The 108,487-nt window shown below is 62.0% G+C and carries 120 protein-coding genes and 2 tRNA genes (2 of these 122 running past the window's edge); 53 read left to right on the plus strand and 69 right to left on the minus strand.

Annotated elements, in window-relative coordinates:
* The 7 genes from ABEB22_RS02155 to ABEB22_RS02185 form a co-directional block, all read left to right on the plus strand.
* Positions 1 to 587 carry the 3' portion of a 5-bromo-4-chloroindolyl phosphate hydrolysis family protein gene (locus ABEB22_RS02155; RefSeq protein WP_406870732.1) on the plus strand. The gene continues 316 nt to the left of window position 1, outside the view, so 587 of the gene's 903 nt are visible here — the last part of the coding sequence; its start codon lies off the left edge, out of view; the stop codon is at positions 585 to 587.
* Between the two features lie 27 nt (positions 588 to 614).
* Positions 615 to 1,796 (plus strand): toxic anion resistance protein, encoded by a 1,182-nt coding sequence (locus ABEB22_RS02160; RefSeq protein ID WP_406870733.1) that lies wholly within the window; start codon positions 615 to 617, stop codon positions 1,794 to 1,796.
* Positions 1,793 to 2,812, plus strand: coding sequence for a DUF2927 domain-containing protein (locus ABEB22_RS02165; RefSeq protein ID WP_339111956.1), 1,020 nt, complete (start codon positions 1,793 to 1,795; stop codon positions 2,810 to 2,812). The genes ABEB22_RS02160 and ABEB22_RS02165 overlap by 4 nt, the downstream gene beginning before the upstream one ends.
* A 48-nt stretch (positions 2,813 to 2,860) precedes the next feature.
* A complete protein-coding gene (locus tag ABEB22_RS02170) occupies positions 2,861 to 4,054 on the plus strand; it encodes an SPFH domain-containing protein (protein WP_406870734.1) in 1,194 nt (397 codons plus the stop codon).
* 26 nt (positions 4,055 to 4,080) lie between these two features.
* On the plus strand, positions 4,081 to 5,205 hold the full coding sequence (locus tag ABEB22_RS02175; RefSeq protein ID WP_406870735.1) for a primosomal protein N' (replication factor Y) - superfamily II helicase: 1,125 nt from the start codon (positions 4,081 to 4,083) through the stop codon (positions 5,203 to 5,205).
* Positions 5,206 to 5,294: 89 nt separating this feature from the next.
* Complete coding sequence (gene dtd / locus ABEB22_RS02180; RefSeq protein WP_339111953.1) at positions 5,295 to 5,744, plus strand: D-aminoacyl-tRNA deacylase; 450 nt, start codon at positions 5,295 to 5,297, stop codon at positions 5,742 to 5,744.
* A gap of 170 nt (positions 5,745 to 5,914) precedes the next feature.
* Complete coding sequence (locus tag ABEB22_RS02185; RefSeq protein WP_339111952.1) at positions 5,915 to 6,493, plus strand: thymidine kinase; 579 nt, start codon at positions 5,915 to 5,917, stop codon at positions 6,491 to 6,493.
* Positions 6,494 to 6,613: 120 nt separating this feature from the next.
* On the opposite strand, the gene ABEB22_RS02190 is transcribed toward ABEB22_RS02185, so the two are convergent.
* From ABEB22_RS02190 to gltX, 4 genes are all read right to left on the minus strand, one after another.
* Entirely contained in the window at positions 6,614 to 6,949 is a 336-nt protein-coding gene (locus ABEB22_RS02190; protein WP_339111951.1) for a tRNA-binding protein, read from the minus strand.
* Positions 6,946 to 7,758, minus strand: coding sequence for a pyrroline-5-carboxylate reductase (gene proC / locus ABEB22_RS02195; RefSeq protein ID WP_339111950.1), 813 nt, complete (start codon positions 7,756 to 7,758; stop codon positions 6,946 to 6,948). Before proC ends, ABEB22_RS02190 begins: the two co-directional genes overlap by 4 nt.
* Positions 7,759 to 7,787: 29 nt before the next feature.
* Positions 7,788 to 8,288 (minus strand): YbjN domain-containing protein, encoded by a 501-nt coding sequence (locus ABEB22_RS02200; protein ID WP_339111949.1) that lies wholly within the window; start codon positions 8,286 to 8,288, stop codon positions 7,788 to 7,790.
* A 528-nt stretch (positions 8,289 to 8,816) separates the two neighbouring features.
* The gene (gltX, locus tag ABEB22_RS02205) at positions 8,817 to 10,142 is read right to left on the minus strand and encodes a glutamate--tRNA ligase (protein WP_339111948.1); all 1,326 of its coding nucleotides are present in this window, start codon (positions 10,140 to 10,142) and stop codon (positions 8,817 to 8,819) included.
* 62 nt (positions 10,143 to 10,204) lie between these two features.
* Here gltX and ABEB22_RS02210 point away from each other — a divergent pair, with 62 nt between their 5' ends.
* Positions 10,205 to 10,654 carry a metallopeptidase family protein gene (locus tag ABEB22_RS02210; protein WP_350937727.1) on the plus strand — a complete coding sequence of 150 codons (450 nt, stop codon included), beginning with the start codon at positions 10,205 to 10,207 and terminating at the stop codon, positions 10,652 to 10,654.
* 110 nt (positions 10,655 to 10,764) lie between these two features.
* Positions 10,765 to 11,721, plus strand: coding sequence for an MBL fold metallo-hydrolase (locus tag ABEB22_RS02215; RefSeq protein WP_406870736.1), 957 nt, complete (start codon positions 10,765 to 10,767; stop codon positions 11,719 to 11,721).
* 77 nt (positions 11,722 to 11,798) lie between these two features.
* On the opposite strand, the gene ABEB22_RS02220 is transcribed toward ABEB22_RS02215, so the two are convergent.
* Both ABEB22_RS02220 and ABEB22_RS02225 read right to left on the minus strand, forming a co-directional pair.
* Positions 11,799 to 12,794, minus strand: coding sequence for a DUF6976 family protein (locus ABEB22_RS02220; protein WP_406870737.1), 996 nt, complete (start codon positions 12,792 to 12,794; stop codon positions 11,799 to 11,801).
* 14 nt (positions 12,795 to 12,808) lie between these two features.
* Positions 12,809 to 13,018, minus strand: coding sequence for a hypothetical protein (locus ABEB22_RS02225; protein WP_339111944.1), 210 nt, complete (start codon positions 13,016 to 13,018; stop codon positions 12,809 to 12,811).
* Between the two features lie 146 nt (positions 13,019 to 13,164).
* Between ABEB22_RS02225 and ABEB22_RS02230 the strand changes: the two genes are divergently transcribed.
* Entirely contained in the window at positions 13,165 to 14,112 is a 948-nt protein-coding gene (locus ABEB22_RS02230) for a 1-phosphofructokinase family hexose kinase (protein ID WP_406870738.1), read from the plus strand.
* A gap of 12 nt (positions 14,113 to 14,124) precedes the next feature.
* Here the strand turns inward: ABEB22_RS02230 and ABEB22_RS02235 are convergent, their stop codons facing one another.
* Positions 14,125 to 15,789 (minus strand): NAD+ synthase, encoded by a 1,665-nt coding sequence (locus ABEB22_RS02235; RefSeq protein WP_406870739.1) that lies wholly within the window; start codon positions 15,787 to 15,789, stop codon positions 14,125 to 14,127.
* Positions 15,790 to 15,983: 194 nt separating this feature from the next.
* Between ABEB22_RS02235 and ABEB22_RS02240 the strand changes: the two genes are divergently transcribed.
* The 3 genes from ABEB22_RS02240 (at position 15,984) to ABEB22_RS02250 (ending at position 20,092) form a co-directional block, all read left to right on the plus strand.
* A complete protein-coding gene (locus ABEB22_RS02240) occupies positions 15,984 to 17,492 on the plus strand; it encodes a 2-isopropylmalate synthase (RefSeq protein ID WP_406870740.1) in 1,509 nt (502 codons plus the stop codon).
* A 180-nt stretch (positions 17,493 to 17,672) separates the two neighbouring features.
* The gene (locus ABEB22_RS02245; RefSeq protein WP_406870741.1) at positions 17,673 to 19,076 is read left to right on the plus strand and encodes a YcjX family protein; all 1,404 of its coding nucleotides are present in this window, start codon (positions 17,673 to 17,675) and stop codon (positions 19,074 to 19,076) included.
* Positions 19,073 to 20,092: a YcjF family protein gene (locus tag ABEB22_RS02250; protein ID WP_406870742.1), complete on the plus strand. Its 1,020-nt coding sequence runs from the start codon at positions 19,073 to 19,075 to the stop codon at positions 20,090 to 20,092. Before ABEB22_RS02245 ends, ABEB22_RS02250 begins: the two co-directional genes overlap by 4 nt.
* Before the next feature lie 4 nt (positions 20,093 to 20,096).
* Here ABEB22_RS02250 and ABEB22_RS02255 read toward each other — a convergent pair whose 3' ends face one another.
* From ABEB22_RS02255 to ruvC, 5 genes are all read right to left on the minus strand, one after another.
* Positions 20,097 to 20,645, minus strand: a complete 549-nt coding sequence (locus ABEB22_RS02255) for a sugar O-acetyltransferase (RefSeq protein WP_406870743.1) — start codon at positions 20,643 to 20,645, stop codon at positions 20,097 to 20,099.
* The gene (locus tag ABEB22_RS02260) at positions 20,642 to 21,049 is read right to left on the minus strand and encodes a group III truncated hemoglobin (RefSeq protein WP_339111937.1); all 408 of its coding nucleotides are present in this window, start codon (positions 21,047 to 21,049) and stop codon (positions 20,642 to 20,644) included. The genes ABEB22_RS02255 and ABEB22_RS02260 overlap by 4 nt, the downstream gene beginning before the upstream one ends.
* 7 nt (positions 21,050 to 21,056) lie before the next feature.
* Complete coding sequence (ruvB, locus tag ABEB22_RS02265) at positions 21,057 to 22,088, minus strand: Holliday junction branch migration DNA helicase RuvB (protein ID WP_339111936.1); 1,032 nt, start codon at positions 22,086 to 22,088, stop codon at positions 21,057 to 21,059.
* A 96-nt stretch (positions 22,089 to 22,184) separates the two neighbouring features.
* Positions 22,185 to 22,862, minus strand: coding sequence for a Holliday junction branch migration protein RuvA (gene ruvA / locus ABEB22_RS02270; RefSeq protein ID WP_339111935.1), 678 nt, complete (start codon positions 22,860 to 22,862; stop codon positions 22,185 to 22,187).
* A complete protein-coding gene (gene ruvC / locus ABEB22_RS02275; protein ID WP_350937714.1) occupies positions 22,859 to 23,398 on the minus strand; it encodes a crossover junction endodeoxyribonuclease RuvC in 540 nt (179 codons plus the stop codon). Before ruvC ends, ruvA begins: the two co-directional genes overlap by 4 nt.
* A 240-nt stretch (positions 23,399 to 23,638) precedes the next feature.
* On the opposite strand from ruvC, the gene ABEB22_RS02280 reads away from it, so the two are divergent.
* Positions 23,639 to 23,824, plus strand: coding sequence for a DUF1127 domain-containing protein (locus ABEB22_RS02280; protein WP_406870744.1), 186 nt, complete (start codon positions 23,639 to 23,641; stop codon positions 23,822 to 23,824).
* 127 nt (positions 23,825 to 23,951) lie between these two features.
* Here the strand turns inward: ABEB22_RS02280 and ABEB22_RS02285 are convergent, their stop codons facing one another.
* The 3 genes from ABEB22_RS02285 to msrA all read right to left on the minus strand — a co-directional run bounded on the left by ABEB22_RS02285 (position 23,952) and on the right by msrA (position 26,029).
* Positions 23,952 to 24,299 (minus strand): hypothetical protein, encoded by a 348-nt coding sequence (locus ABEB22_RS02285; RefSeq protein ID WP_350937712.1) that lies wholly within the window; start codon positions 24,297 to 24,299, stop codon positions 23,952 to 23,954.
* A gap of 107 nt (positions 24,300 to 24,406) precedes the next feature.
* Positions 24,407 to 25,276 (minus strand): 50S ribosomal protein L11 methyltransferase, encoded by an 870-nt coding sequence (locus ABEB22_RS02290; RefSeq protein WP_406870745.1) that lies wholly within the window; start codon positions 25,274 to 25,276, stop codon positions 24,407 to 24,409.
* 117 nt (positions 25,277 to 25,393) lie between these two features.
* On the minus strand, positions 25,394 to 26,029 hold the full coding sequence (gene msrA, locus ABEB22_RS02295) for a peptide-methionine (S)-S-oxide reductase MsrA (RefSeq protein ID WP_339111931.1): 636 nt from the start codon (positions 26,027 to 26,029) through the stop codon (positions 25,394 to 25,396).
* Positions 26,030 to 26,191: 162 nt separating this feature from the next.
* Here msrA and truA point away from each other — a divergent pair, with 162 nt between their 5' ends.
* Positions 26,192 to 26,962 (plus strand): tRNA pseudouridine(38-40) synthase TruA, encoded by a 771-nt coding sequence (gene truA, locus ABEB22_RS02300; RefSeq protein WP_339111930.1) that lies wholly within the window; start codon positions 26,192 to 26,194, stop codon positions 26,960 to 26,962.
* A 6-nt stretch (positions 26,963 to 26,968) separates the two neighbouring features.
* On the opposite strand, the gene ABEB22_RS02305 is transcribed toward truA, so the two are convergent.
* The 3 genes from ABEB22_RS02305 to ABEB22_RS02315 form a co-directional block, all read right to left on the minus strand.
* Entirely contained in the window at positions 26,969 to 28,918 is a 1,950-nt protein-coding gene (locus ABEB22_RS02305) for a nucleoside-diphosphate sugar epimerase/dehydratase (protein WP_339111929.1), read from the minus strand.
* Positions 28,919 to 28,985: 67 nt separating this feature from the next.
* Positions 28,986 to 29,591, minus strand: a complete 606-nt coding sequence (locus tag ABEB22_RS02310; RefSeq protein WP_339111928.1) for a sugar transferase — start codon at positions 29,589 to 29,591, stop codon at positions 28,986 to 28,988.
* Positions 29,588 to 30,517: an NAD-dependent epimerase/dehydratase family protein gene (locus ABEB22_RS02315; RefSeq protein WP_406870746.1), complete on the minus strand. Its 930-nt coding sequence runs from the start codon at positions 30,515 to 30,517 to the stop codon at positions 29,588 to 29,590. The genes ABEB22_RS02310 and ABEB22_RS02315 overlap by 4 nt, the downstream gene beginning before the upstream one ends.
* Before the next feature lie 109 nt (positions 30,518 to 30,626).
* On the opposite strand from ABEB22_RS02315, the gene ABEB22_RS02320 reads away from it, so the two are divergent.
* The 13 genes from ABEB22_RS02320 to ABEB22_RS02380 all read left to right on the plus strand — a co-directional run bounded on the left by ABEB22_RS02320 (position 30,627) and on the right by ABEB22_RS02380 (position 42,502).
* Positions 30,627 to 31,739: a polysaccharide biosynthesis/export family protein gene (locus tag ABEB22_RS02320; protein WP_339111926.1), complete on the plus strand. Its 1,113-nt coding sequence runs from the start codon at positions 30,627 to 30,629 to the stop codon at positions 31,737 to 31,739.
* Between the two features lie 128 nt (positions 31,740 to 31,867).
* Entirely contained in the window at positions 31,868 to 32,734 is an 867-nt protein-coding gene (locus ABEB22_RS02325) for a branched-chain amino acid aminotransferase (protein ID WP_339111925.1), read from the plus strand.
* A gap of 111 nt (positions 32,735 to 32,845) precedes the next feature.
* The gene (locus tag ABEB22_RS02330) at positions 32,846 to 33,301 is read left to right on the plus strand and encodes a universal stress protein (RefSeq protein WP_339111924.1); all 456 of its coding nucleotides are present in this window, start codon (positions 32,846 to 32,848) and stop codon (positions 33,299 to 33,301) included.
* 85 nt (positions 33,302 to 33,386) lie between these two features.
* Positions 33,387 to 33,956 carry a NifU family protein gene (locus ABEB22_RS02335; protein ID WP_350937698.1) on the plus strand — a complete coding sequence of 190 codons (570 nt, stop codon included), beginning with the start codon at positions 33,387 to 33,389 and terminating at the stop codon, positions 33,954 to 33,956.
* Positions 33,946 to 34,623 (plus strand): tRNA (adenosine(37)-N6)-threonylcarbamoyltransferase complex dimerization subunit type 1 TsaB, encoded by a 678-nt coding sequence (gene tsaB / locus ABEB22_RS02340; protein WP_406870747.1) that lies wholly within the window; start codon positions 33,946 to 33,948, stop codon positions 34,621 to 34,623. Before ABEB22_RS02335 ends, tsaB begins: the two co-directional genes overlap by 11 nt.
* 10 nt (positions 34,624 to 34,633) lie before the next feature.
* Positions 34,634 to 35,059, plus strand: a complete 426-nt coding sequence (gene rimI, locus ABEB22_RS02345; RefSeq protein WP_339111921.1) for a ribosomal protein S18-alanine N-acetyltransferase — start codon at positions 34,634 to 34,636, stop codon at positions 35,057 to 35,059.
* Positions 35,060 to 35,215: 156 nt separating this feature from the next.
* A complete protein-coding gene (locus tag ABEB22_RS02350) occupies positions 35,216 to 36,205 on the plus strand; it encodes a BMP family ABC transporter substrate-binding protein (protein ID WP_339111920.1) in 990 nt (329 codons plus the stop codon).
* Positions 36,206 to 36,218: 13 nt separating this feature from the next.
* Positions 36,219 to 37,886 carry an ABC transporter ATP-binding protein gene (locus tag ABEB22_RS02355; protein WP_406871112.1) on the plus strand — a complete coding sequence of 556 codons (1,668 nt, stop codon included), beginning with the start codon at positions 36,219 to 36,221 and terminating at the stop codon, positions 37,884 to 37,886.
* Positions 37,886 to 38,974, plus strand: a complete 1,089-nt coding sequence (locus tag ABEB22_RS02360; RefSeq protein ID WP_406870748.1) for an ABC transporter permease — start codon at positions 37,886 to 37,888, stop codon at positions 38,972 to 38,974. The genes ABEB22_RS02355 and ABEB22_RS02360 overlap by 1 nt, the downstream gene beginning before the upstream one ends.
* Positions 38,974 to 39,942, plus strand: coding sequence for an ABC transporter permease (locus ABEB22_RS02365; RefSeq protein WP_406870749.1), 969 nt, complete (start codon positions 38,974 to 38,976; stop codon positions 39,940 to 39,942). The genes ABEB22_RS02360 and ABEB22_RS02365 overlap by 1 nt, the downstream gene beginning before the upstream one ends.
* A complete protein-coding gene (locus tag ABEB22_RS02370) occupies positions 39,926 to 40,729 on the plus strand; it encodes a purine-nucleoside phosphorylase (RefSeq protein WP_350937687.1) in 804 nt (267 codons plus the stop codon). Before ABEB22_RS02365 ends, ABEB22_RS02370 begins: the two co-directional genes overlap by 17 nt.
* 100 nt (positions 40,730 to 40,829) lie before the next feature.
* Complete coding sequence (locus ABEB22_RS02375) at positions 40,830 to 41,747, plus strand: sulfite exporter TauE/SafE family protein (protein ID WP_339111916.1); 918 nt, start codon at positions 40,830 to 40,832, stop codon at positions 41,745 to 41,747.
* Positions 41,747 to 42,502: a TIGR02186 family protein gene (locus ABEB22_RS02380; RefSeq protein ID WP_406870750.1), complete on the plus strand. Its 756-nt coding sequence runs from the start codon at positions 41,747 to 41,749 to the stop codon at positions 42,500 to 42,502. The genes ABEB22_RS02375 and ABEB22_RS02380 overlap by 1 nt, the downstream gene beginning before the upstream one ends.
* Here ABEB22_RS02380 and ABEB22_RS02385 read toward each other — a convergent pair whose 3' ends face one another.
* Both ABEB22_RS02385 and ABEB22_RS02390 read right to left on the minus strand, forming a co-directional pair.
* Complete coding sequence (locus ABEB22_RS02385) at positions 42,503 to 44,068, minus strand: ATP-dependent RecD-like DNA helicase (protein WP_406870751.1); 1,566 nt, start codon at positions 44,066 to 44,068, stop codon at positions 42,503 to 42,505. It abuts the gene before it with no gap.
* A gap of 66 nt (positions 44,069 to 44,134) precedes the next feature.
* Positions 44,135 to 46,129 carry a methylmalonyl-CoA mutase family protein gene (locus tag ABEB22_RS02390; protein WP_406870752.1) on the minus strand — a complete coding sequence of 665 codons (1,995 nt, stop codon included), beginning with the start codon at positions 46,127 to 46,129 and terminating at the stop codon, positions 44,135 to 44,137.
* Between the two features lie 425 nt (positions 46,130 to 46,554).
* Between ABEB22_RS02390 and ccrA the strand changes: the two genes are divergently transcribed.
* Positions 46,555 to 47,847 (plus strand): crotonyl-CoA carboxylase/reductase, encoded by a 1,293-nt coding sequence (ccrA, locus tag ABEB22_RS02395; protein WP_339111913.1) that lies wholly within the window; start codon positions 46,555 to 46,557, stop codon positions 47,845 to 47,847.
* A 39-nt stretch (positions 47,848 to 47,886) separates the two neighbouring features.
* Here ccrA and ABEB22_RS02400 read toward each other — a convergent pair whose 3' ends face one another.
* The 4 genes from ABEB22_RS02400 to ABEB22_RS02415 are packed head-to-tail and all read right to left on the minus strand — an operon-like array spanning position 47,887 to position 51,104.
* Complete coding sequence (locus ABEB22_RS02400) at positions 47,887 to 48,597, minus strand: glycosyltransferase family 2 protein (protein WP_406870753.1); 711 nt, start codon at positions 48,595 to 48,597, stop codon at positions 47,887 to 47,889.
* Positions 48,582 to 49,169, minus strand: a complete 588-nt coding sequence (locus ABEB22_RS02405) for a VTT domain-containing protein (RefSeq protein WP_339111911.1) — start codon at positions 49,167 to 49,169, stop codon at positions 48,582 to 48,584. Before ABEB22_RS02405 ends, ABEB22_RS02400 begins: the two co-directional genes overlap by 16 nt.
* 4 nt (positions 49,170 to 49,173) lie before the next feature.
* Positions 49,174 to 50,292 (minus strand): ceramide glucosyltransferase, encoded by a 1,119-nt coding sequence (locus ABEB22_RS02410; protein ID WP_406870754.1) that lies wholly within the window; start codon positions 50,290 to 50,292, stop codon positions 49,174 to 49,176.
* A complete protein-coding gene (locus ABEB22_RS02415) occupies positions 50,289 to 51,104 on the minus strand; it encodes a UDP-2,3-diacylglucosamine diphosphatase (protein ID WP_339111909.1) in 816 nt (271 codons plus the stop codon). Before ABEB22_RS02415 ends, ABEB22_RS02410 begins: the two co-directional genes overlap by 4 nt.
* Before the next feature lie 208 nt (positions 51,105 to 51,312).
* On the opposite strand from ABEB22_RS02415, the gene ABEB22_RS02420 reads away from it, so the two are divergent.
* The 4 genes from ABEB22_RS02420 to ABEB22_RS02435 all read left to right on the plus strand — a co-directional run bounded on the left by ABEB22_RS02420 (position 51,313) and on the right by ABEB22_RS02435 (position 54,880).
* The gene (locus tag ABEB22_RS02420) at positions 51,313 to 51,591 is read left to right on the plus strand and encodes a hypothetical protein (protein WP_350937676.1); all 279 of its coding nucleotides are present in this window, start codon (positions 51,313 to 51,315) and stop codon (positions 51,589 to 51,591) included.
* Positions 51,592 to 51,744: 153 nt separating this feature from the next.
* Positions 51,745 to 52,530 carry a hypothetical protein gene (locus tag ABEB22_RS02425; RefSeq protein WP_406870755.1) on the plus strand — a complete coding sequence of 262 codons (786 nt, stop codon included), beginning with the start codon at positions 51,745 to 51,747 and terminating at the stop codon, positions 52,528 to 52,530.
* A 278-nt stretch (positions 52,531 to 52,808) separates the two neighbouring features.
* Positions 52,809 to 53,015 carry a cold-shock protein gene (locus tag ABEB22_RS02430; protein WP_339111906.1) on the plus strand — a complete coding sequence of 69 codons (207 nt, stop codon included), beginning with the start codon at positions 52,809 to 52,811 and terminating at the stop codon, positions 53,013 to 53,015.
* Between the two features lie 716 nt (positions 53,016 to 53,731).
* Positions 53,732 to 54,880: an ATP-binding protein gene (locus tag ABEB22_RS02435; RefSeq protein WP_406870756.1), complete on the plus strand. Its 1,149-nt coding sequence runs from the start codon at positions 53,732 to 53,734 to the stop codon at positions 54,878 to 54,880.
* A gap of 15 nt (positions 54,881 to 54,895) precedes the next feature.
* On the opposite strand, the gene ABEB22_RS02440 is transcribed toward ABEB22_RS02435, so the two are convergent.
* Positions 54,896 to 55,258 (minus strand): response regulator, encoded by a 363-nt coding sequence (locus tag ABEB22_RS02440; RefSeq protein WP_350937667.1) that lies wholly within the window; start codon positions 55,256 to 55,258, stop codon positions 54,896 to 54,898.
* Positions 55,259 to 55,911: 653 nt separating this feature from the next.
* Here ABEB22_RS02440 and ABEB22_RS02445 point away from each other — a divergent pair.
* A complete protein-coding gene (locus ABEB22_RS02445; RefSeq protein ID WP_406871113.1) occupies positions 55,912 to 56,745 on the plus strand; it encodes a transglutaminase family protein in 834 nt (277 codons plus the stop codon).
* 728 nt (positions 56,746 to 57,473) lie between these two features.
* On the opposite strand, the gene ABEB22_RS02450 is transcribed toward ABEB22_RS02445, so the two are convergent.
* The 4 genes from ABEB22_RS02450 to ABEB22_RS02465 form a co-directional block, all read right to left on the minus strand.
* Complete coding sequence (locus ABEB22_RS02450; RefSeq protein WP_406870757.1) at positions 57,474 to 57,848, minus strand: TniQ family protein; 375 nt, start codon at positions 57,846 to 57,848, stop codon at positions 57,474 to 57,476.
* A gap of 151 nt (positions 57,849 to 57,999) precedes the next feature.
* Positions 58,000 to 58,076: transfer RNA gene (locus ABEB22_RS02455), tRNA-Arg, on the minus strand.
* A gap of 56 nt (positions 58,077 to 58,132) precedes the next feature.
* Positions 58,133 to 58,209 (minus strand) — tRNA-Arg (locus ABEB22_RS02460).
* 94 nt (positions 58,210 to 58,303) lie between these two features.
* Positions 58,304 to 59,704, minus strand: coding sequence for a HAMP domain-containing sensor histidine kinase (locus ABEB22_RS02465; protein ID WP_339111886.1), 1,401 nt, complete (start codon positions 59,702 to 59,704; stop codon positions 58,304 to 58,306).
* A 278-nt stretch (positions 59,705 to 59,982) separates the two neighbouring features.
* On the opposite strand from ABEB22_RS02465, the gene rpmH reads away from it, so the two are divergent.
* The 8 genes from rpmH to yihA all read left to right on the plus strand — a co-directional run bounded on the left by rpmH (position 59,983) and on the right by yihA (position 66,799).
* On the plus strand, positions 59,983 to 60,117 hold the full coding sequence (rpmH, locus tag ABEB22_RS02470) for a 50S ribosomal protein L34 (protein WP_339108028.1): 135 nt from the start codon (positions 59,983 to 59,985) through the stop codon (positions 60,115 to 60,117).
* A 29-nt stretch (positions 60,118 to 60,146) separates the two neighbouring features.
* The gene (gene rnpA, locus ABEB22_RS02475; RefSeq protein WP_406870758.1) at positions 60,147 to 60,671 is read left to right on the plus strand and encodes a ribonuclease P protein component; all 525 of its coding nucleotides are present in this window, start codon (positions 60,147 to 60,149) and stop codon (positions 60,669 to 60,671) included.
* Complete coding sequence (yidD, locus tag ABEB22_RS02480; RefSeq protein WP_406870759.1) at positions 60,668 to 60,949, plus strand: membrane protein insertion efficiency factor YidD; 282 nt, start codon at positions 60,668 to 60,670, stop codon at positions 60,947 to 60,949. Before rnpA ends, yidD begins: the two co-directional genes overlap by 4 nt.
* Positions 60,936 to 61,817, plus strand: coding sequence for a tRNA 2-thiocytidine(32) synthetase TtcA (gene ttcA, locus ABEB22_RS02485; protein WP_339111883.1), 882 nt, complete (start codon positions 60,936 to 60,938; stop codon positions 61,815 to 61,817). Before yidD ends, ttcA begins: the two co-directional genes overlap by 14 nt.
* A 119-nt stretch (positions 61,818 to 61,936) precedes the next feature.
* A complete protein-coding gene (locus ABEB22_RS02490) occupies positions 61,937 to 63,424 on the plus strand; it encodes a GGDEF domain-containing phosphodiesterase (protein ID WP_339111882.1) in 1,488 nt (495 codons plus the stop codon).
* Between the two features lie 125 nt (positions 63,425 to 63,549).
* On the plus strand, positions 63,550 to 65,394 hold the full coding sequence (gene yidC / locus ABEB22_RS02495; RefSeq protein WP_339111881.1) for a membrane protein insertase YidC: 1,845 nt from the start codon (positions 63,550 to 63,552) through the stop codon (positions 65,392 to 65,394).
* Complete coding sequence (locus ABEB22_RS02500) at positions 65,391 to 66,149, plus strand: MOSC domain-containing protein (RefSeq protein WP_406870760.1); 759 nt, start codon at positions 65,391 to 65,393, stop codon at positions 66,147 to 66,149. Before yidC ends, ABEB22_RS02500 begins: the two co-directional genes overlap by 4 nt.
* On the plus strand, positions 66,149 to 66,799 hold the full coding sequence (gene yihA, locus ABEB22_RS02505; RefSeq protein WP_339111879.1) for a ribosome biogenesis GTP-binding protein YihA/YsxC: 651 nt from the start codon (positions 66,149 to 66,151) through the stop codon (positions 66,797 to 66,799). The genes ABEB22_RS02500 and yihA overlap by 1 nt, the downstream gene beginning before the upstream one ends.
* Positions 66,800 to 66,812: 13 nt before the next feature.
* Here yihA and ABEB22_RS02510 read toward each other — a convergent pair whose 3' ends face one another.
* From ABEB22_RS02510 to ABEB22_RS02520, 3 genes are read right to left on the minus strand one after another with little or no spacing between them, the layout of a single operon-like run.
* Positions 66,813 to 68,345 carry a cryptochrome/photolyase family protein gene (locus tag ABEB22_RS02510; protein WP_406870761.1) on the minus strand — a complete coding sequence of 511 codons (1,533 nt, stop codon included), beginning with the start codon at positions 68,343 to 68,345 and terminating at the stop codon, positions 66,813 to 66,815.
* Positions 68,335 to 69,039: an SDR family oxidoreductase gene (locus tag ABEB22_RS02515; protein WP_339111877.1), complete on the minus strand. Its 705-nt coding sequence runs from the start codon at positions 69,037 to 69,039 to the stop codon at positions 68,335 to 68,337. Before ABEB22_RS02515 ends, ABEB22_RS02510 begins: the two co-directional genes overlap by 11 nt.
* Before the next feature lie 4 nt (positions 69,040 to 69,043).
* The gene (locus ABEB22_RS02520) at positions 69,044 to 69,688 is read right to left on the minus strand and encodes an SDR family NAD(P)-dependent oxidoreductase (protein ID WP_339111876.1); all 645 of its coding nucleotides are present in this window, start codon (positions 69,686 to 69,688) and stop codon (positions 69,044 to 69,046) included.
* A 363-nt stretch (positions 69,689 to 70,051) separates the two neighbouring features.
* Between ABEB22_RS02520 and ABEB22_RS02525 the strand changes: the two genes are divergently transcribed.
* Complete coding sequence (locus tag ABEB22_RS02525; RefSeq protein WP_350938647.1) at positions 70,052 to 71,611, plus strand: 2-isopropylmalate synthase; 1,560 nt, start codon at positions 70,052 to 70,054, stop codon at positions 71,609 to 71,611.
* 33 nt (positions 71,612 to 71,644) lie between these two features.
* On the opposite strand, the gene ABEB22_RS02530 is transcribed toward ABEB22_RS02525, so the two are convergent.
* Positions 71,645 to 72,637 carry an acyltransferase family protein gene (locus ABEB22_RS02530; protein WP_406870762.1) on the minus strand — a complete coding sequence of 331 codons (993 nt, stop codon included), beginning with the start codon at positions 72,635 to 72,637 and terminating at the stop codon, positions 71,645 to 71,647.
* A gap of 284 nt (positions 72,638 to 72,921) precedes the next feature.
* Here ABEB22_RS02530 and ABEB22_RS02535 point away from each other — a divergent pair, with 284 nt between their 5' ends.
* The 6 genes from ABEB22_RS02535 (at position 72,922) to ABEB22_RS02560 (ending at position 79,668) form a co-directional block, all read left to right on the plus strand.
* Positions 72,922 to 73,959 carry a rod shape-determining protein gene (locus ABEB22_RS02535; RefSeq protein WP_339111874.1) on the plus strand — a complete coding sequence of 346 codons (1,038 nt, stop codon included), beginning with the start codon at positions 72,922 to 72,924 and terminating at the stop codon, positions 73,957 to 73,959.
* A 120-nt stretch (positions 73,960 to 74,079) separates the two neighbouring features.
* Positions 74,080 to 75,006 (plus strand): rod shape-determining protein MreC, encoded by a 927-nt coding sequence (gene mreC / locus ABEB22_RS02540; RefSeq protein ID WP_339111873.1) that lies wholly within the window; start codon positions 74,080 to 74,082, stop codon positions 75,004 to 75,006.
* Positions 74,999 to 75,538: a rod shape-determining protein MreD gene (locus tag ABEB22_RS02545; protein ID WP_406870763.1), complete on the plus strand. Its 540-nt coding sequence runs from the start codon at positions 74,999 to 75,001 to the stop codon at positions 75,536 to 75,538. Before mreC ends, ABEB22_RS02545 begins: the two co-directional genes overlap by 8 nt.
* A 75-nt stretch (positions 75,539 to 75,613) precedes the next feature.
* Positions 75,614 to 77,560, plus strand: a complete 1,947-nt coding sequence (mrdA, locus tag ABEB22_RS02550; protein ID WP_339114414.1) for a penicillin-binding protein 2 — start codon at positions 75,614 to 75,616, stop codon at positions 77,558 to 77,560.
* An 11-nt stretch (positions 77,561 to 77,571) separates the two neighbouring features.
* The gene (gene rodA / locus ABEB22_RS02555; RefSeq protein ID WP_339114413.1) at positions 77,572 to 78,717 is read left to right on the plus strand and encodes a rod shape-determining protein RodA; all 1,146 of its coding nucleotides are present in this window, start codon (positions 77,572 to 77,574) and stop codon (positions 78,715 to 78,717) included.
* Between the two features lie 9 nt (positions 78,718 to 78,726).
* Positions 78,727 to 79,668 carry a 2-hydroxyacid dehydrogenase gene (locus tag ABEB22_RS02560; RefSeq protein WP_406870764.1) on the plus strand — a complete coding sequence of 314 codons (942 nt, stop codon included), beginning with the start codon at positions 78,727 to 78,729 and terminating at the stop codon, positions 79,666 to 79,668.
* A gap of 29 nt (positions 79,669 to 79,697) precedes the next feature.
* On the opposite strand, the gene hisG is transcribed toward ABEB22_RS02560, so the two are convergent.
* Genes hisG through hisS form a run of 3 tightly spaced genes read right to left on the minus strand, consistent with a single transcriptional unit; the run spans position 79,698 to position 82,974 of the window.
* Entirely contained in the window at positions 79,698 to 80,405 is a 708-nt protein-coding gene (gene hisG, locus ABEB22_RS02565) for an ATP phosphoribosyltransferase (protein WP_406870765.1), read from the minus strand.
* Positions 80,402 to 81,472, minus strand: a complete 1,071-nt coding sequence (locus ABEB22_RS02570; protein ID WP_406871114.1) for an ATP phosphoribosyltransferase regulatory subunit — start codon at positions 81,470 to 81,472, stop codon at positions 80,402 to 80,404. The genes hisG and ABEB22_RS02570 overlap by 4 nt, the downstream gene beginning before the upstream one ends.
* Positions 81,472 to 82,974 carry a histidine--tRNA ligase gene (hisS, locus tag ABEB22_RS02575; protein WP_406870766.1) on the minus strand — a complete coding sequence of 501 codons (1,503 nt, stop codon included), beginning with the start codon at positions 82,972 to 82,974 and terminating at the stop codon, positions 81,472 to 81,474. Before hisS ends, ABEB22_RS02570 begins: the two co-directional genes overlap by 1 nt.
* A gap of 186 nt (positions 82,975 to 83,160) precedes the next feature.
* Here hisS and ABEB22_RS02580 point away from each other — a divergent pair, with 186 nt between their 5' ends.
* Positions 83,161 to 83,364, plus strand: a complete 204-nt coding sequence (locus ABEB22_RS02580; RefSeq protein WP_339114409.1) for a SlyX family protein — start codon at positions 83,161 to 83,163, stop codon at positions 83,362 to 83,364.
* Positions 83,365 to 83,449: 85 nt separating this feature from the next.
* On the opposite strand, the gene ABEB22_RS02585 is transcribed toward ABEB22_RS02580, so the two are convergent.
* Complete coding sequence (locus ABEB22_RS02585) at positions 83,450 to 84,178, minus strand: SDR family oxidoreductase (RefSeq protein ID WP_339114408.1); 729 nt, start codon at positions 84,176 to 84,178, stop codon at positions 83,450 to 83,452.
* A gap of 159 nt (positions 84,179 to 84,337) precedes the next feature.
* On the opposite strand from ABEB22_RS02585, the gene argB reads away from it, so the two are divergent.
* Together argB and ABEB22_RS02595 are read left to right on the plus strand one after the other, a co-directional pair.
* Positions 84,338 to 85,231, plus strand: coding sequence for an acetylglutamate kinase (gene argB, locus ABEB22_RS02590; RefSeq protein ID WP_339114407.1), 894 nt, complete (start codon positions 84,338 to 84,340; stop codon positions 85,229 to 85,231).
* Positions 85,232 to 85,359: 128 nt separating this feature from the next.
* Positions 85,360 to 85,881 (plus strand): SixA phosphatase family protein, encoded by a 522-nt coding sequence (locus tag ABEB22_RS02595; RefSeq protein ID WP_406870767.1) that lies wholly within the window; start codon positions 85,360 to 85,362, stop codon positions 85,879 to 85,881.
* Positions 85,882 to 85,917: 36 nt separating this feature from the next.
* Here the strand turns inward: ABEB22_RS02595 and ABEB22_RS02600 are convergent, their stop codons facing one another.
* The 9 genes from ABEB22_RS02600 to crcB form a co-directional block, all read right to left on the minus strand.
* Positions 85,918 to 86,760, minus strand: a complete 843-nt coding sequence (locus ABEB22_RS02600; protein ID WP_406870768.1) for a 3-keto-5-aminohexanoate cleavage protein — start codon at positions 86,758 to 86,760, stop codon at positions 85,918 to 85,920.
* Positions 86,761 to 86,935: 175 nt separating this feature from the next.
* Complete coding sequence (locus tag ABEB22_RS02605) at positions 86,936 to 87,706, minus strand: amino acid ABC transporter ATP-binding protein (protein ID WP_339114469.1); 771 nt, start codon at positions 87,704 to 87,706, stop codon at positions 86,936 to 86,938.
* 24 nt (positions 87,707 to 87,730) lie between these two features.
* The gene (locus ABEB22_RS02610; RefSeq protein WP_350938604.1) at positions 87,731 to 89,047 is read right to left on the minus strand and encodes an amino acid ABC transporter permease; all 1,317 of its coding nucleotides are present in this window, start codon (positions 89,045 to 89,047) and stop codon (positions 87,731 to 87,733) included.
* Position 89,048: 1 nt separating this feature from the next.
* Complete coding sequence (locus ABEB22_RS02615; RefSeq protein ID WP_339114403.1) at positions 89,049 to 90,302, minus strand: ABC transporter permease subunit; 1,254 nt, start codon at positions 90,300 to 90,302, stop codon at positions 89,049 to 89,051.
* Positions 90,303 to 90,436: 134 nt separating this feature from the next.
* Positions 90,437 to 91,453 (minus strand): amino acid ABC transporter substrate-binding protein, encoded by a 1,017-nt coding sequence (locus ABEB22_RS02620; protein WP_339114402.1) that lies wholly within the window; start codon positions 91,451 to 91,453, stop codon positions 90,437 to 90,439.
* A 222-nt stretch (positions 91,454 to 91,675) separates the two neighbouring features.
* The gene (locus tag ABEB22_RS02625; protein ID WP_406870769.1) at positions 91,676 to 92,386 is read right to left on the minus strand and encodes an ATP12 family chaperone protein; all 711 of its coding nucleotides are present in this window, start codon (positions 92,384 to 92,386) and stop codon (positions 91,676 to 91,678) included.
* Positions 92,383 to 93,045 carry an HAD-IA family hydrolase gene (locus ABEB22_RS02630; RefSeq protein WP_406870770.1) on the minus strand — a complete coding sequence of 221 codons (663 nt, stop codon included), beginning with the start codon at positions 93,043 to 93,045 and terminating at the stop codon, positions 92,383 to 92,385. Before ABEB22_RS02630 ends, ABEB22_RS02625 begins: the two co-directional genes overlap by 4 nt.
* The gene (locus tag ABEB22_RS02635) at positions 93,045 to 94,088 is read right to left on the minus strand and encodes an RluA family pseudouridine synthase (protein ID WP_339114399.1); all 1,044 of its coding nucleotides are present in this window, start codon (positions 94,086 to 94,088) and stop codon (positions 93,045 to 93,047) included. Before ABEB22_RS02635 ends, ABEB22_RS02630 begins: the two co-directional genes overlap by 1 nt.
* Entirely contained in the window at positions 94,085 to 94,465 is a 381-nt protein-coding gene (crcB, locus tag ABEB22_RS02640) for a fluoride efflux transporter CrcB (protein ID WP_339114398.1), read from the minus strand. Before crcB ends, ABEB22_RS02635 begins: the two co-directional genes overlap by 4 nt.
* Positions 94,466 to 94,630: 165 nt before the next feature.
* On the opposite strand from crcB, the gene ABEB22_RS02645 reads away from it, so the two are divergent.
* A complete protein-coding gene (locus ABEB22_RS02645) occupies positions 94,631 to 95,962 on the plus strand; it encodes a replication-associated recombination protein A (RefSeq protein ID WP_406870771.1) in 1,332 nt (443 codons plus the stop codon).
* On the opposite strand, the gene ABEB22_RS02650 is transcribed toward ABEB22_RS02645, so the two are convergent.
* From ABEB22_RS02650 to rplV, 23 genes are all read right to left on the minus strand, one after another.
* Positions 95,959 to 96,570: an autoinducer binding domain-containing protein gene (locus ABEB22_RS02650; RefSeq protein WP_350938612.1), complete on the minus strand. Its 612-nt coding sequence runs from the start codon at positions 96,568 to 96,570 to the stop codon at positions 95,959 to 95,961. The genes ABEB22_RS02645 and ABEB22_RS02650 overlap by 4 nt on opposite strands.
* Positions 96,571 to 96,779: 209 nt before the next feature.
* Positions 96,780 to 97,196 carry a 50S ribosomal protein L17 gene (gene rplQ / locus ABEB22_RS02655; protein ID WP_339114395.1) on the minus strand — a complete coding sequence of 139 codons (417 nt, stop codon included), beginning with the start codon at positions 97,194 to 97,196 and terminating at the stop codon, positions 96,780 to 96,782.
* A gap of 154 nt (positions 97,197 to 97,350) precedes the next feature.
* Positions 97,351 to 98,367 (minus strand): DNA-directed RNA polymerase subunit alpha, encoded by a 1,017-nt coding sequence (locus tag ABEB22_RS02660; RefSeq protein WP_339114394.1) that lies wholly within the window; start codon positions 98,365 to 98,367, stop codon positions 97,351 to 97,353.
* 117 nt (positions 98,368 to 98,484) lie between these two features.
* On the minus strand, positions 98,485 to 98,874 hold the full coding sequence (rpsK, locus tag ABEB22_RS02665) for a 30S ribosomal protein S11 (RefSeq protein ID WP_339114393.1): 390 nt from the start codon (positions 98,872 to 98,874) through the stop codon (positions 98,485 to 98,487).
* A gap of 15 nt (positions 98,875 to 98,889) precedes the next feature.
* Positions 98,890 to 99,258, minus strand: a complete 369-nt coding sequence (rpsM, locus tag ABEB22_RS02670; RefSeq protein WP_339114392.1) for a 30S ribosomal protein S13 — start codon at positions 99,256 to 99,258, stop codon at positions 98,890 to 98,892.
* Between the two features lie 182 nt (positions 99,259 to 99,440).
* Complete coding sequence (locus tag ABEB22_RS02675) at positions 99,441 to 100,028, minus strand: adenylate kinase (RefSeq protein WP_339114391.1); 588 nt, start codon at positions 100,026 to 100,028, stop codon at positions 99,441 to 99,443.
* Positions 100,029 to 100,042: 14 nt separating this feature from the next.
* Positions 100,043 to 101,404 (minus strand): preprotein translocase subunit SecY, encoded by a 1,362-nt coding sequence (gene secY / locus ABEB22_RS02680; RefSeq protein WP_339114390.1) that lies wholly within the window; start codon positions 101,402 to 101,404, stop codon positions 100,043 to 100,045.
* 112 nt (positions 101,405 to 101,516) lie between these two features.
* Positions 101,517 to 101,987 (minus strand): 50S ribosomal protein L15, encoded by a 471-nt coding sequence (rplO, locus tag ABEB22_RS02685; protein WP_339114389.1) that lies wholly within the window; start codon positions 101,985 to 101,987, stop codon positions 101,517 to 101,519.
* A 178-nt stretch (positions 101,988 to 102,165) separates the two neighbouring features.
* The gene (locus ABEB22_RS02690; RefSeq protein ID WP_406870772.1) at positions 102,166 to 102,501 is read right to left on the minus strand and encodes a ribonuclease E inhibitor RraB; all 336 of its coding nucleotides are present in this window, start codon (positions 102,499 to 102,501) and stop codon (positions 102,166 to 102,168) included.
* 78 nt (positions 102,502 to 102,579) lie between these two features.
* Positions 102,580 to 102,765, minus strand: a complete 186-nt coding sequence (gene rpmD, locus ABEB22_RS02695; protein WP_339114387.1) for a 50S ribosomal protein L30 — start codon at positions 102,763 to 102,765, stop codon at positions 102,580 to 102,582.
* A 12-nt stretch (positions 102,766 to 102,777) separates the two neighbouring features.
* Positions 102,778 to 103,332, minus strand: a complete 555-nt coding sequence (gene rpsE, locus ABEB22_RS02700; protein ID WP_339114386.1) for a 30S ribosomal protein S5 — start codon at positions 103,330 to 103,332, stop codon at positions 102,778 to 102,780.
* Positions 103,333 to 103,487: 155 nt separating this feature from the next.
* Positions 103,488 to 103,847 (minus strand): 50S ribosomal protein L18, encoded by a 360-nt coding sequence (gene rplR / locus ABEB22_RS02705; protein ID WP_339114385.1) that lies wholly within the window; start codon positions 103,845 to 103,847, stop codon positions 103,488 to 103,490.
* Positions 103,848 to 103,858: 11 nt separating this feature from the next.
* The gene (rplF, locus tag ABEB22_RS02710; protein WP_339114384.1) at positions 103,859 to 104,392 is read right to left on the minus strand and encodes a 50S ribosomal protein L6; all 534 of its coding nucleotides are present in this window, start codon (positions 104,390 to 104,392) and stop codon (positions 103,859 to 103,861) included.
* Positions 104,393 to 104,404: 12 nt separating this feature from the next.
* Positions 104,405 to 104,803, minus strand: a complete 399-nt coding sequence (rpsH, locus tag ABEB22_RS02715; protein WP_339114383.1) for a 30S ribosomal protein S8 — start codon at positions 104,801 to 104,803, stop codon at positions 104,405 to 104,407.
* A 12-nt stretch (positions 104,804 to 104,815) separates the two neighbouring features.
* On the minus strand, positions 104,816 to 105,121 hold the full coding sequence (gene rpsN / locus ABEB22_RS02720; protein WP_339108075.1) for a 30S ribosomal protein S14: 306 nt from the start codon (positions 105,119 to 105,121) through the stop codon (positions 104,816 to 104,818).
* A gap of 18 nt (positions 105,122 to 105,139) precedes the next feature.
* Complete coding sequence (gene rplE, locus ABEB22_RS02725; RefSeq protein WP_339114382.1) at positions 105,140 to 105,697, minus strand: 50S ribosomal protein L5; 558 nt, start codon at positions 105,695 to 105,697, stop codon at positions 105,140 to 105,142.
* Positions 105,697 to 106,002 (minus strand): 50S ribosomal protein L24, encoded by a 306-nt coding sequence (gene rplX / locus ABEB22_RS02730; RefSeq protein WP_339108077.1) that lies wholly within the window; start codon positions 106,000 to 106,002, stop codon positions 105,697 to 105,699. Before rplX ends, rplE begins: the two co-directional genes overlap by 1 nt.
* Positions 106,002 to 106,370 (minus strand): 50S ribosomal protein L14, encoded by a 369-nt coding sequence (gene rplN / locus ABEB22_RS02735; protein WP_339114381.1) that lies wholly within the window; start codon positions 106,368 to 106,370, stop codon positions 106,002 to 106,004. The genes rplX and rplN overlap by 1 nt, the downstream gene beginning before the upstream one ends.
* 97 nt (positions 106,371 to 106,467) lie before the next feature.
* Positions 106,468 to 106,701, minus strand: a complete 234-nt coding sequence (rpsQ, locus tag ABEB22_RS02740) for a 30S ribosomal protein S17 (RefSeq protein WP_339114380.1) — start codon at positions 106,699 to 106,701, stop codon at positions 106,468 to 106,470.
* An 11-nt stretch (positions 106,702 to 106,712) separates the two neighbouring features.
* Positions 106,713 to 106,916, minus strand: a complete 204-nt coding sequence (rpmC, locus tag ABEB22_RS02745; RefSeq protein ID WP_339114379.1) for a 50S ribosomal protein L29 — start codon at positions 106,914 to 106,916, stop codon at positions 106,713 to 106,715.
* 208 nt (positions 106,917 to 107,124) lie between these two features.
* Complete coding sequence (rplP, locus tag ABEB22_RS02750) at positions 107,125 to 107,538, minus strand: 50S ribosomal protein L16 (RefSeq protein WP_339114378.1); 414 nt, start codon at positions 107,536 to 107,538, stop codon at positions 107,125 to 107,127.
* Positions 107,539 to 107,551: 13 nt separating this feature from the next.
* Positions 107,552 to 108,265, minus strand: a complete 714-nt coding sequence (rpsC, locus tag ABEB22_RS02755; RefSeq protein ID WP_339114377.1) for a 30S ribosomal protein S3 — start codon at positions 108,263 to 108,265, stop codon at positions 107,552 to 107,554.
* Positions 108,265 to 108,487, minus strand: partial view of a 50S ribosomal protein L22 gene (gene rplV, locus ABEB22_RS02760; RefSeq protein ID WP_339114376.1) — the 3' portion only. Its footprint extends 158 nt past the window's final position; the window shows 223 of its 381 coding nt (coding positions 159-381); its start codon lies beyond the right edge, outside the window — the gene reads right to left on this strand; it ends in the stop codon at positions 108,265 to 108,267. Before rplV ends, rpsC begins: the two co-directional genes overlap by 1 nt.

Consider the following 108,487-nt stretch of genomic DNA (forward strand, 5'->3'; position numbering starts at 1 on the left):
GCCTCGGCTTTGGCCTCGGGCTGGCGATCGGCGCGCAGGAGATGGGGCTGACGGGCGCCATAGGCTGCGGCCTCATCGGCACCGTTCTGGGCCTCGTGGCCTTCGGGATCGACCCGCTGAAGGATAAGGGGCTCGAGGGCATCGACCCATTCCAGCAGGAGCGTGCCGCCGAGGCCATCGCCACCGGCGAGGCGCATCTGGCCGCCATGCGCGAGGCCATCGCCCGCGCCGGCACGCCCCAGCTGACCGCGCGGGTCGAGATCTTTGCCACCCATGCCCGCGATCTCTTCCGCACGGTCGAGGAAGAGCCCAACGATCTGCGCGCGGCGCGGCGCTATCTGACGCTCTATCTCGAAGGCGCGCGTGATGCGACCATCCGCTTTGCCGACCTATATGCCCAGACGCGCGACGCTGAGGCGCGGGCCGGTTACGAGACCCTTCTCGATGACCTCGAACGCAATTTTACCGCCAAATCGCGCCAGCTCATCGAGAGCGGTCGCGAGGGGCTGGAGATCGAAATCGACGTGCTGCGCGAACGGCTGGAGCGGGAAGGCATTGCCCCGCCCCCTCCGTCCGCGCATAAATGACACCGAAAGCCCTGAGGAGACCATCCTATGAGCGACACGACCCGCGAAGCCGCCGCCAAAAATGTGAGCGAAATCGAACAGGTGGCCGCGATCCGGCTGCCTGATCCGCAGGAGGTGGGCGTGGCGCTCGAGGGCGCCGAGGCTCCGACCGCCATCGAGATCCGCTCGCGCATGGACGAGGTGGATCTGAGCGATTCCAACACGATCCTACGTTTCGGCACCCGCGCCCAGTCCGAGCTGCAGGAAATCAGCCAGGCCATGCTGGTCGATGTGAAGAACAAGGATACCGGCCCTGCGGGCGACAGCCTGCGCAATATCGTGACCACCCTGCGCGGGTTCTCGGTCAGTGAACTGGATGTGCGCCGCAAGCAGAGCTGGTGGGAAAAGCTGATGGGACGCGCCGCTCCCTTTGCCAAATTCCTCGCCCGTTACGAGGAGGTCCAGGGCCAGATCGACAAGATCAGCGATGTGCTTCTGTCCCATGAGACGAAGCTGCTCAAGGATTTGAAATCGCTCGATCTTCTCTATACCAAGACGCTGAAATTCTACGATGAGCTCGCGCTTTACATTGCTGCGGGCGAGGCCAAGCTGGCGCAGGCCGATGCCGAGATCATCCCCGCGAAAGAGGCCGAGGTGGCGCAGGCCAGCGAGACCGACAAGCTGATCCGCGCGCAGGAGCTGCGCGATATCCGTGCCGCCCGCGATGATCTGGAGCGCCGCGTGCATGACCTCAAACTCACCCGTCAGGTGACGATGCAATCGCTGCCCTCGATCCGGCTGGTGCAGGAAAACGACAAGGCGCTGGTGTCGAAAATCAACTCGACGCTGGTGAATACCGTGCCTCTGTGGGAGACCCAGCTGGCTCAGGCGGTGACCATCCAGCGTTCGGCCGAGGCTGCAGGTGCCGTGAAGGCCGCCAATGACCTGACCAATGAACTGCTGACCGCCAATGCCGAGAACCTGCGTCAGGCCAACCAGACCGTGCGGCAAGAAATGGAGCGCGGCGTTTTCGACATCGCTGCCGTGCGTCAGGCCAACGAGACGCTGATCGCCACCATCGAGGACAGCCTCTCGATCGCCGACGAAGGCAAGCGCCAGCGCGCAGCAGCCGAAGCCGAGCTGGTCCAGATGGAAGGCCGCCTGCGCGATACACTGGCCTCGGCCCGCAGCCCGCGCAGCTCCGCAGATAAAGGAGCCCCCCGAGCATGACCTCCGGCCCGAGCACGCCCTCCAGATCGGGCATCCCTGCGGGATCACACGGCCCGAGGCTGCGCATCGCAGGGCTCGGCCTTTGCCTGCTGGCGGTGCTCGGTTGCTCGAACCTGCCCGGAATGGACGGCTCGGCACAGGCACCGCGCGCGACGCCGCGCCCGCTGCTGGCGCCCCCGAAATCCTCCGGCCCACCCAAGGTCGCGCCGCGCTCGCAGGACAGTCTCGCGCTTTCGGCCTATTTCCAGCAGGTGCAGGACAATCTTCTGGCGCAGGGGCTGCTGCGCACCGATGTCGCGCCGCGCGATGCGCCCTTCCACCGGCACCAGTTGATCGATAACTTCGTCAATGTGGCGCTCTACGACGAATACGAGCACCGCAACGGCGCCTTCATTGCCAGACCGACCGTGTCGAAGCTGCGGCGCTGGGAAAAACCGGTGCGCATGGATCTGCATTTCGGGGCCTCGATCCCCGAAGAAGAACGCCTCAAGGACACCGCTACCGTGCGCGCCTATGCCGGCAAACTGGCCAGTGCCAGCGGCCATCCGGTCAGCCTTGTTCCCGATAACGGTAATTTCTCGATCCTTGTGCTGAACGAGGACGAGCGCGAGAAATCGCAGGATCTGTTGCGCAAGATGGTGCCCGGCATCGACGAGAGCTCGATCCATGCGATCACCAACCTGCCCACCACGACCTTCTGCGTGGTCTTCGCCTTCTCCGAGGGCGACCGCTCGGACTATTCGCGCGCGGTCGCGATCATCCGTGGCGAGCATCCCGATGCGATGCGCGAAAGTTGCTATGACGAGGAGCTGGCGCAGGGTCTCGGGCTGGCCAATGACTATCCCCGCGCGCGCCCCTCGATCTTCAATGATGACGAGGAATTCGCCCGCCTGACCCGTCAGGACGAGCTGATGCTGAAGATGCTCTACGATCCGCGCCTGCGCCCGGGCATGTCGGAAGACGAGGCCATGCCGGTGATCCGGCAGGTCGCCGCGGAGCTGATGCCGAACGACTGAACGAGGGCCTGCGCGCCCTCCCCCAAACCGACAAGCGGAGACCGGATCATGGGTATTCTCGACTTTCTCAGCGGAGAATTCATCGACGTCATCTCTTGGGTGGATGACACCCGCGATACGATGGTCTGGCGCTTCGAGCGGCAGGGACATGCCATCAAATACGGCGCGAAACTGACCGTTCGCGAGGGACAGGCCGCCGTCTTCGTGCATGAGGGGCAGCTGGCCGATGTCTTCACCCCCGGCCTCTATCTCCTCGAAACCAACAACATGCCGATCCTGACGACGCTGCAACACTGGGATCATGGCTTCAAATCGCCCTTCCAGTCCGAGATCTATTTCGTCAACACGACGCGCTTCACCGATCTCAAATGGGGCACCAAGAATCCGGTGATCACCCGCGATCCCGAATTCGGCCCCGTGCGGCTGCGGGCCTTCGGCACCTATGCGGCGCGGGTCACCGATCCGGCCAAGTTCATCACCGAGATCGTGGGCACCGACGGCGAGTTTACCGCCGATGAGGTGAGCTACCAGCTGCGCAATATTATCGTGCAGGAATTCTCTCGCGCGCTGGCCGGCGCGAATATCCCCGTGCTCGATATGGCAGCCAATACGGCCGATCTGGGCAAGCTGGTGGCCGAGGCCATCGCACCGACGATTGCCGAATACGGGCTGGGCCTGCCCGAATTCTATATCGAGAACATCTCGCTGCCCTCGGAGGTGGAGACGGTGCTCGACAAACGGACCTCGATGGGGATCGTGGGCGATCTCAACCGCTACATGCAGTTCAATGCCGCAGAGGCCATGGGCCAACCCGGATCGGGAGCATCCGCCGGTATGGGGGCTGCCATGGGTGCTGGGCTCGGTGCGGGGATGGGCATGGCGATGGGCCAGCAGATGGGGGGGCCATGGGGTCAACCCGCACATACCGCCCCGCAGGCGGGCCCTTGGGGCCAGATGGCTCCGCAAGGCGTTGCCCCGGGGCAAGCCCCCGCGCCCCAAGGCACCGCCGCACCGCCTCTTCCGCCCCCGCCGGCTGTCGAGAAGGTCTGGCACATGGCGGTGAACGGCCAGACGCTCGGGCCGTTCGGGCGCGGGCAGCTGGCGCAGATGAAAGCGGAGGGGCAGTTCACCCGCGCCTCGCTTGTCTGGGCGCCGGGACAATCGGGCTGGCTGGCCGCCGAGGAGATCCCCGAACTGGCACAGCTCTTCACCATCCAGCCGCCACCGCCGCCGGGCGCGTAACCGCACCCCGAACGAGGCCCGCCGCCATGAAGCTCCCCCAAGTCCCCCGTGCCGTACGCCGCGACACGCCAAGCGTCTACCCCTGCGAAGCCTGCGGCGCCGATCTGCGCTTCAATCCGGGCGAGACGCGGATGGTCTGCGACCATTGTGGCCATATGCAGGACATTCCCGCCATCACCCATCGCGGAGAGAGCGGGCTGCGCGAGCTGCCGCTTGCGCCGGTGCTTGTGCAGGGTCTGCCGGAGACCGAGAGCATAGGTCAGCGCCATCTGTCCTGCCCCAACTGCTCGGCCCAAATCGAGCTGGGACCGGACCAGCAGGCCACGGAATGCCCGTTCTGTGCCACCCCGATCGTGGCCGAAGCGGGCGGGGCCCGCCAGTTTGCGCCGCAAGGCGTGCTGCCCTTTACGGTGACCGAGACCGAGGCCCGCGCGGCGCTGACAAAATGGCTCAAGGGCCGCTGGTTCGCCCCCAACGGGCTGGCCGAGTTTGCCCGCAAGGGGCGACGCATGACCGGCGTCTATGCGCCATTCTGGACCTTTGATGCGCGCTCGCGCACCCGCTATTCCGGCCAGCGCGGCGATTATTACTACGAGACACGGCTGGTCACGGTCGACGAGAACGGCCAGACCGTGCGGCGCGAAGAGCAGGAACGCCGCATCCGCTGGACCCCCGTCACAGGGCAGGTCGCGCGCGATTTCGACGATGTGCTGGTCTATGCCGCCCGCTCGCTGCCCGATGACCATGTGGGGCGCCTGCACCCGTGGAACCTCTCGCGGGTGGCCGCCTATGACGGGAGTTTTCTGGCGGGTTTCTCGGCCGAGAGCTATACGGTCGAGATCCCCGAGGCCCACCATCAGGCGCAGGCCAAGATGCTGCAGGTGATCCAGAGCGATATCCGCCGCGATATCGGCGGCGATACCCAGCGCCTTGGCGTGATGGATCCGCAATTCCATGACGAGACTTTCAAACATATCCTGCTGCCGATCTGGTCCGCCGCCTACCGGTTTCAGGGCCGGAGCTACCGGTTCATCGTCAATGGCCAGACAGGGGTCGTATCCGGCGACAGGCCATGGTCGGCATGGAAGATCGCGCTGGCCGCCCTCCTGGCCGCGCTGGTGGCGGGGGTGCTCTTCTACATCGCCCGCTAGGTCGCATTCCGCCCGACAGTGACGTAGAATGCCTGCATGGCAGCGCCAGAGTGGCTATGCTGCCAAAAAACCCTCAGAAAGGCATCGTCATGCGCGCACTCCTCCAACGTGTCACCTCCGCCAAGGTCGAAGTGGACGGCCAGATCACCGGCGAGATCGGGCGCGGCCTTCTGGTGCTTGTTTGCGCGATGGATGGCGATACCGAAGTGCAGGCCGAGAAGCTCGCGGCCCGCGTGTCCAAGCTCCGCATCTTCAAGGACGAGGCGGGCAAGATGAACCGCTCGGTCAGCGATGTGGGCGGGGCCTGCCTTGTGGTCAGCCAGTTCACTCTGGCCGCCGATACCCGCACCGGCAACAGGCCCGGATTTTCCAGCGCCGCCGCCCCCGAGACCGGCAAACATCTCTACGAGTATTTCAGCGAGGCCCTTCGCAAGCTGGATCTGCCTGTGGAAAACGGGATCTTTGCCGCCGATATGGCCGTCAGCCTGACCAATGACGGCCCGATCACGATCTGGCTCGACACCGCCGACCGCGCCTGAACGCCGGCCTTGGGCTTCACAGCCCCGCAGGGGATGTGGCGGTGGCAAGGGGGCTCGATGCCGCCTTGCCACCGCCCCCGCGCCCCCGGCGCAGTCATCCGCCGAATTCCCCGCACCAAGAGGGCTGCAAGGCTCTTGCCCAACTCCCGCAGCACAGCTATCCCCCGCCTATGGCCAAGCTTTACTTCCATTATTCCACCATGAATGCCGGCAAGAGCACATTGCTGCTGCAGGCCTCCCACAACTATGTCGAACGCGGGATGCAGACGCTTCTGGTCACGGCCCAGCTCGACACACGCGCAGGGACAGGCCGGATCGGCAGCCGGATCGGCATCGGTGCCGATGCGCTCTGCTTCACGCCCGAGACCGACATGTTCGCGATGATCGAGGACCGCCTTGCCCAAGGTCCCTGTGCCTGCGTCTTCATCGACGAGGCCCAATTCCTGACCCGCGAACAGGTCTGGGCTCTGGCGCGGGCCTGCGATGACCTCGGCATTCCGGTCATGTGCTACGGGCTGCGCGTCGATTTCATGGGCGAGCTTTTCCCCGGTTCGGCGGCGCTGCTGGCGCTGGCCGATGACATGCGCGAGGTGCGCACCATCTGCCATTGCGGGCGCAAGGCCACGATGGTGGTGCGGATGGGGCCTGACGGACAGGCGCTGCGCGGCGGCGATCAGGTGCAGGTGGGCGGCAACGAAACCTATGTCTCGCTTTGCCGCAGGCACTGGCGCGAGGCAATGGGGCAATAATCCCGCACCTGTCCGAGAGATTGCGCGCGAGCGCGGCGAAGCCGCGCCTGCGCGCCCCGGGCGCGCCGCTTCGCGGCGCGCGCACACCCCCTTGTCGAATGGTTCACCTGACTGGGAGTGTCAGTGCAGGCGGCCCCCCTCGGGCACATCCTGATCCGGCCCGATCAGGACAATCCCGCCCTCTTCATCAGGCACACCCAGCACCAGCACCTCCGACATGACTGGACCAATCTGGCGCGGCGGGAAATTCACCACCGCCATAACCTGTTTTCCGACCAGCGTCTCGGGCGCGTAATGTGTGGTGATCTGCGCCGAGGACCGTTTCTCGCCAATCTCGCCACCGAAATCGATCCAGAGCTTGATCGCAGGCTTTCGCGCCTCGGGGAAAGGGTCCGCGCGGGTGATGCGCCCGACACGGATATCGAGCTTCAGGAAATCCTCGAATGTCACGCTCACGCGCCCAACTCCCGCCCGCGATCCGCCGCAGCTTTCACCGCGCGCTCCAGAAGCGCGGGAAACCCGGAGGTTTCGTCCATCAGGACGGCCAGAGCCGCTGCCGTGGTCCCGCCCGGCGAGGTCACATTGACCCGCAGCTGCGACGGATCCTCGGGCGCATCCTCGGCGAGCTGCCCCGCCCCCCCCACAGTCGCCTTGGCAAGCTTCATCGCCAGATCCTCGGGCAGCCCTTGAGCCACACCGGCCGCGGCCAGCGTCTCGATCAGATGGAAGACATAGGCCGGACCCGAGCCGGACACGGCGGTGACCGCATCCATCTGGTCCTCGGCGTCAAGGCGCACCACCTGCCCGATGGCCTGCAACAGCCCTTCGGCCTGATCCATCTGCGCGTCGCTGACCGGCGCATTGCCGATGATCGCGGTGATCCCGCGCCCGATGGCCGAGGGTGTGTTGGGCATGGCGCGCACGATCGGGGTCTGCGCTCCGAGGATTCCCTCGTATTTCGCGAGCGTCAGTCCCGCCGCAACCGACAGGAACAGCGTCGCGCCATTGCCAAGGGCCGCCAACTGCGGCAGGGCCTCGCCCATCTTCTGCGGCTTTACGGCCAGCAGCACGACCGCGGGAGACGCAGGCAGATCCTCGTTGATGCGCACACCGGTCGAACGGACCCAATCGGAGGGACGCGGGGCAATGACGGTCACCGATTTCGGATCAAGGCCGCCCTTCAGCCAGCCCGCCAGCATCGCCGAGCCCATCTTACCGCAGCCCAGCAGAACCAGACCACGTTCGGAAATATCGGAAAAATCCATTCTGCACCCCTTCTTTTGCGGGGCGCAGCTTAGGCGCGACCGTAAGCCTCTGCAATGGCGACCTGAATGGCATCTGCCGCCGTGCGATTGCCCCAGCAGCCCAGCTGGAAGGCCGGATAGAACCGCTCGGCCGACATCAATGCGGTGCCGATCATCTCGTCGAGCTGCTGGATCGAGGCGCATTGGCCACCGGCCAGCACCAGACCATAGCGCCATGCCATCAGACGCTGCTCGGGCCAGTAGACGAAGCTGCCCGACCAAACCTGATCATTGGCGCGGTTCATCATGTCATAGAGCACCGGCAGGCGCTCGGCAGGCGGATCCATCTCGAAGGTCATGATCAGGCGCAGCACCTCGTCCTGATCGGACCATGCAAGCGTCAGCGAATAGCTGCGCCACTGCCCTTCCACCACCATCGCGATCTGGTCATCGGTTACGCGGTTGAATTCCCACGCATGGGCTTCGGCCAGATCCTCGACCACATCGATCGGGTGGGCGTCGTCGCCGATATAATCGTCGCTGAGTGCCATATCTCTGGTCCTTCTGCTCTTGTTCATTCCCCTGCGATGAACCGCAACGGGTTGTCATGCATACTAGGGACGGCGGATCCGTTCCTAGTTCATACCAGATATCGTGACTTGTGTGAAACAGGGTGTAAACGTGTTACTCGTGGATAACTCTAGATCCGAACACGATATCTGGGGATAAAAAAATGTCCCCACCACAGATATGGACGAATCCGGTCATAAGCCTGTGGATAACATCCCGCAGACCTTCCCAGAAATGTTTCACGGCCTCCTGCATCGCCTGACTCGAGGGGGATTCGCAACCACCGAATCGAATTTTTACGGTAGTTCAAAAGCTTGCCGATTCGCTGTGACGATTCCGCAACCCGCCCCTGTCTTGCGCGAAAATTGTTCCACGCGCTCTTATCCGCGCCTCCCTGTGCGCTTCACTTTTCCGTGCCCCTACGGAAACATGGGGACTTTCTCCTGCCCCGCACATGAAAAAAGGGCGCCCTTTCAGGCACCCTTCCATCGTCTTGTCAGAGGCTTCGCTCAGGCGCGGGCACGCACCTTGTGCAGAAGCGGCATCAGCTCGCCCATATCGGGGCCGTGCTCCATTCCGGTGACAGCCTTGCGCAGCGGCATGAACAGCCCCTTGCCCTTGCGGCCCGACTGCGCCTTCACCGCCGTTGTCCAGTCCTTCCACGTCGTCTCGGTGAATGGAGCCTCCGGCAGGATCGCCAGAGCCTCGGTCACAAAAGCACGATCTTCCTCGTCGATCAGCGGCTCGGCCCCGTTGAGGCACAGATCCGCCCAGCCTGCCAGATCCGATAGCTTGTCGATATTCTGCGAGGCGACCTTCCAGAACTGCTCGGCCTGAGCGGCGGGAATGCCGAGCGCGAGGATCTGCTCCTTCACATCGGCAAAGGGCAGATGCTGGTTGCGCGCACGGGTCAGCGGGATCAGGTCCTCGCGGTCGAATTTGGTGGGGGCGGAACCGAACTGGCTGATCTCGAAGCCGTCGATCAGCTCCTGCATCGACATTTTCAGCTCAACCGGCTGGCTCGAGCCCAGACGCGCCATCATCGACAGCAGCGCCTCGGGAGCGATGCCCTCGGCCCGCAGGTCGCGCAGCGAGAGCGCGCCCAGACGTTTGGACAGCTCCTCGCCATGCGGGCCGGTCAGAAGCGAGTGGTGCGCGAAATTGGGCGGCGTGCCACCGATGGCGCGGATGATCTGGATCTGCGTCGCGGTATTGGTAACATGGTCGCCGCCGCGCACGATATCGGTCACCCCCATATCGGTATCATCGACCGAGGAGGCGAACGTATAGAGGATCTGGCCCGAGGCTTTGATCAGCACGGGATCCGACACCGAGGCCGCATCGATGGACAGATCGCCAAGAATGCCATCCTTCCACTCGATCCGCTCCAGATCGAGGCGGAAGCGCCAGTAGCCCTGACGGCCCTCGTCGCGATAGGCCTGCTTCTGCTCTTCGGTCAGATGCAGGGAGGCGCGGTCATAGACCGGCGGCTTACCCATGTTCAGCTGTTTCTTGCGCTTAAGATCCAGCTCGGTCGGGGTCTCGAAGCATTCATAGAGACGGCCAGCCGCCTTCAGCTCCTCGGCCACCGCATAATAGCGGTCGAAGCGCTTGGACTGGTATTCCTCACGGTCCCATGTGATGCCCAACCATTCGAGGTCGGTTTTCAGACCATCGATATATTCCTGTTTGGAGCGTTCCTGATCGGTATCGTCGATCCGCAGAATGAACGTGCCTCCCTGCTTGCGGGTGATGAGGTAATTCATCAGCGCGGTGCGCAGGTTGCCGACATGGATGTAGCCGGTGGGCGACGGGGCAAAACGTGTAACGGTCATTCAAAGTCTCCTGATGCGGCTTCCGTCTTCCATAAAAGCACGAATTTGTCCATATCTACGGCATGAATGATCGCTCAGACCAGCCCTGCACCCCACGCCCTAGCGCCGATCCTGACGCAGGGTCCGATCTGCCGCCCTCGCTCGACGCGATCGAAGCGCTCGCGCTGGCTGCGCGCGATGCCCTGCCCGACCCGTTCCGGCAGGCTGCAAGGGCCGTGCGCCTGCATGTGGCCGAGCTGGCCCCCGAGGACATGCTGCGCGATCTGGGCATTGACGATCCCTTCTCGCTGACCGGCCTCTATGAGGGGGTGCCCCTGACCGAGGTCGCTTTCAGCGATCCGCAGGGCCCGAGCGTGATCTGGCTCTTCCGGCGCGCGCTTCTGGACGAGTGGATTGCCCGCGGCGATATCGGTCTGGCCGATCTGGTAACCCATATCTATGTGCACGAGCTTGCCCATCATTTCGGCTGGTCCGATGCGCAAATTGCCAAGATCGACCGCTGGTGGGAATAATTATGCACACCCGCACATATAACTCATCAGATATAACGCAGCCGTGAGTCGCAATTCGTTCCAGAGCACCTAGTTTGCACTAGCAACTGGTTTCCAAAGGGGAAGGCCCAATGACCACCCATATGACACGTCGTAACGCGTTGCTCTCGGCCGTGGCCGCACCGGTTGCCGGCGCTGCGCTTGCAGCAGCAACAGCGGCGACGGCACAAGAAAACGAGCCCTCTATGCCCAAATCCACGCCCGCGATCCCGCAATACCGTCGTTTTACACTGGGCGATATGACCGTGACGACGCTGCTGGCCGGCACGATGCCGATGGCGGACCCGCATGGCACCTTCGGGCTGAATGCGTCGGATGGCGAGTTCACCGCCCTGTCCGAGGCCAATTTCATCCCCGCCGACCGCTCGCTGAACGGATTCACGCCCGTTCTGATCGAAACCGCCGACGCGAAAATCCTGTTCGACACCGGCCTGAACTCCGATGGCATTCTCGCCGCATTGGAAGCCGCGGGGCTCGACGCCTCGGCGATCACCCATGTGGTCATCACCCATATGCATGGCGACCATATCGGGGGTCTGATGGGCGAGAGTGGCCCGACCTTCCCCAATGCCGCCTATATTACCGGTCAGGTCGAATGGGATTACTGGTCACAGGCCAAGAACGAGACCTTCGAGGCAAAGGTCCGCCCACTGGAAGACAAGTTCAGCTTCATCGGTCCCGATGACGAGGTCGTGCCCGGCATCAAGGCGATGGAAGCCTATGGCCATACGCCCGGCATGCTGGCCTTCTGGATCACCAGCGGCGCGCAGGAATTTGCCCTGACCGCCGATACCGCCAATCACTATGTTTGGTCGCTGCAGCGCCCCGATTGGGAAGTGCGCTTCGATATGGACAAGGAGAAGGCCAAGGAAACGCGCGACCGCATCCTCAAGCGTATCGCCGATGCGCGTGTGCCCTTCATCGGCTACCACATGCCCTTCCCGGGTCTGGGCTTCCTGCGTGCAAAAGACGAGGGATACGAGTTCATCCCCGCCTCCTACCAGTTCAACCTGCCCGAACAGGCCTGATCTGCCGTGCGATACACAGAAAGGCCCGCCATTACGGCGGGCCTTTTGCATTGTGGCTTCTGCCGGTCAGGCGCGGCTCAAGCCGCGTCCGTATCCGAGATATCCATCCGCACCAGCGTCTGGTTGAGAAGGATATAAGCGATCTCGCCGAAGGTGACCGGACCGGTGAAATTACCGGTGCGCTGGCCTTCCAGCTCGCCATAGAGATAATTCAGGATGCAGTTGCACGAATACTGCCCCTCTCCCGTATTGCCTGCGCCCTCTGCAAAGGCTTGTGCATAGCTGCCAAGGGCATTGGCCATGCGGTATTCCACCCCCGCCACGACGGGCGCGTAGAACTTCACCTGCCCCGAAACCGTATCGACCGACTGGATCGAGACATTGACCATCGCGCCGGAATAGTTGGCCACCAGCGGCAGGCGGGTATCGATCTGGTTCTCCTCGATATAGGTCGCAAAATCGACCTCCTCGCCATTCACCTCTACGCTGCTGGCAACAAAGCCGTCTTTTTTGAAACGGAAGGTCAGATCCTCCCTGTCTCCCTGCGCGAAGATATTGAGAATATCGAGATCGGCTTTCGCATCCGCCGGAAGGCCCACATGCAGCAGCACCGCCCCTTCGTCATGGCCTTGCCCCGTGGCGCCATCGAAGATCATCGGGGCTTTCCTGCCCAGATCGTCGAGATGCACACCGGTGATCCAGCCCGCCAATGGCTGATTGAAGAGATTGTCATAGGTCTGGCCTTCGACGGCAAAATTCGAATGCGCCACCGAGAAAGCGGGAATCATGATCATCGTAAAGCCATTAGGCTTATAGCCCTCGGCGATGGTGGGCAGCGCGTCCACATCCACATAGCGCATATCCGTTTCGGCCACGCGGTCGAAGGTAGTGCAGAACAGCTTGTCACGCACAACGGCCCCGCCCTGATCGGTCACGAAATAGACGGTCGTGCCGCCGATCCATTTCCCCTTGGGCAGTTGACGCAGCAGTTCCTCGGCCCCCGCGATGACCATCGTTGCACCGTCATTGATCCGTACGGACACATCCGCAACACTCAGCATTTCATTTTTCATCGGAGGCTCCAGCTTCAGAATTTGGCCATATCAGCAGTGGCAAAGGGGTTCTTGACCACAAAATCGCGCAATTCCCCGATTTTTGCAGCCAGGGCTGCGGGGCTTGCTGCAACTTCACGACGGAGACGGGACACCATAAGACGGGTGGCCAGCGAGGTCGCGGACAGGTCGGACTCGGAAGTCAGAACGCGCTTCCAGCGCGGGTCGTTCGTATCGGGAATCATTACGTCTCTCTCCTCAACTCTATGAGATGATATAAGGCACACACTCTTAAGTTTTGCTTTCCCAACGTAAGCTCAGCTAGCAATCCACCCTATCGTCAGCTTATAATTTAAATTCGAGGTAAATTCCTTCATAACCCCGGACATCAATGACACCGATCCTGACCGTTACGCTCAATCCGACCGTCGATCTGTCCATTGCCACGGCGCAGGTGCTCCCCGATCGCAAGCTACGCTGCACCGCGCCGCAAGAGGATCCGGGTGGCGGCGGGATCAATGTCAGCCGCGCGATTGCCGCGATGGGCGGTCAGAGCACGGCCTTCGTGGCCTTGGGCGGGGCGATTGGCACCAAGGTCACGGGGTTGCTGGCGGCACAAGGCATCGGCGTGGTGCCTTTTCCCGCACCGGGCGAGACGCGGCAGAGCCTGACAGTGGATGATTTGGCCAGCAATCAGCAATACCGCTTTGTCATGCCGGGCCCCTGCTGGAGCGCATCCGATGTGGCGTCAGCTCTGAGCCAGATCGCCCGCGCCCTGCCCGAAGGCGGGATTGTGGTGCTGTCGGGCAGCCAACCGCCCGGTGTCCCCGAGGATTTCCCCGCGAGGCTCGCCGATCATCTGGCACCCGTCAGAGCGCGGCTGTTTCTCGACACGTCCGGCCCCGCCCTTCTGCATCTGATGCAGCGCAAGCACCGCGCCGCCGATTTTCTGCGGATGGATGATCTGGAGGCCGAGGAACTGGCAGGACGCCCCCTGCCCACCCGTCGCGACACGGCCGATTTTGCACAAGAGTTGGTCGTTTTGGGTCTGGCCGATTGCGTTCTGATTGCACGCGGCGCCGATGGCAATGTGATGGCCACGCGCGAAGGGCGCTGGGTGGCGGATGCGGCCAGGGTGAAGATCGCCTCCAGGGTCGGAGCGGGAGATAGTTTCGTGGCCGGCTTCACATGGGCACTGGCGCGCGGGCTGGACCTGCCGCAGGCGTTGCAGCATGGGGCAGCGGCCGCCTCGGCGGCGGTGATGACGCCCGCCACCGAACTTTGCCATGGCGAGGATATCGAGGCATTGCTGCCGCAATGCCCCCTGCATTCCGTCTGATTATTGGCGCTTTTAGTGGCCCGACTGGTCGCGCCAGCGATTGACCATCGGATAGCGGCGATCAAGCCAGAACGCCTTGCGCGTCAGCTTCGTGCCGGGCGCCGACTGGAAGCGTTTCCATTCGGAAATATACAGGAGATGCTCGATGCGTTTGACCGTCTCGCGGTCATGGCCTGCCGCCACGATCTCGGCCACTGACTGATCGCCCTCCACCAGCCGCTCGAGGATGTCATCGAGCACCGGATAGGGTGGCAGGCTGTCTTCGTCCTTCTGGTCGGGGCGCAGTTCGGCCGAAGGCGGCTTGTCGATGATAATGCTCGGGATCACCTCGCCCTCGGGCGCCTTCATCCACGGGCGGTGATTGGCATTGCGCCAGCGGCAGGTCTCGAACACGCGGGTCTTGTAGAGATCCTTGATCGGGTTATAGCCGCCATTCATATCGCCATAGATCGTGCAATAGCCCACGGCCATCTCGGATTTGTTGCCGGTGGTCAGCAGCATGGCGCCAAACTTGTTGGAAATCGCCATCAGGATCGTGCCGCGCAGACGCGACTGGATGTTTTCCTCGGTCACGTCAGGCGCCATGCCCTCGAACACATGGGCCAGCGCTTTGGTCACCCCGTCGCGGGCGGGCTCGATATGCACGGTATCGAGCTTCGTGCCCACACGCCGCGCCAGTTCGGCCGCATCATCGAGCGAGCCTTGGCTGGTATATTCCGAGGGCAGCATCACACAATGCACATTCTCGGGGCCGAAGGCATCGGCGGCAATGGTCGCCACAATGGCGGAATCGATCCCGCCCGAGAGACCCAGCACCACCTTCTTGAACCCCGATTTCGCCAGATAGTCATGGGTCGCCATGACCATCGCGCGGTAATCCTGCTCCCAAGCGTCGGGCTGCGGGTCGAAGCGGCCCTCGCCTGCCACCCAGCCCGAGGGCGTTTCGGTGAAGGTGATATGGTCGATGATTTCCTCGAAAGGAGCGAATTGCGCGGCCAGGGAACGGTCGGCATTGAGGACGAATGTCGCCCCGTCAAAGACCTGATCATCCTGCCCGCCCACCGAGTTGAGATAGACGAGCGGCAAGCCGGTCTCGACCACGCGGGCCACCATATGATTGAGCCGCACCTCGTGTTTGTCACGGAAATAGGGCGAGCCATTGGGCACGATCAGGATCTGCGCACCGGTCTCCATCAGTGTCTCGGCCACATCGGGGTGCCACGCATCCTCGCAGATAGGCAGACCGATCCGCGCCGCGCCGATCTGCACGGGCCCCGAGATCGGGCCCACATCATAGATCCGGTGCTCGTCGAAGACCTCTTTATGCGGGAGTTCGTGCTTGAGCATCCGCGCCACGACCTTGCCGCCCTTGAGCACCCAGTAGGCGTTGTAATGGCCGGTCGCGTCCTGATAGGGCGCGCCGATCCCCAGCGCCGGACCGTCGGCCAGGCGCGCGGCAAGATCCTCGATCCGCGCCATACAATCGGCGATGAAGGCGGGCTTCATCACCAGATCCTGCGTCTGGTAGCCGGTCAGGAACATCTCGGGCAAGGCCACGAAATCGGCCCCTGCCCGTTTGCCCTCCTCCCATGCGGCTTGCGCCTTGGCGGCATTGGCATCAAGCGCGCCCACCGTGGGGTTCAGCTGGGCAAGGGTCAAACGGAAGGTCGCGGCCATGGGACAGATCCTCATTAAGTCTCGAGGGATGGTGTAACGGCAAGCGCGCGCGAGGGGAAGGGCATCGCGTTCCATCACATAGGGCGAAGGCACCATGCGCCACCCTTGTCTCATACGCGCTCTGCCCGTAGTTTAGCGGCAAAGACCTGCCGCAGCCCGACGGGCCGGCGGGCCACACAGGAGAGCCGCGCCCCATGACTTTCGCCCCGCTTCGCAATATCGCCCTCATCCTTGCTCTGGGTCTCGGCACGGCAGGTGCCGTGGCCGCACAGGAAAATGCAGGCGATGTGGCGACCAAGGAATATGATGATGGCGGCATCTATACCGGCACCTTCCGCAATGGCAAACAGGACGGGCACGGCAAATACACCCTGCCCTCGGGCTATGAATACGAGGGCTCCTGGGTTGCGGGACAGATCCAGGGCGAAGGCCGCGCACGCTTCCCCAACGGCTCCGTCTATGAGGGCCAGTTCACCGCCGGAAAGCCCGACGGCACAGGCAAGATCACCTTTATCGATGGCGGCACCTATGAGGGCGAGTGGAGTGCGGGCGAGATCACCGGCGAAGGCACCGCCCGCTATGCCAATGGGACGACCTATAAAGGCCAGTTCAGGAATGCCCGCCATGACGGCAAGGGCGTGCTGACCGGCGAGAACGGCTATCGCTACGAGGGCGACTGGGTCAATGGCGCAAAAGAGGGTCAGGGCAAGATCACCTATCCCGATGGTGCGACCTATGAGGGCGGCATGAAGGCGGGTCAGCGCGACGGCATGGGCACGCTGACCATGGCCGACGGGCTGAGCTATACCGGCCTGTGGAAGGCGGGCCAGATGAACGGCACCGGCCATCTGACACAGGCCAATGGCGATACCTATGAGGGCGCGATGGAGAACGGGCGCCGTAACGGTCAGGGCAAGGTGACCTATGCCAATGGCGATACCTACGAGGGCAATTTCGCGATGGACCGCCGTCAGGGCAAGGGCACGTTCCGCGGGACGGATGGCTATGTCTATGAGGGCGACTGGGTCGAGGGCCGGATCGAGGGTCAGGGCAAGGTCACCTATCCCGATGGCTCGGTCTATGTGGGCGCGTTCGTCAACGATCTCCCCGACGGACAGGGCAAGATCACCTATCCCGACGGGTCGAGCTATGACGGGCAGTGGTCAGCGGGACAGATCGAGGGCAAGGGCCGCGCGACCTATGCTAATGGCCTGACCTATGAGGGCGATTTCGTGAATGCCCGCAACGAGGGTCAGGGCCGGATGACCTATCCCGACGGCTATGTCTACGAGGGGTCCTGGAAGGGCGGTCAGCGTCAGGGACAGGGCCGCGCGAGCTATGCCGATGGCACGGTCTACGAGGGCAATTTCGAGAATGGCCAGCGCTCGGGCAAGGGCCGCCTCACGATGACCGATGGCTTCACCTATGAGGGCGACTGGCGCGAGGGCGAGATCGACGGCGAGGGCGTGGCCACCTATGCCAATGGTGATGTCTATACCGGCCATTTCGCGCAAGGAAAGCGGCAGGGGGCGGGCGTGATGAAATATGCCGACGGGCAGACGGCCGCAGGCAGTTGGTCGGACAACACCCTGACCGAAGCCGGTGGCGAGGCCAAACCGGCACCAGACCAGCCCGCAGCCCCTGCCGAGGAAGCCCCTGCCCCCGAAATGGCCACACCGCCTGCCAGCAGCGCGCCGAACTGAGCCTGCTCTGCGTGAGGGGCGCGCGCTCGGGGGCATCGAGCCCCGCTTCGCGCGCGGATGGGCGGCCTGCGGCACGCCCATCGGCCCTCGCCACAAGAGCCAAGCAAGGGCCACCACGATTGAACCCCGCCAGCCCCCCTCCTATATCTAAGCGGGATCAATCGTATAGGGGCGCGCGTTTTGGGCATTTCGGATCTGGCAGACGGGCTGACACGGCGGATCGAGGGTCTGGGATCCTCGGTAAGCGAGAGCCTGTTCGAGCCGGTGATCCGGCTTGGCGTGACGGGGCTCTCTCGCGCGGGCAAGACGGTGTTCATCACATCCCTTGTGGCCAATCTCCTTGACCGTGGCCGGATGCCCGCGCTTACCGGCCAATCGCGCATCCGTGCCGCTTTCCTGCAGCCCCAGCCCGATGATACCGTCCCGCGCTTCGCCTATGAGAGCCATCTGGCCGCCCTTACCGGCCCCGATCCGCATTGGCCCGAAGGCACGGGGGCGGTCTCGCAGCTGCGGCTGAGTTTCCGCGTCCAGCCGGGCGGGCTTCTGGCGGGGATGCGGGGCATGCGCACCGTGCATCTCGATATCGTCGACTATCCCGGAGAATGGCTTCTGGATCTGGGGCTGATGGAGAAGAGCTACCGGCAATGGGCGGATGAGGCGTTCGCGCGGCTCTCGACGCGTCCGGGCGGGGCGGACTATCTGGCGCTGGCCCGCCAGACCGACCCCGACCAGCGCCATGACGAGCCCGTGGCCGACCGTCTGGCCCAGGGCTTTACCGCCTATCTGCATAGCGCCAAGGATGCCGGATTTTCGGACTGCTCTCCGGGGCGGTTCCTGCTGCCCGGCGAGAAGGCCGGATCGCCCGCCCTCACCTTTGCGCCGCTGCCGCCCTCGGCCAGCCCCCGCGGCTCGCTGGCCCGCGAGATGGAGCGCCGCTATGACGCCTATAAGCGCGAGATCGTGCGCCCTTTCTTCCGCGACCATTTCGCCCGTATCGACCGGCAGGTAGTTCTGGTGGATGTGCTCAGCGCCATCCATGCGGGGCCGGCAGCCCTAGAGGATCTGCGCCAGACCATGGCCGATATCCTCACCGCCTTCCGCCCCGGGCGGGCGAGCTGGCTCACGAGCCTGATCGGCGGGCATCGGGTGGAGCGCATCCTCTTCGCAGCGACCAAGGCCGACCATCTGCATCACAGCCAGCATGCCCGCTTGGCCAATATCACGCAGGCCCTCCTGCGCGAGGCCCGCGACCGTGCCGATTTTGCCGGTGCCGAAACGCAGGCGCTGGCCATCGCCGCGCTACGCGCCACGACCGAGGCCGATATTTCGCAGGGCGAAACGGTGCTGCCTGCGGTGCGGGGTCGCCTGCCCGACGGGCGCAATGTGGCGCTGTATCCGGGCGAGCTGCCCGATGACCCCGCCCAGCTTCTGTCCTCGGCACGGCGCGGGCGCGAGGACTGGCTGGCGAGAGATTACTCCATCATGGATTTCGCCCCCGCGCCTCTCGCCCTGCGTCCCGGAGACGGGCCACCCCATATCCGCCTCGACCGTGCTGCCGAATTCCTGCTGGGAGACCGCCTGTGACAAAGCCCGTGACAAAGCCCGTGATGATCGAGCTGGATGACGCGCCCCAGAACCCCGCCGATGCGCCCCCCGTGGCCGACCTGCCAGACGCCACGCAGGAGCGGCTCGAGGGCCGCGCCATGCAGATTGCGGCACGACTTGCCGCCCGCCCTCCCTCGAAGATCGGGCGGTTCTTCTGGCGGTCATTCGTGGCACTGATCGGCTTTCTGGCCTCGGTCGCGGCATGGCGCTTCGTCGAAAGCCTCTTTGCCGCGAACCCCTTCCTCGGATGGATCGGGGGCGGGCTGTTGGGGCTCTTCGTTCTGGCCGCCCTCATGGTGGCCATGCGCGAGATCGCTGCCTTCTCGCGGCTCAAACGGCTCGATACGGTGCACCATGAGGTCACACAATGCGTGCAGAGCGATGATCTTGCCCGCGCACGGAAGGTCTCGGCCCGCGTGTCCTCCATCTACGCGGCCCGCAAGGAGATGGACTGGTCGCGCGCGCGGCTGGCCGAGCAGGCCCCCGAGCAGCTGGATGTGCAGACGCTGATCGGCCTCACCGAAACAACGCTGATGGAGCCGCTCGATCAAGCCGTGCGCCTCGAGATCGAGGCCGCCTCGCGCATGGTCGCAGCCACCACCGCGCTCGTGCCGCTGGCACTGGCCGATGTGGGCACCGCGCTGATGGCCAATATCCGCATGATCCGGCGCATCGCCGAGATTTACGGGGGTCGCGCAGGAAGCCTCGGCTCGATCCGGCTGGCGCGCTCGGTGATGACGCATCTGGTCGCCACGGGGGCGGTTGCGGCAGGCGATGACCTGATCGAGACAGTCGCGGGGGGGCATCTGGCCGCCAAACTCTCGCGCCGCTTTGGCGAGGGGGTGGTGAATGGCGCATTGACCGCGCGCGTAGGCATTGCCGCGATGGAGGTCTGCCGGCCGATGCCCTTCGCGACGTTGCGCAAACCGAAAGTGACCAATATCCTCTCGCGCAGCCTGACGGGCCTTTTGGGCCGCGAGAAGGATCAGAGCTGACGGATCAGAGGTTCCGGATCAGACGGGCGGGATTTCCCGCCACCAGCGTATTCGGTGCCACGTGGCGGGTCACCACGGACCCTGCCCCAACCACGGCATTCTCGCCAATCGTCACACCGGGGCAGACAATCGCGCCCCCGCCGATCCAGACCCCGTCATGGATGGTGACAGGCTTGCCCGATTCCAGCATGGCGCGACGGGGCGCGGCCTCGATCGGATGGGTGGCCGCAAAGATCTGCACATTGGGGCCGATCAGCACCTCGTCACCGATCGTGACCGGAGCGCAATCCAGAATGGTGGCGTTGAAATTGATAAAGCTACGGGCTCCCACACGGATATGCTGGCCATAATCGCAGCGGAAAGGCGGCTTGATCTGCGTGTCCTCACCAAAAGCGCCCAGCAACGGCCCGAGAAGTTCGGCGCAGGCCCCCGCATCCAGCCGCGCATTGAACGCGGCCAGCACCGCTGCCGCCCGCGCCATATCGGCCTGCAATTCGGGATCGGCGGCGCAATATAAATCACCCGCCAGCATCTTCTGTTTCTCGCTTCTCATCGCAGCTTCGGGATACCGCCCGGCAGTTTCTCGCGCTCCACCACACCCGCCCGCAAGCTGGTGCCGATCCGGTGCGCCAGCGCCGACCAGCCAGCTGCGGCCAGCGGGTCCAACTCGCGCCGCAATGTGTCGTCAAAAAGTCCCAGCCAGACCGGAAACATGCCCGGCCGCACATTGCCCGCCCGCCGATGTGCCATCATCGGGGATCCGTCATAGTCCCCCTCATGCAGGATCGATCCGCGCCAGAAGGCCGCGACCTTTTCCTCATGGGCCGGCCAGTCGGTCACATGGGCGGCAAAGACCGGCCCCAACATGTGATGCTCGCGCACACGGGCGTAGAAGGCCGCCACAACGCGGTCGATCTCGGGGCCGGTAATCGGGAAACGGGCCAAGGGGTCGGTCATCAGCGCCTCACTCGAACATATCGCTTTGTGCGGGCGGGGTCGTCTGCGGTTCGGCAAGCCCCATATGGCGCCAGGCACGTTGCCCCAGCATCCGCCCGCGCGGCGTCCGCTGGATCAGGCCCTGCTGCAAGAGATAGGGCTCGATCACCTCCTCGATCGCATCGCGGCTTTCCGACAGCGCTGCCGAGAGTGTCTCCACCCCGACCGGCCCGCCGCCATAATGCTCGGCCATCAGCATCATGTAACGCCTGTCCGCCCCGTCGAGACCGAGCGTATCGACCCCCAGCCGCGTCAGCGCGCTATCGGCAATCTCGCGGGTCAGGCGGCCATCGCCCTCGACCAGCGCGAAATCCACCACACGGCGCAACAGCCGCCCCGCGATCCGCGGCGTGCCACGGGCACGTTTGGCGATCTCGCGGGTGCCCTCGGGATCGGAGGGGATCCCCAACAACCGCGAGCCCCGCGTCACGATCTGGTCAAGCTCGTCCTCTGTATAGAACTGCAGCCGCGTCGGAATACCGAACCGGTCACGCAACGGCGTCGTCAGCAGCCCCAGCCGCGTGGTGGCGCCCACCAGCGTGAAGGGCTGCAACTCGATCCGCACGGTGCGCGCGGCAGGCCCCTCGCCGATCACCAGATCGAGTTCGAAATCCTCCATCGCTGGGTAAAGCACCTCCTCGACCGCAGGATTGAGCCGGTGGATTTCGTCGATGAACAGGACATCGCGCGCCTCGAGATTGGTCAGGATCGCCGCCAGATCCCCCGCCTTGGCCAGAACAGGGCCAGAGGTCATCTTGAAATTCACCCCCAGCTCGCGGGCCATGATCTGCGCCAACGTGGTCTTGCCCAGACCGGGCGGGCCGTGGAACAGCGTGTGGTCCATCGCCTGCTGGCGCATGCGGGCCGAGGCAATGAACACGCGCAGATTGGCCCGCGCCTCGGCCTGCCCCACGAATTCATCAAGCCCCTGCGGCCGCAAGGCGCGGTCGGCATCTTCCGGCAGACGGTCGGGGCGAAGGGTGGGGTCTGGCTCGTTCATGCTCTCATTCTCGCGCAAGCTCGGAGGTCTGTCCATGGGCGGCTGTGCCGCCCGCGATGCGAAGAGGGCTCGATGCCCTCAAGCATCGCACTCCCCTCAATCTTTCGGCGCCAGCAGACGCAGTGCCAGCCGGATCAGCTTGGCGGTATCAACCGCCGCCGGATCCTCGGAGGCCTGCGCCACCGCCCCCGCGGCCTCGGTCGGCGAATAGCCCAGATTGGTCAGCGCCGACAGCGCCTCGGCGGTGAAATTGGTCTTTGGCGTCGCCGCAGGCGCAGGGCGAGGCGTCTTCGGTGACATCTCTATGACCTCGCCATCCGCCTCGATCACCGGCGCGGCCTCCACCGTCAGATCGCCGCCCATCGCCATGATCGAGGGCGCCTTGTCGCGCAGCTCGTTCACCACTCGCTGGGCGATCTTCGGCCCCACACCGGGCGCAGCTTTTACCGCCGACCAGTCGCCCAAGGCAATCGAACGCCCCAGAACCTCCGGCCCGAGTGTTCCCAAAATCGCCAGCGCCGCTTTCGACCCGATCCCTTGAACGGAAATGAGCAGGCGATACCACTCTTTCTCCAGAAGGCTCGCAAAACCGAAGAGCTGCAACAGATCCTCGCGCACCAGCAGGTCGGTATAGAGAGCGCAGGGCTCGCCCACCCGCGGCAGGCTCTGCGAAGTCAGCGCGCTCACATGCACCACATAGCCTACGCCACGCACATCGATCATCACCTGATCGAGCCCGCGATGGATGATGGTTCCGGCCAGACGTCCGATCATGATGCGCTCCTTTTGATCCGCCCGCTGCCCGAAGCCGCGCGCGACAGTTGCGCGGCATTCATGCGGCGCGCCGATTGCAGATGCAAGGCATGACAGATCGCAATCGCCAGCGCATCCGCCGCATCGGGGCTGTCGAAACTGACGCCAGGCAGCTGGTGCTTGACCATATGCTGGACCTGCACCTTATCGGCATGACCCACGCCCACCACGGCCTTTTTCACCGCATTGGGGGCGTATTCACCCACTTCGAGCCCTGCCTGCGCCGGCACCAGCAGCGCGATCCCCCGCGCCTGCCCGAGCTTCAGCGTGGCCACCGCATCCTTGTTGACAAAGGTCTGCTCGACTGCGGCCGCTTCGGGGCTATGGATCTCGAACACCTGCGTCAGGCCCGCATGCAACTCCATCAGCCGCCTCGCCAGAGAATCACCTGCCGAATGCAGCGTCCCGTTGGCAAGATGACGCATGCGCGATCCCTCCATCTCGATCACGCCCCAGCCGAGATTCCGCAATCCCGGATCGATTCCGATCACCCGCATAGCCTGCCCCTTTACCGTTCTTTTACGACTGCTAGCACGAAACAGGAACATCAGGAAGGGGACACCGCCGCGAACGGCATAAACGTCTAAAAAGAAGGCATGAAACGCTACAAAATATGCCATGCAAAAACTGCATGGCGGGACTGCCCAAGCGCCATTTGTTTTTATAAACCGCTCACATTATGTGCAGCTTCATAAGAGAAGAGATCAACTATTAGCACGAACTGAAAAGGTGACCCCATGTCGCTGCAAACTGCAAACCGTATCGAAATGCGCACCGTCCGCGCTGGCTTCTTCCAACAGGTGATCGACATGATCGCGAACTGGAACGACCGCCGCATGACCCGCATCGCCCTGTCCAAACTGACCGATCGCGAACTCAACGACATCGGCCTGAGCCGCTTCGATATCGCAAAAATCCGCTAAGCTATGGATGTAAGGACGTTAACTCTCCTCACCCGCGCTTACGAAGCTAAAAGACAAGCCGTGCAACTCTGAGAGTGCACGGCTTTTTCTATTTCTGTCTGACATCTGGCCCGATGCGGGCTGAGCCTTATCCCAGCAGTTGCGAGATAAAACGCGCCGCGATGTGGCTGAGCGTATCCGGCGCCATGACGAGAGCGACCGCAGCATCGAAACCACCATCCGCCTTGAGGGTCGTCAGACGCAGCAGATAACTCTGCTCGCCCATCTGCGCGATCATCGCACCCTTAAAGAGGAAAAAGCCCAGGAACAGGAAGACGAGCGCTTTCAGCGGCAGGCTGATCCGGCGCGACGACTGCGGCTTGACCTGATCCAGACGCCCCAGAGCCCCCACAGCCTCGAAACCGCCACCGGCCTTGTGGGTTCGCGCGATACGGTCGATACGCTCGGCGAATTCTTTCGAAATATGCGTGCCCATAACATCCTCCACAGTGCCGCAGCAGTCATTGCCGCTACGGCACTTATGAAGGGATTGTTAAATTATTTCGAGCATTTTTAGCAAAAACCCATTCAAAATCTTGGCGACTAGCTCTTTTGAAGAACCAATGTCGTCCAGTCGCCATGTTCGTTTCGCTGGCGGAGACTGAACCCTTCCGCTTCGTAAGCTGACACGACGTCATCAGCCTGCTCATGAAGGATTCCGCTTAGAATTGCGTAGCCTGATTCGGCGCAGTTGCGACCCATATCGGGGGCGAGCGCCAGCAGCGGGCCCTTGAGGATATTGGCGAAGATCAGGTCGAACGGCGCGGCCTCGGCCAGGGCCGGATTGCCAAAGCCCGCAGCCTCGAGACAGATTACGCGCCCCGCAAGATCATTGCCCTCGACATTGGCCCGGGCCGTCTCGACCGCGATCGGATCGATGTCCGAGGCCAGAACGGTTTCCGGCCAGATCTTGGCCGCGGCCATCCCCAGCACGGCAGTGCCACAGCCGATATCGACCGTGTTTTTCGCGTGGAAGCCGTCTTTCTCCAGCGCATCCAGCGCCAGAAGGCAGCCCAGCGTTGTGCCATGATGGCCGGTGCCGAAGGCCATCGCCGCATCGATCTTCAGCGCGATGGCCCCCTCGGGCACCTTGTCGGCATCGTGGCTGCCGTAAACAAAGAACCGGCCCGCAGCGACCGGCGCCAACTCGCGGCGCACATGCGCGACCCAGTCCTGATCGGGCAGTTCGGACACTACAAAATCCTGCGCGCCATGCACGGCGGCCAGAAGAGCCAGCGCGATCTCGTTGGGCTTCTCGGTGAAATAGGCGCCGATCTCGTAACGCCCCGACCCGTCCTCGATCTCGAAGACGCCCGTGCCATAGGGGGCGGGCTCGATCTCGCCCACGCGCTCTTCAAGCGCATCGGCAAGATCGCGGTCGGAAAGCGTGGTGAAAGCGGTATAGGTGGGCATGGAGATCTCCTTTCGGGCTTCTCCCTGCTTTGGCGGGCTTTGGCCCTATCGTCAAGCACTCCACAGGCCGAACAAGCCTGTCAGCAGAAGAAGAAGGGCGCCATAGCGCCCCCCTTATCAGACCGCCAGTCCGATGGGACAAGAGACCCCAGTGCCGCCAATGCCGCAATAGCCACGCGGGTTCTTGGCCAGATATTGCTGGTGGTAGTCTTCGGCATAATAGAAGGGCGGTGCGGGATAGATCTCGGTGGTGATCGCCCCGTGGCCGGCCTGCGCCAGCTTGGCCGCATAGACGGTGCGGCTTTCCTCGGCGGCTCTGGCCTGTTCGGGGCTGAAGGTATAGACGCCCGAGCGGTATTGTGTGCCGCGGTCATTGCCCTGCCGCATGCCCTGCGTCGGGTCATGGCCTTCCCAGAATACCCGCAAAAGCGCCTCGTAAGAGATCGTTTTGGGGTCATAGATCAGGCCAACCACCTCGTTATGGCCGGTCAGGCCGGAACAGACCTCCTCGTAGGTCGGATTGGGCGTATGACCGCCCGCATAGCCCACCATGGTGAGCCAGACCCCGTCCAGCTGCCAGAAGAGCCGCTCGACGCCCCAGAAACATCCCATGCCGAACATGGCGCGCTGCATTCCCGCGGGCACGGGGGCCTCGAGATCGCGTCCGGTGACGAAATGCGGTTGGGTGACGGGCATCGGCATCTCGCGCCCCGGCAGGGCCTCGTTGATGGATGGAATGCGGCTGAGTTTCATGTCTCTTTCCTCCCCTTCTGGTCGCGGCACTAAGATAGGCATTCAGCGCGCCCGATCCACCCCGCAATCACGGTAAGGTTAGCATGGGACGCAGGGTTTCTATATGTCATTTACCATAGCGAGATACTTGCAAGGGCGAACAGCCCTCGCTAGGGAAGCCTTATGCCCAGATATGCTCTCAAGATCGAATATGACGGCAAGCCCTTCGCGGGCTGGCAAAGACAGGCCGACCAGCCCTCGGTGCAAGGCGCCATCGAGGCGGCACTGGCACGACTGGAACCACGCGAGCACACGATTGCGGCGGCAGGCCGCACCGATGCCGGCGTGCATGCCACCGCGCAGGTTGCGACCTTCGATCTTGAAAAGGACTGGGATGCGTTCCGGCTCTCCGAGGCGCTGAACTTCCATCTGAAGCCCGCCCCCGTGGCCATCCTGAAAGCCGCAAAGGTGGCCGACGATTTCCACGCCCGTTTTAGTGCCGTAGAGCGGCAATATCTCTTTCGGCTCGTGGTGCGGCGCGCACCGATGACGCATGAGGCCGGTCAGGTCTGGCGGGTGCGCAACCCGCTCGATCTCCACGCCATGCGCGAGGGGGCCGCCCATCTGGTGGGCCTGCATGATTTCACCACCTTCCGCAGTTCGATCTGTCAGGCAAAATCGCCGGTAAAGACGATCGACGAGATCACCATCGAGGAACGCCCCATACCGCATGGGCAGGAATTCCGCTTCTTCCTGCGCGCCCGCAGCTTCCTGCATAATCAGGTGCGCTCGATTGTGGGGACGCTGGAAAAGGTCGGCAGCGGCGCATGGGCGCCCGATCAGGTGAAAGACGCGCTCGAGGCCTGCGACCGGGCGGCCTGTGGCCCCGTCTGCCCGCCTCAGGGGCTCTACCTGTGTGGCGTGGGCTACCCGCAGGACCCCTTCACGGACTGAACTGCCCTATTCTGCGGGGGTGCCACTCGCGTCGTCTTTGCGGATTTCGCGCAATTCACGGGCAAGGCGCAGCTGTAGGGATCCCTCGGGCAGGCTGCGCGGCACATATTCGGGCACGGATTTCAGGATCACGCCCAGAATACCCGCCGTATCGCCCAGATCGACCGCCTCGCGCAGATCGCGCAGCGCGGCGGCCATCTCGATTTCGGAGAGCATATCCTCGCGCACGCGGATGATCTTAGGGTGATCCGTGGTCTGCGCGCCCTTGCGCACCATCAGCTCCTCATGCAGCTTCTCGCCCGGACGCAGACCCGTGAAGGCGATCTCGATATCACCTTCGGGATTTTCCTCACTGCGCACGGTGAAGCCCGCCGCATCGATCAGCTTGGCGGCCAGATCGACGATCTTCATCGGGCGGCCCATATCCAGCACATAGACCTCACCGCCCTCGGCAAAGGCTCCAGCGGCCAGCACGAGCCGCGCCGCTTCGGGGATGGTCATGAAATAGCGCGTCATGCGCGGATCGGTCACCGTTACCGGTCCGCCCCGCGCGATCTGCTCCTTGAACAGCGGAATGACCGAGCCCGAGGATCCCATCACATTGCCGAAGCGCACAATGGAATAGATCGTGCCCTGCGAGCGGCCCGCCAGATCCTGCACGGTGAGTTCGGCGAACCGTTTGGAAGCGCCCATCAGATTGCTCGGGCGCACCGCCTTGTCGGTGGAGACCAGCACGAAACGGCGCACTCCACAATCGCGGGCGGCGCGTGCAAGAACGGCGGTGCCGAGCGCGTTATTGGAGATCCCGACACGCGCATTGCTCTCGACGAGGGGGACGTGCTTGTAGGCGGCGGCATGCAGCACCACCTCGACACGATGCTGGGCCAGCGTCTCGCGCACATGCACGGAATCGCAGACCGAGCCCAGCACCGGCACGATCTCGCAGCCGATCGCCTCGCCAAGAACCCGCATCTCGGCCTCGGCCTGATAGAGCGCATATTCGGACAGCTCGAACAGCACCAGTTTGCTCGGACGGCTGGTCATCACCTGGCGGCATAGCTCGATCCCGATCGAGCCCCCCGCCCCCGAGATCATCACCACACGTCCGCGATAGGCGGTATGACTGTTGCTGATTTTCTTCTCGAGATTCTCGCGCGGCAGAAGCGCTGCCGTGCCGGCCGGCATCAGCTTGGTCAGCAGATTGGTCTCGCCGGTCAGCCGCGCGAAGGCCGGCAGCGTCTCGACATCGATCCCCAGACGCGCCAGACGCTTGGAGATGAAGGTCTGTTTCTGCACCGAGACCGACGGCATCGCGAGGATCACACGGTTGATCTTGTGACGCTCGATAACCTTGTCGGCATGCACCCCGGAGAAGATCGGAACACCGTTGAGGTTCATCCCGTCCAGCGTGCCGTTATCATCAAGGAACGCATAGATCATCATGCCGGGCCGGTTGCGCAGCTCATGCGCCAGCGCCATGCCGGTGCGCCCCGCGCCATAGATCGCGATCCGGCTGACGACATTCGACTGCCGGTAGATCTGCACCAAGAGGAAATAGAGGAATTGCCGCATCCCCACCGTCGCCACGAAATGCACGATGGCAAAGAGGATATGCAGCCGCAGCCCAGCATTCACATGTGAGATGGTCGACAGGAGATAAGAAGAGATCCCGAGCGCTACGGAAATCGCCAGTGACCGCAGCACGGCCTCGCCATCGAAATCCTTCAGCTTGCGGTTGAACATCCCCAGCACAGAACCGAGACCGACACTGACCATCAGCAGGAAGGGCAGATAGACCAGCGTGAAGCGGAATGTATTGACCGCCTCCTCCAGCCCGAAGCGCAGAATAAGCGCCAGCCAGAAGGTCAGCGGGACCATCATCAGGTCGACCACCGCCAGAATGCAGAATTTCGTTTTCTGGTTCAACGCCACGAGGCGCCGTGTCAAAGAAGGCATAGGCCTCTCGGGGTCAAATAGAGTTCGTCAGTCGGTGCTGCATGTGCAGAATAAGCCTCGCACTCTGTCAGTCGAGAACTTTTTTGATCGTATCATAGACAATTCGGGCATCGAAGCAGACGGAGCGATGTTTTTGATACATAAGATCCAGCTTTGCCTTGGCCGGAATGCAGGTCTCGCAATAGACACGATCGGTCTCCTCTGGCGTATCACATTGGGAAAGCAGCCATTCTTCATGGCGATGGTAGTAGAGCGAGGCCAAACCCGTCGCGCCGGGGCGGGATTTGAGCACCTCACCATAGATGGCGGGAAACCGCTCGACATATTCGCGCAGCGGTGCGCGTGGACCCACGAAGCTCAGATCACCTTTGAAGATATTCCACAGCTGGGGCAGCTCGTCGCCACGGGTCTTGCGCAGGATCCGTCCGATTCGGGTGATCCGTGCCGCCTTGTTGCCCCCCGAGACCCCGCTATCGCTCTCCACGAGGCTCATCGTGCGGAACTTCCAGAGCCGGAAGCTCTCGGTCGGGCTCTTCATCCGCTCGGCAACGTAGAAATAGGGCCGCCCTTCGGTAAAGGCCAAGGTAACCAGCACGATCGCGATCAGCGTCAGCAGGATCGGAGCCAGCAAAAGCGCAAGCACCAGATCAAAGAGGCGTTTGCCGAATGTCATCGAAGATCTCCACGCAATTGACGAAGTTCGGCCACCAGTCGCGTGGCCTCGACGGGGCGCTCGGGCACAAGCCCCAGCGCCACCGCGCGACTGACATCCAGCTCGACCCGTTCGATGGCCTCGGTCGGCGCCGGACGCGGGGTGAACGGCTCGCCCGCCGCACGCAGCAGCGCGTCCATCGACACCAGATCGGGTTCGGCCATGTTGAGGATTTCGGGCACGCGCGCGCCCGCCGCCAGGAATCGCGCGAGCCGCGCAAGCGCCTGCGCCAGCGTCACCGGCCCGATATAGCTCCGCAGCGGCCCGTGCGGCTTATCCGCCATGCCCCCGAACATATCGAGCACGCGCCCCGCCGCGGGAGCCTCGGCCCCCAGAAGCGCATCCGCCCCCGCCACATTCCCGATGCGCAGACAGCAGGTCCGCGCATATCCGCGTGCCATTTCCTCCATTGCGACCTTGGCACGGCCGTAATCGGACAGGGGCGCGAGCGGCCCATCCTCGGCAAGCGGCAGATCGGCGGAGCCCCGCCCATAGACCGCCGCCGAAGAGGCCAGAATGACCGGCCGTTCCGTGGTCTTTCCCGCCTCGCAGGCAGCCTGCGCGAGCGTCACATTGAGCCCCATTTCCACGTCCTGTCCCGGCGTCACACCCGCCAGACACAGCACCACATCCGCAGCCTCGGCCGCGCGGCGGAAATCGACGCTATCTGCCAGTGGATCAAAGAGAATATCGGCCCCCTTCCCCTCGCTGCGTGCCTGCAGCGCAAGTTCGAGCCCCGAGGTCAGGCCGAAGGCCGAAGAGCGCCATGCCGGCACGAGGAGCCGCCCCAGCCGTCCGGTCGCGCCGACAGCCAGCACCCTGACGGGACGCTGCGCCAGAGCGGCAGGTTGCGCGAGGGCGGGCTGGGTCGAAAAATTATCTGCCAACTTGTAAATCTTTCTCGGACAGGCCATGAATAGCGCCGAACGCGCCTATGCGATTGAAGCCTGCCAAAGACTTAGCATCCGTTTCAAGGATGCGAAACGGGGGAAGTGAATGAGTTTGAAAAACCGTCGCGCAGTATTTCTGATTGCGGCCCTCGTCGCCCTAGGCGCCTGCACGCTCCCGCGCGGTGCGGCCATGCGCTCGGAGATCCTCAAGAACGAAGGCAAGGAAAACGCTCAATTCGCCCATTACGAGATTGACCGTGCCCATCTCGCCCAGATCCATAGCTGGCCTGCCGGTGCCCATGCCCTGCCGCCGCGCGCATGGCTGCGGGGCGGCGCAAGCTCCCAGCCCGGCACGTTGAGCGCCGGCGACAGCGTCGGTCTGGCGGTCTGGGAAAACGGTGACAACAAGCTGCTGACAACCGAAGGCGCCCCCTCGGTGGCGCTGCAGGCCACGCAGATCAACGATGACGGGACGCTCTTTGTCCCCTATGCGGGGCCGATCCATGTGGCGGGCCTCACGGTCGAGACCGCCCGCGAGCGGGTGCAGGACGCGCTCAGCTCGCTCCTTCCCGCCGCACAGGTCCAGCTCTCGCGCCAGCCCGGTGCACGCAACACCGCCGATCTGGTCAGCGGTGTGGCCGCACCCAAATCCATCGATCTGTCGCAACGTCCGATGAGCGTGTTGTCGGCCATCACTGAGGGCGGCGGGGTGTCGTCATCCTTCGCCAACCCGCAGGTGCGTCTGCTGCGCGGCAACTCGGTCTATGAAATCTCGATGAAGCGCCTGATCGACGATCCCACGCTCGACACCGGCATGCGCCGAGGCGACAAACTGCTGGTGACCGAAGATCCGCGCTATTTCCTCTCGATGGGCGCCACCGGCAAGGAAGCCATCGTGCCCTTCCCGCGTGACAAGGTTTCCGCGCTCGAGGCGATCACCCTTGCAGGCGGCGTCAATGACAGCCGCGCCGACCCGAAAGGCGTGCTGATCCTGCGCGACTATCCGGCCAGTGCCGTGGGCCCCAACGGTCCGTCGAACCAGCGGGTGATCTTCTCGATCAACCTGACCACAACGGATGGCCTCTTCTCGGCACAGAACTTCTATCTGCAGCCGCAGGATGTGGTTCTGGCCACCGAAAGCCCGATCGTGAAGGCCCAGACGCTGTTCAGCCTGTTCAACACGACGGTCTCCTCGGCGGCCCGCGTCGACAACTTCTGATCATATAACCGCCATGCGCTCCGCTCCCTGAGCGCATGGCGGCCCTGCACAAGCGTTTTTACGTTCCGCCTCTCTGGACCTTTGCGGCGCAAGATGATTGCTTGGCGCCAGAATTTGGAGAGAAGAAGATGGCATTCGGTAAGAATATCCGCACATGGTTTGACGGGGCTTGGCACGATGGCGATGCGATGGTCATGCGCGCGGCCGATCACGGGCTCTGGCAAGGGTCCAATGTTTTTGACGGCGCGCGCCTCTTTGGCGGGCTCGTCCCCGATCTGGACGCCCATTGCGCCCGCCTGAACCGCTCGGCAGAGGCGCTGATGATCACCCCGACGATGGACGCCGCCGAGATGGTCGAGATCGTGCGCGAGGGGCTCAAACCCTATGGCACCGATACCGCCGTCTATATCCGTCCGATGTATTGGGCGGTGAACGGCTCCGAACTGGGGATCTCGCCCGCGCCGAACTCCACCGGCTTCGCGATCAGCCTCGAGGAAGTGCCGATGCCCGCCGAGGATGCGGCCACCACGCTGACCACCACCCAGTTCCGCCGCCCCGTGCTGGCCGACAACGTCTGCAATGCCAAAGCGGGCTGCCTCTATCCCAATAACGCGCGGATGCTGGTCGAGGCGCAGCGCAAGGGCTTCGGCAATGCGCTGGTGCAGGATGCGCTCGGCAATGTGGCCGAGACCGCTTCGGCCAATGTGTGGATGGTCAGGGATGGCGAGTATTTCACCCCAGTCGCCAACGGCACCTTCCTCGCGGGCCTGACCCGCAAGCGCCATATGAAGAACCTGCGCGAGGCGGGCTATACCGTCAACGAGACGGTTCTGACGCTGGAAGACTTCCGTAAAGCCGATGAGGTCTTCCTGACCGGCAACTTCTCGAAGGTGCAATATGTCAAGGCCTTCGACGATGTGAGCTATGAATACGGCCCGCTGACCCGCAAGGCGCGCGAGCTGTATATGGACTGGGCGACGAGCTGCCCGCTCTGATTTCACAGGCGGTTGCAAAGATCGGAGCGGCGGGCAATCATGCACCCGCCCCTCCTATGGGCACTCCTTTCACGGCCAAGCCGCGCTTGGCCCCGTTTTCCCGGAGCTTTCATGCGCAAATTCCTTGTCGTGCTCGATGATACCCGCGAATGCCTGAACGCGATGCGTTTTGCGGCAATGCGCGCCAGCCACACGGGTGGCGGCGTGACCATCATCTCGGTGATCCCGCCAGAGGAATACCAGCACTGGATGGGGGTGGCCGAGCTGATGCGCGAGGAAGCCCGCGAGCGGATCGAGGCACATTTCGAGGTCTTCGCAAAATGGATGCGCGACCGTCAGGGGGTGAACCCCGAGCTGGTGATCCGCGAAGGGGAACCGGCCAAGGAAATCTTCAAACTGGTCGAGGATGACCCCGAGATCGGCGTTCTGGTTCTGGGCGCGGGTTCGGGCAAGGGCGGCCCCGGTCCGCTGGTGACGCAGATGACCAAGATCGCCGGAACCCTGCCCTTCCCGCTGACCATCGTGCCGGGCGATATGTCGAAGGAAAAGCTCGAACAGATCACCTGATCGGGAATAGTTTAGAACTTTTCTAAACATTGACATCGGGGCCCCTGAAGCGCATATCAGGTGCCCAAAGCCGAAGGAGCCCATCATGTTCATTCAGACCGAGACCACGCCGAACCCGGCGACGCTGAAATTCCTGCCCGGCCAGACCGTTCTGGAGATGGGCACTGCCGACTTCCCGACCGCGGACGCGGCTGCCAAATCACCGTTGGCAAAGGCCATCTTCGCCGTGCCCGGCGTGACGGGCGTGTTCTTCGGGTCCGATTTCGTGACCGTGACCAAAGATGATGCGACCGATTGGGATCATGCGAAACCTGCAATCCTCGGCGTGATCATGGAGCATTTCCAGTCCGGCGCGCCAGTGATGGACGGCGAAGGTGCTGGCTCTGGCGGCCATGCCGAGCATACGGGTGATGCCGAGGACGGCGCGATCGTGGCGCAGATCAAGGATCTTCTCGATACCCGCGTGCGTCCCGCCGTGGCTCAGGATGGCGGCGACATCACCTTCCACGGTTTCGAGCGTGGCGTGGTCTATCTGCATATGCAGGGCGCCTGCGCGGGCTGCCCCTCTTCGACGCTGACCCTGAAAATGGGCATCGAGAACCTGCTGCGCCATTACATCCCCGAAGTGACCGAGGTCCGCCCCGTTGCAGGCTGAGCCTCTGATACTGTCTTTCGACACCTCGGCCGCGCATTGCGCGGCCGCTTTGCTGCGCGGCGACACGCTTCTGGCCGCGCGCACCGAGGAAATGTCGCGAGGTCAGGCCGAGCGCCTGATGCCGATCATGCAAGAAATGATGTCGGATCAGGGCGTTAGCTGGGCCGACCTTGATGCGATCGGCGTCGGGATCGGGCCGGGCAATTTTACCGGCATCCGGATTTCGGTCTCGGCCGCGCGCGGTCTGGCGCTGGCCCGCAACATCCCCGCAATCGGCGTGTCGAATTTCGAGATCCTGCGCGAGGGCCAGTCTGCGGGCCGCGAGATCGTCTCCGTGGCGGCCCCGCGCGATCAGGTCTATCTGCAGCTCTTCGATCAGGGGGCGCCCGCCGCCAAACCTGTGCATTTCGACCCCGAAGCGCCCGACACCGCGCTGACCGTTCTGGGCGCCCAGCGGGTGATCGGCGCGCAGGCCGAACGGATCGCCAGCCTTCTGGGCATTGCGCAGGCCCTGCCCTGCGAGATGGCACAGGTGCCCGAGCGCATCGCCCGTATCGCGGCGCGCAAACTGGCCACGCAGACCGATCACGCGCGCCCCGCGCCCCTCTATATCCGCGCCGCCGATGCCGCCCCGCCCTCGGATGCGCCGCCTGTTATCCTCGACTAAGAGCCCGCCCATGACACCTGCCCAGATGGCCGCGATCCACAAACAGTGTTTCACGACCCCGCGCCCGTGGCGGGCCGAGGAATTCGCCGAGACGCTCTCGAAGAAATTCTACTTCTGCCTTTCGGAAGACCAGGGCTTCCTGATCGGTCGGGTGATCGCCGGAGAGGCGGAGCTCACCACCATCGCGGTGGCCCCCGCCGCGCGGCGTCAGGGCATTGCGCGCCGGTTGATGGCGCGGTTCGATGACGAGTTACGCGCCCGCAACGCCGAGATCGCCCATCTCGAGGTCGCGATGGAAAATCATTCCGCCCACGCACTTTACCTAGCGACGGGCTGGTCCGACAGCTGTATCCGCGAGAACTATTACCGCCATCCTGATGGCAAGCGGAGTGACGCGATCCTGATGGTGCGCGACTTCGGGCCGGACATTTTCTGACCAATCAGACGAAAAATGACGACCGCCCCCTACGGAGGGGTCAAATCTGACTTGACGCGTCTTGCCGAGTTCGGTCTGAATTGGCTATGGGGCACAGATAGAATGCCCTTCCACCGGCCCCTTCGGGCCGGCCAAGCCATGATCGGGGAGATATCCATGAGCTTTATGAAATCCATTCTCGGCGCTGCCGCGACGCTTGCGCTGACCGCGGGTGCCAGCCTTGCCGATCCGGCCTTGATCTACGATCTGGGTGGCAAATTCGATAAGAGCTTCAACGAGGCCGCGTTCAATGGCGCGAAACGCTGGGTCGAGGAGACCGGCGGCAGCTATAAAGAACTCGAGATGCAATCGGAAGCACAGCGCGAGCAGGCGCTCCGCCGTCTGGCCGAATCCGGCGCGAACCCGATCATTACTACCGGCTTCGCTTTCGGCGATACGCTGAACACCGTGGCGCCCGATTATCCGGACACCAAATTCGCGATCATCGACTCGGTCGTCGATCTGCCCAATGTCCGCTCGGTCGTGTTCAAGGAAGAACAAGGCTCGTATCTGGTCGGCATGCTGGCGGCAGAGGCCTCCAAATCCGGCACCGTCGGCTTTATCGGCGGCATGGACATCCCGCTGATCCGCAAATTCGCCTGTGGCTATGTGCAGGGCGCCAAAGCGGCCAATCCCGACATCAAGGTCGTTCAGGCCATGACCGGCACCACGCCCTCCGCATGGAATGATCCCGTGAAAGGTGCCGAGCTTGCCAAGGCGCAGATCAGCCAGGGTGCGGATGTGATCTATGCCGCCGCCGGTGGCACCGGTATCGGTATCCTGCAGGCCGCAGCCGACGAGAACATCCTGTCGATCGGCGTCGACAGCAACCAGAACATGCTGCATCCGGGCAAAGTGCTGACCTCCATGGTCAAGCGCGTGGATAACGCCGTCTATGACATGTTCACCGCGGGCCCCGATATGGAAACCGGCGTTGTGACGTTGGGTCTGGCCGATGACGGCGTGGGCTATGCAATGGACGAGAACAATGCCGATCTGGTCACCGCCGAGATGCGTGCACCGGTAGATGCGGCCGCCAAGAAGATCGCCGATGGCGAGCTGGAAGTGCATGATTACACCACGGACAGCACCTGCCCGGTCGAGTGATCCCATGAGCGATATGGCAACCAATATGACGCGGCAGGAAACTGCCGCGTCTAGCGTTAAGCCCGCCCCCGCAATCGAGCTGCGCGGCATCTCGAAGGCCTTCGGGCCGGTGCAGGCCAACAAGGACATCTCCATCAAGGTGATGCCCGGCACGATCCACGGCATTATCGGCGAGAATGGCGCTGGGAAATCCACGCTGATGTCGATCCTTTACGGCTTCTACAAGGCCGACCGTGGCGAAATCCTGATCAACGGGCGCGAGACCTTCATCCCCGATAGTCAGGCCGCGATCCGCGCGGGCATCGGTATGGTGTTCCAGCATTTCAAGCTGGTCCCGAATTTCACCGTGGTCGAGAACGTGATCCTCGGCGCCGAGGACGGCCGGCTGCTGCGCCCCTCCATCGCCAAGGCGCGGCGCGAACTGAAGCGGCTGGCTGAAGACTATGAAATGGATGTGGACCCCGACGAGCTGGTCGAGAACCTGAGTGTGGGCCACCAGCAGCGGGTTGAAATCCTCAAGGCGCTCTATCGTCAGGCCGAGATCCTGATTTTGGACGAACCTACCGGCGTGCTGACCCCCGCCGAGGCCGACCACCTGTTCCGCATTCTCGACACGCTGCGGGCCGAGGGAAAGACGATCCTGCTGATCACCCATAAGCTGCGCGAGATCATGATGGCGACCGATACGGTCTCCGTGATGCGGCGCGGCGAGATGACAGCCACCGTGAAGACCTCCGAGACCTCGCCCACCGAACTGGCCGAGTTGATGGTGGGCCGCAAGGTTCTGTTGAATGTCGAGAAGACCAAAGCTCGGCCCGGCAAGCCGATCCTCGAGATCCGCGACCTGCGCGTGCGCGACGAGGCCGGTGTCGAGCGTCTGAAAGGCGTCGATCTGGAGATCCGCGCGGGCGAGATCGTGGGTATTGCCGGTGTGGCCGGCAATGGCCAAACCGAGCTTCTGGAGGTCCTGGGCGGCTATCAGGTGGCCAGGGGCCAGATCAGCGTGAACGGCAAGGTTCTGGACCTGACCGGCCGCGCCGATGCGCAAAGCCGCCGCCGCGATGGCATCGCCCATGTCCCCGAAGACCGCCATCACCACGGGCTGATCCTCGATTTCCCCGCCTGGGAGAATTTCATCTTCGGCTATCACGGTGCGCCGGAATACCAGAAGAACGCTCTTCTGATGGATAATGCGGGCATCGTGAAGGCGACCGAAGGCGCGATGGAACGCTTCGATGTGCGCCCGCCGATCCCGTCTCTGGCGGCCAAGAATTTCTCGGGCGGCAACCAGCAGAAGATCGTGCTGGCGCGCGAGATCGAACGCAATCCCGCCCTTCTGCTGATCGGTCAACCGACGCGGGGCGTGGATATCGGCGCGATCGAGTTCATCCACAAGCGCATCATCGAACTGCGCGATGCGGGTGCGGCCATTTTGCTGGTCTCGGTCGAACTCGACGAGATCCGGTCGCTGTCGGACCGGATCGCGGTGATGTTCGATGGCGAGATCATGGGCTTCCGCGATCCGGCCACCACCGACGAGAAAGACCTCGGTCTGCTGATGGCGGGCATGCGTGACCCGAGCCCGATTGCCCGCGAAGATAACGACGACCAGCACCGCCATGACGACCATCTTCACGATGATGAGGATGACGGCGATGGCGATGACGGCGGAGAAGGCTGATGAAAAAACTACCGACTTGGGCCGATGTGGTCCTTGTGCCGCTGATCTCGATCCTGCTGGCTGCGATCATCTCGGCCATCGTGGTGCTGGCCATCGGCGGCAACCCGATCGAGGTGATCTCGGTCATGTTCGAGGGCGCTTTGGGCACCCCCTATGGCTGGGGCTACACGCTTTATTACACTACCAGCTTCATCTTCACGGGTCTTGCCGTGACGGTCGCCTATCACGCGAGCCAGTTCAACATCGGCGCCGAGGGTCAGGCCCAGCTGGGCGGGCTTGGCGTGGCGCTGGTCTGCCTCGCGCTGCCTTGGCCAGCGTGGTGGCTGGCGCTTCCTGCGGCGATGGTGGGGGCTGCACTTTTTGGCGCGGCATGGGCCGCCATTCCGGGCTGGCTTGCGGCCAGACGCGGCAGCCATATCGTGATCACCACGATCATGTTCAACTACATCGCCTATAGCCTGCTGCAATATCTGCTGGTCACCGTCATGCGCCCCGAAGGCGCGATGGATCCGGCCACCGCGCGTTTTCCTGCGGGGGCGAGCCTGCCGACCTTCCACGATATTCCGGGGCTTGGCGCGATCTTCAAACCCTCGGTTCCGGCCAATATCACTTTCTTCATCGCCGTGGCGGCCTGTGTGCTGGTCTGGGTGCTCCTGTGGAAGACGAAACTCGGCTACGAAATCCGCGCCTTCGGCCTGAACGAGAAAGCCGCAAGCTATGCCGGTATCTCGCGCACCAAGATCATTCTGGGGTCCATGCTGATCTCGGGCGCGCTGGCGGGACTGATGTCGATCAATAACGTCATGGGCGAGGCCGAGCGTCTGTTGCAGAACTCCGCCGAAGGCGCGGGCTTTATCGGGATCGCCGTGGCGCTGATGGGCCGCAACCATCCGCTGGGGGTCTTCCTTGCGGCGTTCCTCTTCGGCTTCCTCTATCAGGGCGGTGCCGAGATGGGGCTCTGGACCTCGATCCCGATCGAGCTGCGCCTGCTGATCCAGGGTCTGGTCGTGCTCTTTACCGGCGCGCTTGACGGGATGGTGCGGATGATGCTCCTGCCCTTCTTCCGCGTGAAACAGGGGGCCAAGTGATGGATTACGCAACCCTAATCGCCATTCTCGATTCCACCCTGCGGCTGGCGACGCCGCTGCTTCTGGCCTGCCTGGCGGGGCTTTACTCCGAGCGTTCGGGCGTGTTCGATATCGGGCTCGAAGGCAAGATGCTGATGGCCGCGATGACCTCGGGCGCAGTGGCCTACCTCACCGGCAATGTCTGGCTCGGCTGTCTGGCGGGGATCGTGGCCTCGATCCTGTTCTCGCTCCTGCATGGTCTGGCCTCGATCACCTTCCGTGGCAACCAGCTGATCTCGGGCGTGGCACTCAACTTCCTTGCCTCGGGCATGACGGTGCTCATCGCGCAGGCACTCTTCCATCAGGGCGGGCGCACACCGGCGCTTTCAGGCGAGGCGCGGTTCAACGAGCTGCACCTGCCCTTCGAATATGCCGTCCGGCAGGTGCCCGTGATCGGCCCGCTTTACTCGGATGTCCTCTCGGGCCATTCGATCCTCGTCTATGTGGCGCTCCTTTGCGTGCCGCTGACATGGTGGGTGCTCTACCGCACCCGCTTCGGGCTGCGGCTGCGCGCCGTGGGCGAAAACCCCGAATCCGTCGATACCGCGGGTATTTCGGTGATCGGGCTGCGCTATGGCGCGGTAACCATCACAGGCGTGCTTTGCGGGCTCGCGGGCGCCTATATGGCCACCGGCCTGCAGGCAGGCTTTGGCCGCGAGATGGTGGCGGGGCGCGGCTATATCGCGCTGGCCGCCCTCATCTTTGCCAACTGGAAACCGTGGTCCGCGCTCTGGGCGACCCTGCTCTTCGGGTTCCTGCAGGCACTGGCCCTTCGCCCCGATGTGCTGCAAAACACGCTTCATCTGTCGGTTCCGGGCGCGCTTCTGGATGCGCTGCCCTATATCCTGACGGTGATCGTGCTGGCCGGTGTCGTCGGCAAACCCCATCCCCCGAAGGCCGGAGGGCAACCCTATGTCAAAGAGCGCTGAGCTGGCGGGCCTCATCCGCGAGCGGGCGGGCGATACGCCCCCCGCTATCGGGCTGGTTCTCGGGTCGGGTCTGGGCCATCTGGCCGAAGAGATCGACGGCACAGCCATTCCCTATGCCGACCTGCCGGGCTTTCCGCATGCGGGCGTTTCGGGCCATAACCCCAAGCTGGTGATCGGAGAGTTCGAAGGGGTGCGCGTGGCCGTCTTCGGGGGCCGTGTGCATTATTACGAGCATGGTAACCCCGCCGAGATGCGCCTGCCGCTCGAGATCCTGAAGGAGCTGGGCTGCGAGCGGCTGATCCTGACCAATGCGGCAGGCTCGCTACGCCCCGATATCCCGCCGGGCGGGCTGATGATGGTGGAAGACCATATCAATTTCGCGGGCCATAACCCGCTGATCGGCGAACCCACGGAGGCGCGTTTCGTGCCGATGACGGACGCCCATGACCTGGAGATGCGCGCGGGTCTCATGGCCGCGGCCCAAGCCGAGAGCATCGATCTGCCCACCGGTGTCTATTGCTGGTTCTCCGGTCCATCCTTCGAGACCCCAGCCGAGATCCGCGCCGCCAAAATCCTTGGTGCGGATGCCGTGGGCATGTCCACGGTGCCCGAGGTGATCCTCGCGCGGTTCCTGGGGCTCAGGGCCGCGGCCATTTCGGTCATCACCAATATGGGGGCGGGCATGAAAGCCGACGAGCAGATCAGCCATGCCCAGACCAAGGCGATGGCGCCCCTAGGCGCTGCCAAGCTCGAAAAGATCCTGCGACGATATCTGCGAAGTCTCTGACCCTGCCGCCTCCGGCGGCGAGGACGACCTGCCTTTCGCAAAGGTTTGACAGACCGGCAAGAGGCGCTCACAGTAAGTCACTGACATTGCGCGGATCCACATGCAAATCTATCTGCCCATCGCCGAAGTCTCGGTCAATTTCTTCCTCCTCTTCGGGATCGGCGGGATCGTCGGCATCCTGTCGGGGCTCTTCGGGGTGGGCGGCGGCTTCCTGATCACGCCGCTTCTGTTCTTCATCGGCATTCCGCCCACCGTCGCGGTGGCCACCGGCGCCAATCAGGTGGTGGCGTCCTCGGTCTCGGGTGTCCTCAGCCAGCTCAAGCGCAAGGCCGTGGATATCCCGATGGGGATGATCCTGCTGATTGGCGGTCTGATCGGCTCGGTCGCGGGGATCTCGATCTTCAATTACCTGCAGGCACTGGGCCAGATCGATCTGGCCGTGCAGCTGTGCTATGTGGTCTTTCTGGGCGGCGTCGGTCTTCTGATGTTCCTGGAGAGCCTGCGGGCGCTGCGGCGCACCAAAGGCGCCTCGGCCCGCCGCGGCAAGCGCAACAGCCACGGCTGGGTCCATAAACTGCCTTTCAAGATGAAATTCCGCGCCTCGGGTCTCTATATCTCGATCATACCGCCGCTTCTGGTGGGGTTCTGCGTGGGGATTCTGGGCGCGGTAATGGGCGTGGGCGGCGGCTTCATCATGGTGCCTGCGATGATCTACCTACTGGGCATGCCCACCAAGGTCGTGATCGGCACCTCGTTGTTCCAGATCCTGTTCACCTCGGCGTTTACCACGATGATGCATGCCATCACCAACCAGTCGGTCGATGTCATGCTGGCCATCATGCTGATCTTGGGCGGGGTGATCGGGGCACAGATCGGCTCGGTGCTGGGCGGGCGGCTCAAGGCCGAACAGCTGCGCATCCTGCTGGCGGCGCTCGTGCTGCTCGTCGCGCTGAAACTGGGCTTCGATCTGGTGCTGAAGCCGAGCGAGCTTTACTCGATCTCGCTGGGAGATGGCTGATGCTGCGTCTTGCCCTTCTCCTGATTGTCATCGCCCTGCCCGCCCGTGCCGCCGAAACCGTGGTGGCCGGTCTCTCGCGCGAGAGTATCGGGATCACCACCTCCTTCGACGGCTCCGAGATCCTGATCTTCGGCGCGGTCAAACGCGCCGCCCCCGAGCCGAGCGGCCCGCTGGATGTGATCGTGACGCTGGAAGGTCCGCAAGGCCCCGTGACCGTGCGCCGTAAATCGCGCCAGATGGGGATCTGGATCAATACGGGCTCCGTCGAGATCCCCTCGGCCCCCAGCTATTACGCCGTGGCCACCACCCGCCCCGAGCGCCAGTTCCTCGCTCCCGAGGTTGACGAGATCTACCGTATCACCGTGCCGCAGGCCCTGCGCAATTATACCGATGCGATCGAGCGCGCCAATGCCGCCCCCTATGCCGAGGCGTTACAGCGTATCCGGCTGCGCCAGAGCCTCTACAAGGATAATCCGGGCGATGTGAAACTGCTCGACGACACGCTCTTCCGCGCCGATTTCAAACTGCCGGCCAATCTGATCGAGGGCGATTACAAGGTGCGGATCTTCCTCGTGCGCAAATACCGCGTGATCGACGAATATACCGCCCCCGTGAGCGTGCGCAAAGTCGGGCTCGAGCGCTGGCTCTATGCGCTGTCGCAAAACTATCCGCCGCTTTACGGCATCATGTCGCTGGCGCTCGCGGTGTTTGCGGGTTGGGCGGCCAATGCGGCCTTCCGCAGGTTCTTCAGCTGATCAGCCTTCAGGCGCGTCCTGGATCTCGAGCTTGAGCGCCTGCGCCGCCCCTTTGGGCAGATCCTCCACGCCCAGCGGCGCCGAAGGACGTGCCAGCCGCGCCCGCGTCACCCACAGAAGGCGATGCTCGGCACGGGTGATCGCCACATAGGCCAGACGTTTCCACAAGGGGATACCTGCCTCCACCCGCCCCGCACGGGCGGCCGCATAGATATCGGGCGCGAAGACCTGCACATCGCGCCATTGCGAGCCCTGAGCCTTGTGGATGGTCACCGCCGCCCCGTGCAGGAAGGTGGCCCCCATGCGCGCGGCAAAGGGAATGAAGGGCTCTTCCTCGTCGGGCAGCTCGATCTTCACGATCGAGGCCGCAGACAGGCGCGGATCTTCCGAGCCGATCACATGCAGCCGCGAAAAACCGGGTTTCTTGCCCGGCCCCAGATAAATGACCTGCGCGCCCTTGATCAGGCCGCGCGCTTCCAGATCGATCCGGCGTTTGCGGTGCTTCACCGGCAGCTCGATCCCGTCGCAGATCAGCGGCTCGCCTGGCAGCAGCTCATCGACCGGCGCGCTGAAGGCGCCGCGGAAGGCATGGATCAGCCGTATACGCGTGGCATTGCGCCAGACAAGCACCGGCGAGCGCGCCATCAGATCGGCCTCGACGCGGCCCGCCCAGACCACACGCTCGTCACCTGCGGCGCGGTCCTCGATCATCCGCTCGAACCGGTCGAAGGTGAGGGCGTCATCGGCCAGCGCATGGGCCAGATCGAGGATCGGATTATCCTGCGTCTGGCGGTGGATCCGGTGGAGCACATGTTTGCGCTCGTCGGGAAGTTTCTCGAAACTCATCTGGCCCGACTGGTTCACCGGCGCCAGCTGCGCCGGATCGCCGAACAGGATCAGCGTCGGAAAGATCTCGCGCAGATCGTCGAACTGGCGCTCGTCCAGCATCGAGGCCTCGTCGACAAAGCCGATATCGAGCGGGTCCTCGCGCCGTTTCCAGCCCTGAATGAAATCGGAGCCGCGCAACCCCGCCGATGCGAGCGCGGCGGGCACGGATTTGTGGATATCGTAGAAGGCTTTGGCACGGTCGAGCATCTCTTCGGTCAACCCCTCGACCTTCAGGATATCGAGATTCGGGCGCTCACCCTGGCCGCCCAACCACTCGGCGATCCGCTCGTATTCTGGGTCATAGACGGGGGTGTAGAGGATGCGGTGGATGGTGGTTGCCGGCACCCCGCGCGAGCGCAGCACCGAGGCCGCCTTATTGGTCGGCGCAAGGATCGCCAGCGTCCGGCGTTCCTTCTTTTTCTTGCCTTCGTAATCCCCCGAGACGATCTCGACGCCAGCCTCCTGCAGGGCCTTGTAGAGCGAGGACAGCAGCATGGTCTTGCCGGAGCCCGCCTTGCCGATCACCGAATGCACTTGGGCCGCCGAGGTTTCGGGCATCACCATACCGTCATCAACATCGACCCCTGCCTTGCGCAGAGCGTCGGCTACGGCATCCCAGGCCTCGGCCTGATCTTCGGAAAACTGGATTGCGGGCACATCATTCATGGCCGTGACCATAAAGAAGCCCGTCTACGGGCGGAAGAGCGAAAGCCCCCCGCCCACGCGGATTTCGAGCAGCCGCCCCTATTGCGCGGCCTGCGGCACGGCAAGCCCCACGATATCCATCATGATGCGGTTCAGCTCGAAATCCTTGGGCGTGTAGACCCGTGCCACGCCATAGCCCATCAGGCGTCTGGCATCGTCGTCGGGGATAATCCCGCCAACCAGCACGGGCACATCGGCAAGCCCCGCCTCGCGCATCCGCTCCATCAGCTCCTCGACCAGCGGCAGATGGCTGCCCGACAGGATCGAGACGCCCACCACATGCGCGTTTTCCTCGAGCGCACGGGCCACGATCTGCTCGGGCGTCAGGCGGATACCCTCATAGGTAATGTCCATGCCGCAATCGCGGGCGCGGAAGGCGATCTGCTCAGCCCCGTTGGAATGGCCATCGAGCCCGGGCTTGCCCACCACGAACTTGAGGCGCCGCCCGAGTTTGCGCGAGGCCTGCTCGACCGCCTCGCGGATATCATCCAGCCCTTCGGTGCGGTTGGAGGGCGTGCTGGCCACACCTGTCGGGCCGCGATATTCGCCATGAACGGCGCGCATGACCCCCGCCCATTCGCCCGTGGTCACGCCCGCGCGGGCCGCCTCGATCGAGGCAGGCATGACATTCTCGCCCTTTGACGCCGCAAGCCGAAGCGCCTCCAGCGCAGCGCTCACCCGCGCCCCGTCACGTTCCGCGCGCCACTCGGCCAAACGCGCCACCTGCTCGGCCTCGACCGCAGGGTCCACAACCATGATCCCGCCATCCCCGGCGGTCAGCGGCGAAGGCTCCCCCTGCTGCCAGCGGTTCACGCCCACCACGATCGTCTCCTCGGCCTCAATCCGCCCGATCCGGGCGGCATTGGCCTCCACCAGACGCGATTTCATGTAATCGATGGAGGCAATCGCCCCCCCCATCGCATCGATCTGCGCCAGCTCCGAACGCGCGCCGTCCTTCAGCGCCTCGACCTTGGCGGCCACCGCCGGATTGCCGTCGAAGAGATCGCCATATTCCAGCAGATCGGTCTCGTAGGCCATGATCTGCTGCATCCGGAGCGACCACTGCTGGTCCCATGGGCGCGGCAGGCCCAGAGCCTCGTTCCATGCCGGCAGCTGCACCGCACGGGCGCGGGCATTCTTCGAGAGCGTCACGGCCAGCATCTCGATCAGGATACGATAGACGTTATTCTCGGGTTGCTGTTCGGTCAGACCGAGGCTGTTGACCTGCACCCCATAGCGGAAGCGGCGGTATTTCTCTTCCGCGATCCCATAACGCTCGCGGCAGATCTCGTCCCATAGCTCGGTGAAGGCGCGCATCTTGCACAGCTCGGTGACAAAGCGGATGCCCGCATTCACGAAGAACGAGATCCGCCCGACCATTTCGGGGAACGCCTCCACCGGCACCTTGGTCTTCAGGTCGTCGAGCACGGCAATCGCCGTGGCAAGCGCGAAGGCCAGCTCCTGCTCGGGCGTGGCCCCCGCCTCCTGCAGGTGGTAGGAACAGACATTCATCGGGTTCCATTTGGGCAGATGCTCGCGGGTATAGGCCGCCACATCGGTGATCATCGCAAGGCTCGGTTTGGGCGGGCAGATATAGGTCCCGCGCGAGAGATATTCCTTCACCAGATCGTTCTGCACGGTGCCCTGCAGCCGCGAGATATCGGCGCCCTGCTCCTCGGCCACCGCGATATAGAGCGACAGAAGCCACGGCGCGGTCGCGTTGATCGTCATCGAGGTATTCATCTGTTCGAGCGGAATATCGGCAAACAGCGCACGCATGTCGCCCAGATGGCAGACCGGCACACCCACCTTGCCCACCTCGCCCCGCGCGAGGATATGATCGCTATCATAGCCCGTCTGGGTGGGAAGATCGAAGGCCACGGACAGCCCCGTCTGCCCCTTGGCAAGGTTCGTGCGGTAAAGCTCATTCGATTTCCGAGCGGTCGAATGACCGGCATAGGTGCGAAACAGCCACGGCTTGTCACGAACGGGTAGATCGGTTCTGGTCTCGGTCATGGGCGGCCTCCCCTCCACGAATCCAATATGGAAACATAATTCCTGAAATTAGATACTACACGCAACTTTATAATAACAAGAAAATTCTGCATCGCAGAGATTGTCCGGCAAAACGCGCGTTTGCGCGCCACACGCCCAAGATGAGAGCTATATGTAAAGCTCTCCTTTCTTTTTACCCGAAAGTTACCGTTTGCCGCCAGAGTCATGCTATAAAATTTCTGCGGAAAGTCAGCACAGCAAGGCCGGACTACACGAAATCGCGACAGGACAGGGCACCAAAGCGGGTGGCTTGGCCGGTATGGCTACGCTCGGGAAAATACCCATTGCGACACAAAATTACAAAATCAAAATCTATATAGTTGCTTTGTTGCGTATCCGATTGTAGAACTGAGGAGCACCCAGACGATTCTGCGGCGCGGCATCTTGGGAAGAGGAAGATGGGGATGGCATTGGATAGCGACAGCAACATCATTCCGTATAAGGCGGAAGAGAAAGACCTATACGAGATCGGGGAAATCCCGCCTTTGGGCTATGTGCCGCCCAAGATGTATGCGTGGGCAATCCGCCGCGAGCGCCACGGCGCCCCCGAAGACTCCTTCCAGAAAGAAATCGTCGATACATGGACTATCGACAGCAACGAGGTGCTCGTCCTCGTGATGGCCGCGGGCGTAAACTATAATGGCGTCTGGGCAGGGCTCGGTGTGCCGATCAGCCCGTTCGACGTGCATAAGGCCCCCTACCATATCGCCGGTTCCGATGCCTCGGGCATCGTCTGGGCCGTGGGCGACAAGGTGAAGAACTGGAAAGTCGGCGACGAGGTGGTGATCCATTGTAATCAGGATGATGGCAATGACGAGGAATGCAATGGCGGCGATCCGATGTTCTCGCCCAGCCAGCGCATCTGGGGCTACGAGACGCAGGACGGCTCCTTCGCGCAGTTCACCCGCGTGCAGGCCCAGCAACTGATGCCGCGCCCCCGGCATCTGACATGGGAAGAGAGTGCCTGCTATACGCTGACGCTGGCCACTGCCTATCGTATGCTGTTCGGCCATCACCCGCATGAGCTGAAACCGGGCCAGAACGTGCTGGTCTGGGGCGCCTCGGGCGGCCTCGGCTCCTATGCAATCCAGCTGGCCAATACCGCGGGCGCCAATGCGATCGGCGTGATCTCCGATGAATCCAAGCGCGAATTCGTCATGGCACAGGGCGCCAAGGGCGTGATCAACCGCAAGGAATTCAAATGCTGGGGGCAGCTACCCACTGTCAACAGCCCCGAATATAACGACTGGCTGAAAGAGGCCCGCCGCTTCGGCAAGGCGATCTGGGACATCACCGGCAAGGGCGTGAATGTCGATATGGTCTTCGAGCATCCGGGCGAGAGCACCTTCCCCGTCTCCACCCTCGTGGTGAAAAAGGGCGGCATGGTGGTGATCTGCGCGGGCACGAGCGGGTTCAATTGCACCTTTGACGTGCGCTATATGTGGATGCACCAGAAGCGCCTGCAAGGCAGCCATTTCGCCAATCTCAAACAGGCAGCCTCGGCCAACCGGCTGATGATCGAACGGCGGCTCGATCCCTGCATGTCGGAAGTGTTCCCGTGGGAAGAAATCCCGCAATCCCATACGAAGATGATGCATAACCAGCATAAGCCGGGGAACATGGCGGTATTGGTGCAAGCAACCAGAACGGGCCTGCGCACCTTTGCCGATACGCTCGAAGCCAGCGGACAGGTCTGACCCGACACAGAAGGCTGCCAGAACGGCAGCCTTTTTGCGTTACATGGGGGCGTGACCGCCGGAAAGATCGCGCACCCGCATCCGGCGCATCGACCAGATCTGCCCTCCCGCCTCCAGCGGGCTGACCACACGGAACATATCGGCCAGCATTGCCGCATCGGCGCGCAGACCCGCCACCCAGCTGCCCAGTTTCGCGTGTTTGTAGGGGCTTGCCACATCGGGCCATTCGACCACCGCAATCCGCGCATTGTTGCGGATCAAGAGGCGGTTCATATGCACCTCCAGCCCGAAATGCGGCAGATCGTCGAGCCCCTCCATGAGCCAGTCACGCGGCAGAACCCGCTCGCCCGAGATGTAATCGAGCCCGATCATCCGCCAGACCATGGGCGCATTGCGGCGCAGGCTGATCGCCACATCGGCGCGCCCCCTCCGCACGGGGTCGAGCAGTTCCGACACATGCAGCCCCGTCAGCCCCAGAAGATCACTGTCGAGGAGCATCACATGGCTGCCCGCCGCCGCCGCGATCCCCCGCGCCACCGCGGCCGATTTGCCTCCATTCTGCGCCTGCCGGATCAGCCTCACCGAGGGCAGCGTTGCCACCACATCGGCGGTGCCATCGCTCGATCCGTCATCCACCACGATGACCTCATGGATCGCGGGATGGCACAGCACCGCCTCCAGAACGCGGCGGATACGGGGCGCCTCGTTATAGGCGGGGATCACGCAACTGATGCTTAGTCCTGCGGACATGACGACTGCCTCTTGTGATGGATATACCAGCCGATACCGGCGATAACGAGTATTGCAAGAACGATGATGGAGCCCTTCGAGATCCATCCGTCGATCCGCGCATAGGCCGAGCCCATGAAATAGCCCAGAGCCATGAGGGCGCCGGTTTTGGGGATCGTCGCCAGCAAATTATACAGAAAGAACGGGACGATCGGCATCCGCGAGATACCGGCCGCCACCAGAATGGCCGCCCCTGCGGAATGGGTAATTTTACCCGCGATCAGGGTGCGCCCGCCTTTCTCGCGGAAATGGCGCAGCATCTTGCGCAGGCGCCGTCCGTCGAGCCCCAGCCTGTGGCGCCATTTCGGCGGCACGATCCCCAGCCCCTTGCGGCCGAGGAAATAGAAACCCAGATCGCCGATCAGATCGCCTGCGACCAGAACGAAGAACAAGGGCACCACGTCGAAGGCGCCATTCGAGGCGAGCCACGAGGCCAGCACGGTCACGATAGGCCCTTCCAGAATGGAAAGGCCGCCCACCAGCACAAGCCCGTGGGACGACAAAAGCGCTATAATCTGGTCGAGACCGAACATAGGGTTACTTCGCGGCTTTCGGAGGTGTCAGGGCGCCATTCCGGTCCATAGCCGAGCCGCGCCACTCGAACCCGCGCCGCGCCCATGTCATGACCCAGAGCGCGGGCATCAGGATATCGCGCGCGACCATCGCCGCCACATCACGCGCGCCATGCGGCCAGCCCGCCCGTTTGGCCAGCGCCCATTCCGCCAGATACCACACACAGCATAGCACAAGGATCAGCGCCCATGCTCCCGCCAGCCCCAGAGCCAGCGCGGGCAACCACGGCCCAAGCAAGATCTCGGCGGCGAAAATCATCAGGAATCCGTCGCGGCGGACCCGCGCCCAGCGCAGCTGCCTGTCCCAGACCGCGCGGAAACCACGGGAGCCCACCGGCTGCGCAAAGGGCTTACGGACCACGCGTACCTTCAGCCCCTGACGGCGCACGGCCTTGGTCGAGGCCACATCCTCGGCCAGATCGCGCCCCAGAGCCACCAGACCACCCGCTTTTTCCAGCACATCGCGACGCCAGCACAGCGTCTTGCCCTGCGCGAACCCATTGCCCAGCATATCCGCCGATAACTGCCAGCGGGCCTGGAAACTGTTGAGGAAAGCGGCCTCGACTGCGCCCCAGAAATTTCCGGCGCGGATCCCGATGGGCGGGCTGGTCACCAGCCCCGTATCGGCTTCCACCACCTCCAGCATCCGGTCGATATAATCGGGCGGCAGCAGCAGATTGGCATCGGCCATCGCGATCCATTCGCCGTGCGCGGCCCTGAACCCTTTTTCGAGATTGTTCAGCTTGGGATTGCCGGTAATCCGGTCCTCACCAATCAGGATCTGGCATGACACCCGCGGATAACGCGCCGCAAGCGCGCGCAGCACCTCTACCGCCGGATCATGCTCCACCGCGGCGCAGAAGATCACTTCATAAGAGGGATAATCGAGTTTGAAGCTGGTCTCGAGCGTCTCGGCGTCGAACCGGTCAAGCCCGCAGACCGGCCGTAGGAGGGTGACCATCGGGCGCGCCGCGATCTCGGCGGCTGGTCTGCGGCGATATCGCCAGAGCCCCTGCGCCACCGTCACCAGATGCACACCGAAAAGCACGCCGAAGATCGCGAGAAAGATCATGGACCAGCTCATACCCGCACCTCCGCAGGCTGCGGCAGCTTGCGGCTCTGGCGCTTGGCCACAGGCCGCAGCTCAAGCAACTCCAGCCGTCCGTCCTCGGTTTCGACCATCGCCGTGTAGCTATCGATCCAGTCGCCGCAATTGGCATAGACCAGCCCCTCGACATTGCGCAGGGCCGGCTTGTGGAAATGGCCGCAGACCACGCCATCAGCCTCCCGCGCCCGCACCAGCTCCATCAGGCGCCCCTCATAGCGATTGCCTGCGGTCATCAGCATATTCACACCCGTCACAAGCATCTCGACCAGATTCCGCTCGGGTTCACGGTGGAACGACCGCGACAGTCCCCGCCGCGCCCACGCGTCAAACCGGCGCAGCCCCGCATCCAGCCGCGACCCGAGCCGTGTCATGAAATGGAAGCGCAGGAGCCGTGCATCGCATTGATCGCCATGCAGGACCAGAAAGCGGCGGCCGTCGGCGCTCTGGTGGATCGCCTCATTGACCAGCTCCATACCCTGAAACTGGCGCCCCAGACGTTTGCGAAGCTCTGCATCGTGATTGCCCGGCAGGTAGACCACCCTGACGCCCGCGCGGATACGGGCACGCAACTCGTCCATCACCGCGTCATGAGTGGCCGACCAGTTGGGCTTGCCACCATGCCAGATATCAAGAATATCGCCCACCAGATAGATCGTCTCGGCCTCGGTCTGGCGCAGGAATTCCAGAAACCGCCCCGCCTGACTCCCCCACGCTCCCAAATGCAGGTCCGATACGAAAAGCGTTCTGACACGCCTCGGGCGCAGTGGCGGGATGAAGCTGCCGGTCATACCCTGATCCTTATACGTCTTCTATTGTCTTTGGTGCCAAGCGGATACGAAGTTCCAATGACACATAGATGAAGCATTCATGACGGTCGGCAAGGTGCGGACGATAACATTGACGGGAACTTGTCGCGACGACGCGCGTTGGGTCTCCGACGGATCGGAGACGCGATCCATGAAAAGGCCCGTTAAAGGCCGGTAACTGGAGATCAAAATGAAAAAACTTCTGCTCGTTCTGCCGATGGTCGCCGCTCTCGCAGCCTGCCAGACCGCAAACCAGACCCGCGCCGCAGGCGCATTGGGTGGCGCGGCGCTTGGCGCGAATATCGCCGACAACAATGACGAGAACGCCATCTCGGGTGCGGCAGCCGGTGCCGCTGTCGGCCTGATCGCGGGTCAGGCTGTCGCAAGCCGCACCAATCCCGATGCGCAGACCTGCCGTTATACCGACTCCTATGGCCGCTCCTACACTGCAGCCTGCCCTGCACGCTGATCCGGCGCGGACTGCGGGAAAGCAAAGCCGACGGGATCATCCCGTCGGCTTTTTGCATGGCCGCGTCTCCGATCATTTCACGTGAAACCCCGTTTGAGGCGGCAAATTGCAGGGGCTGGACTTGCGCGATATGAAGGGGGAGAGGAGATCACCGTGCCGCCCCTATCCCTGACCCGCCTTTATGACACCTCCGCATTTGCCGTCGATCACCATCAGGGGGATGGGGATGCGCTGGTTCTGTCTTTTTCCTCGATAGGCCATGATGCGACGCGTCTGCCCTCGCCGGAATTCGTGGCCTCTGCCATTGGTCACCGGCAGGGTGGCAACCGGCGTGCACTTTTCTTCATGGATGCCGCGCGCAGCTGGGGCAATACGCCGCTTTTCCCCGAGATCGTCCGGCGCGCCTATGCCCATGCTTGTGCGCAGCGCCCTGTGCGCCAGCTGATCGCGCTCGGGCTTTCCATGGGCGCCTATCAGGCGTTGATTGCCGCGCAGATCCTGCCAGTGGACACGGTGCTGGCCTTCGGGCCGCAATATTCACTGGAACTGGCCGCCAACCGGAGGGAATGGCAGCCTTGGGTCGCGCGCATCGACCAGCCCCTTTGGCCAATAGCCCCCCTTCCCGCCGCGCCCTGTCAGACCTTCCTCGTTCACGCCCTGCGCGACGATCTGGACCATGCGCAGAGCTTCCGGCCCGCAAGGGGTGTGGATCACATCCTCTTCGACGATCTCGATCATTCCTCCTTGTTACCGCATCTGAAACGCCGCGGATGCCTCGACGGGGTGATTGACGCCGCCGTGGCCCAAGACAGACGCCGGATGCTCCGCATTCTCCAGAGCGCGGGCGGAAGACGGCGAGAGGAAAGCGTTCTCCAGGCCGGGTCACCCCCGGCACAAAGGCAGGAGACACAGGAAAGAATGCGGAAATCCGACCTTTGACGCGTCTGAGACAGATAGCCATATGCGCAGGAAGCGGATACGGGACAGAGCGCCCCGTTCCCCTCGCGCTTCCGCACAGGTCACCGACCTTGGACAGGAATGCAATCGACCACAACTAAACTATTGATTTTTTTCGGGCCGGCACTATGTAGGACGTGCTTACGTTTCTTCTCTTCGTTATTCCGCCGCCACTAGCTTGGTTTCGGTTGATCGGCTTGGATCGACTATGCCGGGCTGCCGCGATCTTGTGGGCAGCGTTTATCAAGGAGACCACGGACATGGCCAACGGCACCGTGAAATGGTTCAACAGCACCAAAGGCTTCGGCTTCATTCAGCCCGAAAACGGCAATAAAGATATTTTCCTGCACATCTCTGCCGTCGAACGCGCCGGGATCAGCCGGATTGAAGACGGTCAGGCTGTCACTTTCGACATCGAAAGCGGTCGTGACGGTCGCGAATCCGCTGTCAACTTGGCACTTGCGTGAAGACATAGCTGGGAGACCTGCTTGAAGGTATTCCGGCTCAGAAAAGAAAAGGCGGGCGGCTTTTGACGCCCGCCTTTTCCATTCCGGCTGCAAATGTCGTAACTGCGCCTGAAAAGACGCTCACAAGCACGGGACGATAGCGACGGATCCCCATCCCGATACCGCCGCTTTCCACGCTTCTGCCTGCACGAAATTTTCCACAAACATTCCTGCAGCTCATCATAACCCGAGCAACACGAAAGGGCGGTCGCAGGCTATTTCCATCCGGCAGTGCCCTGATGCGGGACCTGTCGTGACCATCGTCGCGCCAAACTGGCGATCTCCTGCATTTTCGACAAGTGTTGCGGGCGACCCTTCCGGACAGGCAGCGCCGGGACTGCAGTCCCGGACCGGAACAAAACCATGTTGCCAGGACAAGAGGAAACGGTCACCCTCAATCCGGCACAGGAGAGTGTCGCGAAACGCTTCGGCTCTCTGGAAAACATGTGTCATCTGCCCCGCCCTGCTTGCGTCGTCGCCACATTGTCCACGGGGGATACTCCCGAAGGCGCGCTCTTCGGCTCCCCGGACATTCGGGGACACGCATCGGCCCTTGGAATTCAACATCGTGTCAAGTAAGTTGCCCCGAGACCATCTTACTGGCCAGGCGCGTGTTACCTAATATTGATCCCCTTCAAGACAGTATCCGGCAGGTCGATCTTGTCTCCGATATTTCGATGATCCTCGACGCTTGCGGAACGGCAACCGGTATGGGTTTTGTTGCCGTTGCTCGGGTAACCGACAACCGCTGGATAACCTGCGCGTCCCGTGATCGGGTGAATTTCGGTCTGACGCCCGGCGATGAGCTTGATGTGGCATCGACAATCTGCAGCGAAGTACGAGCCTGCCGCAGCAGCATCACGATTTCGGATGTGGATGATAGCGAGATCTACCGCGACCACCCCACGCCCCGTCAATACGGTTTCAAGAGCTACATATCGGTTCCGATCATCAAAAGCGATGACAGCATCTGGGGCACGCTATGCGCCATCGACCCGAACCCGCGCGAAATCGGGTCGCATGCGGAACAGCTGTTTACGATCTTTGCAAGATTGATCGCCCGCGAGCTCGACCGTCAGGACGAGCTTACCAAGGGGCGTGAAGAGCTGGCAGAAGGTCGCGCCACCCTTCAGACCGAACGCGATACGGCACGGTTGAGGGAAGAGTTCATCGCCATCGTCGGGCACGATCTGCGCAATCCGATCGCCGCGGTTACATCCGGCTTACGGATGATCGAGAAACCCGACATTTCTCCGGATCGCCGGGCGATGCTCGTGTTCGAGATGCAGCGAGCGCTGACGCGGGCCAGCCAGATCATAACCAACTTGATGGATTTTGCCCGTGGCCGCCTCGGGGCCGGGATAGACGTGAATGCGCCCGCGTCGATCGACCTCGTGCCGGTGTTTCGTGACGTGATTGGCGAGATCGAGCAGATTGCCGGTCAACCAGTCCTGTCCTCGATCGACCTGCCGCGTGCTCTGGTTGCCGATCCGCAGCGGCTTGCTCAACTTTTGTCAAACCTTCTGGGCAATGCCGTGGCCCACGGCGCCCCCAACCAACCGATTTCGGTCGACATTGCCGAGCGAAACGGTGAGCTGGTCGCCAGTGTCACGAACCAGGGCACGCCGATCCCGCCAGAGATGCACCCGTCATTGTTCCACCCCTTCTCGCGCAATGAAAGCAATCAGAAGGGTCTTCAAGGCCTCGGCCTGGGCCTATACATCGCGTCGCAGATCGCTCTGGCGCATGGCGGACGGCTCGACGTTTCGTCTTCGGCGGAGGCCGGCACGACATTCACCCTGCATATGCCGGCCAAACCGGCCTGAGCGCGTGATCTGAGATCATGGCATCCGGCCAAGCGCCGCAATAACATCCTCGGCGGCAAGAGGCTTCGCGAGAAATGGACTGTGTTCCGGCATGGCATGAGAGGCGGGGCGTGTGCCACCCGACATGATGAGGATCCGGCAACTGTCAGACCGCCGCCGCACTTGCGATGCAAGGGCGACACCGTTCATGTCGCCCGGCATATCGATATCGGTGACAAGCACGTCAACCGTATCGCCACCGTCTATGACACGAAGTGCCGTTGCCGCATCTTCCGCTTCCAGAACATTATATCCCAGATCCGCAAAACCGAGCGCCAGATCCATGCGAATTATCGGCTCGTCCTCGACAACGAGAATCGTCAGGCTCTTGTCAGTCATGCGGTCGCTCCAATCCTACAGGTGAACTGCAACGCAGCCAGCGCTCGCGCGCTCTACGATACTCAGGACAACGGCTCGGGAGCACACGCGTTCCCCTTTTTCTTTTCGGCCCATGATTTTTTGAGTAAAATTGTCAAGTAAGACCGCGCCTCCAGTAGGGCCGGCGCCGCTTCCATGACGAATAATATGCGCGAAACCCGCGACAGCGGCATGGACGCCGATATCCTCCAAAGACCATGCCCTGTGCCCTACGGCGACGCTCGGCAACGCTCGGCGAGACCGCACGGTCCGAGGCCGTCAATCGTGACAGACCTGCCATTGCAATTCAGGCGCGGCGCTCTATATTTTGTATCAACACCTGTCGCGCATCCCAAATTTAGAGCTTCAGAGGGAAAGGTTGCCCCGGCCGATTGTCCGGCATGCGCGGCCCCAATACCGGAGCTCTCATGCGCCGCTCGCTTCCGCAGAACGACCCCACGCCCAGACATCTCACGCGCCGAACGGATCGGCGCCGAGGACTGGCTTTCAGGCAGGCTCTTTTTTCTGCCCCGCCTCTGACCAAGCAACCGCAACAACCTCTTGCGAGGTGATTGAAAGGATCGTCCGTGACCAAGGACACCCGCCCCTCTTCGATGGCAGACCGGAATTCGGCGCTGCGTATGAATATCGGGTGCACTATCACCCACACCCTGACCCAGCCGACTCCTCTGATCGCGCTGCTGAATGTGCATTACTCGCGGTTCGGCGACCTCGAGCGCGCGGATTACCTTGTGACCCGGCCCAGCGTTCCGCTCGAAAGCTATCGCGACGGCTTCGGTAACTGGTGTACGCGCATGGTGGCCCCCCCGGGAGAATTCACCCTGACGACTGACGGTATCTTCCGCGATGCAGGCAACCCTGATCCCTATTGCCCCGATGCACAGCAACATGCCGTGGAAGACTTGCCCTTCGATACGCTCGTCTACCTGCTGGGCAGCCGCTACTGCGATACGGACCTGTTGTCCGAGCGCGCCTGGGCGCTGTTCGGAAAGACCGATCAGGGCTGGTCGCGGGTGCAGGCGATCTGCGACTATGTGCATGACACCATAAGCTTCGACTACATGAAAGCCGACGCAACCCGGACGGCAGCGCAGACCTTGGCCGGAGGCTTCGGGGTCTGCCGCGATTTCACCCATCTCGGTATTGCGCTTTGCCGTTGCATGAACATTCCGGCCAGATACTGCACAGGCTATCTGAGCGAAATCGGCGAGCCGCTGCCCCATGCCGAAGACGATTTCGCTGCATGGATGGAGGTCTATCTGGGCGGCCAATGGTGGGTGTTCGATCCTCGAAACAACAAACGGCGCACCGGGCGCATTCTCGTGGCGCGCGGCAGGGACGCCGCAGACGTGCCGCTGACACAGATATTCGGGCCGGGAACCCTGTCGGAGTTTGAAGTGTGGACTCAGGAAGTGCAGGGCGAAAGAGCAGTCTCTTCCGGGAGCTGACCTTCAAGAGCCAGGGCCATGGCCCTTTCCGTCAACGGGCGCCTGCCCGCTTGCCGGGGTCTTTCAATATTTCCAAGGACAATCCAGATGAGCCCATAAATCCGTGCAACGACCTTTCCGCGCATGTCAGGCGAGTTCCGGCCTGCCAGCCTTCACTCACCGGATGAGGCCCTCGCAGGCCAAGCGGCTTCATGCTCAGAACATGATCGAACCGCTACGCCTCCGGACGCCCTGCGGCGATCAGAGCTGGCAGAACACAGCCTCAGCCGGATTTTGACCGGACCTGAATACGATGTCACCGAAGGTCGGGAACTGACCGCTTTCTTGACCCCCGCCATGGTCCTAGCAGACATGAAAGGCACAGTTCAGATGGCGCGGCGAGATCGGGTCGATCTCCGGCTTGCACGGAAACAGCCAGCCTTCGGGCTCTGCTTCCTGCCAATAGTCTCGGAAGAGTTCGAGCAACCCCTTTGACAGCATTGGTCTTGCGGCTCTTCCGCCCCTGGCCCTCCTCGACATGAAGCAGCATCCGGTCGCTGTCGATGTCGCCGATCTTGAGACTACAGACCTCGGTGAGCCGCAGGCCAGCTCCGCAGGAGATGCGGGACACCACCGGCGGCCTCCGCGGCTGGATACGGACCTGCATGTAGCGCTTCATGGTCTCGCGCCCGCAAGTCATGCCGAAGAAGAACCGGAGCACCACGATCTTCACGTTAAACATACCGGCCCTAACTCCGGTGTGGGTCTTGGCGCAGGCATTCGGGGCAGATGCGTATGCGCGTGCGCTGCAGGCTATGGGTCGTCGCGATCTCGTCGCGCAGGCGGAAGCGGTTATGACCGAGATGACGGATGGAAACCCGCGCGACCGAGGCAGCGTCACAGCCTGCAAGCTGCGCAAGCTGGGCGATTGCCAGAGGCTCGCCGCGAAACAGAGGATCGACCGGAAAGGCCAGGTCGGCGCAGAACTGGTAGACAGAAGGCGCACCATTGCGTGCTGCCAACCGCGTTAGCAGAGACGATGCCGGTTCAAAGCACGCGTGCTGCACGGTCAGCGGCAGCGGCGCGAAATGGGCATCGGGATCTACAGGTCGACTTTTTGCCACGCGAGTCTTTCGGAACTAGGCATTGAGATCGCCCCAACCCTAGGCCAGCCCGCTCAATCGACCAATATACCAAGCATAGGTCAAAAACACATTCGTGGACATCTATGTAAAAGAAAAGCTAGTTTCGTCTGACATTCGACAGTTTCAGAAATGGCGGACCCGGAGCGATTCGAACGCCCGGCCCCTTGATTCGTAGTCAAGTGCTCTATCCAGCTGAGCTACGGGTCCGCAATATCTGCACCTGAGTAATCAGGCTATGTCGTTTCTGGCAAAGCCAGAGGTAGTGGCGGACCCGGAGCGATTCGAACGCCCGGCCCCTTGATTCGTAGTCAAGTGCTCTATCCAGCTGAGCTACGGGTCCGTCGTGGGGGGCTATCTATTGGGTAAGTCGGGGGGGCGCAAGAGGAAAAATGAAAGTTTTTTCACAAGACAGCATTTCTCGGGAAATGCGCTTCTCAGACAGGCTGCATCGACAGCTCCTGCGGCAGATAGAGCATGAACTGCGTACCCGTCTCGTCGCTCCGGTTCAGCTCCAGCCGGCCACCATGGCCTCGGATCAGCTCGGCCGAGATCGCCAACCCCAGCCCCGTGCCGCCCTTGCGCGAGCCTCCAGTGAAAGGCTGGAACAGATGTTCGCGCGTTTTGGCGGGCAGGCCCGGACCGGTATCCTGAACGCGGATCCACCAATCATCGCGCGTCTCGCCCGCGCCCACCTCGATCGTGCCATGCTCGCCCGTGGCTTCCAGTGCCTGACGCGCATTGCGTACGAGATTGGAGATCACGCGATAAAGCTGCTCGCGGTCGGCACGGATGGTGAGATTCGGCGCGATATCAACGATGAAATCGACAAGTCCAGCCCCCTCGAGCGATTGCTCGCTCTCGACCACCTCGGCCACCAGCGGCGCCAGCATGAAACGCGAAAGCGAGGGCGGCGGCTCCTCGGCCTTGCCGAAGGCCAGTGTCGTCTCGCACAGATTGACCGCCCGCCCGATCGAATTGATCAGCTTGGGGGCGGCGCGCTTTACCACCGGATCCTCGGAGAACTCCATCCGGTCCGCAAAGAGTTGCGCCGTGGTCAGGATATTGCGCAGGTCGTGGCTGATCTTGGCCACCGCCTGCCCCAGCTGCGCCAGACGCTCCTTCTGGCGCAGGGCCGCCGTTAACTGGGTCTGCATATCGGCCAGGGCATCCTCGGCCACACGCAGCTCCTGAATACGGGCATTGGGCGCGATGATACGGCGGTTATCCTCGGGCGCCTCCGAATAGGAGGACATATGCGCCACCAGCCTCTTGATCGGGGTCACCATCAGGCGCTGCACCAAGGCGAAGAGAAGCACGGCCGTAATCCCCGAGATCACCGCCGACAGGGTCAGCAGGCGTAGCCCGTATTCGATCATCCCGATTCGGATCGGTTTCGTGTCGAGCGTGATCTCGATCACCTGCCCGCCTCTCTGCACCGGTTCCCCCACCACGCGGATGATATGGTTCTCCGGGTCGATCAGGATCCTGAGCGCGTCGTGGATCCGGCTCCAGAGCGAGGCATTGCGGATGTCATAGGTGCCCGAGATCGCCTCGGGGAGCGGCGAGGACAGCACCAGCTGACGCACCGCATCGCGGCGCAACACCACGTTATAGACGCCCGCATTGGCCAGAAGCTCGTTCTCCAGATCGGGATCGATAGTCGATTGATCCGTGGCCAGCAGCGAGAGAGAGGCGATCTGGGCACGCTCCAGACGCGTGAGCAGATAGTTCTCGCGGTAGGTCGCGATTCCCGGCAGCAGAATCAACAGCTCCGCCAGGACGACGAAGATCGTCGTCAGGATAAGGAAACGGCCGGAAAGCGAGTTGATCTTCATTACCTGTCTCGGGTGGCTCCGCGACTATGACTGCGGGACGGATCTGCAAATATTATTGCTTTGTTGCGATAAATAGGGCGTGATGGCAAAAGACAAAAGAGACAACCGCCCGAATTATCGTGAATTCGACATCAACTTCGGGGCAATCGGCAAAAAACTGCCCCGGGTCAATTGACTTGTGATCTTATCCTGACTAAAGACCGGGCCTCGAATATGAGCGGCAGCCGAATCCGTTTGGCGTCGTGTTGCCCTACCGTATCAGAACCCGGAGTTAAGCGATGAAACGCACTTTCCAGCCCTCGAACCTCGTTCGCGCCCGTCGCCACGGGTTCCGCGCCCGTATGGCAACCAAAGGTGGCCGTAAGGTCCTGAATGCACGCCGTGCAAAAGGCCGGAAGTCGCTGTCGGCATAAGCCGTCACGACTGGCGACAGGCTAATCCTATGACACCGTCGGAGGCTTCCGTGACAGACCCCCAAGGTCAGGACGCGGGCACGGCTCCGGCGGTTTCTTCATGCGCGGATGCCAGCCATCCCGTCACCCCGCCACCCGTTGCGACCCTTCGCAAACGGGCCGATTTCCTGCGTGCGGCCTCCGCGCGTCGTGCCGGCATGCCGGCAGGGCTCCTGCAGGCACGGCTACGTACGGATGACACCGTCTCGCCGCGTCTGGTGCGGGTAGGCTTTACCTGTTCCAAAAAGGTCGGCAATGCGGTGGCCCGCAACCGCGCCAAGCGTCGCCTGCGCGAGATCGCGCGGCTTGTGCTGCCGCAACATGGCAAGCCCGGCTGGGATTATGTGCTGATCGGGCGTGCAGACGCCACCGCCACGCATGATTTCAAGGCGATGCAGGACGATCTGGTCCGCGCCTTGGAGCGGGTCCATGCCGAGGATTACCGTCCACCCAAGCCCCGCGGCCCGAAACCGAACATTCCCCGTGGCCCGCGCCGCGGCAAAGGCAAGACATGAGCCCCCTGGCCCATATCATCGCCCTGCCCGTGCGTGCTTACCGGCTGGTCGCCAGCCCGTGGGTCGGGAATGGCTGCCGCTATCAACCGACCTGTTCGGCCTATATGCTGGAAGCGCTTGCCCTGCATGGGGCCGTCAAAGGCACCTATACGGGCGTCCGGCGCATCCTGCGCTGCCACCCGTGGGGCGGACGCGGCTATGACCCCGTTCCGGGCGCCGACCCCGACCATGACGCGAAATGCCATTGTGCAAAGGAGCATGACCATGCTGGACGATGACGACGCCCCGATCCATCCGCTCTTTGCCGACGCCCCCTCGACGACGGCCTTCAAGAAGCTGCGCAAGCGCATCGTGCGCCAGACCCGCGAGGCGATCGAGCAATATGGCATGATCGAGCGTGGTGCCCGCTGGCTTGTGTGCCTCTCGGGCGGCAAGGACAGCTATACGCTGCTCGCGGTCCTGCATGAACTGCAATGGCGCGGGCTGCTGCCGGTCGAGATCCTCGCCTGCAACCTCGATCAGGGCCAGCCGGGTTTTCCGGCCACCGTTCTGCCCGAATTTCTTGAGAAAATGGGGGTTCCGCACCGGATCGAGTATCAGGACACCTACTCGGTCGTGATGGACAAGGTTCCGCAGGGCCGCACCTATTGTGCGCTCTGCTCGCGCCTGCGCCGCGGCAATCTCTACCGTATCGCGCGCGAGGAAGGGTGCTCGGCCGTTGTGCTGGGGCACCATCGCGACGACATCCTCGAGACATTCTTCATGAATCTCTTCCATGGCGGGCGTCTGGCAACGATGCCGCCGAAGCTGGTAAACGAGGAGGGCGATCTTTTCGTCTATCGCCCGCTGGCTTTCGTGGCCGAGGAGGATTGCGAGAAGTTCTCCCGCGACATGAACTATCCGATCATCCCCTGCGATCTCTGCGGCAGCCAAGACGGGCTTCAACGCCAGCAGGTCAAGCAAATGCTTGATGGATGGGAGAAAAACCGCCCTGGACGGAGACAGGTCATGTTCCGTTCGCTGATGAATGCGCGCCCCTCGCATCTGCTGGATACGGGACTGTTCGACTTTGCCGGCCTGTCGCTGAAAGCGGGCGGTGATTCAAATTTGAACGATAACATCCCCGATTTGCGCCAGCACGATTAACCGATCACTGACAAAACCCGCCTAAGACTACGGCTATTAATTTATGCGCCGTTTGACGAGGTATGGTGATGTCGAAGGAAAAGAATCGAAAACCCACCCTGAAAGGGGGCCCGATTCTCATGCGTCGTGAAATGATCGCCTTTGTCCCGGCGATCATTCTGGCGGGCTACTGGATCGGACTGGAAGCGATGATCCTCCTCGGCGTTACCGCATTGGCGGTGGGCTGGATGACCCGCCCTGTCCTGCCTTCCGATGATCTGGAAATGACCACTCTCGATCCGGCAACGGGGCTGCCGCTACGCGAACTGGCCCTACCGATGATGGACAAGATCATGACCGAAGCGCGCACGAGCAATCGCCTGACGAGCTGTTTCGTGATCGCCATCGACGATCCGCAGAATTTTACTGCCAACACCAGCACCCGCGAGTTCGATGATACGATGCGTCGCTCGGCAGAGCGTCTGCGCTCCGTGCTACGCGATTCGGATTACATCGCACGCCTGGGCGGCGCGCGCTTCATGGTGATGCTGAAACCGACACCCAATCCCGATCTCGAAAGCATGATCCAGCTTTCCGTCCGGCTTCAAAGCACGCTGGAAGAGCCACTCTCCATCGGCGGGCGCACCCTGTCGCCCACCTTCCATATCGGGTTCTGCCAAATGAGCCGCAGCCCTAAGCCAGATGCCGAAAGCATTCTGGACGCCGCCGAGATTGCGGCAGAGGAAGCCTCGCGCAACGGCACATCGGCGATCCGAGCCTTTTCCAACGAAATCCGCCGCTCTGCCGAAATCCGCTCGGCGCTTTCCGCAGAGGTGGGCGATGCGTTGGAGAACGGCGAGATCGTCGCCTATTTCCAGCCGCAGATCTGCACCGATACCGGCCTGATCTCCGGTATGCAGGCGATGCCGCGCTGGCTGCACCGTGATCGCGGCGTGCTGGGTGAAACCGATATCATGCCCGCAGTCATGGCCGCAAACCTGCGCACCCGCTTCTACGAAGTCATGATGTTCCAGGTCTTCAACGGGCTGAAGGAATGGAATGCGCGGGAAGAACTGGTCGGCGTGATCTCCTTGCCCATCAACGAGGAATTGCTCGCCAACCCGAAGATGCCCGAGCGCCTGCAATGGGAATTCGACCGGTTCGAGCTTCCTGCGGACCAGATCCGTCTGGTGCTCGAACAGGAGATCGTTTCGAAGCTCAGCGATGATATGATCTCCCATACGCTCAGCGCCTGCCGCAAGATGGGCTGTAAGATCGAGCTTGCCGGTTTCGGAAGCGGCCCGGCTTCGATCAATTCGGTCCGTAATGCCTGCGCCGAGCGGATCCGCATCCATCGCAGCTTCGTGGCCCATGTCGATCACGATGCCGAACAACAGCGCCTTGTAGCCGCCATCATCTCGCTTGCCGAGGGGCTGGGCATCCAGACCATCGCAGAGGGGGTAGGTTCCATCGGAGAGCACGCAATGCTCGCGCAGCTGGGCTGCAACCATGTGCAGGGCCGCGGTATTGCCAGCCCGATGCCGCTGGAAGAAACCCATGACTGGATCGCCCGCCACATGGCCAAGCTGGAGAAAACACCAAGGCTGAATACCCGCCGAGGGTCGTAAAACCGGCGCGATCATCACGAATCCTATTAGGAAGCGAAGGAACGGGGGGAAAGGGCTTGACCTTTTGCCCCCCCTTCTGTTGAACCGACACGACTTCCCGAAAGGCAGACGGATCCTCATCGCCCATGGAAAACCAGAATAAGAACCTCATCATCGCAGCCGTATTATCCGCACTCGTGCTGATCGGCTGGACAGTCTTCTTCCCGCCGGAGCAGACGACCAATCCGGAGGGTGGTGAAACCGTCTCGGATCAGGCCGCCTCGGCAACCGCGCCCACCATCGCACCGACACCGGATGCGCTGAATACCGCGACGCAGGACGCCAAGAATGTAGCGAATGCCACCAGCGATGAGCTGGCGAACATTCCCCGCATTCCGGTCCAGACGCCGGATCTGAAAGGCTCCATCTCGCTGATGGGCGGCCGTTTCGACGACCTCTCTCTCGAGAAATACAAGGAAACGCTGGCCGACGACTCCCCTGATGTGCGGCTGCTCGCGCCGATCAGCGGCACCGAGCCCAACGCCGCCAAACCCTATTATGTGGTCTATGGGTGGTCCCCCGCAGGCGGCTATTCGGCCGATCAGGTTCCCGGGCCCCGCACGGTCTGGACCGCCCCTGAAGGCGCCAAGCTAACCCCCGACACCCCCGTCACCCTGACCTGGGACAATGGCGCTGGCCTGATTTTCCGCCGCACGATCTCGGTCGATGACGATTACATGTTCACCGTCCAGCAATCGGTCGAGAACACCACAGACACCGAGGTCCGTCTCGCGCCTTATGGCATCATCGCCCGTCACGGCCTGCCGCCGTCGAAAGCGACCTATGTCCTGCATGAGGGCGCCGTGCGCATGAGCGATGGCAAACTCGAAGAGATCAAATACAAGAAATTCGGCGATCTCGAGCAAAGCGCGGGCGAGGGTCAGGCCGAGCTGATCTCGGTTTCCGAAGGCGGCTGGACCGGTTTCACCGATAAATACTGGATGACCACGCTGGCGCCGAAAACCGGCCCCTTCACCTCGGTCGTCAAATATTCGGGCGAGAACTCCGATATCTATCAGACCGAGACCCGCCTGCCCGTGATGACCGTGGCCGCAGGGGCAACCCAGTCGGCAGACACCTATCTCTTTGCCGGTGCAAAGGAATACGAGGTCATCAAAGGCTATCAGGACAATCTCGGGATCACCAAATTCGTCGATTCGATCGACTGGGGCTGGTTCTACTTCCTGACGAAGCCGATCTTCTGGCTCCTGCACTGGCTGCATGCCGCCATCGGCAATATGGGCTGGGCAATCATCGCGCTGACCTGCATTATCAAGCTGATCGTGTTCCCGCTGGCCCGCAAATCCTACATCTCCATGGCGAAGATGAAGGAATTGCAGCCCGAAATGGAAGCCCTCAAGGAGCGCGCAGGCGACGACCGCCAGAAGCTGCAACAGGGCATGATGGAGCTTTACAAGAAGAACAAGGTCAACCCCGCCGCGGGCTGTCTGCCGATCCTGCTGCAGATCCCGATCTTCTTCTCGCTCTACAAGGTGATCTATGTCACGATCGAGCTGTATCACGCGCCGTGGTTCGGCTGGATCCATGACCTTTCGGCTCCCGATCCGACCTCGATCCTGAACCTCTTCGGCCTGCTGCCATGGGGCACGCCGGAACCGGGCAGCTTCTTGTTCATCCTCAGCCTCGGCATCCTGCCGATCCTCTTGGGCGTGTCGATGTGGTTCCAGCAGAAGCTGAACCCCGCCCCCGCCGACAAGAGCCAGGCGATGATCTTCGCATGGATGCCGTGGATCTTCATGTTCATGCTGGGTAGCTTCGCGTCGGGCCTCGTGCTCTACTGGATCGCGAACAACACGATCACCTTCATCCAGCAATATACGATCATGTCGATGCACGGGAAACGCCCGGACATCTTTGGCAACATCAAGTCGAGCTTCGGGAAGAAGAAAGCCGACGGAAAGGCCAAATGACCGGCATTCTGAGCCATATCTTCCGCCATCCGATCAAAGCGATCGGGGCGGAAGCCATCAACAGCGCGTCCCTCACAGAGGGGCGCGCTCTGCCTTTGGACAGGGTCTGGGCCGTGCTGCACGAGCGCTCCAAGATCGAACTCCGCGAGGGCCGCGCCGATTGGGCTCAAAAACTCAATTTCGTGGTGGGCGTCTCCGCCCCTGCCCTGATGGCTGTCACGCTCGAGACGCGCGGCGAGGCATTCTGCCTCTCGCATCCTACGAAAGATCCACTGGTTTTCTCACCGCAAAACGCCGAGGACCACGCGCGGTTTCTGGCATGGCTTGACGATCTCTGGCCCGCGCATCGTCCCCGCCCCACCGGACTGGTCGCGGCAATCGATCAACCCCTGACCGACCAGAAAACGCCGGTCCTGTCGCTGATCGGCACCGGCTCGCTGGGCGATCTGTCGCAGGCGGCGGGCACCACCCTCGACATGCGCCGGTTCCGTGCCAATCTCTGGGTCTCGGGTTGGGGTGCCATGGCCGAGCAGGAGCTGGTCGGGAAGCGCCTGCGTCTGGGCGAGGCGGAGCTGGAAGTGGTCGAACCCGTAGGTCGCTGCCGCGCCACCGACGGCAACCCCGAAACCGGTGCGCGTGATCAAGACCTTCTCAAACTGCTGAAAGACCGCTATGGGCATACAAATTTCGGGATTTTCGTGCGCGTCACGAAACCCGGCCAAATCGCGACCGGCAGCAAAATCGAGGTGATCTGATGCAAATCCAATTCAAGGAAGCCCCCGCCCCCGAGCAATTCGCCGCCGAACGTGGCCGGTTGATGTTCGCGGCTCCTGTCGAGTTTCTCAAAGGCGTTGTGGCGATGTCGGGCATGCCGCCTGCCGACCGGATCGAAGTCTGTTTTGCGGGCCGCTCGAATGTCGGGAAATCATCCCTGATCAACGCCTTAACGGGCCGCAAGAACCTTGCACGCGCCTCCAATACCCCAGGCCGGACGCAGGAGATCAACTTCTTCACCACGCAGGACGGCCCCTATCTGGTCGACCTTCCGGGCTATGGGTTTGCCCAAGCGCCCGTGCCGATCGTGAAGAAATGGCAAGAGTTGCTGCGCGCCTATCTGGCGGGCCGCCCGACCCTGCGCCGCGTCTTTGTGTTGATCGATTCGCGCCACGGCGTGAAGGCCGTGGATGAGGAGATCCTGACGCTTCTGGATAAATCCGCCGTCACGTTCCAGGTGGTGCTGACCAAGGCCGACAAGATCAATGCCAAGGATCACGAGGCGCTCTTCAAGCAGGTCTCGGGGGCTCTGGCCAAACACGCAGCCGCGCATCCGGAGATCATCCTGACCTCGTCGGACAAGGGCGTTGGCATCGAGACGCTCCGCGCGATCATCGCCGGTCTCGATTAAGAACGGGCCTCGATTAAAACGCGTCCTGCGCGATCTTGTTGAGCATCGTTTCGGCCTGCCCGAGGATCATCTTCCGGTCCTCGGGTTTTCTCTTGTCCCATGACCGATAAATGACAGCCATACGCGGATTCCCCGCGAATTTATCGCGGTTGCGGTCGAGAAAGTGCCAATAGAGCAGATTGAACGGGCAGGCCCCCTCACCCATTTTCTTCTTCACCGAATAGGCGCAAGACCCGCAATAATCCGACATCCGGTCGATATAGGCGCCCGAGGAGACATAGGGTTTGGAGGCGATCACGCCGCCATCGGCAAACTGGCTCATGCCCGCCGTGTTGGGCGCCTCGACCCATTCGAACGCATCGATATAGACCGCCAGATACCACTCCTGCACCTGCGCGGGATCCACCCCCGCCAGAAGCGCGAAATTGCCGGTGATCATCAGACGCTGGATATGGTGGGCATAGGCCAGATCGCGGGTCTGGGCCACGGCGTGGCGCAGACAGTTCATCTCTGTCTTGCCGCCCCAATAGGCCCAAGGCAGTTTGCGGTGCTGATCCAGATGGTTGCGCGCGGTATAGTCCGGCCCCTCATGGAAATAGATGCCGCGCACATATTCGCGCCAGCCGATGATCTGCCGGATAAAGCCTTCCGCAGAATTGAGCGGCACCTTGCCCGCCGCATAGGCGCGGGCTGCCGCCAGACACACCTCCAAAGGCCCCAGCAGGCCAAGATTGAGATAGGGCGAGAGGAGCGAGTGATAGAGAAGCGGATCGTCTTCCAGCATCGCATCTTGATAGGTGCCGAAATCCGCCAGATTATACGCGATGAAATGAGCGAGCGCCTTTTGGGCCCCGTTGCGGTCCACTGCCCAATTGAACCCTTCGAGCCCGCCGAAGTTATCGGCAAACTCCCGCGCCACCAGATCCAGCACCTCGCGCGTGGTGCCATCCGGCGCAAAGCGCGGCGCGTTCACGCGGAATAGGTCGGCCTGCGCGGGCTTACGGTTCTCGGCGTCGTAATTCCACTGCCCACCTTCTGGATCATCTCCTGCCATCAAGAGCCCCGTTTTGCGGCGCATCTCGCGGTAGAAATATTCCATCCTGAGCGATTTGCGGCCCTTGGCCCATTCGGCAAACTCTGCCTCCGAGCACAGGAAGCGGTCATCGGGCAATTGCACCACGGGGATCGGGCAATCCTCCAATGCCTGCCGCAGCCGCCACTCGCCCGGTGCAATCGTCACAGCCGAAGCCGCCCCATGTTCCTCGGCGCGGCGCAGGATTTCGCCGGTGATCGAGCCACTATTTCCCGCCTCGCCAAACCGCGTATAGGCCACGGTCCAGCCATCGGCCCGCAAGCCCTCGGCAAAAGCCCGCATCGCGGCAAAGACCAGCGCGATCTTCTGCTTGTGATGGCCCACATAATCGGTCTCTGCGCGGACCTCGGCCATCACGATCACATCGCGGGTCTTGTCGGCGGCGCGCAGGGCGGCACCCTCGGCCGTCAGCTGGTCGCCCAGCACCAGAACGAGGCGTGGTTTATTCGCCATAGATCATCCGCCGTGTCATGCCGCCATCGACGGGCAATACTTGCCCCGTCACAAACCCCGCCCCCGCCAGATACATCACCGCATCGGCAATATCCTCGGGTAGGCCCACACGCCCCACGGGATGCTGCATATGATCACGCGGGCTGAGCGGCTCGCCCACCGTATCGATCCAGCCCGGAGCGATGGCATTGACCCGCACATCGGGCCCCATCCCCACCGCCAGCGCATGGGTCAGTGCCACCACACCCCCTTTGGCCGCGGCATAGCCATAGGTCTGCGGCTGCGACTGGAAGGCGCGGGTGGAGGCCATATTCACCACAGCACCCCTGGCCGCCTTCAGAGCGGGTGCACATTCACGCACCATCAGGAAGGTGCCGGTCAGATGGGGCTCCAGCCAATGATCCCAATCGGCGAGCGTCATGGTCTCGATCGGGCCGGAGAACGGGTCGGCGGGGCCGCCGTTATTGACCAGCAGATCCAGCCGGTCAAAACCCGCCTGCTCCACCGCCGACTTGACCGAGGCCTCATCGCCCAGATCGCAGACAAAATCCCATAGCGCCATCTCGTGCGGCAGGGTCGCAAGCGCCTCCTCGTCGATATCGAGCGCCGCAACCTGCCAGCCCTCTTTGACCAGACGCAGCGCAATCGCCCGCCCGATCCCCGAGGCCGCCCCCGTTACGATCGCCGTCTTCATATAGTCACCACTCCACTGGTCTGCCGGAATAATCCCAGAAACCACCGCTTTGTTCCGGCGTCAAACCCTGAACCACGGTCAATAGCCGTTCGGCCGCCTCTTCGGGAGAAACCTTATCGGCGGTGTAATTGCTGGTGAAGGCCGTAGCCACAGTCCCCGGATGGAGGGCAGCCACTACAAGCTGCGGGAATTTGCGCCGCAATTCGATGGCCGAGGTATGCACGAGTTGGTTCAGCGCGGCCTTGGAGGCCCGATAGGAATACCAGCCCCCCAGGTGGTTATCACCAATCGATCCCACCCGCGCCGACAGCACGGCCAGCGTGGCTCGCCTGTCGCGCGGCAGAAGCCTGCGCACATGCTTGATCACCAGCGCGGGCCCCATCGCATTCACCGCGAACTGGCGCATGATATCCTCGGCCTTCAGTGCCGAGAGCGACTTCTCGGGCGTGCCGAGAATACCGGAGGCAATAAAGACCAGATCGAATGTGCCGTCGAGACCCGACATCACCGCCTCGATCTTGGCCTCTTGGGAAATATCGAACCCGTCCCGCGCGCGCGAAAGCCCGATGACCTCGTGTTCGCCCTGTTCCAGACGGTCGCGCAAGGCGCCGCCAATACCGCCGGTATCGCCAATGATCAGTGCACGCATAAGTGCCTCCCTAAGCTCCCTTCCTGAAATTGCCGCGCCGCAGCATGATTTCAACCCCAAAAAAAGGACCGGTCCGGCCATTTTGGGCTTTTCATCGTAGAATCTGCCCCTATAGTCCAGCCCATGATGACACGCACCGCACATAACCCCACCTCGCTGGCCGCCCAAGGGCGTGGCCTGACGGCTGGTGGCGGTGCGCTGCGCGGCCTTCTCCTTCTTCTTACGCGCCTCTGAGCGTGCCCTTGGGCGCGACCGCTCGGAGGTAGCCAGCGCCCAAGCCACCCGATGCCCAAGCGGTTTGCTGGCCATCGGGGTTCAGACGCGTTAAGAGCCGATTACGAGGAGACAACCATGGCTGCGAACATGACCGATAATTCCCAAGTTCTGATTTTTGACACCACCTTGCGTGATGGCGAGCAATCGCCGGGTGCGACGATGAGCCATAACGAGAAGCTCGAGATCGCAGGGCTGCTCGATGAAATGGGCGTGGATATTATCGAGGCAGGCTTCCCGATCGCCTCCGAAGGCGATTTCGCTGCTGTCAGCGATATTGCCAAAAACTCGAAGAATTCGGTGATCTGCGGCCTGAGCCGCGCCAATTTCAAGGATATCGACCGCTGCTGGGAGGCCGTGAAACACGCCGCCCGCCCGCGCATCCATACCTTCATCGGCACCTCGCCCAGCCACCGCGAGATCACCAAGCTCAATCAGGACGAAATGGTCGAGCGCATCTTCGAGACCGTCACCCATGCCCGCAACCTGTGCGAGGATGTGCAATGGTCGGCAATGGATGCGATCCGCACCGAGCGTGACTATCTCTGCCGCGTGGTCGAAACCGCGATCAAGGCCGGCGCCACCACGATCAACATCCCCGACACCGTAGGCTACACCCTGCCCGACGAATCGGCCGACATCATCCGTATGCTGTTGGAGAAGGTTCCGGGTGCCTCGGATGTGATCTTTGCCACCCATTGCCACAATGACCTCGGCATGGCGACCGCCAACAGCCTGGCGGCGGTTTCGGCAGGTGCGCGCCAGATCGAGTGCACGATCAACGGCTTGGGCGAGCGTGCGGGCAATACCGCGCTCGAAGAGGTCGTCATGGCCTTGCGCGTCCGTAAAGATCTGATGCCCTACGAGACCAAGATCGACACGACCAAGATCATGAACCTCTCGCGTCGCGTGTCCCAAGTGTCGGGCTTTGCGGTGCAGTTCAACAAGGCGATCGTCGGCAAGAACGCGTTCCTGCATGAATCGGGCATCCACCAGGACGGCGTATTGAAAAACGTCGAGACCTTCGAGATCATGAAGCCCGCCGATATCGGCATCACCGAGACCAATATCGCGATGGGCAAGCATTCGGGCCGTGCCGCGCTGCGCTCGAAACTGAAGGAACTGGGATACGATCTGGCCGATAACCAGCTGCAGGACGTGTTCGTGCGCTTCAAGGCTTTGGCAGACCGCAAGAAAGAGGTCTATGACGAGGACATCCTCGCGCTGATGACCGATAGCGTCGTCAATACCGGCGAGGACCATCTGCAGGTGAAGAAACTGCGCGTGGTCTGCGGCTCGGACGGTCAGGAAGCCGATCTGGTGATGACCGTTGCGGGCGAGGAGAAAAAGGCCACCTGCGAGGGCGACGGCCCCGTGGATGCCTGCTTCAATGCGGTCAAACAGATCTTCCCGCATGGCGCGCGCCTGAAGCTCTATCAGGTGCAGGCCGTGACCGATGGCACTGATGCACAGGCCACCGTGATGGTGCGTCTGGAAGAGGATGGCCGTATCGTGACCGGTTCGGCGGCAGATACCGACACCATTCTGGCCTCGGTCAAGGCGTATGTCGGTGCGCTCAACCGCCTGATTCTGCGCCGCACCAAGACGGCACCGGATGCCGATATGAAGACGGTCTCCTTCAAGGAATAAAGCAGAACGGCGCGGGCATCCCCCGCGCCGTTTTCACAAGACGGGAATAGACCGGTTGACCTGCCGCAGGACCGGCACCGAGGCCAGTGACAGCGCGATCACCGCCAGCCCCAGCGCCAGCTTTGGCAAGTCGGGCAGCGCCATCCCCAGCACATTGATCCACAGCACATGGACCAGATAGATCCCCGTGGACCATACGGGCGAGATCTGCCAGCCGCCGCCCTGCCCTTTCAGCGTCAGGAACAGCACAGGGATAAAGAGCGCGCTCGACAGGAAGATGTCGAACGGCCCGACCGCGTTGAAGACCAGATCGTTCATCCCGATCTCGGCGGCGAAGATCGCGCCTGTAACGCCCAGAAGGAGGCGCCGACCCGTCTGTGTCAGCCCATCCCAGTGGCCCTGTAGCCGTGCCGCCACATATCCCAGTGCCATGAAAGGAAAGGCGAAAAACAGGAAATTCCGCGCCAATGCTCCATCCGCCGAAATCGGCAGGCTTTCATGGACCGGGCTCTGGTCCACCCGCTGGCCATATTGCAGCGCCGCGCCGAGGAAGAGGATCGCCACCGCAAGCCCGATCAGCACTTTCGGGGAGAGCCCCCGCACCAGATAGAGCATCACCGCCGAGATCAGCGCCGCCAGCAGATACCAGAGTTGCCAGTAACCCACGATGACATTGGTGACGAAGAGCGGAAGGGTCGCATCGCTGATCCAGAACGGTAGATAGATCAGTGTCCAGATCGCGTAGAGCCCCGCCATCCGCCTCAAGAGGTGCCCGATCCCGCGTTTAACCTGTCTGTCAAAATAGAACCCCGTCACAAACAGGAAGAACGGCACCCCGAGCCGCGCGAGATTGTTGCCGATAAGGATATTCAGAGGGCGCGACAGATCGCTGAAAATACCGGTATGCAGACACACGATCGAGAGCGCGAATAGGATCTTCGTCCATTCGATCGCGGCAATCCGCGTGGATTGCGTTCCTGGATGCGGCTGCGCGTCACGTCCGGCCCATTGCAAACTCTGTGTCATGGCTCCTCCTGACGCGCGTAACGACAAGACGGAAGGCACAGGTCCGACACCATCGCGTGAAAATCAGGCATGTTCGAAAAGTGACACTATCCACGCGGAAAACCGCCTATTTGGCGGCCAAAAATTGCGTAAATCACACTCGCAAGTATGTGATTGGCGGATAGGTGCGTCATTGCAATGTCGTGAGGGCAATTGGACTTTCCGCGTCCCTATTCCTTGACTATACGGGCTGGGGGCGACCGTATGAGTCGCCGAAGGCTTTACAGGGCAGTGCAGGACGAAACATGGTTAGCTTGGGCGGAATCTTTTCATCAGACATGGCGATCGACCTCGGGACGGCGAACACGCTGGTCTACGTGAAAGGGCGTGGCATCGTCTTGAACGAGCCCTCCGTGGTGGCTTACCACGTCAAGGACGGCAAGAAGCAGGTGCTGGCCGTGGGCGAGGACGCGAAACTGATGCTGGGCCGGACGCCCGGCTCCATCGAGGCGATCCGCCCGATGCGCGAAGGCGTCATCGCCGATTTCGACAGCGCCGAAGAGATGATCAAATATTTCATCCGTAAGGTGCATCGCCGCTCGACCCTGTCCAAGCCCAAGATCATCGTCTGTGTGCCCCATGGCGCGACGCCGGTGGAAAAACGCGCGATCCGCCAGTCGGTGATCTCGGCAGGCGCCCGCCGCGCCGGCCTGATCGCCGAGCCGATTGCCGCAGCCATCGGTGCGGGCATGCCCATCACCGACCCCACGGGCTCGATGGTCGTGGATATCGGCGGCGGCACCACCGAGGTGGCCGTGCTCTCGCTGGGCGATATCGTCTATGCACGTTCGGTGCGTGTGGGCGGTGACCGCATGGACGAAGCCGTGATCTCCTATCTGCGCCGCAACATGAACCTCCTGATCGGCGAAGCCACCGCCGAGCGGATCAAGACCTCCATCGGCTCGGCCCGTATGCCCGATGACGGGCGTGGCACTTCCATGTCGGTGCGTGGCCGCGATATCCTCAACGGCGTGCCGAAAGAGGTCGAGATCACGCAGGCGCAGATCGCCGAGGCGCTGGCCGAACCTGTCCAGCAGATCTGCGATGCGGTGATGCAGGCGCTCGAGACAACCCCGCCGGATCTGGCCGCCGATATCGTCGACCGTGGCGTGATGCTGACCGGTGGCGGCGCGCTTCTGGGCGAACTGGATCTGGCGCTGCGCGAGCAGACGGGCCTGTCGATCTCGATCGCGGACCAGTCGCTGAACTGTGTGGCCCTCGGCACCGGCAAGGCACTGGAATACGAAAAACAGCTGCGTCATGTGATCGATTTCGACAGCTAAGACGCGTGTAGGAATGTGATGAGAGGCGGGCGTCTGCTGCGTTGAGCGGGGCGCCCGTTTTCGTTATAACCCCGCCAGATCGGGCCGCTCGGGCCCAACCCCAGAATTCCGGAGTGGACAGTGGCACGAAACCGCGATGAAGAGGACTATCTCGGCCCCCTGCGCCGGATCGTCATTGCCATTCTCGTGCTCGCCCTCGTGGCAGCGGTCATCTTGTGGCGCGTGGACAATCCGCGCGTCGAGCGTCTGCGTTCGGCCTTTATCGACCGTTATGTGCCGACCTTCGACTGGGCGATGGTGCCGGTGACCAAGGTGTTGGACATGGCCGAGGGCTTCCAGTCCTACACGCGGATCTATGAACAGAACCAGGAGCTTCGCCGCGAGCTGCAGCAGATGAAGGCGTGGAAAGAGGCCGCCGTCCAGCTGGAGCAGGAAAACGCCAAGCTGCTGGCGCAGAACAATGTCCGGCTCGATCCCAAACTGACCTCCGTCTCGGGCGTGGTGATGGCCGATAGCGGCTCGCCCTTCCGGCAGTCGGTGCTGCTGAATATCGGCTCGCGCGACGGGATCGTGGATGGCTGGGCGACGATGGATGGCTTGGGGCTCGTGGGGCGCATTTCGGGTGTGGGCAAGACCACCTCGCGGGTGGTTCTGCTGACCGATTCTTCCTCGCGCATTCCGGTCACGCTGCAGCCCTCCGGCCAGCGCGCGATCATGTCGGGCGACAACTCCCCCTTCCCCGCGCTCGATTTCATCGAACATCCCGACCGGATCCGTGCGGGCGACCGCATCATCAGCTCGGGCGATGGCGGGGTATTTCCGGCGGGTCTGCTGGTGGGTCAGGTGGTCGAGCGCAACGGCCGCCTGAGGGTCCGGCTTGCCGCCGATTACGAGCAGCTCGAATTCCTCAAGGTCTTACGCTCCTATCCGGCCGAGCAGTTGAAGGGCGTGGGCGCCCTCATCCCGCCGCCCGTCGGCAAAATCGACCGCGAGCAGCAGGCCCTGCCCCCCGCCCCCAAGACATCCACCGGGCAAAGCAATGGTTGACCCGCTCACCTCCCGCATCTGGGCGCACAGGCTGCTGTTTGTGGTGATCATCTCGGTCATCATCTTCATCCGCCTGCTACCGATCTCGCCCACCTATCACGGGATACCGGGGCCGGATCTGTGCCTTGCCTTCGCCCTTGCATGGGTGCAGCGCAAACCCGATTATGTGCCTGCCATCCTGATCATCGCAGTGTTTTTCGTGCAGGATCTGGTCTTCTGGCGCGCACCGGGGCTGTGGACGCTGATCGTGCTGATGGCCACCCAATGGTTGCGCCGCCGCGAGACCCGCCTACGCGAGATGCCCTTTGCCATGGAACTGGCCATGATCGCCGCCCTTCTGGTGATGATGGTCTTCCTGGAACGGATCGTGATGACCCTGATGATGGTAGACCAGCCCCCCTTGGGCCGCGTGCTGCTGCAGGCGCTGACCACGCTGATCGCCTATCCCTTCGTCGTGGCGCTGTCGCGGCTGGCCTTCGGGGTCAAACGCGCCGTGCCGGGCGAGGTGGACGATCTGGGACATCGCGTCTGACCAAAAAACTCCCGCAGGCAGCCACTGCCCGCGGCCCCGCCGAAGTTCAGCCCCTTTCCGAAGGAAGGACCGCCCATGAAACAGACCGAGAAAACGATCCGCGAGAGCAAAAGCCGCATTACGCGACGCGCGCTCATGCTGGGCGGTATCCAGTTGGGGGTCATGGGCATTCTGGGCGAGCGTATGCGCAAGATGCAGCTCGAGGATTCCGAGCAATACCGGACGATGGCCGAGGGCAACTCGGTCAAGTTCCGGCTGATCCCGCCGACGCGCGGGCTGATCTACGAGCGCAACGGGGTGCTGATTGCGGGGAATGAACAGCTCTACCGCATTTCCATTACCCGTGAGGATGTGGACGATCTGGACCGTGTCATGACCGATCTGCGCGCACTGATCCCGATGACCGATGAGCAGGTCGCCGATATCCGCGACGAATTGCGCAAGCGTGCCCGCACCGTGCCGGTGACCGTGGCCGACCGTGTCAGCTGGGAGGAATTCTCGCGCGTGGCGGTCAATGCGCCCTCGCTGTCGGGCGTCACCCCCGAGGTGGGCCTCTCGCGCATCTATCCCCGCCATGATGATTTCGCCCATGTTCTGGGCTATGTCGGCCCCGTTTCCAGCTACGATCTCTCGAAAATTCCCGATCCGAGCCCCGTTCTGATGCTCCCCGGTGTGCAGCTGGGCAAGATCGGTGTGGAGGCGAAATTCGAGGAGGAGCTTCGCGGTGAGGCGGGCCAGCGCGAGGTCGAGGTCAACAGCACGGGTCGCGAGATGCGCGAACTGGGCCGCCGCGAGGGGACGCCCGGCGAGAACCTGCAACTGACACTCGATTACAAACTCCAGAATTTCGCACTGCAGCGGATGGGCGATGAGTCGGCGGCCTGCGTGGTGCTCGATATCACGAATGGCGATGTGCTGGCCTGTGCCTCGGCGCCCTCCTTTGACGCCAATCTCTTCGTGCGCGGCATCTCGGTGGCCGATTACAAGACCCTGACCGAGGATGACCACCGTCCGCTGGCCGACAAGACCGTGCAGGGCCTTTACCCGCCAGGTTCGACCTATAAACCGGTCGCGGCACTGGCGGCGCTCGAGGCCGGCCTCGTGACCCCCGACGAAAAGGTCTATTGCCGCGGCTATACCGAGATCGCGGGCCGCCGCTTCCACTGCTGGAAAGGCTCGGGGCATGGCTGGCTCAACATGTCCCAGAGCCTCGAGCAGTCCTGCGACTGCTACTATTACGAGATGGCGCAGCGCTGCGGCATCGACCGGATGTCGGCCATGGCCGAGCGTCTGGGTTTCGGCCACAAACCCGATCTGCCGATGTCTGCGGTGCAGGACGGTATCGCGCCCACTCGGGCATGGAAACGCGAGCGGTTCGGCAAGGACTGGCAGGTGGGCGATTCGGTCAACGCGTCCATCGGTCAGGGCTATGTGCTGGTCTCGCCGATGCAGCTGGCGATCATGACGGCGCGGATCGCCTCCGGCAAGGAGATCGTGCCGCATCTCGTCAAATCGAAAAACGGGATCGAGGTGCCCCGCCCCGAGATGCCCCATATGGACCTGCCCGAAGCGATGCTCAACAACGTGCGCCGCGGTATGGATATGGTGGTGAACGGCACACATGCGACGGCGGGCAAATCGAAGGTTGTGAAATCCGAATGGCGCATGGCGGGGAAGACGGGCTCGGCACAGGTGCGTAACATCACGGCCGCCGAGCGCGCCCGCGGGGTGATCCGCAACGACCAACTCCCGTGGCGGCGCCGCGACCACGGTCTGTTCGTGTGCTACGCGCCGGTGGATAACCCGCGCTATGCCATTTCGGTGGTTGTCGAACACGGCTCGGGCGGGGCCACCGCCGCGGCGCCGATCGCGCGCGATGTGATGCTGTTTGCACTGGCCGACGGCCTGCCGCCGCTTGATGCCTATCCGCGTAGCCAGCGCGGCGAGATAGAGGAGCGCTTCTCGAAACTTAACCTCGTCGATCCCGATCTGGCCAAGCCCTCGGGCACCAGCAGAGCGTAAAGGGGCCTGACATGAGCTATCTCGAATCCAATCTCAAGACCGTCCCCACAGGGCTGCGCAAGATCCTCTATATCAACTGGCCGCTGGTGATCCTGCTCTCGGCCGTGGCCTCGGTAGGCTTTTTGATGCTCTACTCGGTGGCAGGCGGTGACATCAAGACATGGGCCCAGCCGCAGATGGAACGCTTCGGCATCGGGATCGCGGCGATGTTCATCGTAGGCTTCACGCCGATATGGTTCTGGCGCAACGTCTCGGCGGTCATCTATATCATCGCGCTGCTTTTGCTGCTGGCGGTGGAGCTGTTCGGCGCGATCGGCATGGGCGCGCAGCGCTGGCTCGAGGTCGGCCCCCTGCGTATCCAGCCCTCCGAGCTGATGAAAATCGCCTTGGTGATGCTGCTGGCCGCCTATTACGACTGGCTCGATGTGAAAAAGGTCTCGCGTCCCCTCTGGGTGCTGATCCCTGTGGTGCTGATTTTAATCCCGACCTTCCTTGTGCTGACTCAGCCCGATCTGGGCACGGCGGTTCTCCTCGTGGCAGGCGGGGGACTGCTGATGTTCTGCGCCGGTGTCAGCCTCTGGTATTTCGGGACCGTCATCGCCATCGTCTGCGCTCTGGTCTTTACCGTGATGGAAAGCCGTGGCACCGACTGGCAGCTCTTGCATGACTACCAGTTCAAACGGATCGATACCTTCCTCGATCCGGGCGCGGACCCGCTGGGCGCAGGCTATAACATCATGCAGGCGCAGATCGCGCTCGGGTCGGGCGGGCTGCATGGGCGCGGCTATATGCAGGGCACCCAATCGCGGCTGAACTTCCTGCCCGAGAAACATACCGACTTCATCTTCACCACACTGGCCGAGGAATTCGGCTTTGTCGGGGCCTTCTCTCTGCTCTGTCTCTATGGCGGGATTATCGGGTTCTGCATCCATTCCGCCCTCCATAACAAGGACCGCTTCTCCTCACTGCTGACATTAGGGATCGCGGGGACATTCTTCCTGTTCTTCGCGATCAACATGGCGATGGTGATGGGGCTGATGCCGGTGGTGGGTGTGCCCCTCCCCCTTGTATCCTATGGCGGAACCGCGATGATGATCTTGCTTGCGGCCTTCGGCCTCGTGCAAAGCGCCCATATCCACCGCCCCCGAACCCGATAGGAATTCCCCATGCCCCGTATCCTCTTTGCCGCCACCGAAGACGACTGGCACGACTACCGCCATTGCCTTCCCCGCGCCTTGCAGGAAAAGGGCATCCAGGCCGAGCTGGTGCCCGTGCATGAGGGCATGGACCCCGCGCTGGTAGACTATATCGTCTATGCGCCGGCAGGCCCGCTTCAGGATTTCAGCCCCTATACCAAGGCCCGCGCCGTGCTCAGCCTCTGGGCGGGGGTCGAAAAGATCGTGGGCAACGCCAGCCTCACCCAGCCCCTCTGCCGCATGGTCGACCACGGGCTGGAGCGCGGGATGGTCGAATGGGTGCTGGGCCATGTGATGGCGCACCATCTCGGGATCGGCTTCTTTGCCGCCCATCAGGATGGCGTTTGGCGCAATGGCCATGCAGCGCCTCTGGCCTCCGACCGCAAGGTAACCGTTCTGGGGCTTGGTGCCTTGGGACGGGCCTGCGCCAAGATGCTGGCGCAAGTGGGCTTCAACGTCATCGGCTGGAGCCGCAGCCCGAAGGAGATCGAGGGGATTACCTGCCTCTCGGGTGATGCGGGGCTGAAAGAGGCGTTGATCGAGGCCGAGATCCTCGTGACACTGCTGCCGCAAACGCCCCAGACCACCAATCTGCTGGATGCCCCCCATCTGGGGCTTTTGCCGGAGGGGGCTGTAATCCTCAATCCGGGGCGCGGGACGGTGCTGGTGGACGAGGCACTGCTGGCGGCGCTGGATGCCGGCGAAATCGGCCATGCGGTGCTGGATGTGTTCCGCGTGGAGCCTCTGCCCGCCGCCCATCCGTTCTGGGCACATCCGCGCGTGACCGTGACCCCGCATATCGCCGCGGCCACCCGCCCCGAGACGGCATCGAGGGTGATTGCCGAGAATATCGCGCGCGCGGAAGCGGGCCAGCCGCTCCTGCATCTGGTCGACCGCACCCGCGGCTATTGAAAAAGGCGCCCCACGGGGCGCCTTTCCTGTCACAGATCCTGCGTCTCGACCTGTAGCTGCGCCGCAAAGCGGGCGAAATTGTCAGAAACCGAACCCCAGTCTGCCGAGCGGGATGCAAACAGCGTCGCCTGCGACTGGTGGATCAAGCCGTCAGACAGGATCTTGAGGTGGTTGGCCCGCAGGGTCTCGCCCGAGGAGGTGATATCGGCAATCGCCTCGGCGGTGAGGTTTTTCACCGTGCCCTCGGTCGCGCCCTGACTATCGACCAACTGGTAATCGGCCACGCCCTCGCGGGTCAGGAACTCGCGCACCAGACGGTGGTATTTCGTGGCGATCCGCAGCCGCATGCCATGGGTCGTGCGGAAGGCATGCGCCACCGCGTCGAGATCTTCCAGCGTATCGACATCGGCCCAGCAATCGGGCACGGCGATGATCAGATCGGCATGGCCAAAGCCCATCGGGGCCAGATCCACCACCTGTTTATTCCAATCGACCAGCTTGTCGCGCACCAGATCGGACCCGGTCACCCCCAGATGGATACGCCCCGCCGCCAGCTCGCGCGGAATCTCGGAGGCCGACAGAAGCACCAGTTCGACGCCCTCAGCCCCCTCGACCGCGCCGGCATATTCTCGGTCGGACCCTGTGCGTTTCAGCGTCACACCGCGCTCGGCGAACCACGCAAAGGTCTTTTCCATCAGCCGCCCCTTGGACGGCACACCCAGCTTGATCATGCTCATCGGCCTGCCTCCAGATCTGCCAGAACGCCCGGACGGATGACGCCCCCTACGGCGGGAATTTCGGCGCCCTGCCCCAGAATGCGGGTCAGCGCATCATAGCGCCCTCCCGTGGCCACAGGCGGCATATCTGGGTTTTCGGTGGCAAAGCTGAACACGAACCCGTCGTAATATTCCATCGTGGAGCGCCCGTGGCTCGCGTCAAAGCGCAAGGCACATAGATCGATCCGGCGGGCCTTGAGGGCGGCCAGACGGGTTTCGAGCCGCGCGATCGCCGGAGCAATCGCCGGAATATCCAGCGCACGAAGCGCGGCGGGTGCATCCTCGGCGGCGCAGTTGAGCGCAAAGAGCGCATCGAGTTTCTCGACATCGGCGCGGGAAATCGGCGCTTCCTCGGCCTCTTCCTTCAGCACGGAAATCCGCAGCTCCATCTCGCCCGAAGACCGCAGACCGATCCACGGCGCTTCCGAGCGCATGCCGCCCAGCGTCTCGCGGCGGGTCTCGGGCACGGGGACCAAACCTGCATAACGCTGAAGCAGTTTCTGGAACCGCGCGGGCCGCCAGATATGACGCGAGAGCGCCGCCTTGCGGGCGGGCATCGTATCGAGCCCGTCCACAGCCGCCCGCAGGATACCGAAATCACCCATGGTGGCGGTCAGACCCAGCCGCGACAGAAGCCCGTTGAAGAGCGCGAACACCTCGGCATCGGCAGTCTCGGGATCCTCGCGGTCAAAGACCTCGTAGCCCACCTGCTGATATTCCACCGCGCGGGCGGAGCCCAGATGGTCCTGACGACGGAAAACCTCGCCCAAGTAGCAATAGCGCGCAGGCTCGGCCCCGCCCTTCATATGCGCCTGCACCACAGGCACGGTAAAATCGGGGCGCAGCATCATCTCGCCCTGTCCCGGATCGTGGGTAACATAGGCGCGGGCGCGGATATCCTCGCCGTAAAGGTCCAAAAGCACCTCGGCAGGTTGCAAGATATCGGGCTGAATCTCGACAGCCCCTGCCGACAGGAAAGATTGCAGCAAGCGCTGGCCGGTGGCGCGGGCTTCGGTCTTGGTCGCCATCATTTCACCTCGTAGCGGGCCAGCATCTTGCGGGTCTCCGCCACCAGATCGGCGCGCGGGACCTCGACCTGAGCAGGCTGGGATTTCCATTCCTCGAGGCTGGCCTCTTGCGCAAGCTTGGCGCCCAGAACCAGATCCTTGAGCTGCAGCACACCGCGATCCGCCTCATCCGAGCCTTGGATCACCGCCACAGGGCTTTCGCGCTTATCTGCGTATTTCAGCTGGTTACCGAAATTCTTGGGATTGCCCAGATAGACCTCGGCGCGGATACCGGCGGCGCGCAGCTCTGCCGCCATCAACTGGTATTCCCCCATCCGGTCGCGGTCCATGACCGTGATCACCACGGGGCCTTGGTGGCTGGCACCGATCCGGCCCTTGGCCCGCAGGGCGGCCAGCAGGCGGTCCACGCCGATGGAGACGCCGGTGGCGGGCACTTCCTGACCGGTAAAGCGCTTGACCAGATCATCATAGCGACCGCCGCCCGAGACCGAACCGAACTGGCGCTTGCGGCCCTTCTCGTCAAGGATCTCGAAGGTGAGTTCCGCCTCGAAGACGGGTCCGGTGTAATAGCCAAGGCCGCGCACGACGGAAGGATCGATCTCGATCCGGTCGGAACCGAAGCCCTGGATGTCGAGGAGTTCCGCGATCTCCTCAAGCTCGTTGACGCCCTCGGCGCCGATCAGCGACCCGCCGACCAGCTCACGCAGACGCGCGGCCGTGGCGGTGCCGTTCTCGCGTTTTGCCGACATGAAGCCCATGACGATGTCGCATTGTTCGGGGGAAAGCCCCGCGCCCTTGGTGAAATCGCCCGACTCGTCGAGACGGCCGGGGCCCATCAGAAGGCGCACGCCCTCCTCGCCGAATTTGTCGAATTTGTCGATGGCGCGCAGGACCGTGCCGCGCTCGTCCTCGAAACGGGCCGGATCGGAGGGGTCGAGCACGCCCGCCATCTCCATCACGCCGTTCAGCACCTTGCGGTTATTGACCCGCACGAGATAGTCGCCCCGCGGGATACCCACCGCCTCGAGCGCGGTGGAGAGCATGCCGCAGATCTCGGCATCCGCTGCGACCGATGCCGCACCAACCGTGTCGGCATCGCATTGATAGAACTGGCGGAAGCGTCCCGGACCGGGTTTCTCATTGCGCCAGACAGGCCCCATCGTATAGCGGCGGTAGGGGCTCGGAAGGTCATTGCGGAACTGCGCCGCAACCCGCGCGAGAGGAGCCGTCATATCATAGCGCAGCGCCAGCCATTTGCCGTCATCTTCCTCCTGCCATGCGAAGACGCCGGCATTCGGGCGGTCCACATCGGGAAGGAATTTGCCAAGCGCTTCGACCGTTTCCACAGCCGAGGTTTCCAGCGGATCGAATCCATGGGAGCGATAGACCTCGGCAATGGTCGCGAGCATTTCCTGACGCTCGGTCACTTCCGAACCGAAGTAGTCGCGGAAGCCTTTCGGCGCTTCGGCCTTCGGGCGGGGCTGTTTCTTCTGCTTGGCCATGGTCTTTCCCAATACTGGTTGTGCGCAAGGCAATAGCGGCTTGCGCCAAGGGGGGCAAGGCTTTGGGAGGGGTTTCAGGGTGCTTTGGGACAGGGTCGGATTGATGATTTCCCTTCGGGCACGGGCGTGGCATAAGCACGCCAGACCTTTCGGGCGGCACGCGCCGCCCACGGAACGGAGAGCGCAATGGACCGCAGCACGGAACTCGAAGAGAAACTCGCCCACCTGACCCGCACGGTCGAGGACCTGTCGGATGTCGTCGCACGGCAGGATGCGCAGATCACCAAACTGGAGCGTCGGGTATCGATGTTGCTGGAGCGCGAGGCGCAGCGCGAATATGACGACAGCAGCGCGATCCCGCTAGCCGACCAGCGCCCGCCGCACTGGTGAGGAAGGCGGGCCTCGGCGCGGCGGGGCATCGAGCCCCTTGCGCCTCGCGAAGACCGCCCCCGAGGGGCGGCTTCGGGTGCCTCACTCAGACGTGTTGTCCGCCATTGACCTCGATCTCGGTGCCGGTGACATAGCTCGACGCATCCGAGCAGAGATAATAAATCAGATCGGCCACTTCCTTCGGCTCGCCCAGACGGCGCATCGGGATATTCTCGACGATCTTCTCGGTGCCGGGACTGAGGATCGAGGTTGCGATCTCGCCCGGTGCGATGGCATTCACCCGCACACCATAGGGACCGAAATCATGTGCCATCTCGCGGGTCAGCGCCTTGAGGGCTGCCTTGGAGGTCGCATAGGCCGCACCGGCAAAGGGATGCACCCGCGAGCCCACGATCGAGGTCACATTGACCACCGATCCCTTGGCCGCGCAGAGCTCTTCTTTCAGCCCGCGCGCCAGAACGATCGAGGCGAAGAAGTTGACATGGAACACTTTTCCCCATGTCCGCAGATCCGTTTCCAGCGCCGAGAGCCGCCCGCCGGTTTCGGTCTTGGGCGAGATCCCCGCATTATTGACCAGCGCATGCAGCTTGCCATCGAGGCGTGAATGGATCTCGCTGATCCCATCCATCGTCTGCTGCGGATCGGCGAGATCGATCTGGATATGGTCCTCCTCGCCGCCCCAGGGGCAGCGCGGATCGAAGGGCTGGCGCGAGCAGGTCAGCACCCTCCAGCCTTCGCTATCGAAGCGTTTGACCGTCGCGTGGCCGATCCCCCGGCTTGCGCCCGTCAACAGGATCACTTTGCGTTCGTCCATCAGCACGACTCCTTAAACCGAATGGCCAAACCCTAGTAGTTCCGTCAGGAACTGCAAGCCTTAGCTCAGAGCGCTCCGTGTCACGCGAAGCTCCGGAGAGGGGCCTTCACACTCCGGCCAGAACGGCTTAACAAAGGACAATCCTTTCGGAGACAGCGCATGAGACCCCAGACCATGAACCAAGACTGGCCAGCCGCCGCCCGCACCCTTTCGGAAGCCCTGCCCTACCTGCAGCGCTACACCGGAGCCGTCGTTGTTGTGAAATTCGGCGGCAACGCCATGGGCGATGACGAGGCGATGGCCCAGTTCGCCCGCGACATCGTGCTGATGCGACAGGTCGGTGTAAACCCCGTGGTGGTCCATGGTGGCGGCCCGATGATCAACGAGATGCTGGAAAAGCTGAACATCAAATCGGATTGGGTGCGCGGCAAGCGTGTCACCGACAAGGCCACGGTCGAAGTGGTCGAAATGGTGCTGACCGGCCTCGTGAACAAGCGGATCGTTCAGGCGATCATGGATGAGGGCGGACGCGCCGTGGGGATCTCCGGCAAGGATGACGACCTGATGGTGTGTGAGGCTGATGATCCCGAGCTGGGCTATGTCGGCCGTCCCGTCGAGATGAATGTGCAGGTGATCCGCGATCTCTACAATGCGGGAATCATTCCGGTGATCGCGCCGGTTGCCACCGGCATGAACGATAACGAGACCTTCAATGTGAATGGTGACACCGCCGCCGGCGCGATTGCCGGTGCTCTGAAGGCTGACCGCCTGCTGCTGCTGACCGATGTGAAGGGCGTGAAGAACAAGGAAGGCGAGGTTGTCACCCAGATGACCCCCGAGGATGTCCGGGCAATGATCGAGGACGGCACCATTGCCGGCGGCATGATCCCCAAAACCGAAACCGCGCTGGCTGCTGTCGAGGCGGGCGTTCGTGCGGTGGTGATCCTTGATGGGCGCGTGGACAATGCCTGCCTGCTGGAGCTGTTCACCGAAGGCGGTGCGGGCTCGATGATCCGCTCGAGCGCGCCGCGCGTGGCGCCCAAGAACGGTTAAGCCTACCCGTAAATACCGTGCGAAATCCGCAAGCTCCCCTTGCGTGGGGGCTTGCGGCGGGTCCGCTGGCTTGGCACAGTGGCCGCGTTCCCATCAATATTCCGACACTAGACCAGAGGGCTTGCCATATGACGACTCCTGCAGGATATCGCCGACTGATCCTGACGCGACATGCAAAGTCCAGCTGGGATGATCCGACGCAGGACGATTTTGACCGCCCGCTGAATGCGCGGGGGCGGTTTGCCGCAAGCGAGCTGGGAGATTTTCTGGCCTCCCGCGGGCTCGAGCCGGAAGAGGTGCTGTGCTCGCCTGCCGCTCGCACGCAGGAGACCTGGGCAAGGGTCAAGGGCGCGGTGCTTGAAAGCCTGCCCGAGGAGCATATCATCCCCGAGCTCTATCAGGCCAATGCCGCCCAGCTTCTGGCCTCGCTGAAACAGGCGACGATGCCCACGGTGATGATGCTGGCCCATAATCCGGGCATCGCCGATTTCGCGGCCAGCCTGCCTGCGAGGGTGCCGCTGAACGGTGATTTCCGCCGTTATGTGACCTGTGCCACGCTGATCGTGGATTTCCAGATCGACAGCTGGTCCGATCTGAAGCCCGGCACAGGGTCAGTGCTCGATTTCTTCACACCGAGCCGCCGCGGCTGAGGCTGGGCCACCCGCAAGAGGAGGCCCCACCGCTGATCAGGCCGGTTGCGGCAGAGGCAGCTTGAGCAGTTCGCGCGCCTCGTTCCATGTGGCAACGGGGCGTTCGTATGTCTCGCAGAGATCTGTGACACGGCGCACGAGAGCGGCGTTTGACGGCGCCAATGTGGTTTTATCCAGACGGATATTATCCTCGAGCCCGCAACGCGCATGACCGCCATTGGCCACCGACCACTCGTTGACGGTGATCTGGTCGCGCCCGATCCCGGCAGCACACCATTCGCTCTCGGGCAAGAGCCGCGCCATGGTCTTGCGGTAATAATCGAAGACATCGCGATCCACCGGCATGGCGTTTTTCACGCCCATGACGAATTGCACATAGGGGCTATCAACCAGACGGCCATCGGCATGCATCCGCGCGGCCTGATGGATATGGCTGAGGTCAAACGCCTCGATCTCGGGGCGCACGCCATAGGTTTTCATCTCCGAGGCCAGCCAGTCGACCAGATCCGGCGGGTTCTCGTAGACGCGGGTCGGGAAATTGTTCGAGCCGACCGAAAGCGAGGCCATATCGGGGCGCAGCGGCAGCATACCGCCGCGGGCCTGGCCCGCGCCCGAACGCCCACCTGTAGAGAACTGGATGATCATGCCGGGGCAGTGCTTCTCGAGACCTTCCTTGAGGGCCGCGAATTTTTCGGGGTCCGAAGAGGTGGTCTCGTCGTCGTTGCGCACATGGGCATGGACGATGGTCGCACCGGCTTCAAAAGCCTCATGGGTGGATTCGATCTGTTCCGACACCGTGATCGGCACGGCCGGATTATCGGCTTTGCGGGGCAGCGAGCCTGTAATGGCAACGCATATGATGCAGGGTTTTTGTGTCATAATAGGCAGATAGAACGCCTGCGCCCGTGCACTGTCAACTGCTGCTGCAACGCGGCATGGAAAAAGGGGCCGCGCGGGCCCCTTCCGGTTTCATGTGATGGCGGGGCCGGATTGGCTTGGGGCATTGAACCCCAAGCCAATCCGGTCGGGGGCTCTGCCCCCTCCACCGCCCAACTCAGTGGTTGAGGATCTGGCTCAGGAACTGCTTGGTGCGTTCCGATTGCGGGTTGTGGAAGAAATCATGCGGATTGTTCTGCTCGACGATCTGGCCATCGGCCATGAAGATCACGCGGTCGGCCACGGATTGCGCGAAGCCCATCTCGTGGGTCACGCAGAGCATGGTCATCCCCTCTTCCGCCAGCTCGATCATGGTGTCGAGCACCTCCTTGATCATCTCCGGGTCAAGCGCCGAGGTCGGCTCGTCGAAGAGCATGATCTTGGGCATCATGCAGAGCGAACGGGCAATCGCCACACGCTGCTGCTGACCGCCCGAGAGCATACCCGGATATTTATGGGCCTGATCGGGGATCTTCACCTTCTCGAGGAAATGCATCGCGGTTTCTTCGGCCTGCTTCTTCGGGATCTTGCGAACCCATATCGGCGCGAGCGTGCAGTTCTCGAGGATCGTCAGATGCGGGAAGAGGTTGAAGTGCTGGAACACCATCCCCACTTCAGAGCGCACCTTGTCGATGTTTTTCAGATCATTGGTCAGCTCGGTGCCATCCACGACAATCTTGCCCGACTGGTGCTCTTCCAGACGGTTGATGCAGCGGATCATGGTGGATTTCCCCGACCCCGACGGACCCGCGATGACGATGCGCTCGCCACGGGTGACCGTCAGGTCGATATCACGCAGGACGTGGAACTGGCCGTACCACTTGTTCATGCCCTCGATACGGATCGCGACCTCGTCGGAGGCTTTCGGATTGGTGGTTGCCATAGTCATATCAGCCATTTGTCTCTGGCCTCCTTATCGGTGGTCACGTTTCAGCTTGCGCTCGAGATACATCGAGTAGCGCGACATGCCGAAATTGAAGAGGAAGAAGATCACGCCCACGAAGAGGAAGGGTTCCCAATAGACGCCCTTCCATTCGAAATTGTTGCGGATCGCATCGGGGATGGATTTCAGCGGGTCATAGAGGCCCACGAAGGTCACGAGTGTTGTGTCCTTGAACATGCCGATGAAGGTCGACACGATGCCGGGGATCGAGATTTTGAGCGCCTGCGGCAGGATGATCAGCCGTTGCGCTTTCCAGTAATCCAGACCCAGCGCATCCGCCGCCTCGTATTGGCCGCGCGGCAGGGCCGCCAGACCGCCACGGATCACTTCCGCGATATAGGCGGCCGAGAACAGCGTAACGAGGATCATTACCCGCAGGATGATGTCGAAATTCGTACCTGGCGGCAGGAAGTAGTTCAGGAGCGTCGAGGCCACGAAGAGAAGCGTGATCAACGGAACGCCACGGATAAACTCGATGAAGACAATCGACAGCGTCTTGATCAGGAACATATTCGACTGGCGGCCAAGCGCCAGCATGATCCCCAAGGGCAACGACAGGCCGATGCCCCCTGCCCCGATGACGATCGCCAGCAGGAAGCCACCGAACTGGTTGGACCCCACAGAGGCGATCGCGACCGGAAGGATGGCACTCAGCCCCGCATCCAGCGGGTCAACCGCGTAGACCCAGAAGAGCACCGGCACGAGGATTGCAGCGATCACAGCGAGGGCCCTGTTCACCGGCGCCAGTGCTTTCAGCAGGACATAGCCGATGAAGAAACCCGCAGCGATCATGACCACCGGCCAGATCGAGCCACCCCACAGAAGCCAGATGGCAGCCAGCGGGTAGAGGGCGGAGAACGCCAGCATCTTGCGCGGCAGCTGCGAGAACAGCACCGGTGCGATTGCCACGAACAGGCCAAGGAAGACCACAACCGGGCGCCAGTAGAGCTCTGGCGGGTAGAAGCCGAAGATGATCTGGTTCCAGCGGTGATGGATCACCGCCCAGCAAGCGCCGGTTGCCCCCTCACCCCATTTCTCGGTGATGATCTGGCGGCATTCGCTCAGGCTCTCGGCATTCCAGACGCCATGGAGGAACCACGCGTAGAAATGCGAGACGAACAGATAGACAACGATGATGCCCAGAAGGGTCAGCACCGTGTTCGCCCAGCCCGAGAACATATTCTCGCGTAGCCATTTCACCGCGCCGGATTGATTTGACGGCGGTTGTTGCTGGGGCAGCATGGTGTCGCGCACATAGGCGACGGATTGTGCATGTGTATCGCTCATCTCACCGCTCCTTCAGCTTTACCGACCGGTTGTAGAGGTTCATGACGCCGGAAATTGCCAGTGAAACGGCGAGATAGATCAGCATCATCAAGAGGATGGCTTCGATCTCGCGACCGGTCTGGTTCATCGTGATCCCGCCCAGCGTGCCGCGCAGGTCCATGTAGCCCACGGCGATTGCCAGCGACGAGTTCTTGGTGAGGTTGAGATATTGCGAGATCAGTGGCGGCACGATCACGCGCAGTGCCTGCGGCAGGATCACGAGCTTCATCGTGCGGTTGGGCCGCAGACCCAGCGCGAAGGCCGCCTCGGATTGCCCGCGCGAGACGGACATGATGCCCGCGCGCACAATCTCGGCGATGAAGGCACCGGTATAGAGCGACAGCCCCAGCCAAAGCGCGACCATCGCGTTCGACACATCGATACCGCCGGTAAAGTTGAACCGCTCGAGCATCGGCGCGTTCAGCGTCATCCCGAGCGCGGCCAGAAGGGCGATCGCAGGCACAAAGAGGATCAGGAGTGATTTCCACCACGTCGTCGGGCGGACGCCGGTCGCGCTTTGCACACGCGCCGCATGATCACGCAGCTTGCGGTTGGCAAAGATCGACACGGCGACCACGATGACAAAGGCGATGAAATTCAGCGAGATCGGCGCCAGCGCGGTATCGATCGAACCAAGGCCATGAGTGAACTCGATGCCCGGAATATGCGTGCCACGATTGGTAAAGGCCACCGTGTCAAAGAACAGCATCGACGAGGCGGAATTCTCGCCGCGATAGCTTGCCGGAGAGGGCGTCAGCTCGGTCATGACGGCAATCGCCACCAGAATCCACAGCAGAAGCGGAACGTTACGGAACGCTTCGACATAGACCGTCATCAGCCGCGAGATCAGCCAGTTATTCGACAGCCGCAGAATCCCCACGACGATCCCGATAATGGTCGCCGCAATACAGCCGAGGAAGGAGACCCAGAGCGTGTTGAGCAGCCCCACAAGAGCCGCCCGCGCATGGGTATCGTCATTGCTGTAGGGAATCAGCGTCTGGGCGATGTCATAGCCCGCGCGCTGTCCGAGGAAGCTGAAGTTGAAATCTTTTCCAAGCGCTTGGAAATTGGTGATCACGTTATCCACCAGCCAGACTACGCCCAGCATGACGAGGATTAGCGTGATTGTCTGGATGGTCAAAGACCGGTAGCGCGTGTCGTATATGAGATCGCTGAGCCGGAAGCCACGCTCCGGCCCATCATGCGCATTTGCCATTGGTATACCCCTGTGCCTGTGCTGGGCGGCTGTTTGTCGCCAATGAGGTCGTTGCCTCGCCCGCGGGCCATTTTTTGTTCGTTGAATTGAAAAGGGGCGCCGGGTCTCCCGAGCGCCCCCCTTCAGGATCTATATTAGCGGAAGGGCGGAGCGTAAAGCAGACCACCTTGGGTCCACTGTGCGTTCAGACCGCGCGCCAGACCGATCGGGGTATCCTCACCGATGGTGGCAGCGAAGATCTCGCCATAGTTGCCGCCCGCCTTGATCGCGCGCTTGGCCCATTCGGCGTCCAGACCGAACATCTTGCCCAGATCACCCTCTGCACCGAGAATACGGCGGATCTCGGGGTTCTCGCTGGTGGTTGCCAGCTCATCGGCATTGGTCGAGGTGATACCGTATTCTTCGGCAGCGATCAGCGCGTTCAGCGTCCAGCGGACAATATCGCCCCACTCGTTATCGCCGTGGCGGACCGACGGTCCGAGCGGCTCTTTCGAGATGATTTCCGGCAGGATGATGTAATCACCCGGATTGGCGAAAGCTGCGCGGGTTGCGGCCAGACCCGATGCGTCGGTGGTGTATGCGTCACATGCACCGGCGAGGAATTGCTGCTCGCCCTCCGAGTTGGTGTCAACCGAGACCGGATTATAGGTCATGCCATTGGCTTTGAAGTAATCGGCAAGGTTCAGCTCGGTGGTGGTGCCGGTCTGGATACAGACGGTCGCGCCATCCAGTTCCTTGGCCGAAGTCACGCCCAGATCCTTGCGGACCATAAAGCCCTGACCGTCATAGTAGTTGACGCCCGCGAAATCGAGTTTCAGGTCGACATCACGCGAGAAGGTCCAGGTGGTGTTCCGCGACAGCAGGTCGATCTCGCCCGAGCTGAGTGCGGTGAAGCGGTTCTGGCTCGAGACCGGAACGTAGTTCACTTTGCTCGCGTCGCCCAGAACGGCGGCGGCTACGGCTTTACAAATCGCGACATCGAAGCCGGTCCAGTTACCGTTGGCATCCGGCGTAGCAAAGCCGACCAGACCCGAGTTCACGCCACAGTTGAGCGTGCCGCGTGCCTTCACATCATCCAGCGTTGCAGCTTGTGCCGCGGCTGCGGTCAGACCAGTGGCAGCTACAGCGCCGAGAAGTGCTAGTTTATTCATTATTACCTCTTCCTGAGTTGCCGCCCTTGAGGGCGGTTCTTGAACGGTTCTCACGCGGCTTTGTGCCGTCGGGAGACTGTGAGGTTATCCCCAGTGCCAGAATTGTGAGCGCGTATTGGCTTTAAGGTCAAGAACCCAAACCATCATTTTGCAATAAATTCGCTCATCGATTAGGCAATTGCTCAGGAAAGGGACTCAAACTTGCCTTTTTAGACAGGCCGTTCACTCGTGTAACAAGGACCAGAACCGCGCGGCGTCCAGAAGAGCCTGTTTTTTGACCAGATCTGCAAGATGGGCCTCTTCGTCCCGGCCCCATTCTTCCGCTTGGAATCTCTCGTCAATTCGCGACAGCGTGAAGGCCTGTTCGGCGTCGATCTCACCTTCGATCACGGCCAGACCCAGAATAAGCGAGCCGCTAATTCCCACCAGATCATGTAGCGGCGACAGCTCGAAGGGGGTCAGCGCGCGCACCTCGTCATGCAGTTTGCGGAGGTCGACTTCCGGTTGCGGGACGGGCAGAAGCCCCTGCGTGACCGCAAGCGTGACCCCGTAACGCGCCTTGGCCCAAGCCAGAAGCGGGTCCCAGCCCTCGGCCTGGCGCTCGGCCAGACGCTCCGGCTGATCGGCGCGATAGCATAGCAGATCGGTGCCGCCATATTCCGCAATATAGGCCGCAACCTCCTCATGCTGGACGGCGACCTTGTCGATGGCGGCATTGGCCGCGCGGGTGAGTGGCATGGTCTCGGGCTTGATCTCGCCCTCCTGCGCGTCCCATTCGGCGGCAATCGCAAGCGCCAGCGCCTGTGTCGGCACCACCAGCGGCGCCTTTGCGGGGGTCTTCACCGGACGCCTGTCGAGCGCCACGCCGAACCCGTCGTCGGACGCCACTACGGTTGCCTCTTTCCAGAAACGTTTCGCAGTCCAGCTGCTCATGCCACCTCCTCCGTTAGGCGCGTCAGAAGCGCCTCCAACTCTTTGAAATCGTGAACGATATGATCAACACCGGCAGCCTCCAGCGCGTCCAGCGGATGATATCCCCATGCCACCCCGATGGTGCGCAGACCGGCGGCACGGCCCATCTCGATATCGTAGCTCGTGTCCCCGATCATGACCGCCTGCGCAGCCTCCATGCCCGTTTCCTCGAGCGCCGCCTGCACCATGGCAGGATGCGGCTTGGAGGGATGGTCATCGGCGCATTGCAGCGACACAAAATGCCGCTCGAGCCCATGATGCTTGACCAGCGCGCGCAATCCGCGGCGCGATTTTCCGGTCGCCACCGCAAGCACGGTATCCTCGCGCGCCTGCAGACGGTCCAGCAAGTCCTTGGCCCCCGGATAGAGCGGAGCGGGGCTGGCCGCGCGGGCGGATTTGTAGCTGGCCTTATAGCCCTCGACCACCGCATCGCGGGTCGCTTGCGGCGCATCGGGCAGAAGCCGCATCAGAGCCTCGGGCAACGAGAGCCCGACGATCGACAACACCTCGGAGGCAGGCAGAGGCGTCAGCCCTACTGCCTCGAACCCCAGCGCCATCGCATGAGTGATATGGTGCTGGCTATCCGAGATCGTGCCATCGACGTCGAAGATGGCAAGCATTACATCAGATCCTCGAACGGATCGGCGGGCACATCTTTCTCGTTCCAGTCCAGCAACTTCCATGTCTTTTTCATATGCTCGGGCAAGGGCGCCTCGACGGTGATGCGCTTGCCGGTGATCGGGTGATCGAAGCTGATCTGGCGGGCATGCAGGTGCAGCTTACGCGAGACCTCGCCACCCAGCTGGGCGCCCCAGCCATCGCCCATGTTTTCCTGGCTCGAGCCACCATATTTGCCGTCGCCCACGATCGGGTTACCGATCTCGGCCATGTGGGCGCGCAGCTGGTGGGTGCGCCCGGTGATCGGCACCAGCGCGACCCATGACAGGCGCTGGCCAAGGATATGCAGCGTGAAATAATCGGTAGTAGAACGCTTGGCCTCGGGATGCTCGTTCATCTTGGCGGGATGGATGCAGATCATCTTCTCGCCCGCGCCATGCGGCCCGTGACCGCCCTGCTTTTCAAGCCCGTAGCGGATTGTGCCGAATTTCGGCTGCGGTGCTCCCGCGACGGCCGCCCAGTAGATCTTGCGGGTGGTCTTGCGGCGGAAAGCCTCCGACAGGCGGCGTGCCACACGGTCGGTGCGCGCCAGAAGCAGCACGCCCGAGGTATCCTTGTCCAGACGGTGCACCAGTTTCGGGCGTTCTTTATAGCCGAACATCAGAGCGTCGGCGAGGCCGTCCACATGGACATTGCCCTGCCCCGACCCGCCCTGCGAAGGCAGACCCGGCGGCTTGTTGATCGCGATGATATGCTCGTCCTTCCAGATCACGCAGGACTGGATCATCTTCTCCTGATCGGAGGTGATCGCACCATCATTCTTGGGCTCGGGGCGCTCTTCGGGCAACGGGGGCACACGCACCTCCTGCCCTTCTTCCAGACGATGGGCCGGCTTTACCCGCCCGCCATCCACGCGGATCTGCCCCTTGCGGCAGAGTTTTTCCACCATGATCTGCGTCATCTGCGGAAAGCGCTTCTTCAGGAAGCGGTCGAGCCGCATTTCCGCGCCATCCGCATCGACCTTGACGTTTTGAACCTTGCTCATGCCAGCACCCAGCGCATTACATGCACCCCGAAAATAAGACCCAGAAGAGACGCCCCGAGCGAGATCGCAACATAAACGGAAGCCAGCCCCGTTTCGCCCCGCTCGATCAGCATCCATGTTTCAAGCGAGAAGGAGGAGAATGTGGTGAACCCGCCAAGGATCCCTGTCGCCAGAAAGGCGTTCCAGTGGGTCAATTCTTTCTGACCCAGAAACGTCACCAGAGCGCCCATCAAAAACGACCCGACGATATTGACGAAGATCACCCCGAGAGGGATCTGTTGAGGCCCCATCATCCGCAGGATCGCCACCCCCGAGAGGTAGCGCCCGGAGGCACCGATCGCGCCACCCAGCGCCACTTGCAACATCGTCAACAACATCTTCATCTCCTATCGCAGGCGCTTTTGCCCCGCCTGCGTGCCGAAACCCGCCGCCTTGACGGGCCCTGCATCCTTCATCTTTGGTGTGCTTGTGCCATATCTGCACGGATGATGCACCGCAAATCCCGTCTTCATCTTGCCTGAAAGGGCGATTACTGTGCACCCATGAGCGATCTTTTCGACAACAGCCCCGACATGGCCGACCAGCGCCCCGCAACCGAGCCCGAGTCGCGCGACCGGCCGCTGGCCGACAGTCTGCGCCCGAAAGATATCACCGAGGTAATCGGCCAGGCCCATATTCTGGCCGAGGAGGCCCCGCTGGGCCGGATGCTGGCCTCGGGTAAACTGTCCTCGATGATCCTCTGGGGCCCGCCCGGTGTGGGCAAGACCACCATCGCGCGGCTTCTCGCGGACGCCTCCGACCGCCATTTCGTGCAGATCAGCGCGATTTTCTCGGGGGTGCCGGAACTGCGCAAGGTGTTCGATGCGGCCAAGACCCGCCGCCGCGCGGGCCAAGGGACGCTCCTCTTCGTGGACGAGATCCACCGTTTCAATAAGGCGCAGCAGGACGGCTTCCTGCCGCATATGGAAGACGGCACCATCGTGCTCGTGGGGGCCACCACCGAGAACCCGAGTTTCGAGCTGAACCGCGCACTCTTGTCGCGCGCTCAGGTGATGGTGCTGCACAGGCTCGATGCGGGCGCGTTAGGGGAGCTTCTTTCGCGCGCCGAGGCCGCCCGTGGCACCCCCCTGCCCCTGACCGAAGAGGCACGCGCCACATTGGTGGCGATGGCCGATGGCGACGGGCGCGCCATGCTGAATCTCGTCGAGCAAGTCGCGGCGATCCGGGTGAGCGCCCCGATGGATGCCAAAGAGCTGGCCCAGCGGCTGCAACGCCGCGCCGCCCAATATGACAAATCTGGCGACGAGCATTATAACCTGATCTCGGCCCTGCACAAATCCGTGCGCGGCTCCGACCCCGATGCGGCGCTTTACTGGTATGCGCGGATGCTCGAGGGCGGCGAGGACCCCCGCTATCTGGCACGGCGCTTCGTGCGGATGGCGGTCGAGGATATCGGCTTGGCCGACCCGCAGGCCCAGACCCACGCCCTCCATGCCTGGGAGATCTATGAGCGCATCGGCTCGCCCGAAGGCGAGCTGGCGCTGGCGCAAACGGTGATCTATCTGGCTTTGGCCCCCAAATCCAATGCGGGCTATGTGGGTTATAAGGGTGCGCGGGCATTGGCCAAGCAGACCGGATCGGCGCCGCCGCCCAAGCATATCCTGAATGCGCCGACCAGCCTTATGAAAGAGCAAGGCTATGGCGCGGGCTATGCCTATGATCATGATGCCGAGGACGGGTTCTCGGGACAGAATTACTTCCCAGACAATGTGCCCCGTGCGCAGCTCTATGACCCGCCCGATCGCGGATTCGAACGCGAGATGCGCAAGCGGGTGGACTGGTTCGCCAAGCTCCGCTCCAAGCGCAATAGCTAGATCAGGCGATGCTCGCGGGCTTTGCGGATCGCCTCGGAGGTGGTGCGCGCCTCGAGCCTGAGCCGCGCCGATTTCAGCCGCGCCTTGAAGGCGCTCTCGCTGATCCCCAGACGGGCCGCCGCCGCGGTATGGCGATCTCCCGAGGCAAGCAGGCGTAATGCCTCCGCTTGGGCCGGCGTGAGCGACAGGCACTCCTCGTGATGGGCATGCAGCGCCTGCGTGATCCGCGCCAGCGCTGCCAACTCCTCATCCGAAAATTCGCGCTCTGCATGCGCGATGCCGATGATGGACCGCGAGGACATCGGACCCGCCGAGGCGCTCGCGCCGAAACAGAGCCCGAACCGCCCCGCCTCATCGAAGAGACCAAACGGATCCGGCAGCCGGATTGCACTCCATCGTGTCACACCGGTATGGGAAATTCCCCAGAACACCGCAGGGTCACGCAGATAATAGGATCGCTCGTTATAGCGCGTCACCCAGTCGGGCGGATAGCTGCTGTGATAGATACGGGGCTGCGCCAGACGGATATGCAGTCCGACCATATATCCGGCCGGGGCGAGCTTATCGAGCTCGTCAAGCAATGCCTCTGTTTCCGAATCAAATGCCATGGCATCCCAATATCTAGCCAAAATATGTGCGCGCCCCAACAGCTAGGTCGAAGCCGCCGACAGTCATTCAAACCAAACACCGATTATGGCACCGGATCTCCCCTTCGGATGCCTGCCCCAAGCATTCCCCTAAAATCTTAAATAAAGCATTGAAAAACCCCGCCCAGAGGGACGGGGTTTGACCTTGTAGACCTAAAGGTAGGTCCGAATTATTCAGCAGCTTCTTCTGCTTCGAGGCGCGCACGGTCTGCAGCACCTTTGGCCGACGCATCGCGCTCGACGAACTCGATGAAGGCCATCGGAGCCATATCGCCGTAACGGAAACCGGCTTTGAGAACGCGGGTGTAACCACCGTTACGCTCTTTGAAACGCGGGCCGAGGACGTCGAACAGCTTGGCAACGTCTTTATCCTGCTTCAGCATCGAAGCCGCTTGACGACGTGCATGCAGGTCGCCGCGCTTTGCCAGCGTGATCAGCTTTTCGATCACCGGACGAAGCTCTTTTGCTTTCGGCAGGGTGGTCTTGATTTGCTCATGCTCGATGAGCGAGCCGCACATGTTGGCGAACAGCGCCTTGCGGTGTTCGTGAGTACGGTTGAGACGGCGGTAACCGCGAGCGTGACGCATGTGAATTCTCCGTAATTGCGTTTTGCTTTGTCAGGGCGCCGATGCGTGCCGGTGCCTCAGTTGGGGCGGAGCCCGATATTCCCAGCCTACGCTGGCATTGAATGGGGGGCGTGTAGCCCACGCCCCCCTATCCGTCAAGCCTGTAAGCGCGAGATCAGAACTGATCTTCGAAACGCTTGGCCAGATCCTCGATATTCTCCGGCGGCCAGTCTTCGACTTCCATCCCGAGATGCAGCCCCATGCCCGAAAGCACTTCCTTGATCTCGTTGAGCGACTTGCGGCCGAAGTTCGGGGTGCGGAGCATCTCGGCTTCGGTTTTCTGGATGAGATCGCCGATATAGACGATGTTGTCGTTCTTGAGGCAGTTTGCCGAACGGACCGAGAGTTCCAGCTCGTCGACCTTCTTGAGGAGGAGCGGGTTGAACTCGAGACCGTCTTCCGCGTCCTGCTTCGACGCCGATTCGGGCTCTTCGAAGTTGACGAAGATCGACAGCTGGTCCTGCAGGATACGCGCCGCAAAAGCGACAGCGTCTTCCGGCGTGATCGAGCCATCGGTTTCGATCTTCATGGTCAGCTTGTCATAGTCCAGAACCTGACCTTCGCGGGTCGGGGTGACTTCGTAGGCAACCTTTTTCACCGGCGAGTAGATCGCGTCGATCGGGATCAGACCGATGGGCGCATCTTCGGGACGGTTCTTATCGGCGGCAACATAGCCTTTACCGGTATTCACGGTCAGTTCCATGAACAGGTCGGCGCCATCGTCGAGGTGGCAGATAACGTGCTCTTTGTTCAGAACCTCGATACCCGCAGTCTCCGCGATATCGCCAGCCGTGACAACGCCCGGACCTTTGGCCGAGACCGACACGCGCTTCGGACCTTCGATGTCCATGCGCAGCGACACGCCTTTGAGGTTCAGCACGATGTCGGTGACGTCTTCACGCACACCGGCCACGCTCGAGAACTCGTGGAGAACGTTATCGATCTGAACGCTGGTGATGGCCGCGCCTTGCAGCGAGGACAGCAGAACGCGGCGCAGAGCGTTGCCCAGAGTGAGGCCGAAACCACGCTCGAGCGGTTCTGCCACGAGCGAAGCCTGACGCTCCGGATCGTTACCCGGTTTCACTTCCAGTTGCGTCGGCTTGATCAGCTCGGCCCAATTTTTGTGGATCATGCAGTGCCTCCATACCTGTTCCCAACCCATGTCCTAAGCAGGGAACGCCCGAGGATAGAATGCGGACACGATTGGGCCGCGCGGGAAACCCCACACGGCCCAACCGGAATTCAAAAATCAGACGCGGCGGCGCTTCGGCGGACGGCAGCCGTTATGCGCGATCGGGGTGACGTCACGGATCGAGGTGACAGCCAGACCGACAGCAGCCAGTGCGCGCAGAGCCGATTCACGACCCGAACCCGGACCTTGAACTTCGACGTCTACGGTGCGCAGACCGTGCTCTTGTGCTTTGCGTGCAGCATCTTCTGCAGCCATCTGAGCGGCGTAGGGGGTCGATTTACGCGAACCCTTGAAGCCCATGGTGCCCGAGGACGACCACGAGATGGCGTTGCCCTGAACGTCGGAGATCAGGATCTTGGTGTTGTTGAACGACGAGTTCACATGAACAACACCAGCGGCGATGTTCTTGCGCTCTTTACGCTTCGTGCGGACCTTTTCACGTGCCATGTGTCAAGCCTCCCCTTACTTCTTCTTGCCAGCAATGGCTTTTGCCGGGCCCTTGCGGGTACGAGCGTTGGTATGGGTACGCTGACCGCGAACCGGAAGGTTCCGGCGGTGACGCAGACCGCGGTAGCAGCCCAGGTCCATCAGACGCTTAACGTTCATTTGAACTTCACGGCGCAGGTCACCTTCAACGGTGAGGTTTGCGTCGATATATTCACGGATCGCGAGAACCTCTGCGTCCGACAGCTCGTTCACACGACGGGTCGCGTCGATGCCAACGGCTTCACAGATTTTACGCGCGGTGTCGTCGCCGATACCGGTGATATAGGTCAATGCGATCGGGGTGCGTTTCCCGGTCGGGATGTTGACGCCAGCAATACGTGCCAAAGCGTGCTTCCTTCACGTTGCGGTTCCGTAACTCCAGAACCTTTTTTCACAACAGATGGCCCGAAACCTCATGTTTCGGACCCTGATTCCGACAGGGTATAAATCCTGTCGAAAAATTGATTCTCATAAGAGAGACTTGCACCTACGAGGTTCCGCCCGCAACGTCAAGCCTCCCTGATGATTTATTGCTGCTGATCCAGGATCGCCGCGATCTGGGCGGCGACAGTATCAATCTCGGCCAGACCATCCACACGGAACAGATCGCCCGAGTGGTAGTAATAACCGATCAGCGGCGAAGTCTTCTTGTAATATTCCCGCAGGCGGTCACCGAAAACTTCAGCGTTGTCATCCTTACGGACCGGCAGCCCCTTGGCGGCAGCTTCCTCGGCACGGCCCACTATACGACCGACCAGAATCGCATCATCGACAACCAGCTCGATCACGGCGTCAAGCTTCTGCCCCATACGCGCCAGAAGCGCGTTGAGGGCGTCCGCCTGCCCCAGCGTGCGCGGGAAACCGTCGAAGATGAAGCCGTTACCATCGGTATTGCTCAGCTTCTCCTCGATCAGGCCGATCACGATCTCGTCGGTGACCAGCTCGCCGCGATCCATCACCTCGGCAACCTTCAGACCCATCTCGGTGCCCGAGGTTTTGGCCTCGCGCAGCATGTCGCCGGTCGAAAGCTGGACCATACCGCGTTCCGCGACGAGTTTACCGGCTTGGGTCCCTTTGCCGGCCCCGGGCGGGCCAAGCAAGATGATATTGGTCATAATCAATTTTCCTTTTAGCGGCGCGCAGGGGCCTTACGGCCGGACTTCTTGCGCTTGCCACGAAGTTGCGACTTTTCGATCAGACCTTCGTATTGGTGCGCAAGAAGATGCGACTGCACCTGATTGATCGTGTCCATCGTCACGGAGACGATGATCAGGACCGAGGTGCCGCCAAAGTAGAACGGGATCGAAAGCGACGAGCGGAGGATCTCCGGCAGCAAGCACACAGCCGCCAGATAAGCCGAACCGATCACCAACACACGCGAAACCACGTAATCAAGGTAATCTTCGGTTTTCTTACCGGGACGGATACCCGGAATAAAACCGCCTTGGTTCTTGAGATTGTCCGCGACTTCATCCGATTTGAAGGACACATTCGCCGTGTAGAAATACGCGAAGAACACGATCATCGCCACGTAGAACAGCAGATAAAGCGGCTGACCCGGCCCGAAATAGGCCAGAATGGTCGACATCACGGGGCCGGTATTGCCGCCCGAGAATGTCGCAATGGTGGTCGGCAGGAGCAAGAGCGACGAAGCGAAGATCGCAGGGATAACGCCTGCGGGGTTCACCTTGATCGGCAGATGCGAGGAGCCGCCATCATAGATTTTCATCCCCACCTGACGGCGCGGATACTGGATATGGATCTTGCGCAGCGCGCGCTCCATGAAGACCACGAAACCGATCACGGCAATGATCATAACGATCACGGCGATGGTTGCAGGCAGCGAGATCGCGCCGGCGCGGCCCTGGGCTAGGAAGCTCGCGAAATGCGCAGGGATTTCGGCGACGATGCCGACGAAGATGATCAGCGAGATCCCGTTACCGATGCCGCGTGCGGTGATCTGCTCACCCACCCACATCAGGAACATGGTGCCCCCAACCAGCGTGATGACCACAGCTGCCTGGAAATAAAGGCCCGGATCGTGCGCAAGACCACCGGCTTCAAGTGATTTCGCCAGACCATAGGCCTGGAACGTCGCCAGAGCGACGGTGCCATAACGCGTGATCTGGTTGATCTTCTTGCGGCCTTGCTCGCCCTCTTTCTTCATCTGCTCCAGCGCCGGAACCATTGCGGCCAGCAGCTGAACGATGATGGAGGCCGAGATATACGGCATGATGCCCAGAGCAAAAATACCCATACGGCCGAGTGCGCCGCCCGTGAACATCGAAAGGATGCCCCCGAGGCCAGCGCCCGCGCTGTCCATAAAGTCGCGCAGGGCCTGTGCGTCAATCCCCGGGACAGGGATATAGGTCCCCAACCGGTAGATGATCAGCAAGCCGATGGTGAAGAAAATCCGTTGGCGAAGCTCGGTGGCCTTGCCCAGGGCGCCCCAAGAGAGGTTCGCCGCCATTTGCTCTGCAGCAGATGCCATATGCCTGTCTCTTTCATGTCAGCGCCGCCAGACCGGTATCCCGATCGGCGGCGCCAGAAAACCTATGCCTTTGTAAGCAGACCGGGGCCTGCTCACAACAGCTGATTAAGCCTTACTCGGCAGCGGCAGCCGCAACGGTGAGTTTACCGCCTGCTTTTTCGACAGCTTCAACAGCCGATTTCGAAGCACCGGTGACGTTCAGGGTCAGAGCCGACTTCACGTCGCCTTTGGCCAGAACGCGGATGCCGTCGAGCTTGCGGCGCACGAGGCCCGAAGCAACCAGAACGTCTTCGTTGATCTCTGCTTTCGCGTCGATTTTGCCGGCCTCGATGAATTTCTCGATCAGGCCGAGGTTAACAACCGCGAAGTGCTTGGCGTTGGGCTTCGAGAAGCCACGCTTCGGCAGACGACGGTAGAGCGGCATTTGGCCACCCTCGTAACCGTTCAGTGCAACACCCGAACGCGACTTCTGACCTTTGATACCACGGCCAGCCGTTTTACCTTTGCCCGAGCCCGGACCACGGGCAACGCGTTTTTTCTTCTGGGCAGCGCCCGCATTATCACGGAGTTCGTGAAGTTTCATATCGCTTCTCCTATCGCCGGACGTGACCCCAGAAGCGTAGCTGGGTCAGCCTCGGCATTTCTTGTTCTGCTTACGCAATTGATTCGGGCCCCGCGAGGGGGCCTGCCGCCGCTATACAGCCGCAAACGCCCACAGGCAACCGTTTAGACAAAGCGCCCAATCAGCAGGGCCCCTGCCCTCATTTACCGGAAAACGCCCACCCGTCGGGAGCAAAGCCGTGGATCGAGGCCAGCAATGTCAGCTGCTCTTCATGGGTCCACAGACTCTCCGCATTCAACGCGATGACAGGCGTCGTGATCTCGGCCACGGCCTCGTCCTCATCATCCTGCGCCTCATAGAACTCGACACTGTAGCCAAGCCCTTCGGCAGCGTCCGACAGCTCGTCCCAGTTGGCACCGGCGTCATCCATTACGAACTGGAAGGCCACAACGCCCTCTTCCGGCACGGCATCCATCTTGGCGATTTCGGCGAAAATCTGGAAGGTCTCGGCCTTCTGGTCTTTCATATCCATCATTACTCTCCCGCAAGGACAGGCTGATACCAAAACGCCCCGGACAATGCCGGGGCGTTTTGTGAAAAATACTGAACGAAATCAGGCTTTTTCTTCGACGATCGCAACAAGGTGCGGGATCGAGTTTACCATGCCGCGGACGGCGGGGGTATCTTCGAGCTCGCGGGTGCGGTTCATCTTGTTCAGACCGAGGCCTTTCAGCGTAGCGCGCTGAGAAGCGGGACGGCGGATCGGCGAACCGATTTGTTTCACAACGATAGTAGCCATGTCCTGATCTCCTTACGCGTCAGCCGATTCGGCTTCCGGCTTCTTCAGGATGTCAGCCACTTTCTTGCCACGGCGAGCCGCGACGTTACGGGGGCTTTGTTCCTGACGAAGCGCATCAAGCGTCGCACGGATCATGTTGTAGGGGTTCTGCGAACCGGTCGACTTGGCAACCACGTCCTGAACGCCCAGCATCTCGAAGACGGCACGCATCGGACCACCTGCGATGATACCGGTACCTTGCGGTGCGGTGCGCATGATCACGCGGCCAGCGCCGTGACGGCCTTCGATATCGTGGTGCAGCGTACGCGCGTCACGCAGCGGAACACGGAACATGTTGCGCTTTGCTTGCTCGGTCGCCTTACGGATTGCCTCCGGCACCTCTTTCGCTTTGCCTTTGCCGAAGCCAACGCGGCCGCGCTGGTCGCCAACGACGACGAGAGCTGCGAAGCCGAAACGCTTACCGCCTTTGACGGTTTTCGACACGCGGTTGATCGCGACAAGACGATCTGCGAATTCCGGGGTCTCTTCGCGGTCGCGGCGATCCCGGCGGTTTTCACGTTCTGCCATGAAAACATCTCCTGATATGGACCGAAGTCCTTTTCCCAATCCAAGTGGATTTATGTCCCTGGATCATCGAGGGGTTGCCCCCTGCTCTAAAATCGAAGGGCGCTTTGGGGCGCCCTTCGAGAGATTTCGATCACGCTGCCCTGAGGCAGAAAGGATCAGAACTTCAGACCGCCTTCGCGTGCTGCATCGGCCAGAGCTTTGATTTTCCCGTGGAACAGGAAACCGCCGCGGTCGAAGTAGCAATCGGTCACGCCAGCCGCTTTCGCGCGCTCTGCGATGGTTGCACCGATTTTGGTCGCTGCCTCCACGTTGTTCTTGCCAACCAGGCCCAGATCCTTCTCGAGGGTCGAAGCTGCTGCAAGGGTCACACCGTTGACGTCGTCGATCAGCTGGACGCTGATGTTCTTCGACGAGCGGTGAACCGACAGACGCGCACGGCCATTGGCCATTTTGCGCAGTTTGTTCCGCACGCGCAGGCGGCGCTTCAGGAACAGTTCTCTTTTCTTGTTCGCCATTTTCGCGCCCCTTACTTCTTCTTGCCTTCCTTACGGAAGACATACTCACCCTTGTAGCGGATCCCTTTGCCTTTATAGGGCTCGGGAGCGCGCCACTCGCGGATATTCGCAGCGACCTGACCAACGAGTTGCTGGTCGATGCCTTCGATGACGATCTCGGTGTTCTTGGGCGACGTGATGGTCACGCCGGCCGGAACAACGAAGTCCACATCATGCGAATAGCCCAGAGCCAGCTTCAGAGTGTTGCCCTGCATCGTGGCGCGGTAACCCACACCTTGAATTTCGAGCTCTTTCTTGAAGCCGACAGTGACACCGGTCACAAGGTTCGCGATCATCGAGCGGGCCATACCCCACTGCTGACGCGCACGCTTGGACAGGCCACGCGGGGTCACGGAAACCGACGAGTCTTCAACCGCGAGGGTCACATCGTCGGTGGCGGTGAAGGTCCGGGTCCCTTTCGGGCCCTTCACTTCGATGGTTTGGCCGGACACCGAAGCGGTTACACCGCTCGGAAGTTCCACTGCCTTCTTACCAATACGAGACATCGTGAGACCTCCTTAGAAGACGGTGCAGAGGACTTCGCCGCCAACATTGGCGCTACGAGCTTCTGCATCCGACATCACGCCCTTGGACGTGGAGACGATGGAAACGCCGAGGCCCTGGCGGACCGACGGGACGTCTTTTGCAGCCATGTATACACGACGGCCGGGGGTCGAAACGCGTTTGATTTCGCGAATAACCGGCGTGCCTTCGTAGTACTTGAGGCTGATGGTGAGCTCAGGCAGGCCGCGCGAGTCGGTGGTCGACTCGTAGCCGCGGATGTAGCCTTCCGCTGCAAGCACATCCAGAACCCATGCGCGCAGTTTCGACGCGGGGGTTTTGACGGTGGACTTGCCGCGCATTTGCGCGTTGCGGATACGGGTCAGCATATCGCCGAGAGGATCGTTCATAGACATATTCCGACCTCCTTACCAGCTCGACTTGACCATGCCGGGGATCTGGCCGAACGAGGCCAGGTCACGCAGCTTGATACGCGAGACTTTGAGCTTACGGTAGTAAGCGTGGGGACGACCGGTCAGCTGGCAACGGTTGTGCAAGCGGACAGCCGACGAATTGCGCGGCAGTTCTGCCAGCTTCAGGGAAGCTTTGAAGCGCTCTTCCATCGGACGATCCTGATCGGCGATGACTTCTTTCAGCGCGGCGCGTTTGGCGGCGTATTGTTTAACAAGACGCTCACGCTTCACTTCGCGCGCAACCATGGATTTTTTAGCCATTGTTCACTCTCCTCGCGATCAAGCCGTGAACGGCATGTTGAAGTGCTTCAGAAGCGCCTTCGCCTGCACGTCATCATTGCTCGTGGTCACGATGATGATGTCCATACCCAGAACTTCGTCGACTTTATCGAAATCGATCTCGGGGAACACGATCTGTTCCTTGAGGCCCATTGCGAAGTTGCCACGGCCATCGAAGGACGGCTTCACGCCGCGGAAGTCGCGAACGCGCGGCAGTGCCACGTTGATCAGGCGGTCGAGGAATTCGTACATACGGGTGCCGCGCAGGGTCACCTTGCAGCCGAGCGGCATCTCTTCACGAACGCGGAAGCCTGCAATGGACTTCTTCGCTTTCGTCATGACAGCCTTCTGACCGGCGATGAGCGTCAGCTCTTCAGCGGCTTGCTTGACTTTCTTGGTGTCTTTCGTGGCTTCGCCAACGCCCATGTTGATCACGATCTTTTCGATCTTCGGGATCATCATGTCATTTTTCAGACCGAATTCTTCCTTCATGGCAGCACGGATCTTGGATTCGTACTCTGCCTTCAGGCGCGGGGTGTAGGTAGCTTGATCGAGCATCAGATTACGTCCCCTGTGGTCTTGGCGAAACGAACCTTTTTGCCGTCTTCCATGCGGAAGCCAACGCGGGTCGCTTTGCCGTTTGCGTCCAGCAGAGCGAGGTTCGACAGGTCGATCGGCATTGCCTTCGGCTGACGGCCACCTTGGCTCGTTTGGGTTTGACGGGTGTGACGGATAGCGACGTTCACGCCATCGACAACGGCTTTGTTCGAAGCCGGCATAACCGAGGTGATCTCACCTTGTTTGCCTTTGTCCTTACCGGACAGAACAACAACCTTATCACCTTTACGGAGTTTAGCAGCCATTACAGCACCTCCGGAGCAAGCGAGATGATTTTCATGAAGTTCTTGGCGCGCAGTTCGCGAACAACCGGTCCGAAGATACGGGTACCAACGGGCTCGTTGTTGTTGTTCAGAATGACTGCTGCGTTCGAGTCGAAACGGATGGCGGTGCCATCTTCACGACGAACTTCTTTAGCGGTGCGAACGACGACGGCTTTACGCACGTCACCTTTTTTCACACGGCCACGCGGAATGGCTTCCTTTACGGAGACGACGATAATGTCGCCGACCGACGCATAGCGACGGTGCGAACCACCCAGAACCTTGATGCACTGAACTTTCCGAGCACCGGAATTGTCAGCAACATCCAGATTGGTCTGCATCTGGATCATAGGGTTACTCCCGACCTTTGGAGACGACCATGCAGTTGGCGCCCCAGGGTTTCGATAAACTGGTGTTTATCGCCGGGCCTGTCATTCCTTGCGGAAATCAGGCCTCGACGACGACCGTCCAGCGCTTGGTCTTCGAAATCGGCGCACACTCTTCGATACGAACGGTGTCACCTACCTTGAAGGTATTGTTCGCATCATGCGCACGATACTTCTTGGATTTACGAATGGTCTTTTTCAGAACGGGGTGCGTGAAGCGGCGTTCAACGATGACAGTGATCGTCTGCTCGTTCTTGTCCGAGGTCACGACGCCTTGAAGGATACGTTTGGGCATGGGAAGATTCCTCAGTTCGCAGCAGCGTCAGCAGCTTTTTGGTTCAACACGGTTTTCACGCGAGCGACGTTACGACGAACGGCGCGCATGCGAGCAGTGTTTTCCAGCTGGTTCGTGGCTGCCTGGAAACGGAGGTTAAACGCTTCCTTTTTCAGCGCGACGAGCTCGTCACGGAGCTCATCGGCCGTCTTGGCCTTGAGTTCTTGGGCTTTCATGCCTTTGGTCCTTTAAATAGCACCAGAGGGCCCCGCTTGGGTGCATTGACACACTTGGGGTGACCCTGATTCTGGTGGGTTATGTCGGTCCTGTCACCAGGAACTCGGGCCAACTAACATCATCAGCCCGCCCTGGCAAGGGGAAATCCAATAAAACAAGGCGCAGAGGTCTCCCCCTGCGCCTTGTTCCGATTCATAGAGACCGGAATTACCAGTCTTGACGCTCGACGATGCGGGTCGCGACCGGGAGCTTCGCAGCACCAAGGCGCAGGGCCTCGCGTGCGATGGTCTCGTTCACGCCGTCGATTTCGAACATCACGCGGCCGGGCTTCACTTTGGCTGCCCAGAAGTCCACGGAACCTTTACCTTTACCCATACGGACTTCGGTCGGTTTCGCGGTGACCGGGGTATCCGGGAAGATCCGGATCCAGACGCGGCCCTGGCGCTTCATGTGACGGTTGATCGCACGACGGGCAGCTTCGATCTGACGTGCGGTGACACGCTCGGGCTCGACGGCCTTCAGACCAAAGTGACCAAAGTTCAGATCGGTGCCGCCTTTGGCTTCACCGTGGATCCGGCCTTTGTGCTGTTTGCGGAACTTAGTCCGTTTCGGTTGCAACATGGTATACTACTCCTCAGCGCTCGCGCTCACGGCGCGGACCGCGCGGTGCCGGGCCCTCTTGGGCTTCAGCAGCTTTGCGCTCACGTGCCTGCGGATCATGTTCCATGATCTCACCTTTGAAGATCCACACTTTCACACCGATGATCCCGTAGGGGGTCATGGCTTCGTCGTGTGCATAATCGATATCCGCGCGCAGCGTGTGCAGCGGAACGCGACCCTCACGATACCATTCGGTACGCGCGATCTCGGCGCCGCCCAGACGGCCCGCAACGTTCACACGGATACCCAAGGCACCCATGCGCATCGCGTTCTGAACGGTACGCTTCATCGCGCGACGGAAGGACACACGACGCTCGAGCTGTTGGCAGATGGACTCTGCTGCGAGCTGCGCGTCGATTTCCGGCTTACGGACTTCAACGATGTTCAGGTGAAGTTCGCTGTCGGTGAAGTTTGCCAGCTTCTTGCGCAGAGCTTCGATATCGGCGCCTTTTTTGCCGATGATCACACCCGGACGTGCTGCGTGAATGGTCACACGGCACTTCTTGTGGGGGCGCTCGATGATAACGCGCGAGATGCCAGCTTGCTTGGCTTCGTCCTTGATGAACTCACGGATCTTGATGTCTTCGAGGAGAAGATCACCGAAATCCTTGCTTTCAGCGAACCAGCGGCTGTCCCAGGTGCGGTTGACCTGGAGACGCATACCGATCGGATTTACCTTATGACCCATTATGCTTGCTCCTCAACCTGACGCACCTTGATGGTGAGCTCCGAAAACGGCTTCATGATCTTGCCGAAGCGACCACGAGCACGCGGGCGACCGCGCTTCATGACCAGGTTCTTGCCAACCCATGCTTCCGCGACGACCAGCTCGTCAACGTCCAGACCGTGGTTGTTTTCCGCATTGGCGATCGCCGATTGCAGGCACTTCTTCACGTCCAGAGCGATACGC

This window comes from Thioclava sp. 'Guangxiensis' (assembly GCF_045348365.1).
Classification (GTDB): Bacteria; Pseudomonadota; Alphaproteobacteria; order Rhodobacterales; family Rhodobacteraceae; genus Thioclava; species Thioclava kandeliae.

Excerpts from the sequence above, each read along its gene's own strand:
- ABEB22_RS02350 (WP_339111920.1), top strand. The coding sequence starts at position 35,216 with ATGAGCTTTATGAAATCCATTCTCGGCGCTGCCGCGACGCTTGCGCTG.
- ABEB22_RS02545 (WP_406870763.1), top strand. The coding sequence starts at position 74,999 with ATGGTTGACCCGCTCACCTCCCGCATCTGGGCGCACAGGCTGCTGTTT.
- ABEB22_RS02225 (WP_339111944.1), bottom strand. The coding sequence starts at position 13,018 with ATGATTCCCGATACGAACGACCCGCGCTGGAAGCGCGTTCTGACTTCC.
- ABEB22_RS02535 (WP_339111874.1), top strand. The coding sequence starts at position 72,922 with ATGGTTAGCTTGGGCGGAATCTTTTCATCAGACATGGCGATCGACCTC.
- ruvB (WP_339111936.1), bottom strand. The coding sequence starts at position 22,088 with ATGAACGAGCCAGACCCCACCCTTCGCCCCGACCGTCTGCCGGAAGAT.
- ABEB22_RS02435 (WP_406870756.1), top strand. The coding sequence starts at position 53,732 with ATGATCCTCGACGCTTGCGGAACGGCAACCGGTATGGGTTTTGTTGCC.
- ABEB22_RS02290 (WP_406870745.1), bottom strand. The coding sequence starts at position 25,276 with ATGCCCACCTATACCGCTTTCACCACGCTTTCCGACCGCGATCTTGCC.
- ABEB22_RS02510 (WP_406870761.1), bottom strand. The coding sequence starts at position 68,345 with ATGGCGAATAAACCACGCCTCGTTCTGGTGCTGGGCGACCAGCTGACG.
- ABEB22_RS02580 (WP_339114409.1), top strand. The coding sequence starts at position 83,161 with ATGGACCGCAGCACGGAACTCGAAGAGAAACTCGCCCACCTGACCCGC.
- ABEB22_RS02420 (WP_350937676.1), top strand. The coding sequence starts at position 51,313 with ATGAAAAAACTTCTGCTCGTTCTGCCGATGGTCGCCGCTCTCGCAGCC.
- ABEB22_RS02210 (WP_350937727.1), top strand. The coding sequence starts at position 10,205 with ATGAATGATCGCTCAGACCAGCCCTGCACCCCACGCCCTAGCGCCGAT.
- ABEB22_RS02620 (WP_339114402.1), bottom strand. The coding sequence starts at position 91,453 with ATGAATAAACTAGCACTTCTCGGCGCTGTAGCTGCCACTGGTCTGACC.
- ABEB22_RS02615 (WP_339114403.1), bottom strand. The coding sequence starts at position 90,302 with ATGGCAAATGCGCATGATGGGCCGGAGCGTGGCTTCCGGCTCAGCGAT.
- ABEB22_RS02360 (WP_406870748.1), top strand. The coding sequence starts at position 37,886 with ATGAAAAAACTACCGACTTGGGCCGATGTGGTCCTTGTGCCGCTGATC.
- ABEB22_RS02235 (WP_406870739.1), bottom strand. The coding sequence starts at position 15,789 with ATGGCCGCGACCTTCCGTTTGACCCTTGCCCAGCTGAACCCCACGGTG.
- ccrA (WP_339111913.1), top strand. The coding sequence starts at position 46,555 with ATGGCATTGGATAGCGACAGCAACATCATTCCGTATAAGGCGGAAGAG.
- rodA (WP_339114413.1), top strand. The coding sequence starts at position 77,572 with ATGAGCTATCTCGAATCCAATCTCAAGACCGTCCCCACAGGGCTGCGC.
- rpsN (WP_339108075.1), bottom strand. The coding sequence starts at position 105,121 with ATGGCTAAAAAATCCATGGTTGCGCGCGAAGTGAAGCGTGAGCGTCTT.
- ABEB22_RS02330 (WP_339111924.1), top strand. The coding sequence starts at position 32,846 with ATGCGCAAATTCCTTGTCGTGCTCGATGATACCCGCGAATGCCTGAAC.
- ABEB22_RS02285 (WP_350937712.1), bottom strand. The coding sequence starts at position 24,299 with ATGGGCACGCATATTTCGAAAGAATTCGCCGAGCGTATCGACCGTATC.
- ABEB22_RS02690 (WP_406870772.1), bottom strand. The coding sequence starts at position 102,501 with ATGATGGATATGAAAGACCAGAAGGCCGAGACCTTCCAGATTTTCGCC.
- crcB (WP_339114398.1), bottom strand. The coding sequence starts at position 94,465 with ATGTTGTTGACGATGTTGCAAGTGGCGCTGGGTGGCGCGATCGGTGCC.
- ABEB22_RS02525 (WP_350938647.1), top strand. The coding sequence starts at position 70,052 with ATGACCGATAATTCCCAAGTTCTGATTTTTGACACCACCTTGCGTGAT.
- ABEB22_RS02490 (WP_339111882.1), top strand. The coding sequence starts at position 61,937 with ATGCGTCGTGAAATGATCGCCTTTGTCCCGGCGATCATTCTGGCGGGC.
- ABEB22_RS02240 (WP_406870740.1), top strand. The coding sequence starts at position 15,984 with ATGACTTTCGCCCCGCTTCGCAATATCGCCCTCATCCTTGCTCTGGGT.
- rpsH (WP_339114383.1), bottom strand. The coding sequence starts at position 104,803 with ATGTCTATGAACGATCCTCTCGGCGATATGCTGACCCGTATCCGCAAC.
- ABEB22_RS02500 (WP_406870760.1), top strand. The coding sequence starts at position 65,391 with ATGACCGGCATTCTGAGCCATATCTTCCGCCATCCGATCAAAGCGATC.
- mrdA (WP_339114414.1), top strand. The coding sequence starts at position 75,614 with ATGAAACAGACCGAGAAAACGATCCGCGAGAGCAAAAGCCGCATTACG.
- ABEB22_RS02635 (WP_339114399.1), bottom strand. The coding sequence starts at position 94,088 with ATGAGCAAGGTTCAAAACGTCAAGGTCGATGCGGATGGCGCGGAAATG.
- ABEB22_RS02335 (WP_350937698.1), top strand. The coding sequence starts at position 33,387 with ATGTTCATTCAGACCGAGACCACGCCGAACCCGGCGACGCTGAAATTC.
- ABEB22_RS02230 (WP_406870738.1), top strand. The coding sequence starts at position 13,165 with ATGACACCGATCCTGACCGTTACGCTCAATCCGACCGTCGATCTGTCC.
- ABEB22_RS02310 (WP_339111928.1), bottom strand. The coding sequence starts at position 29,591 with ATGACATTCGGCAAACGCCTCTTTGATCTGGTGCTTGCGCTTTTGCTG.
- ABEB22_RS02380 (WP_406870750.1), top strand. The coding sequence starts at position 41,747 with ATGCTGCGTCTTGCCCTTCTCCTGATTGTCATCGCCCTGCCCGCCCGT.
- ABEB22_RS02430 (WP_339111906.1), top strand. The coding sequence starts at position 52,809 with ATGGCCAACGGCACCGTGAAATGGTTCAACAGCACCAAAGGCTTCGGC.
- ABEB22_RS02165 (WP_339111956.1), top strand. The coding sequence starts at position 1,793 with ATGACCTCCGGCCCGAGCACGCCCTCCAGATCGGGCATCCCTGCGGGA.
- ABEB22_RS02625 (WP_406870769.1), bottom strand. The coding sequence starts at position 92,386 with ATGAGCAGCTGGACTGCGAAACGTTTCTGGAAAGAGGCAACCGTAGTG.
- rplQ (WP_339114395.1), bottom strand. The coding sequence starts at position 97,196 with ATGCGTCACGCTCGCGGTTACCGCCGTCTCAACCGTACTCACGAACAC.
- msrA (WP_339111931.1), bottom strand. The coding sequence starts at position 26,029 with ATGAAACTCAGCCGCATTCCATCCATCAACGAGGCCCTGCCGGGGCGC.
- ABEB22_RS02260 (WP_339111937.1), bottom strand. The coding sequence starts at position 21,049 with ATGACCGACCCCTTGGCCCGTTTCCCGATTACCGGCCCCGAGATCGAC.
- ABEB22_RS02375 (WP_339111916.1), top strand. The coding sequence starts at position 40,830 with ATGCAAATCTATCTGCCCATCGCCGAAGTCTCGGTCAATTTCTTCCTC.
- ABEB22_RS02630 (WP_406870770.1), bottom strand. The coding sequence starts at position 93,045 with ATGCTTGCCATCTTCGACGTCGATGGCACGATCTCGGATAGCCAGCAC.
- hisG (WP_406870765.1), bottom strand. The coding sequence starts at position 80,405 with ATGAGCATGATCAAGCTGGGTGTGCCGTCCAAGGGGCGGCTGATGGAA.
- ABEB22_RS02400 (WP_406870753.1), bottom strand. The coding sequence starts at position 48,597 with ATGTCCGCAGGACTAAGCATCAGTTGCGTGATCCCCGCCTATAACGAG.
- ABEB22_RS02280 (WP_406870744.1), top strand. The coding sequence starts at position 23,639 with ATGTCGCTGCAAACTGCAAACCGTATCGAAATGCGCACCGTCCGCGCT.
- rnpA (WP_406870758.1), top strand. The coding sequence starts at position 60,147 with ATGACACCGTCGGAGGCTTCCGTGACAGACCCCCAAGGTCAGGACGCG.
- ABEB22_RS02530 (WP_406870762.1), bottom strand. The coding sequence starts at position 72,637 with ATGACACAGAGTTTGCAATGGGCCGGACGTGACGCGCAGCCGCATCCA.
- rplR (WP_339114385.1), bottom strand. The coding sequence starts at position 103,847 with ATGGCGAACAAGAAAAGAGAACTGTTCCTGAAGCGCCGCCTGCGCGTG.
- ABEB22_RS02610 (WP_350938604.1), bottom strand. The coding sequence starts at position 89,047 with ATGAGCGATACACATGCACAATCCGTCGCCTATGTGCGCGACACCATG.
- ttcA (WP_339111883.1), top strand. The coding sequence starts at position 60,936 with ATGCTGGACGATGACGACGCCCCGATCCATCCGCTCTTTGCCGACGCC.
- rimI (WP_339111921.1), top strand. The coding sequence starts at position 34,634 with ATGACACCTGCCCAGATGGCCGCGATCCACAAACAGTGTTTCACGACC.
- ABEB22_RS02660 (WP_339114394.1), bottom strand. The coding sequence starts at position 98,367 with ATGATCCACAAAAATTGGGCCGAGCTGATCAAGCCGACGCAACTGGAA.
- ABEB22_RS02170 (WP_406870734.1), top strand. The coding sequence starts at position 2,861 with ATGGGTATTCTCGACTTTCTCAGCGGAGAATTCATCGACGTCATCTCT.
- rpsQ (WP_339114380.1), bottom strand. The coding sequence starts at position 106,701 with ATGCCCAAACGTATCCTTCAAGGCGTCGTGACCTCGGACAAGAACGAG.
- hisS (WP_406870766.1), bottom strand. The coding sequence starts at position 82,974 with ATGGCCAAGCAGAAGAAACAGCCCCGCCCGAAGGCCGAAGCGCCGAAA.
- ABEB22_RS02305 (WP_339111929.1), bottom strand. The coding sequence starts at position 28,918 with ATGCCTTCTTTGACACGGCGCCTCGTGGCGTTGAACCAGAAAACGAAA.
- rpsC (WP_339114377.1), bottom strand. The coding sequence starts at position 108,265 with ATGGGTCATAAGGTAAATCCGATCGGTATGCGTCTCCAGGTCAACCGC.
- ABEB22_RS02405 (WP_339111911.1), bottom strand. The coding sequence starts at position 49,169 with ATGTTCGGTCTCGACCAGATTATAGCGCTTTTGTCGTCCCACGGGCTT.
- rpmD (WP_339114387.1), bottom strand. The coding sequence starts at position 102,765 with ATGGCTACTATCGTTGTGAAACAAATCGGTTCGCCGATCCGCCGTCCC.
- yidD (WP_406870759.1), top strand. The coding sequence starts at position 60,668 with ATGAGCCCCCTGGCCCATATCATCGCCCTGCCCGTGCGTGCTTACCGG.
- ABEB22_RS02370 (WP_350937687.1), top strand. The coding sequence starts at position 39,926 with ATGTCAAAGAGCGCTGAGCTGGCGGGCCTCATCCGCGAGCGGGCGGGC.
- ABEB22_RS02440 (WP_350937667.1), bottom strand. The coding sequence starts at position 55,258 with ATGACTGACAAGAGCCTGACGATTCTCGTTGTCGAGGACGAGCCGATA.
- ABEB22_RS02160 (WP_406870733.1), top strand. The coding sequence starts at position 615 with ATGAGCGACACGACCCGCGAAGCCGCCGCCAAAAATGTGAGCGAAATC.
- rplO (WP_339114389.1), bottom strand. The coding sequence starts at position 101,987 with ATGAAACTTCACGAACTCCGTGATAATGCGGGCGCTGCCCAGAAGAAA.
- ABEB22_RS02185 (WP_339111952.1), top strand. The coding sequence starts at position 5,915 with ATGGCCAAGCTTTACTTCCATTATTCCACCATGAATGCCGGCAAGAGC.
- ABEB22_RS02675 (WP_339114391.1), bottom strand. The coding sequence starts at position 100,028 with ATGACCAATATCATCTTGCTTGGCCCGCCCGGGGCCGGCAAAGGGACC.
- ABEB22_RS02200 (WP_339111949.1), bottom strand. The coding sequence starts at position 8,288 with ATGGCACTCAGCGACGATTATATCGGCGACGACGCCCACCCGATCGAT.
- proC (WP_339111950.1), bottom strand. The coding sequence starts at position 7,758 with ATGGATTTTTCCGATATTTCCGAACGTGGTCTGGTTCTGCTGGGCTGC.
- ABEB22_RS02215 (WP_406870736.1), top strand. The coding sequence starts at position 10,765 with ATGACCACCCATATGACACGTCGTAACGCGTTGCTCTCGGCCGTGGCC.
- rpsE (WP_339114386.1), bottom strand. The coding sequence starts at position 103,332 with ATGGCAGAACGTGAAAACCGCCGGGATCGCCGCGACCGCGAAGAGACC.
- ABEB22_RS02320 (WP_339111926.1), top strand. The coding sequence starts at position 30,627 with ATGAGTTTGAAAAACCGTCGCGCAGTATTTCTGATTGCGGCCCTCGTC.
- ABEB22_RS02415 (WP_339111909.1), bottom strand. The coding sequence starts at position 51,104 with ATGACCGGCAGCTTCATCCCGCCACTGCGCCCGAGGCGTGTCAGAACG.
- rpsK (WP_339114393.1), bottom strand. The coding sequence starts at position 98,874 with ATGGCACGTGAAAAGGTCCGCACGAAGCGTAAAGAGCGCAAGAACATC.
- yidC (WP_339111881.1), top strand. The coding sequence starts at position 63,550 with ATGGAAAACCAGAATAAGAACCTCATCATCGCAGCCGTATTATCCGCA.
- rplX (WP_339108077.1), bottom strand. The coding sequence starts at position 106,002 with ATGGCTGCTAAACTCCGTAAAGGTGATAAGGTTGTTGTTCTGTCCGGT.
- ABEB22_RS02605 (WP_339114469.1), bottom strand. The coding sequence starts at position 87,706 with ATGACTATGGCAACCACCAATCCGAAAGCCTCCGACGAGGTCGCGATC.
- rplP (WP_339114378.1), bottom strand. The coding sequence starts at position 107,538 with ATGTTGCAACCGAAACGGACTAAGTTCCGCAAACAGCACAAAGGCCGG.
- ABEB22_RS02585 (WP_339114408.1), bottom strand. The coding sequence starts at position 84,178 with ATGGACGAACGCAAAGTGATCCTGTTGACGGGCGCAAGCCGGGGGATC.
- ABEB22_RS02645 (WP_406870771.1), top strand. The coding sequence starts at position 94,631 with ATGAGCGATCTTTTCGACAACAGCCCCGACATGGCCGACCAGCGCCCC.
- truA (WP_339111930.1), top strand. The coding sequence starts at position 26,192 with ATGCCCAGATATGCTCTCAAGATCGAATATGACGGCAAGCCCTTCGCG.
- ABEB22_RS02355 (WP_406871112.1), top strand. The coding sequence starts at position 36,219 with ATGGCAACCAATATGACGCGGCAGGAAACTGCCGCGTCTAGCGTTAAG.
- ABEB22_RS02650 (WP_350938612.1), bottom strand. The coding sequence starts at position 96,570 with ATGGCATTTGATTCGGAAACAGAGGCATTGCTTGACGAGCTCGATAAG.
- ABEB22_RS02410 (WP_406870754.1), bottom strand. The coding sequence starts at position 50,292 with ATGAGCTGGTCCATGATCTTTCTCGCGATCTTCGGCGTGCTTTTCGGT.
- ABEB22_RS02570 (WP_406871114.1), bottom strand. The coding sequence starts at position 81,472 with ATGGCGACCAAGACCGAAGCCCGCGCCACCGGCCAGCGCTTGCTGCAA.
- ABEB22_RS02600 (WP_406870768.1), bottom strand. The coding sequence starts at position 86,760 with ATGACACAAAAACCCTGCATCATATGCGTTGCCATTACAGGCTCGCTG.
- ABEB22_RS02255 (WP_406870743.1), bottom strand. The coding sequence starts at position 20,645 with ATGAGAAGCGAGAAACAGAAGATGCTGGCGGGTGATTTATATTGCGCC.
- ABEB22_RS02175 (WP_406870735.1), top strand. The coding sequence starts at position 4,081 with ATGAAGCTCCCCCAAGTCCCCCGTGCCGTACGCCGCGACACGCCAAGC.
- ABEB22_RS02465 (WP_339111886.1), bottom strand. The coding sequence starts at position 59,704 with ATGAAGATCAACTCGCTTTCCGGCCGTTTCCTTATCCTGACGACGATC.
- ABEB22_RS02385 (WP_406870751.1), bottom strand. The coding sequence starts at position 44,068 with ATGGTCACGGCCATGAATGATGTGCCCGCAATCCAGTTTTCCGAAGAT.
- ABEB22_RS02560 (WP_406870764.1), top strand. The coding sequence starts at position 78,727 with ATGCCCCGTATCCTCTTTGCCGCCACCGAAGACGACTGGCACGACTAC.
- ABEB22_RS02520 (WP_339111876.1), bottom strand. The coding sequence starts at position 69,688 with ATGCGTGCACTGATCATTGGCGATACCGGCGGTATTGGCGGCGCCTTG.
- ABEB22_RS02595 (WP_406870767.1), top strand. The coding sequence starts at position 85,360 with ATGACGACTCCTGCAGGATATCGCCGACTGATCCTGACGCGACATGCA.
- secY (WP_339114390.1), bottom strand. The coding sequence starts at position 101,404 with ATGGCATCTGCTGCAGAGCAAATGGCGGCGAACCTCTCTTGGGGCGCC.
- ruvC (WP_350937714.1), bottom strand. The coding sequence starts at position 23,398 with ATGCGGGTGATCGGAATCGATCCGGGATTGCGGAATCTCGGCTGGGGC.
- ruvA (WP_339111935.1), bottom strand. The coding sequence starts at position 22,862 with ATGATCGGACGTCTGGCCGGAACCATCATCCATCGCGGGCTCGATCAG.
- rplF (WP_339114384.1), bottom strand. The coding sequence starts at position 104,392 with ATGTCTCGTATTGGTAAGAAGGCAGTGGAACTTCCGAGCGGTGTAACC.
- ABEB22_RS02515 (WP_339111877.1), bottom strand. The coding sequence starts at position 69,039 with ATGAAGACGGCGATCGTAACGGGGGCGGCCTCGGGGATCGGGCGGGCG.
- gltX (WP_339111948.1), bottom strand. The coding sequence starts at position 10,142 with ATGACCGTTACACGTTTTGCCCCGTCGCCCACCGGCTACATCCATGTC.
- rpmH (WP_339108028.1), top strand. The coding sequence starts at position 59,983 with ATGAAACGCACTTTCCAGCCCTCGAACCTCGTTCGCGCCCGTCGCCAC.
- argB (WP_339114407.1), top strand. The coding sequence starts at position 84,338 with ATGAGACCCCAGACCATGAACCAAGACTGGCCAGCCGCCGCCCGCACC.
- ABEB22_RS02365 (WP_406870749.1), top strand. The coding sequence starts at position 38,974 with ATGGATTACGCAACCCTAATCGCCATTCTCGATTCCACCCTGCGGCTG.
- ABEB22_RS02220 (WP_406870737.1), bottom strand. The coding sequence starts at position 12,794 with ATGAAAAATGAAATGCTGAGTGTTGCGGATGTGTCCGTACGGATCAAT.
- yihA (WP_339111879.1), top strand. The coding sequence starts at position 66,149 with ATGCAAATCCAATTCAAGGAAGCCCCCGCCCCCGAGCAATTCGCCGCC.
- rpmC (WP_339114379.1), bottom strand. The coding sequence starts at position 106,916 with ATGAAAGCCCAAGAACTCAAGGCCAAGACGGCCGATGAGCTCCGTGAC.
- dtd (WP_339111953.1), top strand. The coding sequence starts at position 5,295 with ATGCGCGCACTCCTCCAACGTGTCACCTCCGCCAAGGTCGAAGTGGAC.
- ABEB22_RS02325 (WP_339111925.1), top strand. The coding sequence starts at position 31,868 with ATGGCATTCGGTAAGAATATCCGCACATGGTTTGACGGGGCTTGGCAC.
- rplE (WP_339114382.1), bottom strand. The coding sequence starts at position 105,697 with ATGCTCGATCAAGCTACCTACACCCCGCGCCTGAAGGCAGAGTACGAA.
- rplN (WP_339114381.1), bottom strand. The coding sequence starts at position 106,370 with ATGATCCAGATGCAGACCAATCTGGATGTTGCTGACAATTCCGGTGCT.